Source organism: Paenibacillus sp. GCM10012306, assembly GCF_042649265.1.
In the GTDB taxonomy this organism is placed as follows: Bacteria; Bacillota; Bacilli; order Paenibacillales; family Paenibacillaceae; genus Paenibacillus_AQ.
The window spans coordinates 402,863-518,205 of the sequence record NZ_JBHRYW010000002.1; the positions used below are offsets into that span (position 1 = coordinate 402,863).

At 45.4% G+C, this 115,343-nt stretch carries 122 protein-coding genes, 1 tRNA gene and 1 riboswitch (2 of these 124 running past the window's edge); of the genes, 97 read left to right on the forward strand and 26 right to left on the reverse strand.

Annotated elements, in window-relative coordinates; translation table 11 throughout:
* From ACFORK_RS05500 to ACFORK_RS05520, 5 genes are all read left to right on the forward strand, one after another.
* A protein-coding gene (locus ACFORK_RS05500; protein ID WP_379196479.1) for a cytochrome c biogenesis CcdA family protein crosses the window boundary here: on the forward strand, positions 1-418 show its 3' portion. 305 nt of this gene lie to the left of the window's left edge; only the last 418 of its 723 coding nucleotides appear in the window; the start codon falls outside the window, past its left edge; it ends in the stop codon at positions 416-418.
* Positions 419-648: 230 nt separating this feature from the next.
* Positions 649-1,206 (forward strand): peroxiredoxin family protein, encoded by a 558-nt coding sequence (locus ACFORK_RS05505; RefSeq protein ID WP_379196481.1) that lies wholly within the window; start codon positions 649-651, stop codon positions 1,204-1,206.
* A gap of 135 nt (positions 1,207-1,341) precedes the next feature.
* Positions 1,342-1,827 (forward strand): DUF2199 domain-containing protein, encoded by a 486-nt coding sequence (locus tag ACFORK_RS05510; RefSeq protein ID WP_379196483.1) that lies wholly within the window; start codon positions 1,342-1,344, stop codon positions 1,825-1,827.
* A 288-nt stretch (positions 1,828-2,115) separates the two neighbouring features.
* Positions 2,116-3,393, forward strand: coding sequence for an SMI1/KNR4 family protein (locus tag ACFORK_RS05515; RefSeq protein WP_379196485.1), 1,278 nt, complete (start codon positions 2,116-2,118; stop codon positions 3,391-3,393).
* A 131-nt stretch (positions 3,394-3,524) separates the two neighbouring features.
* Positions 3,525-4,280, forward strand: a complete 756-nt coding sequence (locus ACFORK_RS05520; RefSeq protein WP_379196487.1) for a CAP domain-containing protein — start codon at positions 3,525-3,527, stop codon at positions 4,278-4,280.
* A 91-nt stretch (positions 4,281-4,371) separates the two neighbouring features.
* Here ACFORK_RS05520 and ACFORK_RS05525 read toward each other — a convergent pair whose 3' ends face one another.
* From ACFORK_RS05525 to ACFORK_RS05535, 3 genes are all read right to left on the reverse strand, one after another.
* Entirely contained in the window at positions 4,372-6,054 is a 1,683-nt protein-coding gene (locus tag ACFORK_RS05525; protein WP_379196489.1) for a type 2 periplasmic-binding domain-containing protein, read from the reverse strand.
* Positions 6,055-6,159: 105 nt separating this feature from the next.
* Complete coding sequence (locus ACFORK_RS05530) at positions 6,160-7,770, reverse strand: response regulator transcription factor (protein WP_379196491.1); 1,611 nt, start codon at positions 7,768-7,770, stop codon at positions 6,160-6,162.
* Between the two features lie 33 nt (positions 7,771-7,803).
* The gene (locus ACFORK_RS05535; protein ID WP_379196493.1) at positions 7,804-9,582 is read right to left on the reverse strand and encodes a sensor histidine kinase; all 1,779 of its coding nucleotides are present in this window, start codon (positions 9,580-9,582) and stop codon (positions 7,804-7,806) included.
* 247 nt (positions 9,583-9,829) lie between these two features.
* Between ACFORK_RS05535 and ACFORK_RS05540 the strand changes: the two genes are divergently transcribed.
* The 4 genes from ACFORK_RS05540 (at position 9,830) to ACFORK_RS05555 (ending at position 13,539) form a co-directional block, all read left to right on the forward strand.
* Entirely contained in the window at positions 9,830-10,687 is an 858-nt protein-coding gene (locus ACFORK_RS05540) for an ABC transporter permease (RefSeq protein WP_379197118.1), read from the forward strand.
* A 15-nt stretch (positions 10,688-10,702) separates the two neighbouring features.
* Complete coding sequence (locus tag ACFORK_RS05545) at positions 10,703-11,575, forward strand: carbohydrate ABC transporter permease (protein WP_066362436.1); 873 nt, start codon at positions 10,703-10,705, stop codon at positions 11,573-11,575.
* A 378-nt stretch (positions 11,576-11,953) separates the two neighbouring features.
* Positions 11,954-12,751 carry a class I SAM-dependent methyltransferase gene (locus ACFORK_RS05550; RefSeq protein WP_379196496.1) on the forward strand — a complete coding sequence of 266 codons (798 nt, stop codon included), beginning with the start codon at positions 11,954-11,956 and terminating at the stop codon, positions 12,749-12,751.
* 440 nt (positions 12,752-13,191) lie between these two features.
* The gene (locus ACFORK_RS05555) at positions 13,192-13,539 is read left to right on the forward strand and encodes an immunity protein TriTu family protein (RefSeq protein ID WP_379196498.1); all 348 of its coding nucleotides are present in this window, start codon (positions 13,192-13,194) and stop codon (positions 13,537-13,539) included.
* A gap of 244 nt (positions 13,540-13,783) precedes the next feature.
* On the opposite strand, the gene ACFORK_RS05560 is transcribed toward ACFORK_RS05555, so the two are convergent.
* Complete coding sequence (locus ACFORK_RS05560; RefSeq protein WP_379196500.1) at positions 13,784-14,335, reverse strand: TetR/AcrR family transcriptional regulator; 552 nt, start codon at positions 14,333-14,335, stop codon at positions 13,784-13,786.
* A 149-nt stretch (positions 14,336-14,484) separates the two neighbouring features.
* Here ACFORK_RS05560 and ACFORK_RS05565 point away from each other — a divergent pair, with 149 nt between their 5' ends.
* Positions 14,485-15,408 carry a ketopantoate reductase family protein gene (locus ACFORK_RS05565; RefSeq protein WP_379196502.1) on the forward strand — a complete coding sequence of 308 codons (924 nt, stop codon included), beginning with the start codon at positions 14,485-14,487 and terminating at the stop codon, positions 15,406-15,408.
* Positions 15,409-15,484: 76 nt separating this feature from the next.
* Here ACFORK_RS05565 and ACFORK_RS05570 read toward each other — a convergent pair whose 3' ends face one another.
* Positions 15,485-16,021 carry an NAD(P)H-dependent oxidoreductase gene (locus ACFORK_RS05570; protein WP_379196504.1) on the reverse strand — a complete coding sequence of 179 codons (537 nt, stop codon included), beginning with the start codon at positions 16,019-16,021 and terminating at the stop codon, positions 15,485-15,487.
* Positions 16,022-16,242: 221 nt separating this feature from the next.
* Between ACFORK_RS05570 and ACFORK_RS05575 the strand changes: the two genes are divergently transcribed.
* The 23 genes from ACFORK_RS05575 to ACFORK_RS05685 all read left to right on the forward strand — a co-directional run bounded on the left by ACFORK_RS05575 (position 16,243) and on the right by ACFORK_RS05685 (position 37,627).
* Entirely contained in the window at positions 16,243-16,608 is a 366-nt protein-coding gene (locus tag ACFORK_RS05575; RefSeq protein ID WP_379196506.1) for a winged helix-turn-helix transcriptional regulator, read from the forward strand.
* 206 nt (positions 16,609-16,814) lie between these two features.
* Positions 16,815-17,972 (forward strand): YhgE/Pip domain-containing protein, encoded by a 1,158-nt coding sequence (locus tag ACFORK_RS05580; RefSeq protein ID WP_379196508.1) that lies wholly within the window; start codon positions 16,815-16,817, stop codon positions 17,970-17,972.
* Between the two features lie 165 nt (positions 17,973-18,137).
* Positions 18,138-18,737: a TetR family transcriptional regulator gene (locus tag ACFORK_RS05585; protein WP_379196510.1), complete on the forward strand. Its 600-nt coding sequence runs from the start codon at positions 18,138-18,140 to the stop codon at positions 18,735-18,737.
* 344 nt (positions 18,738-19,081) lie between these two features.
* A complete protein-coding gene (locus ACFORK_RS05590; RefSeq protein WP_379196512.1) occupies positions 19,082-20,113 on the forward strand; it encodes an ATP-binding cassette domain-containing protein in 1,032 nt (343 codons plus the stop codon).
* Positions 20,110-20,922 (forward strand): ABC transporter permease, encoded by an 813-nt coding sequence (locus tag ACFORK_RS05595; RefSeq protein ID WP_379196514.1) that lies wholly within the window; start codon positions 20,110-20,112, stop codon positions 20,920-20,922. Before ACFORK_RS05590 ends, ACFORK_RS05595 begins: the two co-directional genes overlap by 4 nt.
* 208 nt (positions 20,923-21,130) lie before the next feature.
* A complete protein-coding gene (locus tag ACFORK_RS05600; protein WP_379196516.1) occupies positions 21,131-22,627 on the forward strand; it encodes a serine hydrolase domain-containing protein in 1,497 nt (498 codons plus the stop codon).
* Positions 22,628-23,064: 437 nt separating this feature from the next.
* A complete protein-coding gene (locus tag ACFORK_RS05605; protein WP_379196518.1) occupies positions 23,065-23,832 on the forward strand; it encodes an ABC transporter ATP-binding protein in 768 nt (255 codons plus the stop codon).
* Positions 23,832-26,315: an ABC transporter permease gene (locus ACFORK_RS05610; protein WP_379196520.1), complete on the forward strand. Its 2,484-nt coding sequence runs from the start codon at positions 23,832-23,834 to the stop codon at positions 26,313-26,315. Before ACFORK_RS05605 ends, ACFORK_RS05610 begins: the two co-directional genes overlap by 1 nt.
* 311 nt (positions 26,316-26,626) lie before the next feature.
* Positions 26,627-26,878: a DUF255 domain-containing protein gene (locus tag ACFORK_RS05615; RefSeq protein ID WP_379197120.1), complete on the forward strand. Its 252-nt coding sequence runs from the start codon at positions 26,627-26,629 to the stop codon at positions 26,876-26,878.
* Between the two features lie 122 nt (positions 26,879-27,000).
* Entirely contained in the window at positions 27,001-27,741 is a 741-nt protein-coding gene (locus ACFORK_RS05620; RefSeq protein WP_379196522.1) for a cyclase family protein, read from the forward strand.
* 244 nt (positions 27,742-27,985) lie between these two features.
* Positions 27,986-28,477: a hypothetical protein gene (locus ACFORK_RS05625; RefSeq protein ID WP_379196524.1), complete on the forward strand. Its 492-nt coding sequence runs from the start codon at positions 27,986-27,988 to the stop codon at positions 28,475-28,477.
* Between the two features lie 185 nt (positions 28,478-28,662).
* Complete coding sequence (locus ACFORK_RS05630; protein ID WP_175372575.1) at positions 28,663-28,908, forward strand: hypothetical protein; 246 nt, start codon at positions 28,663-28,665, stop codon at positions 28,906-28,908.
* Positions 28,909-28,949: 41 nt separating this feature from the next.
* Positions 28,950-29,471 carry a GNAT family N-acetyltransferase gene (locus tag ACFORK_RS05635; protein ID WP_379196526.1) on the forward strand — a complete coding sequence of 174 codons (522 nt, stop codon included), beginning with the start codon at positions 28,950-28,952 and terminating at the stop codon, positions 29,469-29,471.
* 194 nt (positions 29,472-29,665) lie between these two features.
* The gene (locus ACFORK_RS05640) at positions 29,666-30,148 is read left to right on the forward strand and encodes a DUF2975 domain-containing protein (protein ID WP_379196528.1); all 483 of its coding nucleotides are present in this window, start codon (positions 29,666-29,668) and stop codon (positions 30,146-30,148) included.
* 10 nt (positions 30,149-30,158) lie between these two features.
* The gene (locus tag ACFORK_RS05645; protein ID WP_379196530.1) at positions 30,159-30,386 is read left to right on the forward strand and encodes a helix-turn-helix domain-containing protein; all 228 of its coding nucleotides are present in this window, start codon (positions 30,159-30,161) and stop codon (positions 30,384-30,386) included.
* 169 nt (positions 30,387-30,555) lie between these two features.
* Positions 30,556-32,112: an ABC-F family ATP-binding cassette domain-containing protein gene (locus ACFORK_RS05650; RefSeq protein WP_379196532.1), complete on the forward strand. Its 1,557-nt coding sequence runs from the start codon at positions 30,556-30,558 to the stop codon at positions 32,110-32,112.
* A 276-nt stretch (positions 32,113-32,388) separates the two neighbouring features.
* Positions 32,389-32,817: an NUDIX hydrolase gene (locus tag ACFORK_RS05655; RefSeq protein WP_379196534.1), complete on the forward strand. Its 429-nt coding sequence runs from the start codon at positions 32,389-32,391 to the stop codon at positions 32,815-32,817.
* A 46-nt stretch (positions 32,818-32,863) separates the two neighbouring features.
* Positions 32,864-33,283 (forward strand): VOC family protein, encoded by a 420-nt coding sequence (locus ACFORK_RS05660; RefSeq protein ID WP_379196536.1) that lies wholly within the window; start codon positions 32,864-32,866, stop codon positions 33,281-33,283.
* Positions 33,284-33,511: 228 nt separating this feature from the next.
* Positions 33,512-33,976 (forward strand): OsmC family protein, encoded by a 465-nt coding sequence (locus ACFORK_RS05665; protein WP_379197122.1) that lies wholly within the window; start codon positions 33,512-33,514, stop codon positions 33,974-33,976.
* Positions 33,977-33,998: 22 nt separating this feature from the next.
* Positions 33,999-34,544 carry a GNAT family N-acetyltransferase gene (locus ACFORK_RS05670; RefSeq protein ID WP_379196538.1) on the forward strand — a complete coding sequence of 182 codons (546 nt, stop codon included), beginning with the start codon at positions 33,999-34,001 and terminating at the stop codon, positions 34,542-34,544.
* A gap of 251 nt (positions 34,545-34,795) precedes the next feature.
* Entirely contained in the window at positions 34,796-35,380 is a 585-nt protein-coding gene (locus tag ACFORK_RS05675) for a non-canonical purine NTP pyrophosphatase (protein ID WP_379196540.1), read from the forward strand.
* Between the two features lie 30 nt (positions 35,381-35,410).
* Positions 35,411-36,595: an MFS transporter gene (locus ACFORK_RS05680; protein ID WP_379196542.1), complete on the forward strand. Its 1,185-nt coding sequence runs from the start codon at positions 35,411-35,413 to the stop codon at positions 36,593-36,595.
* Between the two features lie 258 nt (positions 36,596-36,853).
* Positions 36,854-37,627, forward strand: coding sequence for an SPL family radical SAM protein (locus ACFORK_RS05685; protein ID WP_379196544.1), 774 nt, complete (start codon positions 36,854-36,856; stop codon positions 37,625-37,627).
* A gap of 100 nt (positions 37,628-37,727) precedes the next feature.
* Here the strand turns inward: ACFORK_RS05685 and ACFORK_RS05690 are convergent, their stop codons facing one another.
* The gene (locus ACFORK_RS05690; protein ID WP_379196546.1) at positions 37,728-38,135 is read right to left on the reverse strand and encodes a hypothetical protein; all 408 of its coding nucleotides are present in this window, start codon (positions 38,133-38,135) and stop codon (positions 37,728-37,730) included.
* Positions 38,136-38,160: 25 nt separating this feature from the next.
* A complete protein-coding gene (locus ACFORK_RS05695) occupies positions 38,161-38,790 on the reverse strand; it encodes a hypothetical protein (protein WP_379196548.1) in 630 nt (209 codons plus the stop codon).
* A 16-nt stretch (positions 38,791-38,806) separates the two neighbouring features.
* On the opposite strand from ACFORK_RS05695, the gene ACFORK_RS05700 reads away from it, so the two are divergent.
* From ACFORK_RS05700 to ACFORK_RS05715, 4 genes are all read left to right on the forward strand, one after another.
* A complete protein-coding gene (locus ACFORK_RS05700; protein WP_379196550.1) occupies positions 38,807-38,971 on the forward strand; it encodes a hypothetical protein in 165 nt (54 codons plus the stop codon).
* A 108-nt stretch (positions 38,972-39,079) separates the two neighbouring features.
* Positions 39,080-39,577 (forward strand): DinB family protein, encoded by a 498-nt coding sequence (locus tag ACFORK_RS05705; protein WP_175372586.1) that lies wholly within the window; start codon positions 39,080-39,082, stop codon positions 39,575-39,577.
* A gap of 77 nt (positions 39,578-39,654) precedes the next feature.
* Positions 39,655-40,641: a helix-turn-helix transcriptional regulator gene (locus tag ACFORK_RS05710; RefSeq protein WP_379196553.1), complete on the forward strand. Its 987-nt coding sequence runs from the start codon at positions 39,655-39,657 to the stop codon at positions 40,639-40,641.
* A 9-nt stretch (positions 40,642-40,650) separates the two neighbouring features.
* A complete protein-coding gene (locus ACFORK_RS05715; protein WP_175372588.1) occupies positions 40,651-40,959 on the forward strand; it encodes a putative quinol monooxygenase in 309 nt (102 codons plus the stop codon).
* Positions 40,960-41,135: 176 nt separating this feature from the next.
* Here ACFORK_RS05715 and ACFORK_RS05720 read toward each other — a convergent pair whose 3' ends face one another.
* The 4 genes from ACFORK_RS05720 to ACFORK_RS05735 form a co-directional block, all read right to left on the reverse strand.
* Complete coding sequence (locus tag ACFORK_RS05720; RefSeq protein WP_379196555.1) at positions 41,136-41,612, reverse strand: GNAT family N-acetyltransferase; 477 nt, start codon at positions 41,610-41,612, stop codon at positions 41,136-41,138.
* Positions 41,613-41,617: 5 nt separating this feature from the next.
* Positions 41,618-42,190 carry a DJ-1/PfpI family protein gene (locus ACFORK_RS05725; protein WP_379197124.1) on the reverse strand — a complete coding sequence of 191 codons (573 nt, stop codon included), beginning with the start codon at positions 42,188-42,190 and terminating at the stop codon, positions 41,618-41,620.
* Between the two features lie 58 nt (positions 42,191-42,248).
* Positions 42,249-42,328: riboswitch (ZMP/ZTP riboswitch) on the reverse strand.
* Between the two features lie 358 nt (positions 42,329-42,686).
* A complete protein-coding gene (locus ACFORK_RS05730) occupies positions 42,687-43,280 on the reverse strand; it encodes a chloramphenicol phosphotransferase CPT family protein (protein WP_379196557.1) in 594 nt (197 codons plus the stop codon).
* A 392-nt stretch (positions 43,281-43,672) separates the two neighbouring features.
* Positions 43,673-44,713 (reverse strand): cupin domain-containing protein, encoded by a 1,041-nt coding sequence (locus ACFORK_RS05735; RefSeq protein ID WP_379196559.1) that lies wholly within the window; start codon positions 44,711-44,713, stop codon positions 43,673-43,675.
* Between the two features lie 213 nt (positions 44,714-44,926).
* Here ACFORK_RS05735 and ACFORK_RS05740 point away from each other — a divergent pair, with 213 nt between their 5' ends.
* A complete protein-coding gene (locus ACFORK_RS05740; protein WP_379196561.1) occupies positions 44,927-45,271 on the forward strand; it encodes a hypothetical protein in 345 nt (114 codons plus the stop codon).
* Positions 45,272-45,366: 95 nt separating this feature from the next.
* On the forward strand, positions 45,367-45,702 hold the full coding sequence (locus ACFORK_RS05745) for a low molecular weight protein tyrosine phosphatase family protein (RefSeq protein WP_379197126.1): 336 nt from the start codon (positions 45,367-45,369) through the stop codon (positions 45,700-45,702).
* Between the two features lie 65 nt (positions 45,703-45,767).
* Here ACFORK_RS05745 and ACFORK_RS05750 read toward each other — a convergent pair whose 3' ends face one another.
* Positions 45,768-45,959: a hypothetical protein gene (locus ACFORK_RS05750; RefSeq protein ID WP_379196563.1), complete on the reverse strand. Its 192-nt coding sequence runs from the start codon at positions 45,957-45,959 to the stop codon at positions 45,768-45,770.
* Between the two features lie 272 nt (positions 45,960-46,231).
* On the opposite strand from ACFORK_RS05750, the gene ACFORK_RS05755 reads away from it, so the two are divergent.
* A complete protein-coding gene (locus ACFORK_RS05755) occupies positions 46,232-47,857 on the forward strand; it encodes an RNA polymerase sigma factor (RefSeq protein WP_379196564.1) in 1,626 nt (541 codons plus the stop codon).
* A gap of 1 nt (position 47,858) precedes the next feature.
* Here ACFORK_RS05755 and ACFORK_RS05760 read toward each other — a convergent pair whose 3' ends face one another.
* The gene (locus ACFORK_RS05760; protein ID WP_379196566.1) at positions 47,859-48,512 is read right to left on the reverse strand and encodes a cysteine hydrolase family protein; all 654 of its coding nucleotides are present in this window, start codon (positions 48,510-48,512) and stop codon (positions 47,859-47,861) included.
* Between the two features lie 209 nt (positions 48,513-48,721).
* The gene (locus ACFORK_RS05765; protein ID WP_379196568.1) at positions 48,722-49,321 is read right to left on the reverse strand and encodes a TetR/AcrR family transcriptional regulator; all 600 of its coding nucleotides are present in this window, start codon (positions 49,319-49,321) and stop codon (positions 48,722-48,724) included.
* Between the two features lie 300 nt (positions 49,322-49,621).
* Here ACFORK_RS05765 and ACFORK_RS05770 point away from each other — a divergent pair, with 300 nt between their 5' ends.
* Together ACFORK_RS05770 and ACFORK_RS05775 are read left to right on the forward strand one after the other, a co-directional pair.
* Positions 49,622-51,040 carry an MFS transporter gene (locus ACFORK_RS05770; protein WP_379196570.1) on the forward strand — a complete coding sequence of 473 codons (1,419 nt, stop codon included), beginning with the start codon at positions 49,622-49,624 and terminating at the stop codon, positions 51,038-51,040.
* 448 nt (positions 51,041-51,488) lie between these two features.
* A complete protein-coding gene (locus ACFORK_RS05775) occupies positions 51,489-53,228 on the forward strand; it encodes an ABC-F family ATP-binding cassette domain-containing protein (RefSeq protein WP_379196572.1) in 1,740 nt (579 codons plus the stop codon).
* Positions 53,229-53,360: 132 nt separating this feature from the next.
* On the opposite strand, the gene ACFORK_RS05780 is transcribed toward ACFORK_RS05775, so the two are convergent.
* Positions 53,361-54,065 carry a DUF6199 family natural product biosynthesis protein gene (locus ACFORK_RS05780; RefSeq protein WP_379196574.1) on the reverse strand — a complete coding sequence of 235 codons (705 nt, stop codon included), beginning with the start codon at positions 54,063-54,065 and terminating at the stop codon, positions 53,361-53,363.
* A 468-nt stretch (positions 54,066-54,533) separates the two neighbouring features.
* Positions 54,534-55,898 carry an amidase gene (locus ACFORK_RS05785; protein ID WP_379196576.1) on the reverse strand — a complete coding sequence of 455 codons (1,365 nt, stop codon included), beginning with the start codon at positions 55,896-55,898 and terminating at the stop codon, positions 54,534-54,536.
* 539 nt (positions 55,899-56,437) lie between these two features.
* Between ACFORK_RS05785 and ACFORK_RS05790 the strand changes: the two genes are divergently transcribed.
* The 9 genes from ACFORK_RS05790 to ACFORK_RS05830 all read left to right on the forward strand — a co-directional run bounded on the left by ACFORK_RS05790 (position 56,438) and on the right by ACFORK_RS05830 (position 66,514).
* The gene (locus tag ACFORK_RS05790) at positions 56,438-57,514 is read left to right on the forward strand and encodes a dienelactone hydrolase family protein (protein ID WP_379196578.1); all 1,077 of its coding nucleotides are present in this window, start codon (positions 56,438-56,440) and stop codon (positions 57,512-57,514) included.
* A complete protein-coding gene (locus tag ACFORK_RS05795) occupies positions 57,511-58,386 on the forward strand; it encodes an AraC family transcriptional regulator (RefSeq protein WP_379196580.1) in 876 nt (291 codons plus the stop codon). The genes ACFORK_RS05790 and ACFORK_RS05795 overlap by 4 nt, the downstream gene beginning before the upstream one ends.
* A 205-nt stretch (positions 58,387-58,591) precedes the next feature.
* Complete coding sequence (locus ACFORK_RS05800) at positions 58,592-59,425, forward strand: sugar phosphate isomerase/epimerase family protein (RefSeq protein WP_379196582.1); 834 nt, start codon at positions 58,592-58,594, stop codon at positions 59,423-59,425.
* Positions 59,415-60,452, forward strand: coding sequence for a Gfo/Idh/MocA family protein (locus tag ACFORK_RS05805; protein WP_379196584.1), 1,038 nt, complete (start codon positions 59,415-59,417; stop codon positions 60,450-60,452). The genes ACFORK_RS05800 and ACFORK_RS05805 overlap by 11 nt, the downstream gene beginning before the upstream one ends.
* Positions 60,449-62,722, forward strand: coding sequence for an FAD-dependent oxidoreductase (locus ACFORK_RS05810; RefSeq protein WP_379196586.1), 2,274 nt, complete (start codon positions 60,449-60,451; stop codon positions 62,720-62,722). Before ACFORK_RS05805 ends, ACFORK_RS05810 begins: the two co-directional genes overlap by 4 nt.
* Before the next feature lie 152 nt (positions 62,723-62,874).
* Positions 62,875-63,681, forward strand: coding sequence for a transporter substrate-binding domain-containing protein (locus ACFORK_RS05815; protein WP_379196588.1), 807 nt, complete (start codon positions 62,875-62,877; stop codon positions 63,679-63,681).
* Between the two features lie 18 nt (positions 63,682-63,699).
* Complete coding sequence (locus tag ACFORK_RS05820; RefSeq protein ID WP_066362325.1) at positions 63,700-64,377, forward strand: amino acid ABC transporter permease; 678 nt, start codon at positions 63,700-63,702, stop codon at positions 64,375-64,377.
* A 23-nt stretch (positions 64,378-64,400) separates the two neighbouring features.
* On the forward strand, positions 64,401-65,162 hold the full coding sequence (locus tag ACFORK_RS05825; RefSeq protein ID WP_379196591.1) for an amino acid ABC transporter ATP-binding protein: 762 nt from the start codon (positions 64,401-64,403) through the stop codon (positions 65,160-65,162).
* Positions 65,163-65,188: 26 nt separating this feature from the next.
* A complete protein-coding gene (locus ACFORK_RS05830; protein ID WP_379196593.1) occupies positions 65,189-66,514 on the forward strand; it encodes an LLM class flavin-dependent oxidoreductase in 1,326 nt (441 codons plus the stop codon).
* Positions 66,515-66,537: 23 nt separating this feature from the next.
* Here the strand turns inward: ACFORK_RS05830 and ACFORK_RS05835 are convergent, their stop codons facing one another.
* Positions 66,538-66,981: a copper amine oxidase N-terminal domain-containing protein gene (locus ACFORK_RS05835; protein WP_379196595.1), complete on the reverse strand. Its 444-nt coding sequence runs from the start codon at positions 66,979-66,981 to the stop codon at positions 66,538-66,540.
* Between the two features lie 376 nt (positions 66,982-67,357).
* Positions 67,358-68,023 (reverse strand): DUF1232 domain-containing protein, encoded by a 666-nt coding sequence (locus tag ACFORK_RS05840; RefSeq protein WP_379197128.1) that lies wholly within the window; start codon positions 68,021-68,023, stop codon positions 67,358-67,360.
* Between the two features lie 137 nt (positions 68,024-68,160).
* On the opposite strand from ACFORK_RS05840, the gene ytaF reads away from it, so the two are divergent.
* The 22 genes from ytaF to ACFORK_RS05950 all read left to right on the forward strand — a co-directional run bounded on the left by ytaF (position 68,161) and on the right by ACFORK_RS05950 (position 89,833).
* Positions 68,161-68,805, forward strand: a complete 645-nt coding sequence (ytaF, locus tag ACFORK_RS05845) for a sporulation membrane protein YtaF (protein WP_379196597.1) — start codon at positions 68,161-68,163, stop codon at positions 68,803-68,805.
* A gap of 201 nt (positions 68,806-69,006) precedes the next feature.
* Positions 69,007-70,014, forward strand: a complete 1,008-nt coding sequence (locus ACFORK_RS05850; RefSeq protein WP_379196599.1) for a zinc-dependent alcohol dehydrogenase — start codon at positions 69,007-69,009, stop codon at positions 70,012-70,014.
* Positions 70,015-70,027: 13 nt separating this feature from the next.
* On the forward strand, positions 70,028-70,861 hold the full coding sequence (locus tag ACFORK_RS05855; protein WP_379196601.1) for a sugar phosphate isomerase/epimerase family protein: 834 nt from the start codon (positions 70,028-70,030) through the stop codon (positions 70,859-70,861).
* Positions 70,862-70,938: 77 nt separating this feature from the next.
* On the forward strand, positions 70,939-71,775 hold the full coding sequence (locus ACFORK_RS05860; RefSeq protein WP_379196603.1) for a sugar phosphate isomerase/epimerase family protein: 837 nt from the start codon (positions 70,939-70,941) through the stop codon (positions 71,773-71,775).
* A gap of 46 nt (positions 71,776-71,821) precedes the next feature.
* Positions 71,822-72,709, forward strand: coding sequence for an AraC family transcriptional regulator (locus ACFORK_RS05865; RefSeq protein ID WP_379196605.1), 888 nt, complete (start codon positions 71,822-71,824; stop codon positions 72,707-72,709).
* A gap of 108 nt (positions 72,710-72,817) precedes the next feature.
* Positions 72,818-73,756, forward strand: coding sequence for an ABC transporter ATP-binding protein (locus ACFORK_RS05870; RefSeq protein ID WP_379196608.1), 939 nt, complete (start codon positions 72,818-72,820; stop codon positions 73,754-73,756).
* A 28-nt stretch (positions 73,757-73,784) separates the two neighbouring features.
* Positions 73,785-74,519: an ABC transporter permease gene (locus ACFORK_RS05875; protein WP_379197130.1), complete on the forward strand. Its 735-nt coding sequence runs from the start codon at positions 73,785-73,787 to the stop codon at positions 74,517-74,519.
* Positions 74,513-75,478, forward strand: coding sequence for an ABC transporter permease (locus ACFORK_RS05880; protein ID WP_379196610.1), 966 nt, complete (start codon positions 74,513-74,515; stop codon positions 75,476-75,478). Before ACFORK_RS05875 ends, ACFORK_RS05880 begins: the two co-directional genes overlap by 7 nt.
* Before the next feature lie 69 nt (positions 75,479-75,547).
* Positions 75,548-78,157, forward strand: coding sequence for a winged helix-turn-helix domain-containing protein (locus tag ACFORK_RS05885; protein ID WP_379196612.1), 2,610 nt, complete (start codon positions 75,548-75,550; stop codon positions 78,155-78,157).
* Between the two features lie 66 nt (positions 78,158-78,223).
* A complete protein-coding gene (locus tag ACFORK_RS05890; RefSeq protein WP_379196614.1) occupies positions 78,224-79,006 on the forward strand; it encodes an SDR family NAD(P)-dependent oxidoreductase in 783 nt (260 codons plus the stop codon).
* A gap of 193 nt (positions 79,007-79,199) precedes the next feature.
* The gene (locus tag ACFORK_RS05895) at positions 79,200-80,039 is read left to right on the forward strand and encodes a DegV family protein (protein ID WP_379196616.1); all 840 of its coding nucleotides are present in this window, start codon (positions 79,200-79,202) and stop codon (positions 80,037-80,039) included.
* Positions 80,040-80,268: 229 nt separating this feature from the next.
* Positions 80,269-80,976 carry a response regulator transcription factor gene (locus tag ACFORK_RS05900; RefSeq protein ID WP_379196618.1) on the forward strand — a complete coding sequence of 236 codons (708 nt, stop codon included), beginning with the start codon at positions 80,269-80,271 and terminating at the stop codon, positions 80,974-80,976.
* A gap of 55 nt (positions 80,977-81,031) precedes the next feature.
* Positions 81,032-82,375 (forward strand): sensor histidine kinase, encoded by a 1,344-nt coding sequence (locus tag ACFORK_RS05905; RefSeq protein WP_379196620.1) that lies wholly within the window; start codon positions 81,032-81,034, stop codon positions 82,373-82,375.
* Between the two features lie 26 nt (positions 82,376-82,401).
* Positions 82,402-83,511, forward strand: a complete 1,110-nt coding sequence (locus tag ACFORK_RS05910; RefSeq protein ID WP_379196622.1) for an AI-2E family transporter — start codon at positions 82,402-82,404, stop codon at positions 83,509-83,511.
* Between the two features lie 12 nt (positions 83,512-83,523).
* Positions 83,524-83,868 (forward strand): Asp23/Gls24 family envelope stress response protein, encoded by a 345-nt coding sequence (locus ACFORK_RS05915; RefSeq protein ID WP_379196624.1) that lies wholly within the window; start codon positions 83,524-83,526, stop codon positions 83,866-83,868.
* Between the two features lie 107 nt (positions 83,869-83,975).
* Positions 83,976-84,311 carry an acetyl-CoA acetyltransferase gene (locus tag ACFORK_RS05920; RefSeq protein WP_379196626.1) on the forward strand — a complete coding sequence of 112 codons (336 nt, stop codon included), beginning with the start codon at positions 83,976-83,978 and terminating at the stop codon, positions 84,309-84,311.
* Between the two features lie 1,023 nt (positions 84,312-85,334).
* Positions 85,335-85,469, forward strand: a complete 135-nt coding sequence (locus tag ACFORK_RS05925; protein WP_379196628.1) for a hypothetical protein — start codon at positions 85,335-85,337, stop codon at positions 85,467-85,469.
* 92 nt (positions 85,470-85,561) lie between these two features.
* A complete protein-coding gene (locus tag ACFORK_RS05930) occupies positions 85,562-86,269 on the forward strand; it encodes a lantibiotic protection ABC transporter ATP-binding protein (protein ID WP_379196630.1) in 708 nt (235 codons plus the stop codon).
* Position 86,270: 1 nt separating this feature from the next.
* Positions 86,271-86,999: a lantibiotic immunity ABC transporter MutE/EpiE family permease subunit gene (locus tag ACFORK_RS05935; protein WP_379197132.1), complete on the forward strand. Its 729-nt coding sequence runs from the start codon at positions 86,271-86,273 to the stop codon at positions 86,997-86,999.
* On the forward strand, positions 87,000-87,761 hold the full coding sequence (locus ACFORK_RS05940; RefSeq protein WP_379196632.1) for a lantibiotic immunity ABC transporter MutG family permease subunit: 762 nt from the start codon (positions 87,000-87,002) through the stop codon (positions 87,759-87,761). It abuts the gene before it with no gap.
* 27 nt (positions 87,762-87,788) lie between these two features.
* Entirely contained in the window at positions 87,789-88,451 is a 663-nt protein-coding gene (locus tag ACFORK_RS05945; RefSeq protein ID WP_379196634.1) for a response regulator transcription factor, read from the forward strand.
* Complete coding sequence (locus tag ACFORK_RS05950) at positions 88,439-89,833, forward strand: sensor histidine kinase (RefSeq protein ID WP_379196636.1); 1,395 nt, start codon at positions 88,439-88,441, stop codon at positions 89,831-89,833. Before ACFORK_RS05945 ends, ACFORK_RS05950 begins: the two co-directional genes overlap by 13 nt.
* Before the next feature lie 92 nt (positions 89,834-89,925).
* Here ACFORK_RS05950 and ACFORK_RS05955 read toward each other — a convergent pair whose 3' ends face one another.
* The 4 genes from ACFORK_RS05955 to ACFORK_RS05970 form a co-directional block, all read right to left on the reverse strand.
* Complete coding sequence (locus tag ACFORK_RS05955) at positions 89,926-90,207, reverse strand: YxcD family protein (RefSeq protein WP_379197134.1); 282 nt, start codon at positions 90,205-90,207, stop codon at positions 89,926-89,928.
* Between the two features lie 8 nt (positions 90,208-90,215).
* On the reverse strand, positions 90,216-90,650 hold the full coding sequence (locus ACFORK_RS05960) for a hypothetical protein (protein WP_379197136.1): 435 nt from the start codon (positions 90,648-90,650) through the stop codon (positions 90,216-90,218).
* 178 nt (positions 90,651-90,828) lie between these two features.
* Positions 90,829-91,389 (reverse strand): beta-class carbonic anhydrase, encoded by a 561-nt coding sequence (locus ACFORK_RS05965; RefSeq protein WP_379196638.1) that lies wholly within the window; start codon positions 91,387-91,389, stop codon positions 90,829-90,831.
* 21 nt (positions 91,390-91,410) lie between these two features.
* Positions 91,411-91,785 carry an iron-sulfur cluster biosynthesis family protein gene (locus tag ACFORK_RS05970; protein ID WP_379196640.1) on the reverse strand — a complete coding sequence of 125 codons (375 nt, stop codon included), beginning with the start codon at positions 91,783-91,785 and terminating at the stop codon, positions 91,411-91,413.
* Positions 91,786-92,309: 524 nt separating this feature from the next.
* On the opposite strand from ACFORK_RS05970, the gene ACFORK_RS05975 reads away from it, so the two are divergent.
* The 10 genes from ACFORK_RS05975 to ACFORK_RS06020 all read left to right on the forward strand — a co-directional run bounded on the left by ACFORK_RS05975 (position 92,310) and on the right by ACFORK_RS06020 (position 99,739).
* Entirely contained in the window at positions 92,310-93,827 is a 1,518-nt protein-coding gene (locus ACFORK_RS05975; RefSeq protein WP_379196642.1) for a carboxypeptidase M32, read from the forward strand.
* Between the two features lie 92 nt (positions 93,828-93,919).
* On the forward strand, positions 93,920-94,570 hold the full coding sequence (gene trhA, locus ACFORK_RS05980) for a PAQR family membrane homeostasis protein TrhA (RefSeq protein WP_379196644.1): 651 nt from the start codon (positions 93,920-93,922) through the stop codon (positions 94,568-94,570).
* Positions 94,571-94,727: 157 nt separating this feature from the next.
* Positions 94,728-95,084 (forward strand): putative DNA-binding protein, encoded by a 357-nt coding sequence (locus ACFORK_RS05985; protein WP_379196646.1) that lies wholly within the window; start codon positions 94,728-94,730, stop codon positions 95,082-95,084.
* 20 nt (positions 95,085-95,104) lie between these two features.
* A complete protein-coding gene (ffh, locus tag ACFORK_RS05990) occupies positions 95,105-96,490 on the forward strand; it encodes a signal recognition particle protein (protein WP_379196648.1) in 1,386 nt (461 codons plus the stop codon).
* Positions 96,491-96,752: 262 nt separating this feature from the next.
* Entirely contained in the window at positions 96,753-97,025 is a 273-nt protein-coding gene (gene rpsP / locus ACFORK_RS05995; protein WP_066362232.1) for a 30S ribosomal protein S16, read from the forward strand.
* Positions 97,026-97,047: 22 nt separating this feature from the next.
* A complete protein-coding gene (locus ACFORK_RS06000; RefSeq protein ID WP_379196651.1) occupies positions 97,048-97,278 on the forward strand; it encodes a KH domain-containing protein in 231 nt (76 codons plus the stop codon).
* Positions 97,279-97,378: 100 nt separating this feature from the next.
* Positions 97,379-97,903 carry a ribosome maturation factor RimM gene (gene rimM, locus ACFORK_RS06005; protein WP_379196653.1) on the forward strand — a complete coding sequence of 175 codons (525 nt, stop codon included), beginning with the start codon at positions 97,379-97,381 and terminating at the stop codon, positions 97,901-97,903.
* Positions 97,903-98,748, forward strand: a complete 846-nt coding sequence (gene trmD, locus ACFORK_RS06010; protein ID WP_379197138.1) for a tRNA (guanosine(37)-N1)-methyltransferase TrmD — start codon at positions 97,903-97,905, stop codon at positions 98,746-98,748. Before rimM ends, trmD begins: the two co-directional genes overlap by 1 nt.
* Before the next feature lie 461 nt (positions 98,749-99,209).
* On the forward strand, positions 99,210-99,341 hold the full coding sequence (locus tag ACFORK_RS06015) for a hypothetical protein (protein ID WP_379196655.1): 132 nt from the start codon (positions 99,210-99,212) through the stop codon (positions 99,339-99,341).
* A gap of 221 nt (positions 99,342-99,562) precedes the next feature.
* Positions 99,563-99,739: a hypothetical protein gene (locus ACFORK_RS06020; protein ID WP_379196657.1), complete on the forward strand. Its 177-nt coding sequence runs from the start codon at positions 99,563-99,565 to the stop codon at positions 99,737-99,739.
* 129 nt (positions 99,740-99,868) lie between these two features.
* On the opposite strand, the gene ACFORK_RS06025 is transcribed toward ACFORK_RS06020, so the two are convergent.
* A tRNA-Pro gene (locus tag ACFORK_RS06025) sits at positions 99,869-99,942 on the reverse strand.
* Positions 99,943-100,449: 507 nt separating this feature from the next.
* On the opposite strand from ACFORK_RS06025, the gene ACFORK_RS06030 reads away from it, so the two are divergent.
* The gene (locus tag ACFORK_RS06030; RefSeq protein WP_379196659.1) at positions 100,450-100,680 is read left to right on the forward strand and encodes a hypothetical protein; all 231 of its coding nucleotides are present in this window, start codon (positions 100,450-100,452) and stop codon (positions 100,678-100,680) included.
* 98 nt (positions 100,681-100,778) lie between these two features.
* Here ACFORK_RS06030 and ACFORK_RS06035 read toward each other — a convergent pair whose 3' ends face one another.
* Positions 100,779-101,729 carry a DUF4097 family beta strand repeat-containing protein gene (locus tag ACFORK_RS06035; RefSeq protein WP_379196661.1) on the reverse strand — a complete coding sequence of 317 codons (951 nt, stop codon included), beginning with the start codon at positions 101,727-101,729 and terminating at the stop codon, positions 100,779-100,781.
* A 239-nt stretch (positions 101,730-101,968) separates the two neighbouring features.
* Between ACFORK_RS06035 and ACFORK_RS06040 the strand changes: the two genes are divergently transcribed.
* From ACFORK_RS06040 to ACFORK_RS06090, 11 genes are all read left to right on the forward strand, one after another.
* Positions 101,969-102,256 (forward strand): hypothetical protein, encoded by a 288-nt coding sequence (locus ACFORK_RS06040; protein WP_379196663.1) that lies wholly within the window; start codon positions 101,969-101,971, stop codon positions 102,254-102,256.
* Positions 102,257-102,409: 153 nt separating this feature from the next.
* A complete protein-coding gene (gene rplS, locus ACFORK_RS06045; RefSeq protein WP_066362226.1) occupies positions 102,410-102,754 on the forward strand; it encodes a 50S ribosomal protein L19 in 345 nt (114 codons plus the stop codon).
* 315 nt (positions 102,755-103,069) lie between these two features.
* Positions 103,070-103,690 (forward strand): signal peptidase I, encoded by a 621-nt coding sequence (lepB, locus tag ACFORK_RS06050; protein ID WP_379196665.1) that lies wholly within the window; start codon positions 103,070-103,072, stop codon positions 103,688-103,690.
* Between the two features lie 40 nt (positions 103,691-103,730).
* Positions 103,731-104,615, forward strand: coding sequence for a ribosome biogenesis GTPase YlqF (gene ylqF / locus ACFORK_RS06055; protein ID WP_379196667.1), 885 nt, complete (start codon positions 103,731-103,733; stop codon positions 104,613-104,615).
* Between the two features lie 202 nt (positions 104,616-104,817).
* Entirely contained in the window at positions 104,818-105,429 is a 612-nt protein-coding gene (locus ACFORK_RS06060; protein ID WP_379197140.1) for a ribonuclease HII, read from the forward strand.
* Between the two features lie 86 nt (positions 105,430-105,515).
* On the forward strand, positions 105,516-107,735 hold the full coding sequence (locus tag ACFORK_RS06065; protein ID WP_379196669.1) for a DNA ligase: 2,220 nt from the start codon (positions 105,516-105,518) through the stop codon (positions 107,733-107,735).
* Positions 107,732-108,031: an EscU/YscU/HrcU family type III secretion system export apparatus switch protein gene (locus ACFORK_RS06070; RefSeq protein ID WP_379196671.1), complete on the forward strand. Its 300-nt coding sequence runs from the start codon at positions 107,732-107,734 to the stop codon at positions 108,029-108,031. Before ACFORK_RS06065 ends, ACFORK_RS06070 begins: the two co-directional genes overlap by 4 nt.
* On the forward strand, positions 108,031-108,417 hold the full coding sequence (locus ACFORK_RS06075; RefSeq protein ID WP_379196673.1) for a YraN family protein: 387 nt from the start codon (positions 108,031-108,033) through the stop codon (positions 108,415-108,417). The genes ACFORK_RS06070 and ACFORK_RS06075 overlap by 1 nt, the downstream gene beginning before the upstream one ends.
* Positions 108,418-108,541: 124 nt before the next feature.
* Positions 108,542-108,955 carry a hypothetical protein gene (locus ACFORK_RS06080; RefSeq protein WP_379196675.1) on the forward strand — a complete coding sequence of 138 codons (414 nt, stop codon included), beginning with the start codon at positions 108,542-108,544 and terminating at the stop codon, positions 108,953-108,955.
* Positions 108,956-108,994: 39 nt separating this feature from the next.
* The gene (locus ACFORK_RS06085; protein WP_379196677.1) at positions 108,995-109,504 is read left to right on the forward strand and encodes a phosphoesterase; all 510 of its coding nucleotides are present in this window, start codon (positions 108,995-108,997) and stop codon (positions 109,502-109,504) included.
* Positions 109,505-109,735: 231 nt separating this feature from the next.
* Positions 109,736-111,565 (forward strand): YifB family Mg chelatase-like AAA ATPase, encoded by a 1,830-nt coding sequence (locus tag ACFORK_RS06090; RefSeq protein WP_379196679.1) that lies wholly within the window; start codon positions 109,736-109,738, stop codon positions 111,563-111,565.
* Positions 111,566-112,814: 1,249 nt separating this feature from the next.
* Here the strand turns inward: ACFORK_RS06090 and ACFORK_RS06095 are convergent.
* Positions 112,815-113,720 (reverse strand): hypothetical protein, encoded by a 906-nt coding sequence (locus ACFORK_RS06095; protein ID WP_379196681.1) that lies wholly within the window; start codon positions 113,718-113,720, stop codon positions 112,815-112,817.
* A gap of 338 nt (positions 113,721-114,058) precedes the next feature.
* On the opposite strand from ACFORK_RS06095, the gene ACFORK_RS06100 reads away from it, so the two are divergent.
* Positions 114,059-114,475 (forward strand): HIT family protein, encoded by a 417-nt coding sequence (locus ACFORK_RS06100; protein ID WP_379196683.1) that lies wholly within the window; start codon positions 114,059-114,061, stop codon positions 114,473-114,475.
* 187 nt (positions 114,476-114,662) lie between these two features.
* On the opposite strand, the gene ACFORK_RS06105 is transcribed toward ACFORK_RS06100, so the two are convergent.
* On the reverse strand, positions 114,663-115,091 hold the full coding sequence (locus ACFORK_RS06105; RefSeq protein ID WP_066362203.1) for an organic hydroperoxide resistance protein: 429 nt from the start codon (positions 115,089-115,091) through the stop codon (positions 114,663-114,665).
* 145 nt (positions 115,092-115,236) lie between these two features.
* Between ACFORK_RS06105 and ACFORK_RS06110 the strand changes: the two genes are divergently transcribed.
* Positions 115,237-115,343: the start of a MarR family winged helix-turn-helix transcriptional regulator gene (locus ACFORK_RS06110; protein ID WP_379196686.1), read on the forward strand. Its footprint extends 361 nt past the window's final position; the window shows 107 of its 468 coding nt (coding positions 1-107); the start codon lies at positions 115,237-115,239; its stop codon lies off the right edge, out of view.

Sequence of the window (115,343 nt, forward strand, 5' to 3'; positions counted from 1 at the left end):
CGGATGGCTCAATCTGTCTTTTCTAATGTCAGGAAAAACCTGGGAGACCAAAGGGGAGCGTAGCCGTGGATCCATTCGTTCCTTGCTTACTGGATTTGCGTTCGGAGCAGGTTGGAGTCCATGTGTCGGACTGGCCTTATCTTCGATTCTACTTATGGCCGGCTCATCTGATACATTGTGGAGCGGTATAGGGATGTTGGCAGTGTATTCCCTTGGTCTCGGCATTCCGTTTCTGCTGATCTCCTGGATGCTAACGTACTCTATGAATGTGCTGAAAAAAATGAACAAATGGATCCCTCTGTTATCCAAGGTGAATGGAGTACTACTGATAGGAATGGGACTTCTCCTGTTCACAGGACAGCTGCAAAAACTGAGTGCTTGGCTGGCAAAATATACTTTGTGGGATATCACTTTTTGATATATAAGACGAACTTAAGATATGAAGTAAGCTCGTACGTCACTACGGCGAATGCTTGGACTTTCGGTCGCTGTTGTCGCCAGATTTCTTTGATTAAATCGATTCCAAAGGTTGAAATCTGTCGACAAAGGCGAACGCTCCGCTCCTACAGTTCCAACCTTTCCCCTTCGTTCCTTCTCGCTTTTTCTTATTTTCTTTTGTTCATCTTATATAGACTGGAGGCAGTTAAATTGAGAAAAAACGTTATTGCGATCATCTTTATTATTGGATTAGTTCTATATGGAGGGTATGAATACTATAGCAAGTCTTCGCAACAGCCTGTGCAAAGTGCAAGCTCGGAAGCGGAAAGTCGTGATGTGGGTATTGAGATAGGGCAAGTAGCTCCTGATTTCACACTGCAAGATTTGAGTGGAAATCCAGTGCAGTTGTCAGATTTTAGAGGGAAAAGAGTACTGCTCAACTTCTGGGCTACATGGTGCCCTCCCTGTCGGGTAGAGATGCCGCATATGCAGAGCATTTATGAGAATTATCAATCGGAAGATGTGGTAATCCTCGGAGTAAATATGACCTTAACGGAAAAAGCGCTTGGAGATGTCCAACCATTTGTTCAAGAGCAGAAGCTTACTTTCCCAATTGTTTTGGATGAGGAAGGGGAGCTTTTACAAACCTATCAGATCGTCGCCTACCCAACTACTTATGTACTGGATGCCGATGGCGTCGTGCGGGAGAAGGTACGGGGTGCTATGAATTATGAGATGATGTCAGAACTGCTCGCAGAAGTGAAATAAACATTGAAATATGGATTGAACAGAAAAAATAGTGGCAGTTAGGACTTTATTATCTTGTCCAAGACTGCCACTATTTTTTATAATCGAGGTCAGTCTAATACTTTAAATCGACAAGATCTAATAAGGAGCAAAACTATGAAATGTCCTCACTGTGACAGCGAATTAAGTGAACTGCCATTATGTTATGGAGCTGAAGCGCCACATTACTTTAATTTGGTGCCAGAAGAGCAAAGAACAGAACTAACTAGTGATTTTTGTGTCATTGATGAACAGCATTTCTTTATTAGAGGACATATTGAAATACCAATAGTGGATACTGATGAAAAGTTTATTTGGAGTGTGTGGGTGTCTCTTAGTGAAGAGAATTTTTTCAGATCGAATGAATTATTATTCGTAGAAGGCAGAGAAGATGAAGCACCTTATTTCGGTTGGTTATCGACTGAACTTTCAATATATCCAATATCGACATTGTCTTTAAAGACAATGGTACATACACAAGAAGTGGGTGCGGTTCCGCTAATCGAATTAGAACAAACAGACCATCCACTTGCGGTTGAACAAAGAGATGGAATTACGATGGAAAGAGTTAAGGAAATCGCCCATTTGGTGAACCATTTTTAGTTGTAAGCGGACGGACAGCTATATAGATTGAACTGGAAAATCAAAAAGGAGAAAGGATTGAAGGGAAAGTTTGGAACTGTAGGAGCGGTAGCGTCCGCCTTTGTCTCCGGATTTCAACCGCGAAGAGCGGTACAAATAAAAGAAATCTGGAGACAACAGCGGCCGAAAGTCCAAACATTTCCCGTAATGACGTTCTTGCTCCGTATAAGATCTTAGGTTTAATTTATATAGTTGATAAATGATACGTAGAATTTATGCAGGGAGGCTTCAGTTAGGATGGAACATAAAATGGACACATGGAAAAGGCAGTGGCAGTGGCTTGTTCAGGCCCTGGAGCAGAAGGGGGCAAGCACCTTTATTACCATTGATCATCCTGCAACGGAGTGGGAAATTGCTGAAGCTGAATCCCAGCTCAGAATCCAGTTGCCCGAGGAGTTCCGCTCACTGCTGAAGGATGGCTCCGGTAAAGTATTAGTATACTGGAGCTTGCCGTACGGGACGATTAAACCTTTTGATGTGAGTGGAGATATAGGCTGGAGTACAGATCAGCTTTGTTTCTCCGATTTTGCCGATGAGGAAATGGGGGAGCAACGGCAGTATCTTACCTTTCATGTGGCCGGAAACGGGGATGAATTACTGCTGGACTTGAGCAGTCCTTCCGGAACTTCTGTTGTGCATTGGGCACATGAGACGGGGGAATTCCGGCTCCTTGCGCCATCCATGACGACTTTTGTAGACCGGATAACAGAACTGGGTTGCGTCGGAGCGGAGGAATGGCAGTATCACTATTTTTGCGGGGAATTCGGCCTGGACCCGGAAAGCGGGAATAGCAAACGTTGGAAGGCGTGGCTGCATCAATATTTAACGCTCACACTGGAACAAGCCCAGAAGGAGCTTCCGCTGCTGATCACCTATACAGAGATGAACGGCTTGGATAAGGAGGCGGCAGCAGCCTTTGCTCGCTATGATGGGGAGGCCGTGCTACAAGCCTGGTTGGAGCGAGCCAGGGCAGAGCAAGATCTCAATCAAAGAGAGGCTTTAATGTGCTGTGCAGGTGATATTCTGAAGGAAAAAGCAGCTGATTTGGTGTCATCATTGTGGTCGGAAGCGCCAGCGGTCAACGTAAGTCCCTCTGTTCGTGCTTATCTTTCTGCACACTGTCTGCCGGAAGGTGAGGGACTTAAACGGGTCTTGGAATCGTTGGACGACACTGTGCAACAGAATAAGCTGAGTGGTTATGAAGCGAACGCGCTGCTTCAGCCTTTTGGTAACCGTAAGGTGCTGGAGTGGATGGAGGATAAGGTGTCTTTTCCTTATAGCGGTTGGGATATGTTGTATGCTCATTCTCAGCCTTCGGTATCCGACATCGTGCACTGGCTCAGTGCCAAGGATGTGCAGCGTCAGATTGTCATTTCGGCCTTATCCAGCCTGCCGGAGGACCACGTGCTATTCATTAATCATGTGGATGTACAGCAGGTCCGCAGCTTGCTCGAACAGGCATTGGACACAGCTGTGCTTAAAAAAGAAAAGCAAGTCATCCATAAGGCGATGGAACGGCTTGCTTAAAGCGACCACTGTTAATATGAGCTGATATCCTCGGAAATCCTTTGAGCATGAATAAATCAATGGAACTAAACAAAAACTTTACTGAATAACGTCACTACTTTGACAATTCAGGAGGGATTGTTATCAAACCGTTGATTGTAATTGCAGCACTAGTGCTCGTTACAGCTTGTTCGAGCAATCATTCGGCCAACAACCAAATGTCTGTTAAGCAGACGAAGGTTGAGACTCGTGCTCGTCATGGGGCTTCAGCTTCAACCTTAACTCAAGCTTCTTCCATTTCCACAGATGCTCCAAAGGATTCAATACTTAGAGCTAAACAAGCACAAGTACCTGGTGATGTTTCGGATTTGCTGGGAGGGCTCTTAGGCAACAACACACCCACAGAGAGAACACCTACGCAGACTGCTTATCCGCAATCAGCCACTAATCCGGAACCGTCTGCCAATGTACAGCATTCCTCTAGTCCGCAGCAGTCCCCTTATCCAGGGAATTCAGCTAATCCAGGGGTCTCCGGCGATTCATCGCAATTTGTGCAGCAAGTGTTGAATCTGGTGAATCAAGAACGAACGAAAGCAGGCTTGAAATCTCTTAGTTTGAATAATGCTCTCTCGAAAATGGCCCTAGCCAAGGCTCAGGATATGTACGACAACAATTATTTCGATCATCAATCTCCGACATATGGCTCCCCATTTGACATGATGAAGGCGTTTGGGATCACCTATAATTCAGCAGGGGAGAATATCGCCAACGGCCAGACAAGTCCGGAGGAAGTGATGAACCAATGGATGAACAGCCCTGGTCATCGCGCCAACATCCTGAATAGCAGCTTCACCGATATCGGAATTGGGTATTACAACAAAGAGTGGGTCCAAGAATTTACTGGTTAGTGCAAACCTTCACGGTTGTTAGATACGTGGGAGGCATGGAATCACATGAAAAATAAGCCGGAGCGAATCTAATTCGCCCCGGCTTTTCCTATTATTTACTCGATACGGACTTGAACCACTCGTTAACTTCTTTAGTGATTTGGTCACCGCCGTTAGCCTTCCAGTTGGTAACAAATTGGTCGAAGGCATCTACTGGCAGTTTACCGTAAATAATTTTGTTGAAGGTTTCCATTTCGGATTGACGCAACAGGTTCCATTTGGAGATCATTGTTGGAGTCGCAGCACCTGTGAAGTAGTTTTGCTTGCGAACGTCTAATTGCGACATAACGACTTTGGCAGCTGCCCAGTTTTCCGGTTTGCGGAACTCCGCCATTTGTTTTTCATAAGGAGTTTCTGGTGCCTGGCCGTCAGCAAGCTTTACTAGTGTCTTCATGTACAGATCAGGAATACGTGCAGGACCAGTCAAGAAAGGGAACTCATTGGAAAAGTCTTTGATTTTCTCTTTATCACTAGTCGGTTGTCCATCAATGATGTCCCAATCGTAACCCTTAGCAAAGCCGTATTCAAATTGACTGCCTGCTGCCGGGTTAGCTAAATTATCAAGCAAGTAGTTATAGTATAAGAAAATCGCTTCAGGATGCTTGGCATCCTTATTAATCATGATACTAGCATTTACGCCGGAGTTCTGCCACTTCGTGCCAATGAAGCCGTCTGGACCGGCTGGAACCGGATAAGCTTTAATCTTCGCTCCAGGTACATTTTTCAACAGATCGGGAGCAGGCCAGTCCGGCACCCAGTTCGCGCCTGGCAGAAATCCTGCTGCGCCTTTTGTCCAGCTCTCAGCAGATTTTCCTTCATCCCATAGTGCGGAGTCGGTATGAATATAGCCTTTATCCATCCATTCACTAAGCTTCGCTAGGGCCTGCTTGGCACCAGGATTAATGGAGCCGTATTCAAGATTGCCATCGGCATCTTTGTTCCATTGCTCTTGAATAGTACCGTAAGCTCCGAACAACCAATCAAGGGAGCCCATCCAGGTGTTCGTATTATTTTTCAAAGAAATAGCAAGTGGGAAAACATCTTTAGCTGCTAAGCCATCAGGGTTCTCGTTCTTGAATTTGTCCATGATATTCTCAAGGTCGGCGATGGTTTTCGGAGCTTCAAGATGCAGCTTCTCCATCCAATCTTCCCGCAGCCACAGCAGCGTGTCATCATTATCCGTGTACTCAAGGATCGGCATATTGTATTTCTTACCGTTCTTGGTGAACGGATACCACAGCTCCGGATGCGCTGCTGCATGGTCTTTCAGAATCTTATTGGCATACTTGTCAAACAGCTCATCGATGGCAACGAACTGACCGGAATCTATCAGCTGATTGGTCAATACCGCGTTGGTCGGTACGGCCACGAAATCAGGCAGCTTCTCACCAGAGGCAATGGCGAGCTGCAGCTTTTGTCTGTACTGATCGTCATTGGCAGGGTACCAGGTATCTTTGTGCTTCATGCCCAGCGTTTCCAGCATCCAGCGATCGTGAACGTTATTTTCTTTGGTATCTCCTTGCACATATTTCTTCGGCATCAATACCGAACTGAACTCGATAGGTGGATCATATTTACCTTTTTCAAAAGCCGCATCGGCTTCAGAACTGGTTTTAGTTGAAGTGGTATTGCCTGATTTAACGTTTTCATTCGAAGTTGCGCCACCGCCACAGGCTGTGAGTGTGAGAAGTGCGGTGACTGTGAGCATCGACCACATCTTGTTGAATTTGATCATTCTTCAATTCCCCCTACTGTGTATGATCTTTACAAGTGTAACTTTATCAAGTTGTCGGGGATGGCATCTATATGAGTTTTTTAGTTTTGATAGGACTCTATCATGCTATTTATTACTGTCTCTGTACTCCTGCGGCGTTACCCCAAACTGCCGTTTGAACACTTTGATAAAATAAGCAGGGTCCATATATCCAATCTCCATGCTGATTTCATATACTTTTTTGGTGGTGGTCTTCAGCTTGTGACAGGCACGATCCATGCGCAGGCGCGAGATATAATCGCTGATTCCTTCACCTGTCTCAATCTTATAAATCTTGGACAAATGGGTCGGGTGCAGATTGACATGGTCGGCCAGTACACGCAAGGAAACATCAAGATGGAGGTTTTTATCGGTAAAATCTTGAATTTTCTTCACATACTCTGAGCGTATGTCTTTGACATCGTTGGACGTGCTTTCTTTGAGTTTGCTAAGAACACTGAGCGACCATTTTCTAAGCTTACTGATCGTGGTAAAAGCTTCCCCGCTTTGTAGCCCTACAATGTCAGTCCCCATTAAGTTCGCCAAAGTAAGCCCATTGCGGTGAGCGAGATTCGTGAACGAAGCCGTAATCAAAAAGCCAGCCTCCATACAATGCTCCCAGGATTCAGACCATTTCTCATCCAGCTCTGCGCAGACAGCTAGTAACTTCTCTTCCGCCGCATTCCACTGCCCGCTTTCCAGTAGATGAATCAAAGAGGGCGGGGTATAAAGTGCGTCCAAAGGGCCTTGTGCAGCATGAGATTCCAAATCACTGACCCGCATCACGAATTCGCGTTCGTCTCCGACAATTTGCCGGAAATAACCTGTAGCCTGACGAAAACGTTTGGACAGCTGTTCAGGAAATGTGAACCACTCCGTGATTACAATGGAGAGTGAACCCTTCAGAAACTGCTTGACCTTATACTGAAGCTGCAAAGAAAGTTTCTCCAGAATCGTTTCTTTTCCAATGTCATTCCCTTTTTCTTTCAGCTGAAGCAGAAACACAAGATACCCATGCTCCTCTTTAACGCCCCAGACTTCCATAAATTCGCCCAGGATCTCTTCCGCCATATTGATGATCGCATATTCAATCAAGGTCTGGTCGTTGTTATTGTATTGTCCAAATTCTTCTTCCATCCGTACAAGCATTAATGCGCAGTCCCCGGCATGGAAGGGCAAGCCATAATTCACGAGCTTCCGTTCCCATTCGCCGTCTTGGAATCGATGTCCTTGCAAGGCATCCAAGAGCAGTCGACCCCGTAACAAGGGCAGATTCTCCCGAAGGGTAAACTGGGTTCGAGTAAGGGAGCTTACGAGCTCCCATTCGGTGTTCAATTGATCAATCGCAGTCTTCACTGCATTCATCAATTCATCATCCGTAGGTGGCTTCAGCAGGTAATCAACGGCCTCGTACTGGAGTGCTTTTTTGGCATAATCGAATTCGGAATGACCGGATAAAATAATACATTTTATCTTTTTATCGCGGACTCTGATCCGCTCGATCAGTTCAATTCCCGTCATCTCCGGCATTTGAATATCCGAGATTACGATATCAATGGGGTGGGTATCGATAATTTGCAGCGCTTCACGCGCTGAATAGGCTTTATGCACCTGTTCAATCCCTAATGTATGCCAAGGTTTTGTTGTGGAAAGATTATCTACCCAGTGGGCTTCGTCGTCTACGATGATCATTTGCATGTTGTTAGTCTCCTTGATATTTCGTGTATGATTTTATTCCTCAGATGGGATCTCCCAGATGATCTCTGTGCGGAATCCGCCGAGAGGGGAAGGCCCAAATATAAGACCGGAATGATTGCCGAACAGATGAATGATCCGCTGATTCGTATTCCAGAGACCGCAGCCCATCTCCTCTTGCAGTGGCTGCTGCATTTTACGATTCAAAGCTTCCAGCTGATCCGGGTTCAAGCCAGGTCCGTCGTCATCAATATAAATCTTGCAGAAGCCGTTCGAACGCTCACCGGTAATTGTGATCTCGCCCGATGAATACGACTTCGCAACGCCGTGAATGACTGAATTCTCCACAATCGGCTGCAGCATTAAACGTGGCACAGACTGGCTAAGCATAGGCTCAGGGATATCAATATGATATTCGATTCTACCATTGCGCAGCTTCTGGATATCCAAGTAGTTGACGAGCAGCTTGATTTCATCATTCAGCGAAGCGGTCTCCCGTTCCATTCGGGTGGTATAGCGATAGTAAGCACTTAAGTTATAAGCCATCGAGATGACGGCTTCTTGCTCTTTCATCTGGGCCATATTGATAATATAACCAAGGCAATTATAGAGAAAATGGGGATTGATCTGCGCTTGAAGCTGCTTAAGCGTAGCTTCTCTGGCCCTGATCTTTTCATTGAACACATTCTCTATCAGGTCTTGAATTTGGTGTGACATATCATTAAAGCGATGGAACAAGAACGAGAACTCGTTCTGACCATTGCTATGAAGGCGTACGGAATAGTCGCCTCGCTGTACGCGCCGCAAGCCTTGAATAAGCTTTTTGATAGGTGATTGCACGTTTCTGTATAGTAAAATCGAAGCCGAAATGCCCACAACAAACAGCAGAATCATCGAGATATAGAACAAGTCCCGGCTAAGCGAAATCGGCTTAAGAATTTGATAGAGTGGGACCACATCTACTAAATGCCAATCCAAGTAGGAGGACTTCACAATGCTGACCAGATAGTTCTTCCCATTCAGTGTCACTACATCCTGGGTCGTATTCTCAGGGGAGCGATTATCCAGATAACGAATGAGTTCTTCTGCTAGCTGCTTGTCTGCACTACGATTCAGAATGGGGGCATTGCCCTTATGATAAAAGAAGGGATCACCTTGTCCACCTTCCTTGTACTTATCCAGCATGTTCTGAATGTTCTCATAACTGAAGCTGGCTTCAATCACAAGATTGCTGCCCGTCAACATCCCCGGTTGAGCTAAGGAATCTGTGAAGAACCAGTAAAAGGATTGCAGCTGATCTTGAGATTCCGCTCTATGATCACCATAGGTCCATTTTCCACTCATATTTCTTTTTAAATAATCCTCATCATATCCTGCTGGCCGGTTGTAATTAGCGATGACATCTTTATTCTGCTGTGAATGTACAGCGTATCTGGTGGGCCAAATATCGGTTACCCCGGACTGCAGCACCATCTTTTCCTGAATGACATAGCGGGTCTGCATCTGATCATAACGATCATCCCAAATGTTCAAACCGTTGAATGCTCTGACATTGGGATCTCTTGAAAGAATAAGACTGAAATCCATCATCTGATTAATTCGGGAATCGATTTGACTCGATAGAAAAGTAAGCTGTTTGGTATTGGAGACCTGCAGCTCTTTGCTAACGACATCGTATGTGACATTGTTCGAATAGGTATACACGATAATAATCGGTATGAATAAGACAATGATCAGACAATTTATTTTGGCAAAGAGGCTAAACCGGGACCGTGCCTTATCTTTTAGTAGTGTAAAGCGCTTCCATAGATTCATGAATGTTCCCTCCAGATGATGCCCTAATAAAACCATATCAAGCCTAACAATGTTATATAGTCAGAGCTGAGAAAGGCCTGATACTATTTATAACAGAGATCCCCAGTACAAACAAAATATTTTTTGGGAACAGGAGCACGCTATGGAGGCTAATATGGAGGTTCACTCGATACCGCAGGCGACCACTCGGAGTAAGCCAAACAAAAAAAGAAAAAGAGGCTTTAATCAACCTTGGATTCTCCATTTGATGGTATTGCCGGCGGTCATTATGGTGTTTATTTTTTCTTACATTCCGATGTCTGGAATTCTTATGGCTTTTCAAGAGTATAAACCTGCGCTAGGTTTTTTTAATTCCGAGTGGGTCGGACTGAAGCATTTTAGATACATGTGGGAGAATGATTATTTCCTGCAAATTACGTGGAATACGCTGTTTTTTGCTTGCTCTAAAATTGTAATGAACCTGATTATTCCGTTTATATTCGCGTTATTGTTGAACGAGGTACGGAAGATGGCGCTTAAAAGAACCATCCAAACGCTCGTGTATCTTCCGCACTTTTTGTCTTGGGTTACACTGTCAGGCATTCTGATCGATATTCTGGCCCAGACGGGTCTGATCAATCAGTTCATATCATCCGTATTCGGTATCAAGCCGATTTTCTTTCTAGGGGATGGCAATTGGTTCCGGTTTACGATTATTGCAAGTGATGTCTGGAAGGAATTCGGGTTCAACACGATTATCTTCCTAGCGGCATTATCCGGTATTAGTCCGTCACTCTATGAAGCTGCTGAAGTGGATGGGGCGGGGCGCTGGAAGCAGACGATTTATATTACTATACCTGCGCTGATTCCAATTGCGATCGTGATCGCGACCTTGGCTCTGGGCAATGTGCTCAACGCTAACTTCGACCAGGTGTTTAACCTCTACAGTCCTTTGATCTATCAGCAAGGGGATATCATTGATACCTTTGTGTACAGAGAAGGTCTTCTTAGCGGGCAGTTCAGCTTCGCTACCGCAGTGAATCTATTCAAATCGGTGATCAGCCTGATTTTAATCGTGATTTCTTACCGACTGGCCTATAGATTTGCAGGGTACCGAATCTTCTAGAAAGGATGAGAACGAATGTATCATAAAACAATCCCATATCGTATATTCAGCATATTTAACAATGTGTTCTTGACGATCCTTGCTGTACTCTGCTTGCTGCCTTTGTATCACTTGCTCATGGTATCCCTTAGCGCATCTGCACCTGCTAATGCTGGATTGGTTACTTTCTGGCCGATAGGCTTCACGCTTGAAGCTTATGCCAAGACGTTCAATAACGCCAATTTCCTCTCCTCCTTGTGGGTGTCTGTGGAACGGACTGTACTTGGTACGGGACTTGCACTGGTGGTCAATACTATTGCAGCTTATGCGCTCTCCAAGGAGACACGGGTCTTCCGTGCGCGGAACATCTACCTTTGGTATTTTGTCGTGACCATGCTGTTCAGCGGTGGACTGATTCCAGGCTATATTCTTATTCTGAAGCTTGGGCTGATGAACTCCTTGCTGGCATTGATTCTGCCGGGATTAGTTGCGGTATTTAACATCATTCTACTGCTTAATTTCTTCCGGACCGTACCTAAGGAGCTTGAAGAAGCTGCGTTTATTGATGGGGCAGGGCACTTTACGACCTTTTTGAAAATATATTTGCCAGTTTCCTTACCTGTTCTTGCCACAGTGTCTCTGTTCCTCATGGTTGGGCATTGGAACTCCTATTTTGACGGTATCATCTACATTAGAGATTCAGACAAACTTCCACTGGCAACCTTTATGCAAACGATCATCGTTCAGGCAGACATGTCAAAGCTCGATCCGTCAGCCGTTGCCAATCTGTCACAACGTACCATTCGGGCATCGCAGATCTTTATCAGTGCGCTACCAATACTGCTGGTGTATCCTTTCCTGCAACGTTACTTTGTGACGGGGATTGTGGTTGGGGCTGTGAAGGAGTAGTCGCTGGAGAGAACCATCCTCCCGAATAGCCTCGAAGTGTAAATGATGCTTCATTAAGCTAACGGGTAGGAGGTTTAAGATCAATTTCGGTGAACCGTATCATAAGTAGGGGCAAGTTTTTTGGGGTGAAACGCCAGAAGCCTGTTAGAGCCTGTTGGGCGGGGAGGATAGTTATAAAGAATTTTTACATTGATAGTGAATTTTTTTTCAGTTATAGTCATGGAGAAACACAGGTTTTATTACTTTTTGTTGTTTTCCCGCTTACTATTAAATGTTGAAAGGATGATATCAGATGATTAATACAACAGAATTGTCCGCCCGCATAATTTCTTGGAGGGTGACTATACTTTAACCCTCCTTAAAATTGGAGGTAAATCTGTGAAAAGAGATTTTATCGCAAAACATTGGTATGCCAGTATGTATGAAAAGTTCGAAAACCAAACACATGACGTCGATTTTCTATTAAGAGTACTTACAGAGCAAACAGGCAACCAACCACAAAATATACTTGAAGTTGCCTGCGGCGGTGGTAGGATCTGTGTCCCTCTAGCAAAGGCGAATCATTTCGTTACAGGCTTTGATGTCGATGAACATATGCTCCTGAGCTGTTATCGCCGGATGTTGGGTTTAACAAATATACGCTGTTACCAAGCTGATGCAGCAATTTCCGTATGGGGCGTTGGTTTTGATCTTGTAGTCATGGCAGGTAATATCTTGATTAATATTGAAAGCGAGATTGATTACAAAGAGGCACAAAAGACCCTTATTAAAAATGCTGCTGCGGCGCTTCGCACGGGTGGACATCTTTATATGGATTTTAACCTGCATAATAATCCAACGGCCCGGTTCAATAGGTTGAAAGAGAGCAGCTATTTCAAAGGGACAGACGAATTGGGCACGACTGGTCGAACCGTTAGTTATGGGAGCGTGTATGACCCCATAACCCAAATTTGTACCGGAACTGGTCACTGGGAGCTCACCACAAATAGCGGTGAGCAAATCAATATACCCAAGTGTTGGTATAAGCACATTCCTACGCAAATGCAAGTTTACGATTGGCTATCAGATGCAGGGTTTACCATAGAGCGCACCTATCAAAATTATACGGCTGAACCGATTCCGGAGCCGATCGTTGAAGCTACAAATCGCGCTATTATATGGGCAAGAAAGTTATAATTTTACATGTAGGTATGAAGTAATAGTTGAATAAAGCAAGATACAAAGAATAGGCCATCCGATAGAGGATGGCCTTAAAACTTGCCGTTACAGACATCGCGGTGAACCGTATCATAAGTAAGCACAAACTCGTCGTTAATTGAAGCGTCAAAGAAGAATTCAATGTCCTTGGCGCTTCTCTCGTCGGGATTGTTTCCAATGTTTGCAGTGATTTTGTTTCAGATATGCCATAGCACTTCTACTAACCGACTAAGAGTAAAACATAAGCGATACGACAGCACATATACCAACATATGGTATAATTAATTGTGATCTTACGTTGAACAGGAGGACTAAATGTCATGAACATATATGAACGATACAATGCAGTTAATACAAAAGGTGACCTTGTGGATGAAGCATAATTCAATAGTAAGAATTTGGCGTAAAGGCGGTGAAGAATGATTAAGCAAAGATTTAAGGAGTGGATTGAGAGTAATATTGAAGCATTGCGAAATGAAGGTATAGCAACGGAATATGCAATGCCAAATGTAGAGGATATAGAAAGCATGGCAAAACCATTCATAAGAATAGTTCAAGAAACAAAATTGTGTCTAGGACAAGTCATAGTGTATAAATCTAGAGAGATGGAATTTGAAGTCATTCAAATTGAATCAGAGGAAATGTTGTTGTGGAAATACTTCGAAAACATTAACGATGATACTGATTTTGAAATAATATTGCATCCATACTTCCAAACGATAAAGAGTGGAATAAAACCTAAAAACGATCAAAATAAAGAGAAATAATGAAACCACTCCGTTGTTGGGAGTGGCTTTGTCTTTATATGTTGATGTATATTTTGTGGTCAAACCACACTTTGTGTTTAGATACATTATGGTGAACCGTATCACAAATAGAGGTAATTAGTCTGTATTTACAGAATGCGGCCCCTTAAGAGTAGGTCAGTCTTTATGGAGTATATTGTGCAAACAAGCTTATGCGCGCTTTTTTATCGTTATACAACATATGGATTTAGCTTGAATGACAGACTTATTCTTTAAAATAGGGCGTAATCCCTCTTGAATATAGGTTCTCCACTAGCTTGAAAAATTCTTCTGACGATAAATCCTGTTGACGCTGGAGCCAAAGACGAAATAAAGAAAGAGAAGTTGTCAGGTAAAACTCAACGAAGTATGGGGTTAAGGAATGGTTCTGCGGAACGTTTAATTCTAATTCATCCAAAGTGATTTCTTTTTTTAAGCGTTTTAAAAAACGGACACTTCCATAATCACCTAAAAGGGCATTAAGAACCAGGAGATGTTCTCTTTTATCCAGACAAAAGAGCGTATCTTGAACCGTATGCATCGATAGCTCTTTATTCGCCAATTCTTTTTTCATCTCATTCAATAAGTCGTTTTCAACAGCGTCTAACAATTCGTAAATGTCAGTAAAGTATTGATAAAAGGTGCTGCGGTTATATCCTGACTTATTCGCAATTTCCTGAACCGAAATTTTCTCAATCGGCTTTTGGCTATATAACTCACAAAAAACATCTACAAACTTCTGTCTTGTTTTCTCCGTGATTTGGGGTTGCTTGTTCATGTTTCCCTCCTACTAGCGAATAAGAATATCATCCGACAAATCATAAAAAACTGATGGTTGATCAAGGAATCATAAAAATTTATAATCACATCATACAACATGTTGTCGGATAATGAAAAAGAAAATGTTAATAAGTAGGGGTGGTTTTAATGTCAGCAAAACAAGATAGAATTTTAATTTTTGGTGCAGGTGTCATCGGGAGCATGTACGCAATGAAGCTTATTGAAGCAGGGTTTGACGTTAGCCTGTTTGCACATTCTAATAGATTTAAATTATTAAGAGAAAATGGCCTGCAATATATAGAAAAAGGTACAGTTAGATCGATACAAGTGAATGTCATTGATACGCTCGAAAATGACGATGTGTACGATTTTATTTTCGTTACCGTTCGTTATGACCGGTCTGAATCAGCGTTGTTAGCGCTAAAAGATAATCAAAGCAAAAATATAGTTACGATGACTAATAATTCAATTGGATTTTCTTCATGGCTGGATATCGTAGGGGATAGACTTTTACCAGCTTTTCCCGGATTCGGCGGACAGATTAAAGATGGAGTACTGCATGCTCGATTTCTGCCAAAGATTATAGCGGCAACTGCATTTGGAGAAATTAATGGTGTAGTGACTGAACGCATAGAAAAACTCGCAAACGTGTTTAAAGCAGCAAAGCTTCCCTACGTTATTAAAAAGGATATGCAAGCGTATCTAATCACACATTCCGTATCAGACATTGCCATGTTGAGCTTTTTGCATTCAGAGAATAAGATCATTGACAAAAAAACAGCCAGTACCAGAAAGACGGCACGCAAAATAACAGTCACTTTAAAAGCGTATCTAAGGGCAATACAAAAAGCCGGCGTTTCAATTGATCCACCAATGCTTAAAATGGTGCTCAAATTTCCAAACTTATTGTTGGATCTTTTCTTTATGACATGGCTACGAACTAAAATGGTTAGGGATATGATGTTGCCGGATTATGCGAATAGTGCTAACAATGAGATTGTGCAGCTGAGTAATGATTTAATGAAATTTTTAAGTCAAAATGATATCAAATCGGAAATACCTGTTCACTAACGGAAAACGATAATTGAACTACAACAGCGGCAGTCTAAGACTTTATTTATCAAGTCTTGTTCTGTCGCTGCTTTATTTATTGATTTTTATACTTTGTAATATAGTTGATATATTCTACCGCACTGTGATTGATCTCCTCATCGCTAGCTTGAAATGAAGCCCCGAAGACTGCAAAGTAGGGGAGTGCTACTGCGCCCACATGTTTTGTACTGGCTTTGAAAGGCGTAGTCACTTCATCCACGGTAAAAGAAACAGAGCCCTCTGGCACATAATTTTCTTTTTTATCGCCGATAGACATGGCAAGTCCCATCTTTTTTCCGTTAAGCTTGTCACCTTTTGAACCGTAAGCCCATCCATATGCAAACACATCATCAAACCACTTTTTCAATAGTGGCGGATAACTGTACCAATACAAGGGGAATTGTAAGATAACGTGGTTATGTGCTTCTAATAGTTCTTGTTCTCTAGGAACATCAATGTTCCAGTTGGGATATTCCATGTAAAGCTCATGAATGGTAATATCGTTTGGATATTGCAGCAGTTCTTCTTTCCATCTCTTGTTTACCCTTGAATTCTCAAGATTCGGGTGTGCTATAATCACTAGTGTTTTCATAATGAAAATTCCTTTCTCAGGCCCATATCAAAGAGTGTAGCCTCTGGTGCCTTGCCTCATTTTTCGAATATCATCATTATGTTGCAGGCTTTATAAAAAGAAAATACACACAATGAAGTAAGATGGTTACTTCAAAGTAAGTACTGGACTCGAAAAAAAATGTATGCAAAAATGAAATTTTAGACGACTGCATCAGTTAGCATGAATGAGGGGTTATTGATATGAAACAATACAATCTGGGTATAGAAGCCACACTTGAAATCATCGGTGGTAAGTGGAAAGCGTTGATCATCTGCTTGTTAATGTCTGGTGTGAAGCGAACAAGCGAATTACAGCGCAATATTCACGGCATTTCACAAAAGGTTCTGATCCAGCAGCTTCGTGAGCTTGAGAAGGATGGACTTGTAAGCCGACACGTATATCAGCAGATGCCGCCAAAAGTCGAATACAGCCTCACGGAATATGGTGTCACCGCCAATAAAATCGTTGAAGTTATGTGCTCTTGGGGTAAAGAAAATATTCAAATGAGGCAACAGCGAGGAGAAGATATTGTGTTGCTGGAAAAGATGTCACCGGAGAATTTTTGAAATTTGGGAAGATAGATAAGTTGAAATAACTTAAGTTTAGCGGCTAAAGGCACATCTACGGTTACTTGAATCTGAGTATCGCTGATGTGTTTTGTATTTATCATTAAATAGTTGACAGCGGGTAAAAGTCGGTCTAGAATAAAACAAACGTTTAATTTAAACGATCATTTAATTCGGATTAATTACAAAAAAAAGGAGAGATACTTATGCTTTATGCTTTAAAAGCTTACTTGAAGAAACCGGCGACCATCATCGGAATTGTGTTGCTACTGATGTTTCAAGTTATTTTTAGTATCATCTGGATGACAGGTTACAAAGGGATTAATGAGAATACGAGTAAGCTATCGATTGCAATAGTCAATGAAGACCAAGGGGCTGGTGCCCAGATCAGCGAACAGCTGGCATCGTCACTTCCGTTTCATATGGTAACAGGAATGAATTTGGAAGAGGCGAAAGGAAGTCTGGAACGGCGCGAGGTGCAGATGGTACTGCAGGTGCCTTCAGATTTCTCCAAACAGCTCCAAAGCCAGGGGCAACAAGCTGAGCTTCGTTACACGATCAACGAATCTAATCCAATGATGATTAAGAGTGTGATGCAGAGCGTAGCAGCTCAAATTACAGCAACCGTGGGCAAGCAAGTTACAATTCAAGGAACGGAAGCTGTGCTGAAGCAGGCAAATGTACCGGCAGCTCAAGCACAGGGTATCGCACAAGGCGTCGTAGATAAAATCAGTTCAAATATGGCATTTACCAACCCTGTTCAGGGCATGAACAATCAGATGGTGCCGATGATGATGGTACTCGCCTCGTTCGTAGGCGCCATGATCATGGGGATGAATTTTCAGCAGGCGACGGACATGATTGGTCCTGGTATCTCAAGATGGAGTAAGTTTGGTGCTCGGGTCGTCATTAACGTCAGTTCCGCAGTCGTCGTCTCTTTGATCGGATCATCACTGATCGCCGGACTGGGGGGCCAGCATGCAGGAGGCTTTGTCTCCGTTTGGTTGTTCCAAGCATTATTCCTTCTGACCTTTATGTTCTTCGCGCAAATGTTCTTGATCGTTTTCGGTATGGCTGGAATGTTGTTTAATATGACCTTATTGTCGTTGCAGCTGGTTTCCTCAGGGGCGATGGTTCCACGTGAACTACTGGGTGACTTCTATCAAGGGTTAAGTCATTACCTGCCAGCGACCTATGCGGTGGACGGATCGATGAATTTGTTATTCGGAGGTCCAAGTGTTGTCCCTGACGTTCTCTTACTGGTGGCGATCCTCGCAGTTTCGCTTCTCGTGAGTCTGGCTGCGACAGGACTTCGCAAACAAACTACGCGTGTGGCAGCGCCTGTTGTGGCTCCTGTTGAATAAAAGGTCTCTGTGAATTCGTTTCGCATATTGGGTTCAAAAGAGGATCGGCTTCACGCAGGAGACTTCTTATGTGTAGCCAGTCTTTACGCTACGGGAGACTTGCCTATCCGTGATAAAGCATCCATAATAGGTTCTATATGATCACGCGAGGAGATTGATTGAATCATGACTACAGCTGATCCCGACATGAAGCTGCGCATCCTGCTAGCGGCCAAGAAATTGTTTGCGCGACAAGGCTATGACGGTACCAGTGTAAGACAAATTTGTGAGGAAGCAGGAGCGAACGTGGCGCTCGTCTCTTACTATTTTGGCGGCAAGGAGAATTTGCTGCGCGCTATATTTGAACAGTTTTTTTCAGGGAATCGGATAAAGGATAGTGGTGACCTCTTGAGTCATCCTGTAGAGGGACTGACTTTGCTGATCCGGGAGATTATTTTCTTCGGGCTAGAGGACTCAGAACTGAGCAACATCATCAAGCAGGAGATTGAACTCACCTCTCCACGTGCTGATATCGTGCTTATCTATGTCCAACCGGTATGGGAGAAGGTGCGCGAACTGCTGGAACGGGGCCGTAACGAGGGCTTCTTCCACTTTGATTCACTGGATCATACGCTGATGTTTGTCATTGGCGCCGCTCTTTCATTTAAGATTCATACTGCACAAAAAAGCCTGTTAGAGAACACAAACTATGACTCTGCAGTGACCGCAGACCATATCGTTAAGCTCGTATTGGCTTCCTTACGTACAACTGACATAACCTCCTAGGCTTTGATGAACTGGATATTTTTATTTCAATCTTGAAAGGTGAAGGCGTTAACGGATGTAATATATCTGGTTAACGTCTTTTTCTTTTTCAAAAGTAAATCAAGGGAAAAGCATCTGCAACGAAACATATTACAGCGAAAAGGCTTGAGCAGATCTCAAGAATGATTAAAGGATACATCTCCAGTCCGATCCACAAGGATCGGTTTTTTGTTTTAATAAATCATGAAAAAACGCTACTGACGTCGTGTGATGCTTATTTTGAATCGTTACGTTACGAGTTTAAATTCAGTTTATAAATACCGGTTACGATCGTTATACATTCAATTGCTTAGGGGGAGTAGAACGTGAATTCATTTCAAAAAGCGAACACAGCGCGGGACAAAAGTGGCTGGGCGATCGAAGCGCAAGGACTCGTCAAAACGTATGGAAGCAACCGTGCCGTTGATGGTGTAAATCTCAGTGTAGGCACGGGGATGATCTATGGGGTGTTAGGTCCTAATGGAGCAGGGAAGACAACCGTAATTCGCATGCTGGCAACTTTATTGCGGCCAGATGGAGGTTCCGCGCGTGTCTTCGGACATGACGTGGTTAAAGAGCCTCAGATTGTGCGTCAACTAATCGGTGTAACTGGCCAATATGCATCTGTCGATGAGTCACTTAGTGCGATCGAGAATCTGCTTATTTTCTCAAGACTGCTTGGACTGGGGCGCGCCGAGGCACGAAGAAAATCCGCAGAACTACTTGAGGAGTTCGGACTTAGTGAAGCCGCGAAACGTCCGCTGAAAAATTTCTCTGGTGGTATGCGCCGCCGGCTGGATCTAGCCGCAAGTCTCATTGCTCAGCCGCCGCTCATTTTCCTGGATGAACCAACTACCGGACTTGATCCGCGGACGCGTAATCAGATGTGGGATACCATCCAGCGGCTCGTAAGTACTGGATCAACGGTATTGTTAACAACGCAATATTTGGAGGAGGCGGATCAGCTTGCCGACCGGATTGCGGTTATTGACAAAGGCCGAGTCGTCGCGGAAGGTACTGTAAATGAGCTGAAATCATCTGTCGGTACCTCATCGCTGCATTTGAAGGTTCAGAACCCGCAGGATATGAGCAATGCCAGTCAGACTGTTGAGAAGGTGCTTAACGTCCGGTCTAATTTATCGGCGGAGGCAGGGGTGATCACTGCACCGATGGGGAATGTCGATGTGGTTACCGATCTGTTGATCGCGCTTCGCGAGGCGGGGATTCCATTGTCAGAGATGAGTGTACAGAAACCAACACTTGACGAAGTTTTTCTAACGCTTACAGGCGATGGTGTGAAGGAGAACGCGCAGCTTGCGTCAGAATTATCGAAGAGTACTAAGGAGGTAACAGCGTGAGTACTTTAATAAAACCAGGTGCAGAGCGCCAATTGAAAAATCATACCAGCTTACGTCAGTCGGTACGCAACTCATTGACCATGGCCTACAGAGGTCTGCTCAAAATCCGGCGCACTCCTGAACAACTGTTTGATGTTACGCTTCAACCGATCATTTTCACCCTGATGTTCACTTATATCTTTGGCGGGGCTATTTCAGGGGATGTAGTGAGTTATTTGCCCGTTATCATCCCCGGCATCCTTGTTCAGACCGTGATAACAACCTCTATCGTCACTGGTGTACAGTTGCGTGAGGATATGGAAAAAGGCGTGTTTGACCGCTTCAAATCACTTCCGATCTCTCGAATAGCTCCGCTCGCCGGTGCCCTGCTCGCGGATACGGTTCGATATACCATAGCTACTGTACTTACCTTCGCCATGGGCTATATCATGGGCTTCCGGCCAGAGGGTGGCCTTGGATATGTTGCGCTGGCTGGACTGCTTGTCATTGCTTGTTCGTGGGCCATTAGCTGGATCTTTGCTTTCTTCGGCGTTATTGCGCGCACAGCTTCCAGCGTACAAGGGATCTCGATGATCGTCCTATTCCCGCTCACTTTTCTCTCGAATGCCTTCGTACCGGTCGATACCATGCCGAATTGGCTCCAATGGTTTGTTAAGGTCAATCCGATTTCGCATCTTGTCACCGCCGTCCGCAATCTGGTCAACCAGGGAACCGTGGGTAGCGATCTTGTCTATTCGCTAGTTGGTGCCGCAGTAATTGTGGCCATCTTCGTGCCAATTACCGTCCGCGCTTATATGCGCCGCACATAATTTAATAGGTTTTCCTGAAGACTATCGTTTGAGATGTTTATGTGAATCAATTGTTCAAAGAAGCTTCTGCCAGTGTTATTGGCGGGAGCTTTTTTTGCAAATAGCTATATTGCCGCAGTGAAGTGAACAGATAGAACGTCAAATAGATGAAGAAAATTCTGGAATATACGAAGTATGCAATGAGTATGATCCGAAGGAAGGAGAAGCAATGGGTAATTTTTTTAAGATAAAAATGGTAGTTTCAGCAAGTATAGTCCTATTAATCGCGATTATTATTGCTGGTTGGTGGCAGCAGCTTGGGACTCTGTTCACAGTGGGGAAATATGGGGATGTCGATGACATGGTAGAGACCATAATGGCCAAAACAGCAACTCCTGGAGTTGCAATGGTTTCATCCAAGCAGGGCAGGACAGAATTTAAAGTATACGGGTTCGCGGATGTCGATCAACAAAAGGAAGTGAATGAAGAATCACTGTTTGAATTAGGATCGACTACCAAGGCATTTACGGCGCTGGCAATAATTTTATTGAAGGAAGAGGGATATTTAGCGTATTCGGATAATGTCTCAGATTATCTTTCCACGTTCGCCCCAACCTTTAAAGGAGAGAAGGCCAATATTACAATTAACCAGCTGTTGGCTCATACAAGCGGGATTCCATCATGGAGTATTCAATTGATTCCTGAAGGAACGACTTCAGAAACGCTTGGAAACACTATACATAAAATTTCGGACATTGCACTAGATACATATCCGGGTACAGAATATCAGTATGCAACCGTTAATTATGATATTTTGGCGATGATTATTGAGAAGGTTACAGGTATAAGCTATCAGGATTATGTAACTCAGAATGTTCTACTTCCGCTGGGCATGACAGACAGCTACTTTTCTACAGGTCAGGAAAAGAAACCGGATCAGCTTAGCAGAGGATACCGCGTATTTTTTGGCAAAAGCTTAGAGTATGATGCTCCCAGATATTATGGGAACATTGCTGCAGGGTATCTAGTGTCAAACATAAAGGATTTGGCGCGCTGGACCAATGCCCAGATGGGAATAGGGGATATACCAGATAATTTAAGAAAGGCTATACTGCAATCTCATGAAGCCGACCTCCAGAGTGCGGGATATGAAGCTGAGGGTCAGTACTATTCATACGGATGGAGCAATGATCTGGAAAAGCGGATGATTAGCCATACTGGAAGCAATCCTAATTATTCCTCACACGTCATTATTGATTTAGAACGGCAAGAGGGTATATTTGTACTGTCTAATTTGAATTCGACTGCTTCGTCACTGATTGCGCAAAATATTTATGAGAATATGAACGGGAAGCCTATGACTCCCTTTAAATATGATGATAGCTATATTTTAATTGATTGGGTATTCTCATTCTTGGTCCTGCTAGCAGTCATTAGCATAAGTGTTAAGGCGATTAAACTGGCCGGAGCAGACATACAAACCATGCATACTAAACGGTCAAGACGCAGGAAAAGAATTGGAGCGGGTATCTATCTGATCTCAAAAGTGCTGTTACTGATATTAATTCTGATCTGGCCTTATTTGATCAACTACAGTTACTATATGATCAGCGTATGGATGTCGTATTCAGTATTATTGTGGATGGGGCTTGCTGCGATCAGTTGCGTATTATCAATTATATTGAAAGGGAAAAGAATAGCAGCACTTGTGCGCATAATAGATTGATGAGAGTAACTCATAGAGAAGTGTCTTTTGAAGTCGCCAAGCATGAGCACAAGCCCATCTTCCTCTCCATCGGTTATAGCACTTGTCACTGATGGGATGTTCGCGTGAATCAATTGTTCGAAGCTACTGCCAGTGTTATTGGCGGGAGCTTTTTTGATTAAAATTAAAAAAATTATTTTAGTTATATTTTTCCAATTTATTGTATAATAAGGGCACAGTCTATATGTACAATTTGAGTCTAGGTTCTCATCGTTTGGATCCAGTTAGATTTGCAGACGTCATATTAGTCATGGATCGTGGACAAATCATAGAAAAAGGGTCACACGATCAATTCTTTGAAAAGAAGGGTGCTTACTACAGTATGTATATTAAACAGATGAATATGTACAAAGACTCACCGGATAAACATCAACGGGTATAAGGGGGGAGAATAAAACATGGATAGCTCATATATTATGCAGGTTGAAGACTTAGTCAAGACCCACAGCACTTCGAGCGTTACAGTTAATGCTTTGCAGAAGCTGACAATGAGTGTGAAGAAAGGCGAATTTATAGTGATAATGGGTACCAGTGGTTCCGGAAAAAGTACTTTACTGAATATTATCGGTGGATTAGATTCGCCCACATCGGGTCGTATATTTATTGGAGGCATGGAAATAAGCAAGCCACAGCAGGAATCATTTTTCACCAAATATCGACGCTCTTCTGTCGGTATTGTGTTTCAATCATACAACTTAATTGCGTCCTTAACCGTTGAGGAGAACGTCGCACTGCCACTAGTTTTAGATGGACAGGCTCCATCGCAAATCAAGAATCGGGTCGAATCAATCCTTGAACTGGTCGGACTGAGCGAAAGAGGGAATCATCGTCCATTCGAGCTATCTGGCGGACAGCAGCAGCGGGTGGCACTTGCTAGAGCAGTCGTTAAAAATCCTGAAATTTTACTTGCCGATGAACCGACAGGCAACTTGGATCATCATACCACTACTGAGGTGATGGAACTTCTGCTTAAACTCAAACGGAATTTAAATCAGACTATTCTTCTCGTGACTCATGATCCGTTGGTTGCTAGTTATGGAGATCGAATCCTTTTTATGAGTGACGGACAAATTAAGAATGAACTTATTGTTAAGGATGTCGCGGAGAGTGAACGTAACCGCATGATTATCCAGCAACTCTATCAAACGGATAGGATTGTTTTATAATGATCTATCGTTTGATCGGTATTGCCATCCGATTGGCATCATCAGCTAAAAGTAAGCTTTTTTTCTCCATAATAAGTGTATCGCTAGCGGTTGGAGTAATGTGTAGTACTCAGATCATTATTCAAAGTATGAATCACTCTTTTGATAGAGAAATTAAAAAGCTCTATGGTGAAATGGATGTTATGGTCGGTCTGCAGTCAGGTAAAGTGCTTGAGAACGGGCAACTTGAAAAGATGGTGGAGCAGAGAGGAATTTTAGACTACTCAAAGGTCTTGGTTAATCCTGTCCTAGGTGAGTCATATTACTACGTTGGAGTGGACAATACAAAACTAAGTAAAGAACTTTATAAATTCACAGTCCCTCTAGATGACAATCAAATCGTCTTAACACAGGGATTTGCAGATAAATTATCTGCATCTGTTGGAAAGTGGGTTACTCTACCCACACACAACCTTTCTCAAAAGAAATGGAAAGTCGCTGAGATTATACCGGATATTCGTGGGATTTCCGCTCCTGATGTGGTCATTTTTCCAATGCGCTCTTTGCAAGCTTCTTTAGGCGTGGACGGAGCTAATTTGGTGTTGTTGAACTTAGAGGACGGTGTAGATACAAATGAAGTGTTGTCAAGTATTGAGGCAAAGCTTCAGTTACCGTTAAAATCAGAAATCGTATCACAAACAGAATTTGTTCAAAAGAATGCAGCTAACTTACAATGGACAGGTGGTATTTTAAGTTTTTTATCGTTGAGTATGGCTATAGCTTTCATATTTAGTAATTTTCGGCTGATGATGTTGGATTATCTTAGACAGCTAGTTATTCTTCAAGCTAATGGAGCCAATAAACGTCAGTTATTAACGATTATTTTGACTCAACTCATACTGGTAGTGATGATGGGGAGTCTACTTGGAATGATTCTGTCCATCGGTCTGGTAAAAGGGTTCGGTGATCTGATTGCCAAAGCATTGAGTATAACCACAGACAGTATTACTATAAATATATTTTCCGTGGTAGGTCAAGCTACATTAGCAGTCTGCCTCTTTATTCTGCTCTTGATGATTCCAATCCGTCGAGCCTTTTATCGGTTGCCATTAGTTCACATTGGCGAGGCAAGTCAAGCTGAATATATTAAAACCCCTAAACTTAAAAAAATATGGATTATACTTGGGTTAGTAGGACTATTACTTCAAATCTATGGCTTAATTGCCTCTTCTGGTTCAATACCCAAGATTGTAAGTGGTGGACTTCTTGTTTTTATTTCCTTTCTTGCAATAGTTCCAGTGTTATTTCAAAAAATGCTTGCGAGCCTAACGCGATTACTTGAGCGCCAGCGTGCACGTGAGTTAGTTCTATCTACAGCTTATTTACGTACTTATGCTAATCAAAATCGTTTAATTCTGTATTTGATTTCTCTATCTATCGCAGTTCCACTCTTAGGATTATCTATATATGGAACAATTAAAGCTAATACGGTTGAGAGAGTGGAGAAGGAATACGTTAGTGATATCGTGCTGATGAATCATAAAAGGGGAATGTCTACTTTGCCATTATCCCTGGCGAATGATATCCAAAATATAGAAGGTGTTAAGGGATTTATTACAATAACTACAGAGAATTCTGTTAATATTGCAGATCCATTGGGCATGTCAGGAGACCCAGTTCAATCCTTTACTTATATGAGGGCTCCACTTGCCGAACTTCAAAAAAGAGGTCTTTTACCACCTTTAGGTGAAGTGAATGATGCTGTCGTACTTACGAAAAAGTATGTAGATAAGCTTAACCTTGCCAAAGGAGATTTTATTCAGCTTGTAGATCCAGAAGGAGTAATTACCGCCAAAACATTAAAAGTTACTGCAGTAGTAAAGGAAGATCTACCAGGTTCATGGGGTTTCTTATACGGTGCTTATGTAGATACAAACAATTCAATGCTGCCTACAGAGCAAGATTATCTACTGACAGGGTTGATATTCGTAAAGCCTGGAACTAAAGACGATGTCTTAGTAAAATTACAACAATTTAAGAATCAGTATCCATTACTAGAAGCTTCGGAAAAGGATTCGGCATTAGCACTTGAGGAAAATCAAATTAACCAACGTTACTATCTTATACTAGCTATTGCAGTGGTATCTGGTGTAATTGGGCTTATGGCGCTATATAATACGTTGGCGGCGTTCTACCGATCACGACAAAGGGAGCTAGCCATTCTGGTAAGTTTAGGAATGTCCCGCGTGCAGACTACTCGGGTGCTACTATTGCAGACGGGATTATTCAGTTTGATGGCTGCTATTATAGGTGTGATCACGGGTGTATATCTATCTCTAACTGTTCTAACAGTTCTTGGCGGGATAGGTGAAACCATTATAATCTCTTGGGTAGGAATAGCTTTGGGGATCGTTTTCCTTCTAGCTTACAGCTTTTTGATTTCTTGGTTGATTGCCCGGCATATGAACTCCAAAATATTAATTGAACGTTTACGTGTGGAGTGAGGTTTAGCCATAGATTGAGAGGAACTGGATCAGGTGAATAATCCTTTGCTCGTTGAATTAGCACAGTATTTTTACCTTAAAGCCTACCTTTGAAGCTCCGAGACTCGATGTACTCCATGTTAGAACTGTGTGATTATTCCTTTGAGGATGTTAAGGAACGGATAGTGAATATGGAGTAACATGAAATTAACAGCTTCATTGCAATATCAGACTGCCTGATGATAATCAACCGCTTAAGCTTAAACTTAATGATTTACGATTTTAAGAAGCCATCAATCACCGTGTTTGATGATGATTGGTGGCTTTTTTATATGCGGTGTTGCAATCGGGTGAAAATTTCAGTAACACTAGTTCCATGCAATTCAAAAATTACTCAAAAAATTAGCCCCCCAAAGTCGTCTTACTTGCTGCAAAACGCTCATAATCCGGTGAACTGGTTCCCTTGGTCAGAAGAAGCTTTTGAAATCGCCAAGCGCGATAACAAGACCGTCTTCTTATATATCGGTTATAGCTATTTATTGACCCACACATACCTGTCATTGAAGAGATGCTTATGTGATTAAACTATGTAGGAACTTCTGCTTTGAGCAGGAGTTTTTTGTTTGTAATTATAGTTATAGACGTAATAGTATTCCATTTAATAGTATGATAGAAATAACATTTAACCAGACTTGGAGGTAGTTTTTTGAAATCGACTGATATTATACATAACTTTATGAATTATTTTAATCAACTTAAAGCCTATGATATTTCACCGACATTCGAAACTAATATGCCTGGATTTCATAATCATCCCTCACTCGGCATTGTGGAGAATCATCGCAATTTTTGCCACCATGGTTATTATGCACAAACCTTAATTATTTCAGAGCACACGGGTTCTCATGTTGATGCCCCTGTCCATTGTCATGGAGAACAAGCAACGATTGATCAATTGCCCGTCGATTGTTTAATTGGTCCTTATAAGAAATACGATCTTGCGTCCTTTGCTCCTGAGGCAGGTAAACCAGTTGAATTAGAAATCATTAAAGAAATAGAAGAGCGTGATAAATTCTCCCTTCAGGCAGGAGATATTGTTCTTATTGATTTTGGTTGGGACAAATATTACACGCCAGACAGTAGTGGTAATGAAAGAGAATGGTGGGGTAAAAATGAACCTGGTCTAACCAACGCAGTATGCAAATATTTTAGTGAGGCAGGAATTAAAGCAATTGGGGCAGATACCCCGGGTGTAGATATTTGCATGTTAGATGGGAAAATTCTAAGTGCTCCTGGTCATGTGGAATATTTTTTGCCGAACAATATTTTAATTATGGAGGGATTCAGTAGAATGAGCCAAGCTCCTGCAATTGGGGTTTTTATGGCACTTCCATTGAAGATCAAAAATGGTTCAGGATCTCCTATTCGTCCTATGTTGTTGGCCTAGATCTAACAGAGCACTCCAACTGTGTCGCTGAAGCTAACGAAATACAATGAAAACCTATGATAACAAGCTACAGACAATATAGATTCTGTCAGAGGGATGGAGATACAAAATGATAATAGCTGAGGGTGTGGCAATAATTCCGTTGAAAATTGCTATCATGAACTCTTTTAATAATACGCTAGTTATAATATCCAAAAGAATTATGGGGTGAAATATGAAGTTTTTTTCAAAGAAGGATAATGAAATGAAACAAGATATATTATCCTTTGATATGGAAGTAGACATAAGAAAAGTATATAAAAATATAACGAAACACAAAGGAAGAATGGTTCCTATTGTAGATTGGAGGATTGCATTATATATAAATGGAGAAAAATTGGATCAAGATGAAGTGTTTGTTGAAAACGAATTTTTCGAATCATTACTTTGTCCGGGAAAGTATCCTATGTTCACATGTACTTGCGGCATATTTGGTTGTGGAGGGTACTATGTTGAAGTCATCCATGAGGTTGAAAACGTGTTTTGGTTAACTGAACATTCACCTTTTATGGATCGATCCATAAAGACTATTAATAAATTTTCTTTTTCATGGGGAGAACTAATTAATTTTTCAGAAGAGTTAATACAAAAATTAGAGGAACTCAAAAAAATAATGGCTATAAATGGCTTGGAATTTCAATCTGATATAGAACGATACAGGGGAATAATTGAAGAGATAAATTGGCGAACTAAATGAATAAGTATTTTACTCGGGTTATCATTCCTTTGTTGTCTTACAATTTGGTGATATGAAGTTATCGATTATAATAATCATAAGGGATTTGAAATATGGGTAACCGAATATCCATTTTAGCAGAAACCAATCGAGATATAGAAATTTTGAGCAGTAGGTCATAGGAAATTAACCCCAGGAGGAACAGGATGTCAAAAGAATATTCGCGCATGTATATTGAAAGTGTAAAGCTTGAGTTGTTAAACAGGCTCGGATTGAAGCAGGTTTATTTTAAAGGACAAAACGGTGATGATCTGCTGTATGAGGCAACGGGTTTTGACAGAGGAACTGAGCATAAATTTTGCGTCAGAACGAAGAAGGGAACCATCGATGAGCTGGTTGGGGGCAAATGGATGAAAGTCCGTAGCTTCACGATTAAAAGTAAAGAACAATAACAAAATATGATTGCTTACTTTGAAAAATGGAGAACGTTGAAATGATTATAAAAATGACCTACTCCAATATAGATGATTATAACAACTCAAACGAGAGTTTCATCGTTTCTGGTCGAGTGATCCCTAAGTATGAAGATGGAAAATGGTCTTATACGAAAGAGATATTTTCTCAAACATACTTAAAGCAATATGAGAATGAAGATATCGATACATCTTATATTGAAGATCCAAGAAAAGCTATTTTTTTATATTACGATGGTGATATCTGCGTTGGACGGATTAGACTTCGTTCTAATTGGAATGGGTATGCTTTCGTTGATGACATTGGGGTATCCAAGGAGTGGCGACAGCAAGGGATTGGAACGAAGTTATTAGAAAAATCTATAGCGTGGGCAAAGCAAAATAACCTGATTGGGCTTATGCTTGAAACACAAGATGTGAATGTGTCTGCTTGTGATTTTTATGCAAAAAACAATTTTGTAATCGGTGGGGTTGATAGTATGCTTTATTCAAATTTCCCAACAGCTAATGAAAAGGCGATTTTTTGGTACTATAAGTTTTAGTTATTACTGTTGAAGAATATAGAAGTGCATAATGAAAGTTCAACTCATGCATATTTCTTAAGGTAACCGTACACGGTTGCCTTTTTTATTCTTTATAGCAATAAAAATATATTTATTTTCGAAAATTATTTATTGTAAAACGATAAATACCGTGTTAAAGTCTAAATAAATTCAATGATAAGTGAGGGACTTTTATGAAACTTGGAACAACACTTTTTTTAAAGGCAGCGGTGTTTATAATTGCACTTCCAGTTCTTGCTATATGCATCTTTTTGGTGCCCGAGATCGTGAAGTTTGTAGCAGAGTTGTATCCAGATATGTCTTATATCAAATATCTTGCCTTTATCGTTTTTTATGGATCAGCAATTCCTTTTTACTTTGCGCTGTATCAAGCGTTGAAGCTTTTGGGCTATATTGACAAGAATGAAGCGTTCTCTGAACTATCCGTCAGCGTGCTGAACAAAATAAAATACTGTGCAATCACAATCAGCGGTTTGTATATGCTTGGCTTGCCCTTGTTCTATCTTATCGCGCAGAAAGTGGATCCCCCGGGGGTGCCAGCGATTGGAGTAATCATAATTTTTGCCTCGATGGTGATTGCTGTGTTTGCTGCTGTTCTCCAAAGGCTTTTACAAGAGGCAATTGCTATAAAATCTGAAAACGATTTGACAGTCTGAGGTGAAAATAATGGCCATTATAATCAATGTTGATGTGATGTTGGCGAAGAGAAAAATGAGCGTAACAGAACTTTCCGAGAGGGTAGGAATCACGATGGCTAACCTCTCCATATTGAAGAACGGAAAGGCAAAAGCGATTCGATTATCCACGTTAGAAGCGATCTGTAAGGCTTTAGATTGTCAGCCAGGAGATATTTTAGAGTACAAAAGTGACGAAAACTCCACCACTATAGATTAAAGGGTTGTACATATTTGTAGGATCAACCGCAAACAAATGCCAATATCTATGGACTTGTACGAGATAATGTACAGGTTCTTTGTTTATTTTTAATATCTGTATGGAGTTGAGCGGCGAGAACCTTTATAATATGACGAGGATACTTTATACAAGGAACAGGAGTTAATTCATGAGTATATTAAATGTAGAGAAACTAAGTCACGGGTTTGGAGATCGTGCAATTTTCACGGATGTATCCTTTCGACTGCTGAAGGGCGAGCATATTGGTCTGATCGGTGCCAATGGTGAAGGTAAATCCACCTTCATGAACATCATCACCGGCAAACTTCAGCCGGATGAAGGTAAAGTTGAATGGGCCAGACGCATGCGGTCGGGCTATCTGGATCAGCACGCTGTGCTTACAAAAGGACAAACCATGCGCGATGTTCTGCGCGGGGCGTTCCAGTATCTGTTCGATATGGAGCAAGAGATGAACGATATGTACGGCAGAATGGGCGACGTGTCCCCGGAGGAACTGGAGCAGCTGCTGGAGGATGTCGGAACGATTCAGGATACACTGACGAACCAAGATTTCTATATGATCGACGCCAAAATCGATGAAACGGCTCGCGGGCTGGGTCTTACAGACATCGGTCTTGACAAAGACGTCCATGATCTCAGTGGCGGTCAGCGGACTAAAGTATTGTTGGCCAAGCTGTTGCTTGAGAAACCAGACATTTTGCTCCTTGACGAGCCTACGAACTATCTGGATGAGCAGCATATCGTATGGCTTAAGCGGTATTTGCAGGAGTACGAGAATGCCTTCATCCTGATCTCACATGACATTCCGTTCTTGAACAGCGTCATCAACTTGATTTATCATATGGAAAATCAGACGTTGTCGCGTTATGTGGGCGATTACGATTACTTCCAGCAAGTATATGAAGCGAAAAAGCAACAGCTTGAATCCGCCTTTAAACGCCAGCAGCAGGAAATTGCGGACCTCAAGGACTTCGTTGCCCGGAACAAGGCCAGCGTAGCTACCCGGAATATGGCGATGTCCCGGCAGAAGAAGCTGGATAAGATGGATGTTATCGAAATTGCTAAGGAAAAGCCGAAGCCGCAATTCAATTTCAAGTCCGGGCGTACTTCAGGCAAGGTAATTTTTGAAACAAAGGATCTCGTAATTGGCTACGACTCACCGCTGTCCAGACCTTTGAACCTGAGCATGGAGCGTGGACAAAAAATAGCGCTTGTCGGCTCGAACGGAATCGGTAAAACTACACTGCTGCGAAGCATTCTCGGCCAAATTCCAGCGATTTCTGGTTCCGCCAAACTTGGTGACCTGCTAGACATTGGTTATTTCGAACAGGAAATAAAGGAAGCGAACTACAACACCTGTATCGAAGAAATTTGGAACGAGTTCCCGTCCTTCACACAGTTTGAAATTCGGGCGGCTTTGGCCAAATGTGGTCTGACGACTAATCATATTGAGAGCAAGATAGCGGTCCTGAGCGGCGGAGAGAAAGCTAAAGTCCGCTTGTGTAAGCTGATTAACCGCGAGTCGAACCTGCTCGTATTTGACGAGCCTACCAACCACTTGGACGTGGATGCGAAAGACGAGCTGAAGCGTGCTCTTCAGGCGTATAAGGGCAGCATTTTGCTGATCTCCCACGAACCTGAATTTTACCAAGATATCGTGACAGAAACATGGAACTGCGAATCGTGGACGACAAAAGTATTTTAAAGTGCAACAAAGAGGCTGCCTCATAGAGGTAGCCTTTTTTATTTGGACTAGCGAGAACGCTTCATAACTTTTCCAACTTAGTAGTGGTTGCTATCGTTAAAATTGGGTGGGAACTTGCAAGTAGGAGCGGCAAAATTTAGTGGAGTTATACTTTTCCAGTACATGGTATAATAAGACAAAAATTCGTGGGGCATTCCAACAGGAGGGGGTACATAGCAATACGCCAAAATAGTTAGAACGATGTTGAAAAATCAATAACAGAAAGGATGTTAATCATTGAAAAGAATCGATGTCACTTATGTACTTATAACTGATCTTTCTAAATCTAAAGTTCTTATGGTACACAATATAGATCGAGATAGTGATAGTTGGTCTCTTCCAGGAGGTACTGTAGAGCACAATGAAACTTTAGAGCAAGCAGCAATTAGAGAAGCGAAAGAAGAAACGGGTTTAGATATTGAAGTATTTGGATTAGTAGCCTTAAATGAATGCAAGTTTGAAAAGCAAAATGAACATGCCCTATTTTTCACATTCAGAGCTGCAGTGATAGGTGGAAACGAAGAAATTGTAAGACCTGAAGAAATCTCAACCATTGCCTGGATCGATATTGAAAAGGCTGAAGAATTAATGCCTTATTACCAAGAAGGCCTTAGGAAATTAATTGAAGGCAATGAAGTTACATATCTAAATCAGGGTAGCGAGTAATATGGCATCTGAATAGAAAGCGATGATTAGGGGGGCTCTTTAAACGATGTCAAAGCTAATGCGAGTAGGCACGATTTATTTACCTGTAACGAACCCTGGATTATCTGCAAAATGGTTTTGTGAGAAACTACATGCTGAACTAAGTTATATAGATGAAGGAAATAATCATGCCATTCTTAATTTAGCTCACCAAAGCTTTATCTTAATTCAAAGTGCGCAGGGCACTCTCGCTAACTTTCAGACTATTAATGACGGTCTAATGTTTCCATTATCATTTGAAGTAAACGGGATAGAAGCGTTAATTGAGCTGCACAAGGAATTATCGGATAACGGTGTATCCGTTGGAGACATTGAAGATAGAGGGCATTCGGGAAGGAATTTTATTATTACGGATCCTGACGGGAATAAGTACGACGTCTGGAGTGAGTTGTCCATCGAATTTAAGGAGAAGTACAACATCATTTGAGCTTGAAAAGTGATTTTCACATTTAAAATAGCTCTTTCAAGCGTGAAACTTACGTCTAGATGGATTTGAAGCTGGTGGCATATACACACAAATTTGTGTTTTTTCTAAATGGTACAATTCCGTTGGGAGAGTCTAAGCTCTCTCTTTTTGAGCTGACTAGAAATTCTCCTTCCTGGAGCGCTATGGTATGATGGAATGAATCGGAGATTATCGAAAGGAATGAGTGAGTTGAAACATCCTTTTCATCTAAAAGCAGTATGGAATGGTGGACGTAATAGTGAAGGACATATCGATGCAGGCGGATTAAAAACAATCATTTCGATTCCGAAGGAGATGGGTGGCCCGGGAACGGGTACTAATCCTGACGAAATGCTGCTGGGAGCAGCGTCAACCTGTTATCTAATTACGCTGGCAGCGATGCTTGAGCGTGCGAATATTACACCACAGGATCTGACACTGGAGTCTGAAGCGACTGTAGATGTAACGAATAACATATTTACGTACGAACGGATCGTACACAAACCACGAATTGTGCTGAAGAGCGATGCAACAGAGGCTGAATTGAGCAAGGCAGAGCAACTGGCACATAACGCAGAAGCATCCTGCATGATCTCCAGAGCCGTAGCGGGTAATGTCTCCATCGAGACACAGCCGGTTATTGAAATAGCAGAGGGCGTTCCATATTCAGAGTAAATGAGAAAGTGAGAGTAGATAAATGACGACCAATGGAGTAGAGATTAGAGAGGCCATATCTGAGGATTTGGAGCAAATAGAAAAGATATTGTCTGCGTGTAAACGTGATCTGGAACAGAAGGGCATTTATCAGTGGAATGATCAGTACCCTAATACAGCCTACTTTTTGGAGAAACTAGAACATAGAGAACTGTATGTAATTGAACATGAGGACGAAATTGCAGGATCATTTGTACTGGATGAACATGCGATGCCCGAGTGGGAAGAAGTGAAGTGGCGGTTTAAGCAGGGGAGATATCTCCTCTTGCATGCTTTGTTCATTAATCCGCTGATTCAAGGAAAAGGGTTAGGGAATAGAGTACTGGACTTTTTTGAGGAGACGGCTGTGAAAGGACAATATGACGGGATTCGGCTTGATGTATTTTCCAAAAACGAGGCTGCCTTAAAGTTCTATACGAAAAGGGGATTTGAGCATCGAGGAGATGTCATTTTGCCCTTTAAACCGGTGGATAATCAAATATACGCATGTTATGAAAAAATACTGCGGACAAGCCCGCTGTCATCTTAAAGCTTCTTTTTTAAGCAAGCTATTGCAATAAGAATAACCCAAACCGTTCCAATTCCTACGAATTGAAGCCGTTTGGGTTATTTCTTTTTCTGGCCGGACTTTATTCAAAAACACATAGAAAGTGAGTTAAATTAACACTCAGATTATATAAATGATTTAATGTTTTAATGAACCATTATATTACATATTAAACCATAATAAGTTATATAAAAATTTTATTCATAAATTTCAGAATCAAAAAGGAGCGTAACATGAGGATACTGCTAGCAACATGGAACAATTCTAAGAAACAATGGTTAACGGAGGGTCTTGCTTCTCTGAATCTTCCAATTCTAACATTAGAAGAGTATGAGCACGGGGATATTGATGATGTCGAGGAGACTGGAGATACCTGTGAGGCTAATGCTTTACTAAAGGTGCGAGCAGTACCCGGCGATGATAATTTAATCATTATTGCAGAAGATTCAGGCCTATTTATTGAGGTGCTAGACGGTTTTCCAGGTGTGAAAACTGCAAGATGGATGGAAGGTAGTGATGATGATCGGGCGGCACAAATTTTAATCAAAATGAAAAATTGTATGGACCGTAAAGCTTATTTTCAAAGTGCGCTTGCGGTTATATTTCCTAATGGAGAACAGAAAGTCGTGGAAGCTAAACTGCACGGAGAGATCGCTTTTGAAGCAAGGGGAAGCTGGAAATCAGGCTATTCACGAATTTTTGAAATATCCCCAGGGAAGACGGCTGCTGAAGTAGAGACTAATGAGGATGAACAGCATGACCACAGAAGATCCGCGATCCAAAAGTTGAAACAGGTTATTCAGGCCTATAAAGGTTAATTTGGAAGGGAGAAGGTATGGAGAGTAAGGATGAATACTAAAAATAGGGTTATTGGAATCGCTCTATTAACTGGGGTAGCTGTCTTAGGAGATGCAATGTTATTTGTCGTTCTCCCTATTTACTGGAGAGAATTTGGCTTAAGTGCAGTGTGGCAGATTGGAGTGTTACTCTCCATAAATCGCTTTATCCGCCTCCCGGTTAACCCATTGGTGGGGATATTTTACAAGCATTTTCAATTGCGAACAGGCGTATTATTGGCACTCGGGCTTGCTTTAATCACGACAATATCTTACGGGTTATTGCATCATTTCTGGTACTTACTCATTATGCGTGCATGCTGGGGAGTGGGGTGGTCTCTTCTTCGTCTAGGCGGCTTTCTAACCTTGGTGAATATTACGAACGAAACCAATAGAGGGAGATACACCGGTCTCTATAACGGGATATGGGGACTTGGATCATTAGTCGGCATGCTATGTGGAGGGTTTCTGGTAGACCAAACCTCAATTTTATTTGTGACCCTTCTATTTTCACTAATAGGCTTGCTATTTGTCCCGCTGGTATGGATGATGATCCCTTTGCAAGCTGAACATCAGGACGAGGAACGAGCTCAATTGTCTGGAACGCGTATCGGCTCTCCTTATTTACACATGTTATTCATAACTGGAGGAAGTATCGGTTTAGTTATTTTCGGATTGTTCTCTTCTACATTAAGTCCTTTGATCGGGCGTGTGTATACTAGTGAATGGGATGCTTTCGGCTTCATGATTGGAGCAGCAACCCTTGCAGGAGCTATTCAAGCTATACGCTGGGGCTGGGAACCTTTTTTGGCTCCTTTTTTCGGAAAAATCATTGATTCCAGTTCATCAAAATACCGTTTGCTGCTGCTTCCTTTATTCCTGGCTGGATGTTTATTTATCCTGTTAGGGAACCTGCAATCGATTGGACTGCTGCTTATCTGTTTGCTGATCTTCCAGATCAGTTCTACCTTACTAGTTACAGCTACCGATACGTTTGCCGCTAATGCTGCAGCACGTACTGACCGAGTGAAAGCTATGACCATATATACCATCTTCGTTGATGTAGGGGCGGCTTTAGGACCGTTGCTTTCATACTTCATTATGAGTGTCTATAATGTCTCTGTTGTTTATTTGTTTGCTGGAAGCTTCTTGCTGCTCCTTTTTATGGCTTGGATAATATTTGCTAATAATGATTAAATTTCCAACCGAGAGCGTTTGGGTACTTTCTTTTTCTTGCGGATTTGACGGTCTGAGCTCCATTGCACGAATCTTCGATGACCAAACAATATTAGTAGAGAAAATCCCTGGATCACAATGATCCAGGGATGTGTAATTTGTATAGGTATTTTTTTCAAGACCTTATTCAACATCATAACAAATTGGCGAATATAAGTCTATATTTTTTTCGGGAATAGATGTACTATCTTCCTATAAATGGATTGAGGAGGATGGGAAATGCTTAAAGAGATTCTAGTTAGCAAGGCAATGACATATGAATATCCGCCAGACGGAGGAACGGTACCCATTATTGATCCCTATGATGGATGTACGGTGGGTTGTCCATATTGTTTCCAGTTAGAAGATGAAGAGTGGAACATTGACTTAAAGGTTAAGCTTAATATCGCGGATATTCTCCAAGATGAATTGATGAACTGGAATAAAGAAGATACTGTGTATCTAGGAAGCAAGTGTGATCCCTATATGGAGATTGACCGGAAATATCAATTAACTAGGAAATGTCTGATTGAACTAAGCAAGTTGAACCTAAAGTGCATGGTAACTACGAAAGCAGGATCAAAGCTGATTTATAGAGACCTTGATGTAATAAAAGCGATGGGTAACAAGTTCACTCTGCTCTTAGGACTATCTAATCTACAACAATTGAAGCAGGTGGATGACTATACACTAATAAGTAATATACAGACAGCCAATGAGTTACATAGAATGGGAATTCGTGTTTGGGCATTTATTACGCCGATTTTGCCTGGAATCACTAATGTAGAGTTAATGATGAATGCTCTTGATAAGGATATACCGGTGTTCCTGGATAAGGTTAGATTAAATAGAGAAACCAAACCTGCACTAACCTTGGAACGCTTCATTAATAAACACTATCCGGAGCTGGCTAATCAATATCAAGACATCATCTATAATGATGTTGATATTTACTATGATCAGGTAAGAGCGATGTGGGACGGGGATCAGCGAGTAAAGTTTGTTTTTGAGTAAACAAGCCTCTAGAACAAGTTATGCATCATATGGGTTTGATATTAAAAGAACGAACTGGATTGTCAGTTCGTTCAATTCATGCTCTGCCAAAGCTGAGTTATTAACTATCCTTTTTTTTAATAATTACTTCGTTTTCTTCAATTTTCACTTGATACTCAACAACTTTGTCTTTTTCAAATTCTTCGCGAAATTCTTTACTTACTGAGTAATTTTTTTTTGGATTAAGTGTAATCTTAAACGCATGTTTTCCATTATTAATACTGAACTTCGCGGCCTCTCCAAGGTTGATATTACTATCAATTAAAGAATTAATCTGATTGTTATTTTTTTCTTCAACAGTTACAACTACACTTTTCAAAAATAATGGACTGTTATTAGTAATCATCAAATTATACTCTTTATCATTTGGTACTGCTGTATCACTTGAAACATCGGAGCTAGTTCCTTTACAACCTGTTAATAAGACTAAAAACATTAAGAATATAGTTAACCGTTTTTTTACAGTCATTAGCTTGTCCCTCCAATCTTATATTCTATTGTGCATCGACAAAATTGAAAAAACTGATTGGTTCTAAGGGTGCTAAACTGTGTGCGTATTTATCAAAAAAGAGTTTTATTTCCGGTTGAAAAATTATACTCCCTTGTTTCTTTATGATATATGTACTTTGGATTTCATAAATCTTTAGTCCGTTTAATTTTTCTTCATCCACTTTACCTCTATACTCTTCCTTTATTTGCTCTTCTGTATATATGTCAGGATTAACTTTCACATTCACTATTTCTATAAAGTTCCTTATTTCATCAGGGTAAATCAATTCTGCTCGGATATCATTAGTAATAATATGATTTAAATCTAAAATTTTATAAGAGTAAGAATACTCCTTTCCTAATATCACTTTATTCTTGGGAGCTATCGGTGATTCCATTATGGAAATCCCATTTTGCTCTCCAGAATAAAATTGTAAGTATAATGGATTTATGTTTCTTTTTATTATTCTCTTATCTATATCAATTATGATTTTATCAAAAACTTCTTCATTCATTTTCAATATATTATCAGAAGTTAACCTTAAAGAAAATCCACCCTTAAGTAAAATAGGATCAGATAATTTCCATTTTATATCTTCTGCACTAAATGCACTACCTGGATATGCTATACCCAACGGAATCCCAGCCCAAATGGTCGTCGTAAAGGAGTTTGATGGTTGTAGGATTTACCTGAGAAATGGGGATTGGAAAATAGTCATTCAAGGAAGCGCTAACGGTGCGGGTGGCGGTGAGGCCACGGTAATTCCGTTTACAGAAGACGAAGCGATGAGCATTGCTAGGTCCATTAAATGGTAGATCGAAAATTATTTTTCCAGACCAACGAACAATCACTGACCGTAACTGTCAGTGATTTTTTTGTATGCTTGTAAAGCCTAAAGCCAATGATGAAATGGAGGAATAAATATGTTTACTAGAATTGAAGATTTTGTGGTGGAATGGACAAGGGAAGCGGAAATAACCGCCAATGTACTAGATGCACTTACTGAAGATTCTCTTGGTCAGGAGGTTATCGAAGGCAGACGAACTCTTGGACAAATCGCCTGGCATCTGGTTCACTCACTGCATTTCATGACATCATTGGGTCTCGTATTCGATGCTCCTTCCGGAGGCGAAGTGGCTCCAGCTTCTGCAGCGTTTATAGCCTCGGAGTATCGGAGGATTAGCGGGGAACTTGTGAATGCCGTTCGAACACAGTGGAATGACGCTACGTTGCACGAATCGGTTATCATTCACCAGGAAGCTTGGTTGAACGGAGGTTCCCTTCGATTCACGATGATGCACCAAGCGCACCATCGCGGACAGATGACGGTTCTCATGCGCCAAGCTGGCCTTCAATTGCCTGATGTCTACGGTCCGACTTACGACCATTGGATCGAGAAAGGGATAGCTCCCTTAGTCTAAATTCCTTTACAATGGAACTATTAGAAAGGGCAGACGATATGCTCTTTCAAGAAAAGCTTTAGGGAGTGAATAACGGCATGTCCAAAGCGGATAATATGCTATCCATTCTGTGGCTCCTTCGTTCAGGGAAGCGGGTGACGGCGCAGCAGCTTGCGGACGAATTGGAGATTCATGTTCGCACAGTATACCGATGTATTGATTCATTGTGTGCCAGCGGAGCCCCGATTATTGCCGATTCCGGTCCAAACGGCGGTTATCGACTTCTCGGAGAGTTCATAGATTCCCCGCTGCTCTTCGATTCCGAAGAGCAAATTGCGCTCGTACATGCATCCGTCTTTGCCCAGGAAGCGGGCTATCCGTTCACGGAAGCGTTAGTACGTGCGGTCGATAAACTGAAGCTGTACACCAATGAAGAGCAGCTCGAATGGATAAACAGACATAGCAAGGGGCTTGCAGTGATCCAGACACCCGCGCAAGGTAGAGAGCTTGAGTTCCTCCAACACTTGGAGGAGGCAGCAGCCCATGGAGAGTCGTTGAAGTTGGACTACGCCAAAGGAGCAGATCTGGCTTCCAGCCATCGGGTCCTAGATCCTTACGGTATTGTGCATTGGAAAGGAAATTGGTACGTTGTCGGATTTTGTCATTTGAGACAAGAGATTCGCAGCTTCCGCGTGGATCGTATAGTTCATTTGGAAGCAGCAAATACCCGTTTCGAGCGTCCAGCAGCTTTTTCCCCGCGAGATTTCCTCTTGCACTCTTTACTACCAAATCCACTGGAAACTGAGACGCAAGTCATCGTAAGAATCCAGGGACACGAACGCGCACTAAACGAAATATGCAAGCACTGGTTATTCGGACATTCAATACTCGAACGCAAGCCGCCCGGTGAAGTTCTCTTTCAGTTAGAGGAGCAGTCGCTAAGATACGTGCCGTACTTTCTTCTACCGTTCGGGAGGTCACTTAAGATCCTTGAGCCGCCAATGCTGATCGATCGAATGATGGAGGTCAGTCTGGAAATGTTTCAGCACTATGAAGGGATGCAAAAAGATAAAGAGAAAGGATGAAGAAATAAAATGAACAAGTTTACGATGTTTGGTAAAATGACGGCCCACCCTGGAAAGCGGGAGGAACTCACCTCATTATTGCTGGAGGCTTCCCGGAGTCTCAATAATATGGAGAGCTGCGAGCTCTATATTATCAATGAATCCGTAGATGATCCTGATGTGATCTGGGTGACCGAACTGTGGCGTGATGCTGAGGCTCATGCTGATTCTCTCAAGAACGAAGAAGTACTTGCCGTCATACAGCGCGCGAAGCCTCTAATCGCAGCAGTCGAGCCGGTTCGACTTCGTCCTGTGGGTGGTAAGGGATTGGGCGTGTAATGCAGGGCTGAATATAGTACAAGTTTTTGCTTGATTGTTTGATTAACAAGAGAAAGAGAAGTGGGGCTGTCGCTATTACTGTCCCCACTTTTTAAGTATTCTTTTTTTGTCACCGTTGTTAACGTTCATTAGAGGACATCTCCATTTTGCCAGCCCACTCTGTACTGATTACTCCTTCATAAAAATGTTCTAGCAAAAGTGACCCTATCGTAATCGGATTCAAAAAAATCTTTCTCGTAATTAACCATTTCAAAGCCAATATTTCTATAGAACATCAATGTGGCTTCATTTCCAACATGACCCAATGTATAAAGGATAACTTGCTTATTGCCCAGCTCACTTATTTTGCCGCAAATATGATTAATTAAGGCGTTCCCAATCCCTTGGCGCTGAAAATTTTTTGATACAGCAACACCAACTATTTCGTATAAGCCAAGTTCATCATTGAGTATATATCCTGCATGACCGATTACTTCACCAGTATTTGCTAAACTAACATAGTACCCACAGAGTTCATAATCCTGTACTATCAAAAATGTATGCCAGCGTGGGGGATATTTGTCTATGATAAACTTGGGGAACTGAAGAGGGTGCTCGGTCATGATTTTTTCAACATGAACTTGGTCGTTTTTCACCAATGATCTAATACTCAATATAGTTACCTCCTTGCAGGATAATATGGATAATCCATCTTTTCTTGAACTTGTCGAACCACGTTGTCGTTGGTAAGCGTTTCTATTAAATATAGCCCCAAATCAATTGAAGCGGACACTCCTCCCCCTGTAAAAACATTTCCATCCCTTACGAAACGCTCTTTAACAACCTCGGAGCAATAAGGTGCTAAAAGTTCATATGCGGATGTATTTGTCGTCGCTTTTTTCCCGTTTAAAAAACCAGCTGCACCCAAAATCAATGCCCCTGTGCATACGGACACCTTGTATTCAACATCTCGTGCAGTCTCAATCCATGAAATAAAATTAGTGTCGTATCTAAGTTGTCTTGTTGATAATCCTCCAGGAATAAATATCAAATCATAGATTGATAAATCAGGTAAGACATGATCAATTTTTAAAGTCAAACCCCGATCGTCTGTGATCTGTTCTTTATTCGAACAAAAATCCCATGATACATTTTCTTTTGCCTTTAAAATTCCCATCCATGTCACAGCTTCATAAAAACCTACAAAATCCAACGTAGTCATCTTGTCGAAAAGAATGTAAGCCATTTTCATCACTAGCACCTGACCTCTCCCAATGAAAAATAAAAAAAGTATTTGATCGAAAGATCAAATACTTTGCCCAGGCGTACGGCGTTATGAATATGTGCTCCCTCGTGGTTCTCCACGTTTACGCCAGTTGCACACACCAAATATTTACTTTATTGTATTTGAGGAATCCAAATAAAACAAGAAATAAAATAATCTAATCTATTCATTGTACCAATGAAAATTATCTGTACTGAGTTGTATACATATAAGGTTCACGAACAAAATGAAAAGCAAGGACTGGACCGACCACGTTTCCCGGGAGTATCTGTTTAGACGCAATTTGATTCAATAGTCCGTCGATAAGGGGATCCCAGCGATTACTTTCGACCTCTTTATGCCGGAATTTGGGTTGATATACGGTTATGACGATGAGAAGCAAATATTTCCGAAATCTTGTGGGCAGACCGAGGGGGCAATAGCCCCAATGCTTGATTATGTTGTTATCTGATGCATTTGCCTACTATGAAACACTAATCTCTCTTTTACTTAATTTCTTAAATGCTGAGTAACCCTGATCGGACTTAATAAAACTTAATATTTTATCGGCACATTCGATTGGACTCAACTTTTCCGTATTTACTTCAAGATCATATTCATTATAGGAATATACTCTGTCGAACTGGGAATGTGCTAGTCCAATTAATCGATCTCCCCTACTTTGCTCTCTTCTTGTGAGTTCTTCTTTCGAGCATCGTACGCCTACAAACAATATAGGATAATCAACAAGTAAATCATAAAAATCATTAAAATACTTGTCGTTTGCGATTATGGTATCTACTATTACATTAAAACCTAGTTCTGATAACAATTTAATTGTGGAATGGTACACTGATAATATGGAATCATCAACTATTTGTGAGACAACTTGATGATCTATTCCTCTTGGAGGTTCATCTGGAAATTTATTATTAACAAAATCATTGTAATTATTAAAAATATCATCAATTGATAAATGATAAAAAGGAATCTCTTTCTGATTTATCAGTTCAGTCGATATGGAGGTCTTTCCAGAACTTGACGTTCCGTTCAAAAACACAATGAGTCCTTGATTCACATGAATCACCCTTATCTATAAGATTTTCGTTTCATTCAGACAACCTTAATTCAACAAATTTCATTAGATTATCCAACTGGTAAAATATTCGAGGAACGTTTAAACTATCCTGCCAGATAGCTTAATGAATTTTGGGAGGAGTGCCCTCACATGGTATTTTTAGAAAAAAATTGTGCGGAGCGAAGGAGGGTAAACTCTGCCGTAACATCAGAAACCAATTCATTCGGCAATGGGTATAGCTAATTAAAAGCCTTACAAGCCCCGTAGAGCATAATAAAAGAGCCGCCCTTTATCGGTGGCTCTGCTTATTTCAGTCCTTATACAACCCCTCAATGGCTCTTAGCCTGTCTTCCTCTGTGGGCTTGAAGTAACGCAATATCATGTCAGCTGAACTATGACCGCTTCTTACCTTGATCCGGAGCAATGAAAAGGGTGTCGTTCGGCAGTTTTGCTGCTTCTTCCCTGGACATTTCAAGATTTGTAGACAGCACGTCAATGGGGTTGCCCGCAAGCCATTCGCTCAGATCAATTGCTTCGTAGTGGGCATTGTTGAATCCAATTAATACGCGGCAGACTTCCTCGCCTGTATTTTTGATATAGTGACCCGCACCCATCGGGGCATAACCAACGTCCCCTGCCTCAAACTGCTCTGTAACCGAATTGCCTTCTGCCAGAAATACAGTCATTTCAGCTTGTCCGCTGATATAATATTGCCATTCATCCGCATTAGGATGCCAATGCATCTCTCGTAGTGCACCCGGCTGAAGTTCGATCAGTGACCCCGACATCGTGGATGAGATGGGAAAGTCTTCGACCGTCACAGTACGCTGGGTTCCACCTCCGGGAGCACGCCGAGGCTGCTTGGCACTCAGGGGATAACGGTGTGTTGATGTTAGCTCTGAATTGCGGCGATATGTTCCGTTCGAGGAGCTGTCATTCGGTACAGGTCCTTTGACAAAATACGATTCTCCTTGAGGGAGCTGCGCTGCCCGTTCTTCGGTAATACCGAGATTTTGGGCGACAATGTTGTCAGGTGTTTGGGTTAAGAAATCCGTGATACTAAAGGTATGTTCCTCCGAGAAATCCCCATTATCAAAAATCAGAATAAAGTGACATTCTTCTGGACCCAGTCCCTGAATGGAATGGCCATAACCACGCGGGAAATACCAAACATCTCCTGGCTCAAACGTATCGGTATACGTGTGTCCGTCAGGATGAATGACTGTCGTACGACAGGAGCCACTGATGACATAAACCCATTCTGCTGCATTAGCATGCCAATGCAGTTCACGCATACCTCCCGATTCTAATCGCATGGATACACCAGCAAGGCCCACGGAAGCGGGGAAATCCCGAACTGAAGCTCCGCGTGAAACCCCGCCCGTGCCAGTGTGAGGTTTTTTTTGTTCAAGTCGGTATTTGTAAGAGGTCATGGTAGGCGCTCCTTATTTCGAATTTGCGTATACATGTAAATAGATTGATATAGCGTTATTATTACCCACATCTTATGGAAACGATTCAGAGCAGGGAGATTGTAAGTTGGAAGTGGTGTGATATGATGGAAATGAATTGAAATTAGCAAATGTAGCTGGGTCTGAGTCGGAGATTATCTAAAGGAAGGGAGATGGGGAATTTTGAGCCTAACAATGAAGGGGTTTGTAGTAATTATCATTAGCTTGATTGGTTCAATAATTTTACCTGTACTCATTATTCTATTATTTCATGTAATTTTTCCTGACTTTTATACCAAAGGATTTTTAACTGGAATTGGCCATGTAATAATTGGCGGTATAATGATGGTTCTCAATGTAATAATCGGACCGAATCTCATCGTACTTTACTACGAAGATATGATGAAATCTAAAGAGTCTACAGTATCTTTTTATAGGGCGATCCTAATTTTTATTCTTGTCAGTGTGGTTGTTCAAATCACATTAAGTATTCTAATAGAAAATCCTTTCACAGAGCCGACGTCAGGCATGTTTTTGTAAGAATATCTTACAAAACATATCGCGAAATCGAGGGAACAAGAAAATGCCAGATGGATTGTAGTTGTCAGTAAATCACAAAAGGATAGGTGAAAGGTATTAAATTACTCTTTATTTGCAGCCGTAATAAGTGGCGCAGCTTAACAGCTGAGAAGATTTTCGAGGCTATGAACGGTTATGAGGTTCGATCTGCTGGAACAGAAGAAGGTGCACGAGTTAAGGTTACGGAAGGTCACATTGGGTGGTCTGATATAATCTTTGTGATGGAAAAGAAGCATAAGAGAAGGCTTCAGGAGAAATTTTCAGACAAATTGAAAAGTAAACAATTAATCTGTCTTGATATACCAGATGAATATCGATTCATGGATGAGGAATTGATAGAGATTTTGAAATCGAGAGTATATGAATACATAGAAGAACCTGACGAGGAGTAGATTTGATTATTTTCCATATGCGAAAAATGAAACTGAGCCCTCACAAATAAGGACTCAGGTCAATTCTAATATCTAATTGTATCCATGATCCATAAAAATAAAAACAACACGCCGACCACTAAAATTGCTGCTAATAATGTATTAGTCAGTTGTCGAAGAACACCTTTCTTAGGTTTTTTTAGTAGTTCTATTTGCGTTTCATCCATTCGTTTCTTTGAATGATCTTCCTCGACAGAATTTAGATTTTTGGGGAACACAACTAAGCACCTCCCAGTTTGAATCACTTTCCATTATTTTTAACATTATTATTATAAGTGTGGGATATTTTATGATTTTTCAAAACATTTTCGATACTATAATTATAGTTAAAGATGAATTTAGTTCACTTCAGTTTGTTATTCCAAACTCATGTTCAAAAGATGTGGGTTTTTCTTTATGTTGTTGGAGTGAAAATAAAATCAAAACTTTCCCAACAAAATCAATTTTGACGGTACTTATATAATGAGTACTCAGAAAGGCAGGTGAGAGGGTGGATTTTACTGAAGCGCTCATTCAAGAATATGCGAAGAGGATACTTGGCTTTGCATATTTAAAAACAAATGATTATCACAACGCCGAAGATTTATCGCAGGATATTATTATCGCGCTCTGTGACAGGACAATTGTAGATAAAGGTATTGAAAACATGGACGCCTACATTTATCGCATTTGTTGTTATTCATGGTCCAAATATTTACGTAAGTCTAAGCCAGTGTGGGATGCATTAAACAACCCAAGTGCTTTTGATTACATGGAGGATGGCGGAAGTATTGAGGAAAGTCTCATACAACAAGAGTTGTCCGAAAAGTTACGGCAGGAGATCATGTATCTCAGCAAAACGAAAAGAGACATTACGATAATGTTTTATTATGAGGACAAAAGCGGTGACGAAATCGCAAGAACTCTCGGTATTTCTGCTTCGACCGTCAGGTGGCATTTAAGCCAAGTCAAAATGGATTTGAAGGAGAGAGTTGAAATGACAGAACAGATTGGGATTTATAACCCTATACGACTGAGTACGGGGCGGAATGGCTGGGGACAACATTATGATCCATGTGGATTGCATACAGATGTGCTTTTGCAAAATATTTGTTGGATTTGCCACGGTAAGGCGCTAACTATGGAAGAAATCGCAAGAACTCTCGGCGTGGCGGCAGTGTATCTTGAAGATAAAATTGATAAGCTGCTCTATATGGATTATTTGAGAGTGGTCGGCAAAAGCAAATATCAGACCAACTTTTTTATAGCTGATGCCAAATATCTACTCTCCGATCGAAGATTTCACCTCGAACATACACTACCCATGGCACAACAGTTTGATCTGGTTATCAAGGAGGCGTTACCAAGAATCAAAGAAATTGATGATTCCTTAGCTGATTTCGATGATGCTTATTTGGTATGGCAGCTCATTCCCATCGTAATATTTCAAACTATTCAGAAAATAGACGTTGATATTATACAGAGTAAGGGTCTTCAACATGCTTCTCCGCGGCGCAAAGACGGAAGCAAGCACTGGGCATGTGCGAGTATTCGTATGAGTGATATTCTTGAAACTACTTCCGATATTTCGGACGAACTTCGTGAATTTTGTATACAAGGAGGGGGGAACGGAGTAAAACTGCCGGTTACAGATTCCATGCACGCTTTGCAGTTTGATTTGGGATTTATGGGAGGACATCGCAATTTTGGCCCAACCGAAATGTCACAATTAAAACGAGTTCATGAGATTATCGTTAATATGGAAGTCCCGAATAACTATGACAAAGAAATTATATCCAGCCTCATTAGTAAAAGCTATGTCTCTAATGCAGACGGACATCTCAAAATTTTAATCCCGTATTTCACCGCAACACAGATGCAAGCCGTTAATGACATATTGCAGCAATGTTCAGATGAAATTTTAAATAAAAAAGAAATTGAAAAGACTTTCAATGATTACATTAGTACAATGGCTAAAGAAATACCTCCATTTGTGAATGATAACGAACGCAATCATCTGCTAACAGGATATAGTCCATTCATATCGGTTTTATGGATTTTATATAAAAATGGATATTTAAGGGAACTTGCTGCGGATGAAAAAGAACGTATCTGTACTGTGGTTTGGGAGAGTTAATTTAACCCATCATGGATGGGGAATTCGGTACTAGTATATTAGGTTGCCCGAATTGTATCCAATCTCCTTTAGTTAAAACGGCCTGGTTCCGGGTTCCCGGACTATTCAACATATGCCAAGATGTATACTGTTCGGCATACGGATTCAACGCTGAAATTCCGTCAACAGGAACAATGACATGATATCCCCGAAAAGCAGCGCTTGTCGCTGTATGAAGGACTGCACCATTAGCGGCATACCCGGTAACAATCACGGTTTTTATGCCGTGCTCTTTTAAGATTTGATCGAGATCGGTTTCATAAAATTTATCAACGTTTGATTTCACAACGGGTTCATTAGGCAAGGGAGATAGCTGAGGAACAATATCAGAGACATTTCCATTATGTGTGAGGCTATAGATAACTAACATGCCGTGTTCACGGCTTTTCGTCAGTAGCGGTTTGATAGTTGAGATGGATGCAATACAGCGGGGATTATTGCATATCGTCGCTTCCATATCTAAAACGAGCAATGCACTTGTTTTTGGGTCGACTGTAACGAATTGCAGCTTAGGCGGAGGCGGAGCAACGACATAATTCCATTCATCAATGATCGTTGGGTTATTTCTTGTTGCATAGTCCATCAAACGAACACAGTAAGGACAATAATAAATCATCTACATCCACCTCTAGGCATTTTAGATGTTACCTAATTTATGCTGTCGAATTGAAAAGGTGAGAATTCTTTTGACACATGTCCAAATGGACATAATAAAGCTTTAAAGCATATATTTCGCTGATAAAATCCTTAAAAAAAGTTGACCTCGCCATCTGCGAAGTCAACTTTTTCTTTTTGCAAACTCTCTGCTCATCCTCACAGCCTCTATCAAGACAACGACCGATTAAACTTATACACGAAGTGCTGAATGACCGGTTCAATCAACGAATCATCCACGATATCGAGCTTCTCTGCTTTGAATAGCTGTATTTTTTTGAGGTTGTAGTAATCGTACAGCACCTGTTCGATGGAGATTTGGTTTTGCAGCAGATATTTCATATTGATGATTTCCCGCAGCAGCAGATCATCCTGAAGCAGGATCAGACGCTCGTTGATGGGATTGAAGATACCTTTTTCTTTTCCTTCGCGATAGAAGATGAGGGCTTGTTGTTCCCGTCTGCTCAGAACCGCTCTCAATTGATCGTATAGCTCCGGGTAGATCGTCTGAAGCTCCTTGAGGAAGATGTCGGTGACTTTACCGACGAGTGATACGGTCTGGTCGAACAGCTTTTGGAACCAGATCCCAAACGAACGCTCATCATCCTCGGGGTTGCGATCTGCGAGTCTTTCGATATAATCGACAAAAACTTGCACGACACCCGCTATAACTTCCTCTTTGGATGAAAAATATTTGTACATAGTCGCTCGGCTTACATCCATATGCTTGGCGATGTCATCCATCCGCAAATGCTGGAATCCATCCTTCATCCCGGAATGTATTAGTTTTTTGAGTAGTTTTTCTCTCGGTTCCACTTGTGTACTCATTGTGTTGATGTCAACTCCAATCTCTCAAACCGTGTCACTTTATTATACAGCATTGAATACGAGAAATACACGAAATACATAATAGACAAAATAAATGTTTTTTGTTTACTTTGATTAAAATGCATGTTATTCTAATTCAGCACATCGGTCAATACTTTTGGCCAGCAGCCAACAATTAACCATACTGAACTTATTTATTCAGATGGTTGTCAAAATCAGCTTCAGTTCATTCATCAAGAAAGGATGGTTGTTATCCGACAGTCAAATAATAGACTCATTCTAGCTATCATCATCACTTGTCAGCTTATGGTTGTTCTCGATGCATCCATTATGATCACGGCACTTCCTGAGATTGGCCGCGGACTGCACCTTGCGACAACGAGCTTGACCTGGGTGCAAAATGCTTATGTTCTGGCATTCGGGGGCTTTTTGCTACTCGGAGCGAGAGCGGGGGATCTCGTTGGTCGAAGACGGGTTTTTATAATCGGGACAGCGATTTTTACGGTTGCATCGTTATTTGCCGGGTTAGCTCAATCCGCTGAAATGCTCTTCATCACCCGTGCTCTGCAAGGGATCGGGGCCGCATTGGCCACGCCTTCAGCGCTGGCACTCTTATCTGTCAGTTTTGTGGAGACTAAGGAACGGGTTAAAGCCATTGCCATGTACAGTGCGGTCAACGGAGCTGGCGGAAGCATTGGTTTAGTTGTAGGCGGCATGTTAACGGACTGGGTATCCTGGCGTGTAGGTATGTTCATTAATGTACCGATCGGCATTGTACTGCTTGTGCTGGCACCGAAATTTTTGCCAGAGACGAATAAAAGCACCGGTCGTTTTGATATCATGGGGGCGATTACTTCTGTAGTAGGTCTGACCGCTCTCGTATATGGCTTTGTCCGCGCGGCAGACGACGGATGGGGGAATTCTATAACCATAACTTCATTGCTCATAGGAATTATTTTGCTGGCAGCCTTTGTTTTCATCGAGTCACGGGTCGAACAGCCGATTACACCGCTTCGTCTATTCGCAAGTCGTGAACGGTCTGGCGCATATTTGGGTAGACTATTGTTTGTAGGCGGCAATTTCTCGATGTTTTTTTTCATGTCACAATTCTTGCAGCATGTGCTTGGCTTTACGGCACTCGAGACTGGACTTGCCTTTCTACCTATGACTATGGTTCAGTTCGGAATGATGTATGCCATGCCATGGCTTGTGTCTCGCTACGGAAATGCGAAAGTGCTTATTAGTGGTATTTTTATAGTCATCATTGCGATGATCTTCTTGAGTCAGATTTCAACGGACTTGAAGTTCTTCCCAGGGCTTATGATCCCGATGGTCGTATTGGGGATAGGTGCAGGTATTGTGTTTATTCCATTTACCACCTTTGGACTGTCTGATGTTGATCCGCGTGATGCGGGGGCGGCATCAGGGCTGGTCAATGTGGCACACCAAACGGGTGGATCGCTTGGATTGGCTGTCCTTACGGCGGTTTTTGGATCGTTCGTTCGAACTGGAACGCCAACTGACGCGGAATTTACAGCAGGTGTCTCTACAGCGATTATTGGTTCGATTGTATTTATTTCGGCATCATTTATCGTTGTGCTTCTACTGTTGCGTCCGGGTAGCAAGAAAGCTACTAAACAGCAAGCCCAGGATGCGGCGTAATCGTGTAAAATTGTTCGTTATTCCTACGGTTGAAAATTGAATAAGGATGTTTTGTCTAGAGTATTTGATCACATTTGGTAGGGTTGGGTTCGCATACGTACTCTAATACGTCACCTCAGCTTGGAAAAACAATAAAAAAGGCTGTCACTTGAGCAGAAGTTTCTGCAAAGAGGACAGCCTTTTTTGCCGAGTATAATCAATCTGCGAAGCGTCGATTATTAACGATAATGAGAGGTGTCACCAACCACTCTTGCAATTAATTCACTATAGCGCTCCCCCTGACCAGTGGATTCATATAGTAGTATTTTTCGCTTTTACGAACAACTTTACTTTGAAATGATTGAAGTTGGCTATAATCAGTGTTACTCTTACAACGGTAAACTCAACATTATGTTTTGCAATACATCTAATAATACTCACTATTTTAGTTAGAAAGAAAGGTAATACCATGATAAAAGTAGATAACTTATCCTTCTCATTTCCACAAAAAGAACTATACAAAAACATTTCATTCACGTTAGAAGAAGCACAACATTGCGCTTTTATTGGAACAAGTGGCAGTGGGAAGAGCACACTGATCGATATACTGATGGATCCAGAAAGATATTTGTTCGAGGGCAAGTTAGAAATAGACCCGACTTGTAAAATTGGGTTTGTAAGTCAGTTCTCTGAGCTAGACAGATCGAAAGAAACAACTGTTTTTGAATATATCGGAGAAGAATTTATTAAGAAACAAAATGAAATAGAAACCATTTGTACTGAAATGGAAACTTCATCGGATATTGAAGTGCTGTTAGAAAAGTATCAATTAGCTTTAGACGCATTTGAAGCAATAGGTGGGAACGATTTTGAAAGCAACATTAATAAGAAGCTAAATCTTGCAAACCTCATGAACCTAAAAGATGCTAGGGTATCTGACCTGAGTGGTGGAGAATTCAAGCTTATTCAAGTAATGAAGGAAATGCTTAATAGTCCAGACTTAATGATTATGGATGAACCGGATGTATTTTTAGATTTTGAAAACCTAAATGCGCTTAAAAATCTTATTAATGCACACAAAGGCATACTGTTAGTTGTTACGCACAACCGATATCTATTGAATCATTGCTTCAACAAAATTATCCACCTTGAAAACACGGAGATTCAAGAGTTTGATGGGCGATATATTGAGTATAACTTCTCGTTACTTCAGACAAAAATAGAGTTGCAAGAAATCGCAGTCGCTGAAGCTGAAGAAATTGAGAGATATGATAGTATAATCGATAATCTTAGAGCTATCGCAACCTATAATTCAGAAGCATCTAGAGGGAGAGCCTTAAAAGCTAGAGTTAAGTTTCAAGAGAGATTGGAAGCACGTAGAATTAAAGCGCCTTTTGTTGATATTAAGCAACCGAAAATCAGTTTTGGTATTGAAAATGAAATTGAAGACACCATTGTTGTAAATGTCAATAATTATGGTGTTACCTTTGATGAGTTGCTTTTGGAAAATGTTAACTTTGAGATCAAATCTACAGATAAAGTAGCTATTATCGGGGCAAACGGTACTGGGAAAACGACTTTACTTCGAGAAATTTTTAAGAATAATCACGATTCAATTGTAATAAATGCTGATGCTAAAGTGGCTTATTTATCTCAGCTACAAGGCGAAGTGCTAAATGATTCTAATACAATTCTTGAAGAATTTATCGATGCTGGAATTAGTACCTATGACGAGGTTAGATCGTATCTTTCAAATTATGGATTTGAAGGAGAAAGCGTTAATCAGAAGATAGAATCATTATCTGGTGGAGAAAAAAATATACTTCAATTGGCTAAAGTTTCTGCCAGTAAAGCAAACGTATTGCTTCTTGATGAACCGACAAGCCATTTAGACACCTATACACAAATAGCACTGGAGAAGGCCATCGAAGACTATAAAGGTGCGATTCTCATGATTTCTCATGATTTCTATTCTGTTGTAAATGGTATGGATTATGTATTAATCATTGACGATAAGACGATTAGAAAAATGAAAATGAAAAAATTCAAACAGATGATTTATGCTAGTCATTTTGATAAAGACTATTTAGAAACTGAACAAAAGAAAAAATCAGTTGAAATGCAAATAGAATTGGCCTTGAAAGATACTAATTTTGAACATGCAAAAGTATTGGTTGATGAGCTAGAAGAGCTGATTAAGTTGCTTTAAACTACGACTCTGAGTTCAACGATGAAATATGATGTTGGTGGAAAAGTATCAACCAGAAAGACACTGATGAATAAAATCTCAGTGTCTTTTTGCTGCATTGATTTCTTGATGGCTTTTGCCGTGGGCAGTGGTTCAGAAGGCTTGAACGGCGATCCAGAGAGCGCCTATCATGGCGATAATACCGCTAGCTTTGGTCATGAAGTAATAAAAGTCGCTAGGTTCAGGGTCGTTTACCCATATCCAACGAAGCGAGAGTAAGAAAAGGATGTCTTGAAATTTTCGATAGCGAAAGCTGCTCCATCCGTAAATCAACACGGCTAATGCGAGATACAGAAGCGCTGGAGCACCTTGAGTGTCATGATATTCGGGGTACGCTGCTGTTACCAGGGTAGAGGGTGAATATTGCTCTTCGCCGTCCTGAGGTATTCTTTGATTGTTAACGAAAATAGAGACTTCGGAGACGTAATTTCCATGTCCATCGGAGGTCAATAATATTCCGGAAGCATCATGGACTTCGTATTTGTGGCCGTTAGGATATATCACTTTGTAATTCGGACTGGGTGAAGAATCGATTTTCGTAATAAAATACTCCTGATGTTGGATGGTTACCGTACGCTTACCATGATCAAGATTTACTTGTATAGGATCGTTTGTTTTGCTTCGATAGGTGACAACATTATCTTGTTCGCTGTAGAAAGAGTATTTGTAGTTCTCTACATAGAAAATACGCTCTGTAAAGTAAGGTTTGGACAGAATCACTACCATTACGGACAGGGCCAGAACACACGAAAAGAAAATAAAGGTAGGTGTCCGGATTTTTTTGAGCAGCGCTGACATCTGAACGTCATCCTTTCCAGTTTTTCTTTAATACGCCAATTAAGGGGGATGGTTGCGGCACTAGTTGCTACGTGAATACTTGCAGGCTACTTTTCTACTTGAACAGATTGGTAATTCTGATGGACGGAACAAAAATATATATCATGTATATAAGCTGAACTTAAGAATTAGGCAAGCTGACTGGAGGATCACCTGTAAAAATAAGGATATAATCAATCAGCAAGGTGCTATTCTTAAGTTCACTTTATGTAGCAACGAAAAAAGGCTGTCCTCTTTGCAGAAACTTCTGCTCAAGGAACAGCCTATTCTTATTTGTTTGGAAAAAGCTCTATACAGCTGCTGCTACATCCGCCCATTTTGCTACCGTGAATCAATTGTTGCTGTAATCCCGAATAGTAAGTCCCAACCTATTGTTCACCACGTCCCTATCAATCATGCTCAGTATATTTAATACAAATGCTTGTATGTCTATGGCAGCTGCCACAGCTTGGCCGCATCGAGGAGTTGTTCGATATATACACCAGCTGCCAGTACGCTGCGGTCATCACCCTGTCTCCCTGTTAGCTGTAAGCCGATGGGCATACCCTCCTGTGACAAACCGATGGGCAGTGTGAGCGCGGGTAGTCCCCATAAATTGGCTAGCGGCGTGAATTCGCCATTGGCAGGTCTGTTGGCAGTCGTGCTATGAACGGGTCCAGCTGTGACGGGACAGGTAGGTGTAAGGATGACGTCGATGCCCGTAAACAGTTGGTCAATTAAGTGGAATGAGGAATCACGCCAGGATAGACAGTCCTTATACTCTGCCTCTGTGATGGCTTGTCCCACACGCAAGTTGCTTTGCAGCGGCTCGCTATAGCCTTCAGCCCAATCGGACAAATGATTGCTGTGCGTAGAGTAAGCTTCATAATGAAGAATACTCCAAGTCTTTTCTTTGATTTCTAGAATGGGCAAATCGTTAAGAAGCCACTCTACGGTTGCACCCTGACCCTCAAGTGTACGAACGACTTCCAGTACTGCGGCACGGACTTCCGGATCGGTCGTCGATTGCAGATAGGAGAGGGGCACACCGAACCTTGATGGAGCGGTTACAGGCTGCCGCCGTATTCTGTTGTCAGTCTCTTTAGGCGTTATGTTAGGGTTAAGAACCAATTCGTCAAAAAGCAACGAAGCATCTTCACAGGTGCGGGTGATAATGCCGGCATGATCCAGCGAAGGAGCGAGCGGTGTAATCCCTGACAGGCTGAGGCGGTTGGTGGTAGGTTTAAACCCTACGACTCCGCAAAAGCTGGCCGGCACCCGGATCGACCCTGCAGAATCGGTCCCTATAGAGCCGAGCGCGAACCCGGCAGCAACGCCTGCGGCAGAGCCGGAGCTGGATCCGCCAGGCAAGCGGCCAGAATGATAGGGATTAGTGGTTGCTCCATATGCCGGGTGATGCTTGCCATACGCAAATTCATGCAGATGAGATTTGCCAATGATCACGGCGCCAGCCTCAAGGAGTTGCTCTACGATGTGAGCGTGTATGCTTGGCTTGAACGGGGGCGTACGTCCTGAGCCGTTCGTCATCGGGATACCCGCGTACGCAATCATATCTTTGACCGATATAGGGATGCCGTGCAGCGGACCGCGGTCTAATCCGTTCCTCAGCTCCTGCTCGGCCTGCCTAGCTTGAGCACGTGCTTCTTCCTCCATGAGCAGAATAAACGTATGATAGCGCGGCTCATTATTAGCAATACGCTGCAGATGCAAATCTAGCAGGGATAAAGGGGATAGTCGACCGTCCCGCAACGCTTGCCCTGCAGCAGCAATGGTCCATGAAGTATTATCTTTCATTCGGAATCTTCTCCCTCCTGCATTCAAGCATAATGTATTAAAGAGATAAGATGTTGAGCAAAAATTGAATTATATTGCGATCATTGTCGTACGTTGTGTATAGATATAACTATATTGCTACGTTTTAATATCCAACTTTACATCTGGGAGTACCCATACTATGATAGCAGAAAAGTAATGCTAACCCTTGCTGTTACGCACTTTTCATTCTAACTTGTGTGTTGGAATAATGATTCTGAATGCTGTTCAGCGGCTCAACTTTGAGCACAATTAAGTACAATCATTACACAAAAATTATCAATCTATATAAGATGAATATAAGAAAGTAACAAAGAGCGAGAAGGAACGGAGGGGAAGGTTTGGAACTGTAGGAGCGTGAGCGATCGCCTTTGTATCCAGATTTCAACCGCTAAAAGCGGCTTAAAAAGAAGGAATCTGGATACAACAGCGACCGTAAGTCCAAACATTCACCGTAGTGACGAACGAGCCCTTAAGTGAGAATCTTAAGTTTGTCTTATAGATTAGAAAGAGGCGATAGGATGAGAAGCGGCTCCCCAAATGCTTTTATCGATACATTGTATAAAAATAAACTAGAAGAAGCATCCAAATTACCGGATGTTCTCGATGATGCTGAAAGACAACGACGCAGAGAACGACTGGCACAAATTCTTCGTATTCCACCTGCGCGCATTGCTCAGCTAGGCAGCGGAGAGGCTGTGTATGAAGTACCTGAGTCTTTCCACAAGGAGTCGATAGATTGCGGAGACTATGTGCGGGAACGCGTTGAGATTGAAACGAGAGACGGATTGCTAATGCCTGCTTATGTTCTGCTTCCTAAAACCGCAACAGCGGATAATCCTGTACCGGCGGTACTAGCCCTGCACGGACACGGTTATGGCAGCCGCGAGCTGGTCGGCCTCTCGCCGGATGGGCAGGATGAACCGGAAGGTACAGGTATCCACAAGCATTTCGCTCTGTCATTGGTTAAGCGCGGCTTGGCTGTCATCGTGCCCGAATTGCTCGGTTTCGGAGAGAGACGCCTAATTGCGGACAGTCATTTGGACCCCAGGGCTATAGGTAATTCTTCTTGCTATAAGCTGTCTTCTTATTTAATTCATCTGGGAGAAACGCTTGCAGGTGTTCGTACTTTGGAAACGCTAATAGCGGCAGATTATGCGCTGGCCAGACCGGAAATACAAGGAGATAGCATTGGCGTGATGGGGTTATCTGGGGGAGCTTTTGTGGGCTACTTGGCAGGAGCGTTGGATGTAAGGCTCACAGCACTCGTACTAAGCGGGTATCCAAACACCTATGAAGACAGCTCCTTCTTTGTCGGACAAAATTGCTTATGCGATTACATTCCCGGCATCGTCGAGTTGGGGGATATGCCGGACCTGATCGGGCTGATCGCTCCTCGCTCGTTATACCTGGAAGTCGGGAGAAGAGATCATATATTCCCAGTTCAAGGAGCGATTAAAGCGGCAGATATATTGAAACAACAGTATGAAAAGCTGGGGGCGGCGAGCCGCTTCCAGGTGGAGGTCTTTGAAGGCGGGCATGAAATTGGCGGTGCCCATTCCTTTGATTGGCTGCAGCAGGAGATGACCGGCAGATGAGTCGGCTGATTAATCCGGTACCGCAGCTTGTCGAGCAGAACTTCCTTTTCTTTCACCGCCTTGCAACTCGCAAAGGCCATTTGGAAATCGTAAACGCACATCAAGGTCTTGAGATTGTACTTGTGCTGGAAGGGCAGGGCCAGCTTATTCTGGAACAAAAGGTACATTCCGTTGGTCCCGGAACGCTTGTTATCATTCAGCCCTACCAGCTGCACCACTTTAAAATGGAGCCGCCCTATGTGCGTACACCAATTGTATTCGATCCTTATTTGTTCGACCGCTATGCTGCGTTGTTCCCGAGCTTACATGCTTTTTTTCAACGAATATGGAAAGGCAAGCTGGAACGCCAGTTGTTCTCGTTAACGGAGGAGGAGGTTACTGGCTTCGACGTCCTGTCCGGGCAATTCAAGCAGCGGTTAGCGGAAGTGCCGAATTATGAACGTCAAGAGGAACTGCTCCTGTTCCTGATAGATTTCATGCGAACACTGCGCAAAATGTACGAAAGAGCCTCTGAGCACGAGCAGGCCCAGGTCATAGATAAACGTGAGGGCCGTCATATTGAACATATGATGAACTGGATTGAGGAGCATTATCATGAGGAATTTTCATTGGAAAAGCTGGCCGAAAGCCTGCATGTCTCTCCTTTTTATGCATCACATTTGTTCAGCGAGGAAACCGGTTGTACGCTCAGCCAATATATTATTGCCCGCAGGCTTCGTGAGTCCTGCTTGCTGCTGTCAGTGACAGACCGTCCGGTGGTGCAGATCGGGAAGCAGACAGGATTCAATAGCAGTGCGTATTTTTGCAAAACATTCAAGAAAAAGATGGGGTTATCCCCGCAAGCTTTTCGCAAGCGTTCCCGCCAAGTTTAAAGGGAGGCGTGCTGTTAGATTGCCTGGGAAATAGACACCGGCGGCCGCCTGAGGCCATACTGCTCAGCGCCGGTGATTTTGCTGTGCGCAAAATTAGGAGTAACGTGCATTTTCTCAAGAAACGAGTGGTAGATGATCGGGCAGGTGGCTTCTGCATTAATTAGGTTACAGTCATTTTATAAAAGTACACACAAGGGGGACTGGCATGAAATACGCATTTAACACGGCATCCGCCCCACAGCTTTCGTTGACGGAGCTGTTAGAGGTGGCGCGTAACTTCGGGTATCACGGCTTGGAAATTCGCAGTGGCGTTGGTCATGCTCATGGCATTGAGGTGACGGCTAGCAGAGAGACGCGCTTAGCACTCCGTCAAGAAGCAGCTAGAAGTGGCATCGCACTGACAGCTCTAGGCATTTCCTCCCGATTTACAACGGCTACGGATGCTGAGAAGCAAATAGCAGCTGCATCAGAGGCTATTACGCTGGCAAAGGATGTGGGCATTCCGTTTGTCCGGTTGTTTTGCGGCCGACTCGCTGCAGAAGATTCTAGAGAGGTCGCCACGAATAGAGTGATTGCGGCTCTTGGCCAGCTTGCGCCGATTGCACAAAGAGAAGGGATCACGCTGTTGTTAGAAACACATGATGATTGGTCGGCCCCGCATACACTCGCAGAACTGCTGGGAAGAGTGAATCTTCCGGCCTTAGGCGTATTGTGGGATGTGCTGCATACGCAGCATGAAGGTAATGCTTCTCCGGCAGAAGTAGCTCAGATACTTGGCCCCCATATTAAGCATGTGCATGTGCACGATGGTGCTGCTGGTCCGAAACGGGAGAACGGGCATCCGCAGTACCTGGCCATCGGCAGCGGGGACATTGATCACGCGGAGGTCATTCATGCTCTGCAAGCAATCGGCTATACCGATTATTTAAGCGGGGAATGGTTCCAATGGGAGCCGTATGACATCCATTTGCCGCGGGAGATCAAAGCCTTGAAGCGTGCAGAGCAATTAGCGAAGGAGTGGACAGGTAGTGACGTTTAAAATTTGTGTTGTCGGATGCGGCAGCATTGCCTGGCGAGGACATGGACCAGCCTACCGGCGTTATGTGGCGGAGCATCCGGATACGGAGCTTGTCGCCTGTGTAGATGCTGACCCAGTAAAGGCTGCCGCGTTCGCTGCAGAATTCGGCTTTACCCGGACGTATACCCAAGTGGAAGAAGCGCTGGAGAAAGAGCGTCCTGACGTGGTTTGTCTGCTGGTGCCGGCGCCGCACATTGCAGGTCTGGCGGTTTCGATCTTGGAGCGAGGATATCCACTGCTGCTGGAGAAGCCTCCGGGCGTGTCAAAGGAGGAAGCGTTGCAAATTGCTGCAGCGGCGCAGCGGCCTGACGGGTCTGAGATTCCGAATCGGGTAGCTTTTAACAGACGGTATATGCCGCTTGTCATTCAAGCTCGCAGTCAATTGGAGGAATGGAGTGCTGCTGGTCGTCTTCATCATATTGCATACGATATCAGCAGAGTTGGGCGGACGGACGATGAGGATGCGTCAGTTACGGTTATTCATGGTATAGATGCACTGCGCGAGTTGGTTGGCTCTGACTATAGCAATATTCGTCTGCGGTACAGGAAGCTTCCGCATCTGGGGGCGGGTGTAACTAATGTTGCGCTTGAAGGGGAGTTTTTGTCCGGAATCACATTCAATCTAAACTATTATCCCGTTGCGGGAGCAGTGTATGAGCGTGTGGAGGTTTCAGGTGAGGGAGTCTCTCTCCGGCTAAAGCTTCCTTTTTGGACATCACATGATTCGCCTGGCAGTGCCGAGCTTTGGTCTAGTAATCATCGAACAGCCAGTTGGGCTGGTGCTGCGACAGCGGGAAGCGAAGAGCCTTATGTGGTTAACGGATTTTATGAGGAAAATGCTGGATTCTTTAATGAACTTCGTGCCGGTCTTCAGACCACCGGCGGAATTACAACAGCCATTCAATCCGTGGAAGTGGCAGAGGCGGTTTCTAGAAGGGCAACCCTTTATGGGAGTACATCGGAAGAAGGGAGTGAAGGGGAAAGATGAGCAGCAAATCAGCATCATACGACGTAGTCGTTATTGGCGGTGGCTTGGCTGGCCTTAGTGCAGCAATAGCTGCGGCACGCGAGGGAGCCGTAACTGCACTGCTGCAGGACCGTCCTGTCCTCGGTGGCAACAGCTCGTCGGAGATTCGCGTGACTCCACACGGTGCCGGACGATTCCATGCTTACGCGCGCGAAACAGGCATTCTTACGGAGCTTGCGGGAGCGGATCGGGCGAATAATCATGAGCAATTCCACAATAATGGTTGGACGAACAGCGTATGGGATATGACGCTGTATGATTTGGCGGTAAGGACAGATAATCTGACTGTTTATTTGAACACCACGGTGCAGCAAGTGCACAGACATGGAGAGCGGCAGATTACCGCTGTAACCGGTCATATTCTTGGCGCTGAGACAGACCTGCGAATTGAAGGGAAGGTCTTTATCGATTGTACCGGGGATGGCACAATTGCAGCACTGGCAGGCAACGAATGGCGGATGGGCTCAGAGAGTCGAGACGAATACGGAGAGCTGCATGCACCGGAGATGGCAAGCAGTGATACGATGGGCAGCTCCATTCATTTTCGCGCTCGTGATACGGGCCGGCCAGCACCGTTTCACGCGCCTTCATGGGCGGCTTCCTATGACGACCCGGCCTTCTTCTATGGGCATAACCGTAAGCCTTATGACATTCGGGCCGGCTACTGGTGGTTCGAGCTCGGTACGCCTTGGGATACGATCCATGATGCGGAGACCATTCGCCATGAGCTTACGCGCCACGTTCTCGGGGTGTGGGATTGGATTAAAAATAAGGACCCTCTGACACGAGACAAAGCGGCGAATTATGCGCTGGATTGGATCGGTCAAGTGCCGGGGAAGCGGGAAAGCCGCCGTATTATTGGACGTTATCTAATGACCGAGCACGATGTGCAGCAGGAAGTAGCCTTTCCCGATGAGGTCGCTTTCGGGGGCTGGTATCTGGATTTACATATCCCGGGAGGACTGCTTGCGCCGACAAGCGAGCTGCCGGGGGCGGGAGAAATTATCAGTCCTTATGGTATCCCGCTGCGTATTCTGATTGCGAAGGACATCGACAATCTGATGATGGCAGGGCGGAATGTAAGTGTAACGCATGCTGCTCTTGGGACGGTTCGCGTGATGTCGACGACGGCGATTATGGGGCAAGCCGCTGGAACGACAGCCGCCATCGCACTGCAGCAAGGCATTGCTATTCCGGATATACCGACTACGGCCATTGCCAAGGTACAGCAAACGTTGCTGCGTAGAGGCTGCTTCCTGCCGAATGTAACGAACGCTGATCCGCTTGATCTCGCTCGCAGTGCAGAAGTCACTGCCAGTAGTGAAGATTTTTTGACGACGGTTGAGCCAGGTCCTGATGCCGATTCGCTCGACATTCGCCGCAGCCAATGGGTACCCGTGTGCGGTCTGCTAGAGCAAGTCGATATGTGGATTGCTAATTCTACGGATCAGCCGCAAACGTTCTCGGTAGAACTGCATCGTACCGAGCACATCTGGGATTACAGCGTGAACGGCAGTCATAATGGAGCCACGGATAAGAGGGATACCGTTTCAGCAACGAGTGTTCTGGCCTTCGCTCAATTGACAGTTCCCGCTGCGTATACCGGCTGGGTGCAGTGGCAGGTACAGCTGGATAAAAGAGCTGAAGAAGCCTTTCCGCAGGACGGTTATATGCGTCTTGATGCTTTTGGAGCGAAGGAATTGTCCTGGCATCGCGCAGCAAGTGTGCATCAAGGGCTGCCTTCAGCAAGCGAATTGGAATCTGGCCGTCTGCGGAGTCATGAGGATGGGCGAACGATGAGCTTGCGAGTAACTCCGCCACAGGCAGTGTTTGGCCCAGAAAGAACGACTAGTGGAACGTCTAGGCCGCATCGAACGACCAATTTGTGGCGCTCAGCGCCAGGGCAGTGTCTCCCGCAGTCACTTGAACTGCGTTGGAGCAAACCTCAACAGATCGGAACGGTGGAGCTAACTTTCCCTGGCCATCTGCTGCAGGACCTTAATCGATACCCTGCCTTTTTCCGCGAACCGAACTGTCCACGGGATTATAGCATCGAAGCGTGGGATGGCGAAGGGTGGCGGATAGCCATGGAAATAACCGATAATTACCAACGGCATGTTTCGCATTGCTTGTCTGAACCATTGTTAGCCGAGCGAATTCGAGTGGTTGTACATGCCACGAATGGGAGTACGGAAGCTTCGATTTACGAGATTCGTTGCTACGAAATATAACTGTATTGTGATCTAATGCAAGTAGATTGGCATCCTTTTAAAACCAACTATACAGATTGTATAACTGTGTAATATGATGTGTGCATGCGAGAGGCCGCGCACAACTAAATAGCCAAGGGGCGAGTGAAATGTTCAAAATAAAAAGCTTATCTATGATTACAGTATTAACTCTGACGTTAATCGCGTCAGGATGCTCAAACAATAAAGGCAATGAATCTGCTGCAGCTCCTTCTACTAACCCACCGGCTGCCAAGCAGACTTCGCTGGACAAGCTGAAGGAGAAAGGCGAGTTTGTTATCGCTACTACGGGTACTTATCCACCCTATGCTTTCCACGAGGAGGGCAATGATCGTCCGTTAACCGGCTTTGATATCGAACTGCTTACGGAGGTTTGGAATCGTGTCGAAGGTGTGAAGCCGGTGTTCAAGGAAGCGGAGTGGGACGGAATGCTGGCTGGTCTGGACGCAGGACGCTTCGATTCCATTCATCAAATCGGAGTAACCGACGAACGCAAGGAGAAGTACGATTTTACCGACCCATATCTGATCTCGTATCCGACGCTTATTGTGCTGGATGAGACGAAAGACATCAATAGTTTCGAGGATCTGAAGGGTAAAAAGGTTTACGGCTCTAATACGAGCATTTACGGTAAACTGGCCGAATCCTATGGGGCTCAGCTTGTGCCGGAAGGCGAAAGTCTTGAGCTGCTGAAGAATAAGCGGGTTGACGCTATTATCTTCAACAATTTGTATTTCATTGAACTTAAGAAAAGCCGTCCGGATCTGAAGCTGCGAGCCGCAGCTGAGGCAGATACTCAAGAAATTGTTGCACTGCCACTGGTTAAGGGCGGGGACGGAACTGTCACTGCGGCATTTAACGAGGCGTTGAAGAGCGTGAAGGAGGATGGCACTTACGAGAAGCTGTCCGTCAAATGGTTCGGAGAAAATGTACTGAAATAGGATGGAGGGAGAAACGACATGAGTCAGGAGCGCGCGGAAAGATTGTGGGATGTTTTTCTCCACTCGTTGTGGCCGCTGCTGCAGGGGATGCTTAAATATACGATACCGTTGTCCATCCTTTCGTTCGGGCTTTCGCTGATTTTTGCACTGCTGATCGCTTTGGCAGGGTTGTCACATAAACCCTATTTGCGGATGCCATCACGGTTCTATGTGTGGATTATCCGGGGCACACCAATCCTTGTCCAATTGTTCATTATCTTTTATGGGCTACCGAGTTTTGGCATCATTCTACCTGCATTTCCCACGGTTGTCATCGCTCTTACGGTGTCGGAAGCAGCTTATTGCTCTGAAATTATGCGTTCGACGATCAAATCACTGCCCCAGGGGCAATGGAGAGCAGGGTATTCTCTTGGGATGACGCCCTTCCAGGTGTTAAGGCGTGTAATCTTGCCGCAAGCGGCGCGGATCAGCATCCCGCCGCTCGGCAGTCAGTTCATCAGCTTGTTTAAAACCTCCTCACTGGCTGCACTCGTCACCTTACCCGATTTGTTTGGCGTAGCTAAGCAAATTGCTGCGTCCACGTTTGAACCGATGCTGCTCTACATTGTGGCCGCCGGATATTATTTGGCGATTTGCTCTGTACTCACGATTTTTCAACATCGGCTGGAGAACAAATTCGGAAAGTATTCGCTTTAAATGAGGAGAAGGAGGCGGCGAACATGTTAACGATCTCGCAATTGCGTAAAAGCTTCGGTCCGACAGAAGTTCTTCGGGGGATCGACTTGCATATCGCAAAAGGACAGACAACCATTGTCATCGGTCCTTCCGGATCAGGGAAATCGACTTTGCTCAACTGCGTGAATTTGCTGGAAATACCTGATGCCGGCATGATCGAACTGGATGGATTGTCAATGTCCTTTGGAGATGGAGGCAAGAAGAAAATACGCGAGTTGACCAGTTATCGGCAAAAGACCGGCATGGTGTTCCAAAGCCATCAATTGTTTCCACACCGCACAGCATTGGAGAATGTCATTGAGGGGCTAATCGTAGTCAAACGATGGAACTCTGTTGATGCTATACGGCGTGGGAAATTATTGCTGAACAAGGTCGGCCTTGGCGAGTTCGCGGACCGTTTTCCAGCGCAGCTATCAGGCGGCCAGCAGCAACGGGTCGGTATTGCGCGAGCGTTAGCGATGGAGCCGGCCATCCTGCTGTTCGATGAGCCAACGTCTGCGCTCGATCCTGAACTGGTAGGTGAAGTGCTGCTCGTCATGAAGGAACTGACCCAGGAAGGGATGACGCTTGTCGTCGCGACACATGAGATGAATTTTGCCAGAGAGGTCGGGGACCGTGTTATTTTTATGGAGAAGGGCATTATTTCTGACGATGGGACACCGAAGCATATTTTCGAAGACAGCCGTAATGAGCGGGTAAGGCAGTTCTTAAGTCGCTTCGATACAGGCAGTATGAGTACCAGATAGAAGTAACTGAAAGGGTGATGGTCGACATGACGACAAACCGCAGACAAATTAAACTAGGTGCGATGATCCATGGTGTTGGATCAAGTGTAAGCGCATGGCGGCATCCCGAGGTCAGGTCGGACGCGAGCATTGCCTTCGACTTCTACCGTGAACAGGCGCTGATTGCGGAGGCTGGCAAGCTGGATCTTGTTTTTATCGCGGATGTCCTACATATAAACGAGAAATCGACTCCGCACTATGCCAATCACTTGGAGCCTTTGACGCTGTTGTCTGCGCTGGGACACGCCACCTCGCGTATTGGTCTGGTCGGCACATTATCCACGACATACAGCGATCCCTATACAAGTGCACGACAGCTTGCTTCTATCGACCATATTAGCGGCGGACGAGCGGGCTGGAATGTAGTGACGACGGGTATGAGTGCGGCAGCGCTTAATTTCAGCAAATCAGAGGAAGATCATCCTGAGCATGACACGCGTTATCGTATAGCCAGTGAGTATTTGTCTGTTGCTCGCGGCTTATGGGATTCATGGGAAGATGACGCCTTTGTGAGGGACAAAGATAGCGGAGTCTTTTTTGATCCAAATAAGCTACACAGTCTAGATCACCGGGGCGAATTTTTCTCTGTGAAGGGACCGCTGAATATTGCCCGATCACGCCAGGGTCATCCGGTTATTTTTCAAGCGGGCTCTTCTGCGGATGGGCAGGATTTCTCCGCCGTTCACTCTGATGCGGTCATGACCGGTATTAGCAATTTGGAGGAAGCAAGGAAGTATTATAAGGATCTGAAGCGAAAAGTTGGTGAAGCCGGACGTGATCCGTCTGAATTGATCATTATGCCGAGCGCCAATATTGTTATAGGTCGAACAAGGGAAGAGGCTGAGGAGAAGTATGCCAAGACCGCTTCAATAAAATCATTTGACCAGTCGCTGCGATATTTCGCACAGTTTTTCGATTTCCACGATTTCACGCAGTATCCGCTAGATGAACCGTTCCCTGATGTAGGTACACTTGGCAGCAAAAGCTTTCAAAGCTTTACCGATCGCATCAAGCGAAAAGCACGCGAGCGTGGTTTGACTCTACGCCAGACTGTGCTGGCATTTGCCGAGCCAAAGTCGACTTTCTTCGGATCACCGCTAGAAGTAGCAGATCGGATGCAGGAATGGTTCGAAACAGGAGCGGCGGATGGGTTTATTCTGCACAGTGAAGTACCAGGCACATTGGCTGATGTCACGGAGCTGCTTGTGCCGGAGCTGCAGAAGCGCGGATTGTTTCGGTTAGATTATGAGAGCGATACACTGAGGGGCCATCTTGGTCTGCAGATCCCGAAAAACCGGTATGCGCAGGATTGATGGTGTGAAGCAGGTAAAGGGATTCACTCGGGAAAATTGATGTAGACGGAGGCATCATTATCTGTTTTTGACCATGAGACCGTTGCTCCCAATGCCTCGGATATAAATCTTAAGTTTACGTAAAATATATTACTACTTGGTTCAAGTGACGGTGCTTGGTTTAAGGGTACTATTTTGCCATTAAAATATGCTTCATATGAATTATGTGTCAATTTAATTGTGTTTTCGCCCTTCTGTGCAGTTACAGTTTTGGTTAAATTGTCCCATTCAACCGTCATTCCATACTTTTCAAAGATTGGGCGCATAGGAACAAGCGTAGTACCAAGCCAAGTTATATTAGCATAGATATCCATTTTTTCATTGTTGATATAAATATTAGGATGTTCCCGAGATGCAAAAGCACTATTTACTCCAACTGCCATTGAAATAATTGCCGCACACAAAAATATCTTCAGTATTCTTTTCATAATTTCCTCCTCAAAATAATAGACAATGGATACTGAAAACTTCCATTGTCTATTATTTTATTTGTGATTGTCGCTATTTACAATAATTGCAACAGAAGTGTTGATATTAAAAGTTACATTAGAGTGAACATTTTGAGGAGATGATAACGCACCGCTACTAAGTGGCGTTCCATTAACCTGTACGTTCGCAAAAGTGGTTTGATTTTTGCCTGTATTATCACTACTAACAACTGTAGATAACAGTTTCCATCTGCTAATTGAAGAAACTCAAACTGCAAAAGCAGACGAAAAACCAAAAGGCCGTCACCCCAGCAGAGACGCTGCACAGGGGGACGGCTTTTTTACAGATAACACTGGCATAAGTATCGCATTCCCCCTATATCCCCGACCGACTCCGTAACGCCAGCAGTCGCTCCATCACAATCTGCACAGCGATAGCATCGTCCAGGTAGCCCAGCGGGAATACATAGTCCGGAATGATGTCAGTCGCCGAAACAAAATAAAACAATCCGCTTCCCAGAATAGCGCGTTCCTCTGAGGGGAGGTCGGTGCTGCTGTAGAGCTCATACATGCGGTGCAGTTCTTCAATGAACGGTCCAGCACCGTTGACGCTTTTTACTTTGTCCGGGAAGTCGCTATGAATCTTTCGCGCACCTTCTTCGGTGAGGACATAAGGTTCGTATTTACTGAGTTCTCGCTGAACCAGCTCTGCAGTAAAATGATGATCGATCAGGTTGAAGGCCTGCAGGGTTTCCTTGATGCTGGTGATAGAGGAATGAATGTCGGAGGTCGGAACAGCGGGAGTGGGCACAGCAGCGCCATAGCCGGCGGCATGAAATAGGTGGGCGAGGGGAACGTCCAGATGCAGAGCGAACGCTTGCAGATGCTCAGGTTTGGGGCGCTGTTTGCCATTCACGATGCGGGAGATCGTGGCGGTATCCATGCCGGTCAAGGTGCTCAGTTTGCGCATGGAGAGCCTGCGCTCTTTGAGTACAGTTGTCAGTATCTCCCCAAGATCAGGGCTTCTCTTCTCATCAGACATGTGCATTTCACCTCCTATTCATTGTGGTGTTAAAATCAAATGTTGAGGAATTCTCAACAATTTAATTTGGGACGCGCACCATTTTGACAGTACCTCAATAGTATGACTGTAAACAGAAACAAGGAGTGAACAAAACCATGGTCGCGTGGCTTCTTATTGCCGGCTTTGCCCTCTCATCCAGTCTGGATAATTTAGGTGTTGGAATATCTTATGGGATTCGTGGCATCCGTATTAACCCTTTCTCAAATTTAATCATTGCGGTGATCTGCTTCATCCTCAGTATGGTCGGCATTCTCTCCGGCCAATGGATGGCGAAGGTGTTGCCTGGTGTAATGCCCGTTGTGATCGGCGCCCTGCTGCTGATTATCATCGGGGTGCGGATCATTCTGCTGGCGGCGCCGCGTAAGAAGCGTGAAGGTATTCAGGAGAGTGAAGGAGCTCGCGAGGAAGGGGGTGGATCGCTGACCGGGATTCTACAAAATCCAGAACTGGTCGATAAAGATAACTCCGGCTCAATCGGCATTCTGGAAGCGATGGTACTGGGGGTGGCCTTGGCGGCAAATGCAGTCACGAACGGCGTAGGCGCAGGGTTGATCGGACTGTCTCCGCTGGCGATTTCTTTAACGGCGGCCATCGGGAGTTATGTGACGGTATGGCTCGGTGTAGTGCTCGGGCGAAAGCTGTCTGGCGTGCGGATCGGTTCATTTACCTTAGGGCAGTTCAGTACCGTATTAAGTGGGATTATCATTATTTTGATTGCATGTAATTCATTTTTTGATTAAACGGCGCATCGCTCAGAACGAAGCCGTCTCGCCACTGTAAGCAGTGGAGGGACGGCTTTTTGGCTGGGGATTGCAGGGACGGAGAGCGGGTTTGTCGCCATCGTAGTTTTAGACAAAAAATCATGCCTTCAGGTAAAGACAATTTACTCAAAAAACCATACATTTAAAGGGATCAATGATCCTGAAGGAGTGACTACACAAATGAGAAATAGGAAAATTATGTTCGTTAGCCCAAATCAAGTAGAAACGGTGGAAGAGGAGTTTACAGCTCCAAGTCTTGGGGAAAATGAAGTTCTGGTTCAATTAATATATTCTTTGATTAGCCCAGGAACGGAGCTGGCAATGCTGGCAGGCACAGAGTGGTGGGCCCAGCTCCCGCTTAACCCAGGTTATGCCAGTGTTAGCCGAATCGTTGAAGCCGGTGCAGGCGTTAAGGATTTGAAAGTTGGAGATGCTGTTTTCCACTATGGCAGTCATAGCGAATACCAGGTGCTGGAGGTTAAAGAGGTTGTACTGAAGGTACCGGATGGACTGGATCTCAGATGGGTTCCTTTCACTCGGATGGCTACTGTGGCCTTCACTTCGGTTCGCGTGTCGAACATTGAGCTTGGCGACAAGGTAAGTGTATCTGGTCTTGGATTGGTCGGCAATCTGGCCGCTCAATTGGCCCGCCTGCAGGGTGCAACAGTGATCGGGGTGGATCTGTCCCAAGAACGACTCAAGACAGCAAGTGTGTGTGGTGTAGATCACGCGCTGGATGGTAGCAGCGGTAAAGTAAAAGAAGAATTGATGGAGCTTACGGGCGGTCAGGGTGTATCCACTCATATCGAAGCCACCGGGATCTCCAAGGTTGCAGTGGATAGTCTGGAGTATATCAGCAGCCAGGGAGAGATCATTCTGCTGGGTAGTCCGCGTGGAGAGTACAACACAGATCTTACGGATGTACTCAACTACTGCCATCTGTATAACCGTGGCTGCATTACGTTCAAAGGTGCGCATGAGTGGCGTTACCCTACAGAACCAAATCAGTTCTTGAAGCACTCGCTGGTGCGCAATTCGAAGATTGTCTTCGAACTGATGCTGCAAAACCGTCTGCAAATCGAGCCGCTGATCAGCCATGTGATCAAGCCAGAGCAAGCTAGTGAAGCTTATGCAGGACTAAGAAACAATAAAGACCAATACAACGGCGTACTGTTCGACTGGGCCTAAGGAGGACAAAGACATGTTAAGAGGACTAACTACGGCGGGTCTCGGCTCGTTTGCGTCGATTGAAGAGTATATCAGAGGGGCGGCTGAGTTTGGCTTTCAGGCAGTGGATCTTAATCCGCTAGAGCTGATTCAGGAGCTTGGACAAGATAAAGCATTAGAACTGCTGGAAAGCACCGGGGTTACGATCGGTTCCTTCAGCCTGGATGTGGATTGGCGGAGCACGGAAGAGAACTTCCGGGCAGGATTGGAACAGCTTGTGCGGGTGGCAGAAGCTGCGGCTGCTCTGAATTGTAAAGCGTGTTGTACGTACATTCTACCTTCTACCGACCTGCCAGCGGCTCCGTTCATGATTGCTGCTACGCGTCGTTTGAGATTGTGCGCGGACATTTTGGGGGCGTATGGTATCTCGCTGGGTCTGGAGTTTGTCGGCAGTCAACATCTGCGTACACAGTGGGCTAATCCGTTCATCTGGACGATGGATGATACCCTCGAGTGGATGGAGGCCATCAATTCCCGTAATGTCGGACTGCTGCTCGATTCCTATCACTGGTATACGAACGAGCTGGCATTGGACGACCTACTGAAGCTCAAACCAGAGCAAATTACACATGTTCATATCAATGATGCCAAGGAACTTCCAATCCCTGAACTTCAAGATGGTGACCGTCTGTATCCTGGAGAAGGTGTGATCGATCTTGCTGGTTTCTTGGGAACGCTAGCAAAAATCGGCTATCACGGTGTTGTGGCTCAGGAAGTGCTGGCCCCAGGTAGCGGACAGACTTCGCAAGAATTGCTGGCTCGCTCCAAAGCAGGATTTGATAAAGTGTTCGCCCCACTAGGGCTATAAGCTTACAGTTAATTGCAGAGTAACAGGCGGGGTTAGCGTACGGGTACGTGAAGCCCTGCCAATAAGGAGACCTATTCATGACTGAATTCAGAGGAAAAATCGCTGCCCATGCCATCACTTGGGGCCAGAATCATCTTGAGGCCTTAACAGAGATTGGTCAGCTTGGTTTTCGCGGGATTGAACCGTGGGCGTCCTTTGCGCTCCAGTACGAAGACAACCCAGAACAGTTCAAGGAACTGCTGGCTGGACATGGAGTAGAGATCACGGGATTGTACGGCGGGATGCCGGACGGGCAGCATCGGCGTTTTGGTAACTTGGAGGACCGAGAGGACATCATTGCTCATAATGTGCGGTTGGCTCAGCTTCTCGCAAAATTAGGTGCTGAGATTCTCGTGCTGGGTCCCGGCGGAACAAGAGAGCAGCCGAGTACGCTCGAAGAACTCAAAATCGCAGCGGGAACAATCAATGAACTGGCTAAGCAGACGAAAGCGCTGGGAGTAAAGTCTTGTCTGCATCCTCACCTCTGGACGGAAGTTCAGGATCAGCATGAACTGGTGACGTTGATGGATCTGACCGATCCGGAATTCGTCTATCTGGCGCCGGATTCTGCTCATCTGCAGGGAGCGGGTATGGACCCGGCAGCGATCATCAGAACCTACCGTGACAGAGTGGCCTACGTCCACCTCAAAGACCTGACGAAGAAGTCGGAAGGCATCAATGAGAACGAACCGTTCTTTTGCGAGCTGGGCAGAGGGGCAGTCAACTTGCGTGAGGTCTTCGCGGCACTGGAAGAGATTGGGTACACTGGTTGGGTAACGCTTGAAGTGGACGAAACGACGAATACCCCGTATGATAGCATGAAGACCTGCCGTGACTATGTTGAGAAGGAATTACAGATTCCGATCAGAGCCTAAATTCGTTGCAGGATAGAGACATCGTAGAGAGAAGGGGGCTGCAGCCGTGGATCAATCTTGGATGAATACGATTTCCCCATATGTCAGAGCCGCAAGAATTCAGAATTCCTCTTCACTGGCCGGAGAGTGGATGGACCCGGACCATGTGTACACTTATATTGATCAGGGTGAGGCTGAGTTCTTTCTGAATGGTGTGAAATATTTGGTTAAGGAAGGGGATGTGCTGCTGATGCATCCCTTCATGCCTCATATCATCAGGTCATCCTCGGCGCTTCCGCTGGTGCAGTACATTCTTCACTTTGATCTCTATTATGACGAGCATAGAAGTGCGGGCCATCCTGAAGCGATGAAGCCAAGAGAGAAGGAGATGGAGCTGGCTTCTATCGCACCGGTATCCCGTTTACCTCTGGCCGACCGGATGGATATGAAGAAGAAATTCCTCATGCTGCAAAAAGAACTGAGCGATCCGTCACCGGCCAGTCCGTTGCTGCTTAAATCCATCTGTCTGGAGCTGCTCTACACGTTTATGAAGAGCCACTCGCTTCCCGGTGAGACGGAGGGCAAGTTAACCAAAGGCTGGCCGCTGCTGGAAGAGGCTATTCATTATATTCATGAGCATTATCATGACCCTCAGCTTAGTAATGAAAGCATAGGCAAGCATGCGGGAGTAACCGCGAATCATCTGTCCTATTTGTTCAAAAGCCAGCTTGGCATCACGATTCATAACTATCTGAAGCATGTCCGTATTGAACAGGCGAAGCTGCGAATTCTGCGAGGACGGCAGAATTTGACCGAGATCGCGGAGGAGACCGGGTTCTCCAGCATTCATCTGTTCAGCCGTATCTTCAAGAATTCGGTAGGCGTCATGCCCAGTAAATATGCAGCTGCACAGTCGGCGCTGAACAAGCAAGATCTCCTCAGCCGCCCGATGTAGCGGTCCCTCATCCTCATGAAGGATGAAAAATCAACCTTTCACTCAACCGGAAGGTTGATTTTTTTATGCCTGCTTTAAGCTAGGATAGGGTTCAGGAGATGATAAAAAATGGAAAATTTACTGAGTGTAAAACACCTAAAAAAAAGCTTCAAAGACCACGAAGTCTTGAAAGGCATCAGCTTCGAGGTGGTACGCGGAGAAATCCTGTGTTTCCTGGGACCCAACGGGGCGGGAAAGAGCACAACGATCAACATCCTGACAGCTGCACTGTCGAGCGATAGCGGAGAACTCTTTTATAAAGGGCATGCCCTTAGCAAGGTGTTGCGTGGATACAAAAAGAAGCTCGGCGTGGTTCCTCAGGACATCGCATTGTATGAAGAGCTATCAGCTGAGCGCAACATCCGTTTTTTCGCCGGCTTGTACGGTCTTCGTGGTCAAGAGCTAAATCGGGCTACAGATGAGGCGCTGGCTTTAGCTGGACTTGCCGACCGCCGTCATGACAAGGTGAAGACGTTCTCGGGTGGCATGAAGCGCAGACTTAATATTGCGTGTGCCATCGCCCACAACCCAGAGCTGGTAATCATGGATGAGCCTACGGTCGGAATCGATCCCCAGTCGCGCAATCACATTCTGAACAACATTCAGCAGCTGCGCGATAGCGGGATGACCGTTCTATATACGACTCATTATATGGAGGAGGTCGAGGCGATTTCATCGCGGATTATCATCATGGATCATGGTGCGATTATCGCCGAGGGTACGAAAGAGGCGCTCAAGGCAGAAATTCAGGAAGAGAAGCGCTATATCATTGAGATAGAAACGGATAAGCCAATCGAGGAGACGGCTTTCTACAGCATCACTGGTGTGAAGTCAGTCCAGATCAACGGCGCGCAGCTTGAAGTGACCTGTCTCAAAGATATAGAGAACCTGGACCGGATTATTGCGCTTCTCACGGACAGTGGGATTAGAATCCGTAATGTGGCCAGCGAGACGGCCAGCCTTGAGACAGTATTTCTCAAACTGACCGGCCGCAAGCTGCGCGATTAAGGGAGGGAGAGCATTTATGAGCGGGTTTATGCATATTTGCCGAATGGACTTCAAGAATATGATCAAGAGTCCGGTGCTGATCGGCTTTAACACCCTTTTTTTCATACTAATCGTTCTGATTATGGGCTTTCTGAATAGCGGCGCGTACCAGCACGCTTCCGATGCCTACCTTTACTACACGATCACCATTCTGGGGTACGGGATCCTGAACGGGGCAATGACGGCAACCAACATTTTTATGGAACGGGATATCAAAAAAGCGAATCTGCGCATCATTCATTCCCCGGTAGGCAGCTTTCCGATCTATTTTTCCAAAATCGTCACGTCGTGGATCTTCAATTATCTCTGTCATCTGTCGGTACTGGTTCTGCTTGTGCTCTTGCTCCATTTGGATTTTGGCGGTACACATGCGGGCTACCTGCTTCTGCTGATGGTGCCGATTGAATTCGCCGCATGCGCACTGGGCGTACTGTTCTGCTGTGTGTTCAAGGCGGAAGAAGGTGCCAGTACGCTGCTCAGCAACGTGGTTGCGATTTTCGCTTTTCTGGGCGGTACATTCTTCTCTTGGGATGGGATGGGCGGAACGATGGCACTGATCTCCAGGCTCTCTCCTATAAAATGGTTGAACGATACGTTCTTCTCCATCATTGTTGACGGGAATCTAACCTCCTTCTTACCAGTGCTGGGCGTCAGTATACTGATTTCTGTGCTACTGGTCTGGGGCTGTGTGAAGCTGTTCCGAACGGAGGATTATGTATGCTGACCATTCTAAAAAATAACTATTCCCGGATGCTCGCCCGTCTGCCACTGGTAGTGATTATGACGGTGTTGATGCTGGGCATGATTTCGCTCGCCGTGTATTTCACGGGTCTTCAGCAGGTCAGAGGCCATATTGTTCTGATTAGTGGTGCTGATACGGTACCGATTCATTCAGAACTGCTTAACATCGATATTTTGTCTAAAGAACCGCCGCGCTCCACACTTGTCAAACACCGGTATGATGCCATTGTCAAGGAGAATGGAAACGGGCAGTACGATATTACTACGCTTAAAAATGATGAATACCAAGCCATGTTGACGAACCTGCTCCAGCATCCCGAGGGTCCTGCACCAGTGCTAAAAGGGGATCGGGGAGTGGGGAGCAATATCATCGGTTTTCTAATGCTATTTTTGCTGATGAGCACGTTTATGAATCTGTTTACTTTTTCAGAGGATCGGGAGAAGGGGGAGCTTAAACGCGTTATCCTGTCACCAGTCTCCTTGATCGGCTATCTGGCTGCGCACATTCTTTACTGCATGTCCATGTTTCTACCTTTATTTTTGGCACTTGTTGTTATGAAGCTGTCGGGGCTCGCCATTGGCTTCACACTTGTGCAGTATGCTTTGCTGCTACTCGTTATTAGCGCCTTGGGCGTCTCTATCGCCTTGCTACTGTATACTCTCTTTGACAAACCGGATAATGCCTCGATGCTGGGCAACAGTGTACTGGCACTATCAACGATTCTGTCGGGAAGCTTCTATTCTTTTAGTCAAAATAACCCTGTTCTGGACACCATCGTGTCCGTTCTACCGCAAAAGCAAATCCTTAACGCAGCCGTGAATTTGGAACAACCGACCGCCGGGTTCCAGCTCTGGCCCTGGTTGTATCCGATCCTGTTGATTGGCTTGCTTCTGAGCTTCACGATCTTCAAGCTGAATAGACAATATGTTCAAAAAAGCTGATCCAGTATTGCCAAAATTACCCTCATCCACCTACAATCAGACTACATCACTAACGTTCGGGAGGATGAGATGAAACAGATAAAGGTTCAAGATTCCCTACTGCTGTCAACCAAGCTCAAACGGCCGAATCCGCGCAAAAATTATATTCCCAGACATGACTTGTTCGCCCGGCTGGAGCGTTCCGCCGAAGCGGGTGTTGTTTACGTGATGGGCGGGGCAGGCATGGGGAAAACGACGCTAGTTTCTTCTTTTCTCCAGGAGAGCGGATACTCACATACGGCCTGGCTTTCCCTTGATGAAGCCAATGATCATATCGTCTCGTTCTGGCATTATTTTATTGCTGCTGTAGGTCCGTTTTTGGGAGAGGCAAGGGAAGATATTCTGGCGCTCTTGCAGACAAGTGCCGATACAGCCCGTATGGAGCTGCTGCTTACGCATGTCATTAATGTGCTGTGCAGTGAGCAGGACTATTATGTCGTCATTGACGATATTCACTGTATAAGCAATCCGCAGCTGATAGATAGCATCGATTATTTTTTGAAGGCGATGCCGGACAATCTGCATCTCTTCCTGCTTTCCCGTGAGCACCCTAGGTTCTATCTTGGCGAGCAGGCGGTGTCGGGACAACTGCTGTTTATTGACGGGGATCAGCTTCGTTTCACGGAGGCAGAGGGGCTGCAATTTCTTAAAGAGACGCTACGGCTTGACGCGAGCGATGAAACGCTGGCGCAGATGAATACGTTCGCGGAGGGCTGGATTGGCGGGCTGCAGCTTGTCGCCGCAGCGGGGGGGAGTTATCGGGAAGGGCTGCGGGCAGTAGGGGGCGGCATTACCGCGGATTACCTGACTCGGGAAATTTTCAATCAACGAAGTGAGACAGAACGCCGATTTTTGACTCTGACTGGCATTTTATCGTATGTAGATGAAGAACTGAGCACAGCGCTTATGCCGGAGGCAGATTTTCAGACCATGATAAATACGCTGATGGGCCGGAATTTGTTCATAGTCTGCGTTGATGAAGAGCGGGGCATCTATCGTTACCACAATATCCTCGGGGAATATCTGCTGCAGCAGTTCAGAACGATTCCGCCACCCGAACAGAGGGTCTATTGGCAGTGTGCTGCACGTGTCTTGGCAGAGCGGGGCGAGGAGGAAGAGGGACTTCGTCATTTGTTTGCTGCCCACGATTATGCAGGGATAAGGGCACTGCTGCGGAAGATGAAGGAAAGTGTGGAGACGTGGATCTATATCGACAAGCTTCCTTTACCTGAACTAATGCCGGATATTAACCTCGCCATGCAATGCCTGGTGTATAATATCGGCAGCCTTCAGTTTGCACGCGCTCATGAGATTGGAAGGGCACTGGAAACTTACTATAAGGACAATGAGGTGCTGCAAGGAGTATATAATTTATACCCCTACATTAACGATACAGGGGCAGCTATGGAACTCCCCGCGCCACTCAGCCTGGAACAGGTTGAAGGGCTTGGCCTAAGTCCGGTCACAGAGTCACTGCTCTTAATCGAGAGCGCGAATATCAGCCTGAGTCAAAAACGTTATCAAGAGTGCGACCTGTTTGCCCAGCGAGCACTGAACAAGATACGGGGCGCCAATATCTGCATGGACTACTTGGGCTTGTCGTCCCGGGCGCAGCTGATGGAGGAGACGGGCAGGCTGAATGAAAGTCTGGCAACATATGAACAAATGGAGACCCTGCTGAAATCTTCTACGATAATGGATATCCTGGGCTACAATTATTATGTCAGCAGTCTCGGCGTATATCACAAGCGGATGGATCAGGAGCGTGCGCTTCAGGCACTTGAGACGATCGAGCAAATGCTGAACAACGGGTCTGTACCACCCTTTATGGTATCGATGGGATACGAATACCATGTGGCAGAGTATGCACTGTTGTTCGGGAATGTTGGTGAAGGTGTAGACACGGTCTATCGTATGGCTAAAGGCTTCTTTGCAGATAATCACCTGGGGCTTGATCGTCTGTTGTACAGTGTTCATTTAATACAGACACTCTCTCCGTCAGTAGCCGAACAGTTCATGCAGGAATTCAGACAGCAGGCAGAAGATCAGAATACGTTAGTCTCGCAGCTGTTGTATGCCAGCCTATTGGGTGCTCAGGAGCAGTTCGAACCCGCGCTGGGATTAACGGAACGGGTATTGGCTTTCTCGCGGAGCCATCAGAACCGGCTGCGCCTTGTGGAAGCCAACCTTCTGAAGATCCGCCTGCTGATTACCAAAGGCACTGTGCGGGATAAAGAGATTAACGACAGCTTACGCGAGGCGCTGCATTACGGGTATGAGAATGCCATCCTGCAGCCGTTCTATCTGGAACGTTCGGTAATCACACCGCTGCTTGAAACCTATTTCGCTGCTGCTGCAGATCAGCTCAGTGATGGTGAGCGTGAATATCTGCAGGCTGCGCTGAGTTTTACCGCGCGTCAGCCTCTACGAGCGAAGAAGGAGAAAGGACTGCTTAGTGATAGAGAGCATGAGGTGCTGTTCGAACTGGCGCAAGGCTATACCAACCCGGAAATTGCGGAGCGTTTGAGTATCTCTCTGGCCACGGTTAAGACGCATATCATTAATATTTATGGCAAGCTTGCCGTCTCTTCCCGCGTTGCAGCTGTGGAAGCGGCCCGTACGAGGGGGCTGCTTCTATAATTCTCCATCAATATGGTAAACTGTTCTTATTCAAGACACTAACTATAGGTGAGGAGGCAGCTTAAGATGGACTTGGGATTGAAGGATAAGATTGCGCTAATTACGGGTGGAAGCAAGGGGATTGGACTAGAGACGGCGATTACGCTAGCGGCGGAAGGGGCCAAGGTAGCGATTGTGGCCCGGAATTTGGAGTCGCTTCAGGCGGCAGCGGAGCGGATCAAGGAAGTGACCGGGGCAGAGGCGTTGATCCTCTCCGCCGATGTCGCGGTGGAGGCAGAGGCGCGCGGCGCAGTGGAACAAGCAGCGCGGCATTTCGGCGGACTCGACATTCTGATCAACAATGCCGGGACGTCGGCGGCGAAGCCGTTCGAAGAGGTCACAAGCGAGAGCTGGCATAGTGACCTCGATCTGAAGCTGCTGGGGTCGGTGAATACCGCCAAGGCAGCGGTACCGCATCTGCGCCAGCGCGGAGGCGGCGCGATCCTGAATGTGACGGCGATCAAGGGCAAGACGCCGTCCGCTTCGTCTCTGCCGACCTCGGTTAGCCGGGCGGCAGGCCTTGCGCTCACGAAGGCGATGAGCAAGGATCTGGCCGGGGACAATATCCGCGTCAACGCGGTGTGCATCGGCCTGATCCGCAGCGACCAGATCGAGCGTAAGTGGAAGTCTGTCGCTCCTGAGCAGAGCTGGGAGGAATTTGCTTCGAGTCCGAGCCATGGCATTCCGCTGGGACGGATTGGCCAGACGGAAGAGGCCGCAAAGGTTATAGCTTTCTTGGTCTCCGGTGCAGCTTCTTATGTAACAGGAACCGCCGTGAATATTGACGGTGGCTCATCGGCAGTGTTGTAGAGAAACGGACGTAATGGGTGGATTCGACACCATATGATTATGAAAAGAGCAATTTTTCAGGCCGCTTGGCCTAGAAATTGCTCTTTTTTGCGTATAAGCACAAAAAAATACGTTTGACAAGTGATAAACTGAACTATTTTACCTGGTAAGTGTCACTTATAATAAACACGATAATGAAAGGAGAGTACCCTTTATGCCCATCAAGATTATCACTGACAGCGGTTCCGATCTGCCTCTTGATTACATTGACAAGTACGATATTTCCGTGATCCAACTGCCGGTTCACTTCGGACATGAAGCCATGCCGGAAGGAGCAGAAGTAGCGGAATTCTACGAGAGAATGCGCAATTCCAAGGAACTGCCAACGACAGCTAGTCCGAGTCCGATGGATTTTCTGGAAGCGTTTAAGAAAGTGGAGGAAGGCACCGATATCATGGTCATCTGCATGTCCTCTAATATCAGCAGCACGTATCAGACTGCCGTAATTGCCAAGGAGATGTATGAGGATGAAGGGTATCCGAATGCTATTGAAGTTATAGATTCGAAGAGCTTCTCCGGGGGACTCAACGTCGTTCTGGCCCAAGCGGGGAAATGGTCACAATCTTATACCACCTTACAGGATCTGAAGGAAAAGGTTGTTCAGCAGAGCGAAGAAGTTAACGCCCTGTTCACACTGGACACGCTCGAGAATGTAATTAAGGGTGGACGGCTCAATCGACTGTCCGGCGCAGTAGCGTCTGTGCTGAACATCAAGCTCTTGCTCAAGATCGGGGATGACGGCACGGTAGAGGTGGTCGAGAAGACGCGCGGTCTTCCGAAAGCGCTAAACCAGCTGCTGGCCCGGCTTGAAGAGAAGCAGCATGATTACGAGAAGGGAGTCCTTGCGATTGTTCACAGTAATTGTGAGAAGCTGGCTCTTGAGATCAAGGAACGAATTCTGGAGCGCCACCCCTTCAAGGAGGTTGTATTCTCTTGTATGGGACCTGTGATGGGGACCTATGCCGGTGAAGGCGGAATCGGGGTTGCTTTTTAAATAAAAGAACAATATGAACAATCGTACATGGGGATAATATCCTGTGTACGATTTTTTGCTACAATCGTGGAATGTTAATAATTTAGCTAATCTTTAGATTCCGTTTAGATGAGATTTAGAATGGCAGGATATAGTTAAGGTGCCAGGGTCCTGCATTTTAGAGATATACCCAAGAGACCGATCTGGCCGGGATTACTATACAGATATAGATACATAAAGGGGGATCAACGTGTATACCATTCTGATTGCCGACGACGAGACAGAGATCGTGGAATTACTGCAGCTCTATTTGGAGAAGGAGTACAATATTCTGGAGGCACACAGCGGCACACAGGCACTACAGCTGATGCAGTCGAATCACATCGATCTGGCAATACTCGATATTATGATGCCAGGTATGGACGGGTTGCAATTGTTGAAAAGAATTCGTGAAACGCATTTCTTCCCGGTTCTGTTCCTGTCCGCCAAGAGCCAATACCATGACAAGATTCTCGGCCTTGAACTGGGCGCCGATGATTATATTGCCAAGCCCTTCAATCCTCTGGAAATTGTCGCCCGGGTGGGTGCGCTGCTGCGCCGGGTGAATCATTTTGACGCCCCACCCGCAGAGGAGAAGAAACCGAACGAACGGATTGAGCTCGGTAGTCTTGTACTGGATCGCAGCGAATGCGTGCTTTACCGCTCTGGGGAGAAGGTCGCCTTGACCTCGACCGAATATAAGATCCTTGAGCTGCTGATGGAACAACCAGGACGCGTATTTACCCGCAAAAAGATATATGAGGCCGTATGGGAAGATTTCTATGTGTATGAGGATAACAGCATCATGGTGCATATCAGTAACATTCGTGACAAAATCGAACGCGATTCCAAAAAACCGGAGTATTTGAAGACGATTCGCGGATTGGGGTACAAATTTGAAGCGCCCGTGGAAAACTAGAGATCAGAGACCGCTGCACATTTCCCTTACACTAGACTTCTTGCTATTCAACTGTATGTTGCTGATGCTCGTGCTGGGCGTCTATATTTTCATCAATATTGATGTCACTATTAATTCCGGTAAAAATGTCATCGCCGACGCCAACCTGAAGATAGAAGCCCGTGAATATCGGGGGCAGCCGGCAAACGGGATTGAAAATCGGCGTCTGCTGGAAAGTGGCGGATGGCTGGAGGTCCTTGATAATGATAGGAACGTTGTGAGCACCATTGGTGAGAAAAGAGACGAAGTAACTCAGTATACCGAGGACGGTATTTACGAAGCGCTGGAAAATAGGAAAGATCAGGCCTACTACTACTCCATGGCTCGTATGGATGAGGCGCATCATGAAGCTGGATGGCTGCTGCTCAAAATTCCGCGTGAGCGGGTGAAGATATCCATCAATAGTGATCCGTTGGAGCTTTACCTGAATCAATCGATATCTTTCTATGTCTTTGTCGGTACCGGACTGATCATTCTGCTGACAGTAATCTACAGTTATTGGGTGGCCCGTCGGATCAAGAAGCCGCTGCGTATCATTACCTTGGGACTTAACCAGATGACCGAGGGGAATTACAGCATGCGGATCAAGTTATATGCCGAGAAAGAATTTGCCCGTATCGGTGACACTTTCAACTATATGGCGGGTATGATCGAGAGAACCACACGTGAAAAGGCTCAAGCTGAGGAGAGTAAGCAGCAGCTGATGGTGGACCTGTCCCATGACTTGAAGACACCGATAACGAGCATCCAGGGCTATGCCCAGGCGCTTGTGGAGGGTCGCGGGGAGGACAAGGAGCGGCAGACACGTTATTTGACCTACATTTATAACAAATCGTCACAGGTCACCAAGTTAATCCAGAATACTCTGGAACTGCTGAAGATTGATTCACCGGACTTCCTGCTGCGGGTGGAGCGCCAGGAGCTGGGAGATTTTCTGCGGGAGATTGTAGCGGAGACCTACGGGGAGATTGAGCAAAAGAACTTCGATCTGAAGCTGAATGTTCCTGATCATGAAGTTATGGCCAGTTTTGATGCCGAGCTGCTGTCCCGGGTAATTCATAATCTTATCGCCAACGCTTTGGCTTATAACCCTCCGGGAACAAGGCTGCGTGTTGAGCTGATGCCCTCAGAAGATAAGGTAGCGATTGAGATTGCCGACAACGGTATTGGTATTCCGCAGGAACTGTGGCCGACCATCTTCGATCCGTTTGTCCGTGGGGATGAGGCTCGCACAGCCAGCGGGGGGACTGGACTTGGGCTGTCCATCGCTAAGCGCAATACAGAGAAAATGGGTGGCACACTTCATCTGAGCCGCAAGGGCAAGGATGCGACGATTTTTACAATTGAGATACCTAAATAGAGAATTTAGAGGATTGGAGGGGTATAGTGGCGAAATTGAACGTGTTCATTCGTGTTTGTATTGCTATTCTGCTGGTGCTGGGCATTGTGTATGTCAGCACCTTGGTGGATTTTATTTTCAAACCGGTGCTATCCTTGTTTAGTGTAATTATCATTCCATTGATGCTGGCGGGATTCTTCTATTATCTGCTGCGTCCGCTGATCAATGCCATGGAGAGGCGCAGGATCAATCGATCTATCTCCATACTGATTGTCTATGTAGTGATAGCGCTGCTGCTACTGGTGTTTAGCATTGGTGTATTCCCATCCCTGCGCACACAGCTGGTGAACCTGGTGAATAACGCACCAAGTCTCTTCGCCAACATGAACGAGGAGATTCGCAAGTTAGGGGAGATCAAATGGCTCTCGTCCCTGCTACCGGGAGATTTTAGCCCTCTGACCCAGGTGACAGATTATCTGAACAAAGGCTTCAACTTGTTGACCAACTATGTTTCCGGCCTGTTCTCTTTCGTGTCTAATTTTGCCGTTATTCTATTTACCTTCCCGATCATTCTGTTCTATATGCTCAAGGAAGGTGGCAAGTTCGGACGGAGGATCGTAGGCTTCATGCCGCAGCGTTACAAGGATGTAGGCACAACGATGATGAGTGAGATCGACAGTGCGCTTAGCAACTTTATCGTAGGCAGAGTGCTGGTGAATCTGGCGCTGGGTGTACTTATGTACATCGGTTTTCTGATTATTGGCTTGCCGTATGCGCTGCTGCTTACCCTTATCGCGGTTGTCATGAACTTCGTGCCGTTTATCGGGGCGATCCTGTCGAGTGTGCCGATCTTTATCGTAGGTCTGATTCAGTCGCCGTCAACAGCGATTTGGTCGATTGTGATCATTCTGATTGCTCAGCAGATCCAGGATAACCTGGTTGCGCCGTATATTTTCGGCAAAAAGCTGGATATACACCCGCTTACCACGATTATTCTTGTGCTGGTAGGTGGCGATTTGGGCGGGATACTTGCGATCATTTTAATTATTCCGGTATATCTGATACTTAAGATCATTGCAGTGAAGCTGTACGAAATATTTGTCTTACAACGGAAGACAGTCGTTCCAGATGGGGGACTTTCCGAACCTGCAGAATAGGAGTGATGTACTATGTTAAAAGAATTCAAAGAAGGTTTTGTGCATATTTCTGATACGGTGGTAACCAAAATTGTGGGGCTCGCGACAATAGAGACGCCCGGTATTGCTTCCATGTCCAAGACGATTTCAGAGGGACTGACCAAACGGCTGAGCGGTAAGGGTGGTCAGGAAGGCATCACTATTGAAGTAAAGGAGCGGGAGGTGGAGGTGGACCTGCGGATCGTGGTCAGCTATGGCTACAAAATTCATGAGGTTTGCCAAACCGTGCAGCAAAATGTGCGCGATGCTGTTGAGACGATGATGGGGTTATCGCTCGTGTCGGTTAATGTTAGAGTTGAAGGGATTGCGATCAGTTAGGAAGGCTGCACGGGATGAATCTTTGATTGGCCGATGATGGGCATAGGCACCAATGGATGGGCTACTGCATAGGATGGAGCAAATTCATCTGTGGAGGTCATTAACCTATGTCGATATATAATACTGGCCAACAGCCAGGCGTGATTTATCAGGCCGATCCGGCTGTGATTCGGCAGCTGCAAGGGGTCCGCGATTCGCTGCACCAATCAACCAAGCCACATATCAATCGCCAGGTGAGAGTACAAACAGCAGACGGGCTGGTTCATGAGGGTACCATTGCTGGCGTGGACAGCAAGCATCTGTATCTCAATGTGGCGGTGAATGCAGATGCATCCCGCGGATTCTTCAGTCCTTATGCTACTCCTTATCCTTATCCGGGTTATTCCAGCAGCGCGATCTTGCCGCTGGTGCTGTATGAGCTGCTGGTTATCTCATTGCTGTAAAGTTATAGGGAGTTAAATGAGGTAACTGCTTGTTTCTTCGCTATCTGAAGGTGACCGCTGGCGCTGTATGAGTTGCTCGGTCACCAAGCTGTAAAGCGATAGTTTGTGAGATAAAGAAACCGTGTGTTTGTTGATTGCTGCTTAAAGGGTGCTGCCAGTGGGCAGCATCCTTTTTTGTCTGTATTTTTCCGGCATGCTATCAAACGTAGTAAATGAAACTCACCATCGCATGCGAATGTGAATGTGAAAGTGAATGCGGCCCGAACTATCGAGTAACATCTGTTCATCTCGTAAGTGGGGGTGTGACCCATCACAACTTGAGATTTGTGAGGGATTTCAACTAAAATTTTAGGCTGTGATTTAACAGGAAAATATCAGACTGCCCAGAAACATCATTCTCTACGATTGTTGATGCGAAATAGCCTTATAAATCAGGCTCAGCTTCATCATCAATCCTTGTCAAAACCACTACTTCAGAAGGTTGGAGACGTATGCATGGGGGCTAACGGACCCCAGCGTCGTTATTTACACATCAACCAGCTTCTGGAACATGTAACGGACTCAAGTGCCGCTATTTCCTCCCAAACCGTGGATTTTACACCCGATTTATGCTCATAGCGTCTCTGGAGTCCGTTATTTTCTGGAACGGTCGGTGGTTAGGAAATAACGTATCTGAGGTCCGTTACCAGATGGATCAAGAAGCAAGTCCTGATTTCGAGATCGGTTCATTCATCAAGGGTTTAATTATCGATTTTCTCAAAACATCTACTTTCTCAACAGTCTGAGTTTTTCCAGTTATTCATTCGCTACAATTATTTTCATCGGCATTGGCTCCAGCATTGACAGAAGTATCACATCAGCATTTGCGACAATGTAGATATCTGCATCAGCATCGGCGTCGCCCTAAGCATCAACGTAGGTATCTGAAGTAGCTTTGGCGTCAGCCCCAACATCAACTTAGGTGTCTGTATCAACATGAGTATCGGTGTCAGCCCCAACATCAACTTAGGTGTCTGTATCAACATGAGTATCGGCGTCGACCCCAGCATCAACTTAGATATCTGTATCAACATCAGTATCGGCGTCGGCCCCAGCATTAACGTAGGTAATCTACATCAGCATCTGACCCGAAGCATTCTCACTGCACAGGTGTTTTAAAAGTTAACTTTAGGATTGAGCCCTTTTTCCGCATCCTTATAAAATCCTGAAAATTATCCTTTACGCTGAGAACACAGAAAGGATGATGAAGGATGAAGGATTGGATACTGGAAACACAGAACTTAGGTAAGAGCTTCGGCAAGCAGCAGGCGGTGCAAAATATCAGCTTATCTGTACAGCGAAATAGTGTGTATGGCTTGCTTGGACCCAATGGTGCAGGAAAATCGACTATTTTGAAAATGTTAACTGGCCTCCTTAGACCGACCTCGGGCAAGATCATATTCAACGGTCACGACTGGAGCCGCCGCGACCTGGGGAGCATCGGGGCGCTGATTGAGAGTCCGCCCTTGTATGAGAATTTGACGGCAAAGGAGAATCTGCGTGTGCGGACGACGCTCCTGGGTCTGCCGGAGAAGCGCATTGACGAAGTACTGCATACGGTTGATTTGATCGGAACGGGCTCTAAGCGGGCAGGGAATTTTTCGATGGGGATGAAGCAGCGTCTGGGGATTGCGATCGCCCTGCTGAACCATCCGCGCCTGCTGATTCTGGATGAGCCGACGAACGGACTTGACCCTATCGGCATTCAGGAACTGAGAGGGTTGATCCGGGAGCTACCAGCGCAAGGCATCACGGTTATTTTATCCAGCCATATTCTCTCTGAGGTCGAGCAGGTTGTGGATGAGATCGGAATTATTGCCGGAGGTGTGCTTGGCTATCAGGGACCCGCTGTTGCCGAGCACAATCTGGAAGCTTTATTCATGCAGGTGGCCGCGGCTCACAGAAGGACAGGTGAGTAGAATGTTAAGTTACTTAGCTGCTGAACGAATCAAGCTCAAGCGTACTTTTGCACGAAAGACCGTGTGGATCATGCCGTTACTTACCCTGTTGATCGCCTTCGGGTTAATGGGCGGCCCATTGTATCAAGCAGGGGTATATAACTGGTGGTACGTAATTATGCTGCCTGGAGCGCTAACGCTATTCTGTTCGCTGGTGATCCAACGAGACGCACGAATGAGGTTCCGCGGAGTCTTGGTTCTGCCGGTGAATGCACGCCGAATCTGGCTGGGTAAAGCGCTGGTGTCCATGCTGTGGTTACTAGTGGTTAATCTCGTTCTTTTTGTCGGAGCGTTCTTAGGTGGAGAACTTCTAGGTCAGACCGTTGCTCCGGGTCAAGGATTTTTTGGTTTAATGGCACTGGGCGTTATGTTGGCATGGCAGATTCCGCTATGTATGTTCCTGGTGTTGAAGTGCGGCCTGTTTGTGACGATTTTGATCAACCTTGCGGGAAATCTTCTGTTAGGTATTATGTTTGCCACGCGTGACACGTGGTGGGCGGTTCCGTATGCGATTCCAATCCGGGTTATGACCCCTATCTTAAGGATTCAACCTAATGGAGTTCCGGCTCAGGCAGACAATCCGCTGCTGAATCCAGCCGTCATTGTTCCAGGAATTCTGATTTCGCTGGCCCTGTGTGGATTGCTGCTCTGGCTGACTGCGCTGTGGTTTTGTAAGCGGGAGGTTAGATAAATGATGCGGTTTGATCGTATACTGCTTGCGGATCTGCTCAAAATCAGGCGCACACCGCTGCTGTGGATTCATCTTTTCCTGCCACTGCTGGCTGCCGGGGGGCTAGTTGGCTACGCCGCGATCTCGTCGCTAGACACACTGAGCATCACTGTTGCTTTTATGGAGCTGCTTGGGGTGGCTCTCCCGCTCGTAATTGGCGTGCTGACGGCTATGCTGGCTGAGCAGGAAGCAACTGCGGGTGGATTCCAGAACTTACTGACTACTTCCACACCGAAGCTGCTGGCTTTTCTCAGCAAGCTATGTCTGCTGCTTCTAATGGGTTTTGTCTCAATAATGCTGGCAGTAGGCGGGTTCGGCACGGGTCTAAAGGTTCTACTGCATCGAGAGGGGCCTACCTGGGATTTCTATGTGATTTCCGCTTGTGTGCTTGCGGGGAGCTGCATCATCCTGTATATTGTTCACTTGATGATAAGTCTGTGCTTTGGGCAAGGGGCTTCCATTGGGCTTGGGATCACAGGAAGTCTATTGACTGCATTGCTTCTAACAGGGCTTGGGGATGGTATTTGGCCTCTAATGCCGCACAGCTGGCCGATTCGCTTACCTATCATATGGGTACTGTACTCAGGGAACCAGCCCATGAGTGACTTTCTATTCACCCAGCTGCGCAGCGTGATCTGGATTGGCACTGTGGCGACTGCAGGTCTGCTGCTGTTGTCCTGTGTATGGTTTACGCGCTGGGAAGGTCGTAAGTCAGAAGCTTAGAAACGAAGGGTGAAAAGGGGGAGGGGAATGGCGCGAATATTGGCTGTAGATGATGAACCGGGCATTCTGATGCTCATCCGAAATATTTTGATCAAGGATGGACATCACGTGACTGCAATTTCCCGGCCCGAAGAGGTCTCTGCAATGGACCTTGGGAATTTTGATCTCATCCTGCTCGATATTATGATGCCGGGCATGGATGGTTTTATACTCTGTGAGAGCATCCGGGGCCGTGTTGATTGCCCCATCCTCTTTCTGACCGCGAAGACGCTGGAAGAGGATATTATGTATGGGTTGGGGCAAGGAGCGGACGATTACCTACTGAAGCCCTTCGGAACTGGTGAACTACGAGCAAGAGTGAATGCCCATTTGCGGAGAGAACGGCGCGAGCGACGCAGTATGCTGAGTATCGGTGAGATGCAGTTTAACCTGTCAGGTAAAGAATTACTGATTCGGGAGGAGAAAGTACCGCTTACCAAGAGCGAATATCAAATCTGTGAGTTTCTTGCCCGCCACCGCGGGCAGGTTTTTTCTAAGGATTCAATCTATGAAGCGGTGTTCGGCTATGATGGGGAGAGCGATAGCTCTGCCGTAGCAGAGCATGTCAAAAATATCCGGGCCAAGCTGTTAAAGTATGTACAGGCTCCGATTGAGACGGTCTGGGGGATCGGATACAAATGGAGAGCGTAAACCACAAGGTGCGTAAGTCGTTGTCGCTGCGAACTATTTTTTTAAGATACCTAGTATTATTGTGTGGCGGAATGCTGCTCTGGCTCGGTATCCTGGCAGTTGTTTATATGGCAGCTGTCGCTACAGGCGGCATTCTGCCTGCCAATTACGTGGAGCAGCAGATTACTGCAGCCAAGGAAGAGATGATCGCAACTCCCCATATTACCAGAGAGCAGATTCCTTCACTGGCTGAATACGCGCTTTTTACTCGTGATGGAAAGTACATTAACGGAAGTCTGAATGCCGGACAGGCACGAGATGCCTGGAATTCACTCATTTCCGGTAGTCGGGGAGGGTTAGGCGGCTATTATAACCTGATTCCACGGGAAAAGTATGGGGAGACGCTGCTGCTCAAATACACCATCGTTATGCAGTTCAACTCACCCTGGCTAAGAGCCTATCTGCCCAATCCTGAATTGTTGGGTATTGTTCTGCTTGTGGGCGGCTTTTTGCTGCAAATTGTCCTATATTCCTATTTGTCAGGTCGGAAGCTGGCGAGGAAAATGCAAGGGTTGGAGACTGTCATCGGCAAGATACAGAACCAGAACCTTGAGTTTACAGTGGAATCCAGCGGTGTGAAGGAGATCGATGCGGTTCTCGGCTCTCTCAATAAAATGAAGAATGAACTGAAGACATCCTTGCAGCAGCAGTGGGAGGAGCAGCAGTCCAGACGAGAGCAAATCTCCGCCTTGGCTCATGATATCAAAACCCCGCTCACCATTATTCGCGGCAATGCCGAGCTGCTGAGCGAGACGGCCCAAGATGAGACGCAGCAGGAGTATAACCGTTATATCCTGAACAGTACAGCACAGCTTGAACGGTATGCCAAGGTATTGCTAGACATCACGGCAACAGATCAAGGGCTTAAGCTGCAGAAGATACAGATCGAGACGCAAAGCTTTCTCGCTGAGATAAAGGAGCAATTGAAGGCGGCGACTGTGGCAAAGCGCATTGAAGTTGAGGTTGCCCTGCGTGTGAGCCAACTGCCCAAAAGTTTGAGACTAGACAAAGAACTGTTTCAGCGTGCGCTGCTTAATGTGCTGATGAATGCCATTGAGTACACGCCAGAGCAAGGAAGGATTAAATTGACGGTGAAAGAGAGTGCGGCTGCTGTTCGTTTTATAGTAAGTGATAGCGGTCCGGGGTTAGCGTCTGCCGATCTGCGAGAGGCCACCAAGCAGTTCTATATGGGAGACCGAAGCCGAAGTGCCGGTGAGCATTACGGGATGGGGCTCTATATCACGGAGAGCATTATGACAAAGCATGGCGGACGGCTGCTTCTGGAGAATGACGAGGATCTGAGTGGAGCGAAAGTGACGCTGGAATTGCCCTTGTCTTCCTGATGAATTAAGGCTAAGAGGTATTTTCACCTTTACAAAAATAAAAGACGATACCGCTCTTAAGCGATATCGTCTTTTTGCTGTGTTCTTTTACTTTACTCGGTATGAATAGTTGCCGTAATCTCTTCGTCCAGCTCCAGCTGCACATCCTCGCGGTAAGCGCGGACGTCGTACTCGTTGTGAACATAACGCAAAATGGCTTCGATCATGTTGGACTCCACCAGGAATTGGCTTCGATCCTGCACCCATACCTCTGCAGAAAACCCGGTGTCCTCATCCCAACTCAGTTCTACCTGCACATCGGTTGGCTGTACCGCCTTTCGTTCAGCCATATGCAGGCAGATCGCGTTGATGATCTCATCCATAGTCAAATTCAGTGTACTCATTAGGCGCGGTCATCCCGTTCTTGGAATTTGCGTCGTTCCTGTCTGCGGCGGAAGAAGGAAAGAACCAGAACAACTACCAGATAAATCGCGAGCATATTGATTGCAAATCCGAGAATATCGCCCATAAAGCCCATGCCGCCGAACAAGCCGCCAAACAGCATACCGGCAAGACCACCGATCATGAGGCCTTTCATCAGGCCACCGCCGCTGAAGAAGCCGCGTTTTGTATTTGCAGTGCTTCCGGCGGTAGAACTTTTTGTGCTATCGCTTTTCTTCACATTATTAGTGGTGGTAGATTTCTTCGGGGTGGTGGTGAAGCTACGCGTTCCGGATTTGAATCCGCCACCGCCGCCGCGTTTTGCGTCCACGAAATTCGGAGTCGCTACAGCAAAGAACAGAGTGAAGGCCATAACAATCATCATTACACGTTTCATTGGTTTCATTGACTAGGTGAACCCTCCTGTAAGTAATATATTTTTGTGCTTTCCGGTAATACGGCTGACTTTGGCAATGGTTTCATTTTTAATGATCATTTTTCAAAATATTTTTTAAAAATAAAAAAGCGCGGATATAGTATCCGCGCGTACACACACTTATGAGTGTGATTTCATCTTATTCATAACCGTTCGAGAGCAGCTCAAGCGCACCGGTATTCGGATCGATAATCATGCCGTGTACAGGGACATTTGGCGGTAACAGCGGGTGACGCTTGATTAGCTCAACCGTCTGGATTACGCCTTCCTTCTCATTGTCGAACCCTTTCAGCCACTTGTTCAGCTTGATTCCGGAATTCTCCAGTGTGGACAATACTTCTTCTGATACACCGCGCTCCTTGATATGGCCGATCATTGTTTCAGGATTCAGAGATGCCATGCCGCACTCATAGTGTCCAACTACAACAACTTCATCTGCGTTCAGTTCATACAAAGCAACCATTACACTGCGCATAACGCTGCCGAAAGGCTGGGAGATGATGGCACCGGCATTTTTAATGACCTTGACATCACCGTTTTTGAAGTTCATGGCTTTTGGTAGCAGCTCAACAAGACGCGTATCCATACAAGTAATCACCAGCATTTTTTTGGCAGGGTATCGACCGGTCTGATAGGCTTCGTATTCTTTGTTTTCAACGAATTTCTGATTGTGCTCTAGAATGTTGGATATTTGGCTCATGTTCTTTGTTTCCTCCCCGGTTTATCGTGTGGTCGTGACTTCGCAGGCCGCTCCTTCGAATGGAAGTGGAGCTTCCTGGCCGCGCAGATCGCGCACGAGTATATTTTTGCTGTACAACTGTGAGTCACTGGACAACTTAAATGATGAGAAATGCTCTTCTCCATCCAGCCGCATCTTGTCCTCATAAAAAATGGCCTGCTGACCGCTTATGATAAAAGGCAGGGCGCCCGCATCAACCTGCTGATCTCCCGGCTCCGCATGATCTACGATCAAGATCACATTGATTCCGTCACAGCCGCAGCCTACCGTATCATAAAAGAGCTTGAATACACCCGGCTGATCTCCAAGCCTTTCTTTCAGTTTCCTCTCCGCTAAGGATGTAACTTGAATGATCAATGCCTTTCACGCTCCTTTAGCATAATCTGAAGCCCGGTTGGCTTCGGGTAGTGTAATCAAAGTACTTCAAATTAGAGGGATCATGCTCTGAAATTGATTATACGTATTAAAATTAACAGGCGTCAATATTCTGGAGTTTTATTAGGTTTTTCGAATGATTCCCCACTTGTTACCCGAAGTTGCTTAGCGTCATTCATACAGGGTATTTACTCGCTGAGCAGTTCTATTTGTTTTTACGTTTTTTAAGGAGAACGGCCCAACAGCAAATAGCTCCGGCGAAGGCGACGATGATTGGGACCAGTTGATTATTAGTCAAGTTTTCACCTCCTATAATTGGAATATTACAGAAAAATAATAGAGGTTACAATAATTTGATTGGAATTGAAACCAAGGTTGCAAACACACATATTCTATGTGACTTCAACATCATTCAGCCATACTCTTACAGGCGAAGTTGCTTATCAGTATTTAAAAAAGTATCATCAAGAAGAGTAGAAAAAATAGAGAAAGCAGGTGTTACATATATGGAACAGCATGTACAACAAGAATGGGAGAAGTTTAGCGGATTATTGGCTAAAATGAGTAGCTACCGCGAGGCTATCGGCCTGCTGCATTGGGACCTGCGGACTGGCGCGCCGCGCAAGGGAGCGGAGGTTCGTTCCAAGACGATCGGTACGCTTAGTGGAGAGTATTTCAAACTGGAAATTTCACCGGAGATGGGACAGTTTACTGAATTTTTCAGCCGTACGGAGATCCAGGAGCAATTGAATGACATTCAGAAGAAGATTGTTAGCGATTCCCGTAAGGAGTACGAGCGCTCCCAGAGCATTCCGCCGGAAAAATACGAAGAATACGCCGTGCTCGCTGCCCATTCAGAGACAAAGTGGGAAGACGCTAAGGAGAACAGTGATTTCGCTTCGTTCGAGCCTTTCTTAAGCAAAATCGTAGCCTTCAAGCAGGAATTCATAGATTATTGGGGAGTAAAAGGCACTCGCTACGACACCCTGCTCGATATGTATGAGCCGGATTTGACGGTTGAGAAGGTTGACGAAGTGTTCGGCCGTCTGCGCAGCCGTCTCGTTCCGCTGGTGGAGAAAATCGCTGCTTCGCCGAACAAGCCGGACACGAGCTTTTTGCAGCAAATCTTCGAACAAGAGGGGCAAGAGCAATTTGGACTCTTTATTCTGAAACAGATGGGCTACGACTTCGATGCTGGCCGTCTCGATGAAAGTGTGCATCCTTTTGCCACGGGCCTGAATCCGGGAGACGTTCGTATCACTACCAACTATATTCTGGATAACGTCACAAGCGCTGTGTTCAGCTCGTTGCATGAAGGCGGACACGCCCTATATGAGCAAAATATTAATCCTGAGCTAGTAGGCACACCACTCGCACAAGGTGCATCTATGGGGATTCACGAATCCCAGTCGAGATTGTGGGAGAACATGATCGGCCGCAGCTTGCCGTTCTGGGAGCGGTACTACAAGGATCTGCAGCAATACTTCCCGGAACAGCTTGCCGGTGTTGGCGTCAAGGACTTCTACCGGGCCATTAACAGTGTAGACAATACGTTCATTCGAATTGAAGCAGACGAGTTGACCTACAATCTCCATATTATTGTTCGCTATGAAATTGAGAAGCTGATCTTCAATGAAGGACTTGCCGTCAAGGATCTGCCACAGGTATGGAACGCCAAGTATCAGGAATACCTGGGAATCACACCTCCAACCGATGCGCTGGGTGTATTGCAGGATGTGCATTGGTCGGGCGGAGACTTCGGTTATTTTGCCTCCTATTCACTAGGAAATATGTATGCGGCTCAGATTCTGAACACGCTCCGCAAAGAGCTGCCGGAGTTTGATGAGCTGGTTGCTTCCGGTAATCTGCTTCCAATCAAGGAATGGCTGACCGACAAGATCTACCGGTATGGTCAGTCTCTGACGCCGTCGCAGATTATCGAACGGGTTACAGGCGAGCCGTTGAACCCGGATTATCTCGCAGATTACCTGGAAGCCAAGTACACAGCGCTCTACCAGTTGTAATACAGTTAGCCAGCACATTACGTTTGTCACGTAGAACTGGACTGGAAAGAAGAATATAATAGAAGAAAACAATTAACGGAAGGAATTGGAGTATGGCTAATACGTATACTTACAGCCGCCGGGAAGAGATGGCCAATGCGATTACACATGGGATCGGTACGGTCCTCAGTGTCGCCGCGCTGGTACTGCTTGTTGTTTTCGCCAGTCTGAAAGGAACCGCTTGGCATGTCGTCAGCTTCTCTATTTATGGAACGACGATGCTGCTGCTCTATCTCAACTCAACCCTGGTGCACAGCTTCAAAGATGGCAAGGTGAAGGATCTGTTCGAATTTTTCGATCATTCTTCTATCTATTTGTTTATTGCCGGAACATACACTCCGTTTTTGCTGGTGGCCATCCGGGGAACGCTGGGCTGGACGTTGTTCGGGATCATTTGGGGTATTGCAGCGTTCGGGGTGTTCTTTAAGGCTTTCTTCGTCAAAAGATTTCTGTTCATGTCTACCATCTTCTACATCGCGATGGGCTGGCTGATTGTCATTGCCTGGAGTCCACTGGCCGCGGTAGTGGCAAGTGGCGGGCTGACGCTGCTGGTAGCGGGCGGTATTCTGTACACGCTGGGAACGGTATTTTATGTTTGGCGAGGGTTTCCGTATCACCATGCGGTGTGGCATGTGTTCGTACTGGCAGGAAGCGTTACGCATTTCTTCGCTGTACTGATTTACCTGCTGCCGATTCGCTTGTAAAGGTGGATTTGGGCCGGCCAACAGCAGCATTTGCAGTAAATTTGTTTTTTTAGAAAGATGACAAGCAAAAAAGCTTGACATCTTTCTTTCTTTTGGGTAATATAAGGGACGTTGTGAAGCTGTAAAGTGTTTTTCCTTGACGAAGGGAGTGCCCTTAATGAGTCAGGAGAATAGACTCGAGAAAACAAATCGAATCAACTTGCTTTTCGCTTTCTACGAACGGTTGCTTACTGATAAGCAGCAGACGTTCCTTAAATATTATTTTCACGACGATTTCTCCCTGGGTGAAATCGCCGCCGAGTTTGATATCAGCCGCCAGGCGGTGTACGAGCATATCAAACGGGCGGAACAAGTTCTGGAGAATTATGAAGAGAAGCTCGGTTTGCTGGTAAAGCATGAGACCCGTAGCCGATATTTGGAAGAATTGCGCAGACTGCCGGATGATGGGATGCTGCCTGAGCAATATAAAGTGCGGTTCACGGACCTTGTGGATCGTTTGCAGAGGTTAGAATAGCATGAAGGGAGGAACTGCATATGGCGTTTGAAGGTTTGACCGGAAGATTACAGAATGTATTCAGCAAGCTTCGCGGCAAGGGTAAAGTATCCGAGGATGATGTCAACGAAGCCATGCGCGAAGTGCGGCTGGCCCTGCTGGAAGCGGACGTTAACTTCAAGGTCGTTAAGGACTTTGTGGCCAAGGTGAAAGAGAAGTCCGTTGGCAAGGAAGTAATGGATAGCTTTACGCCCGGCATGGTCATTATCGACATCGTTAACAAAGAGCTGACTGAGCTGATGGGCGGAAGTCAGGCGAAGTTGGCTAAGTCGAACAAGCCGCCGACCGTTATTATGATGGCGGGTTTGCAAGGGGCAGGTAAGACGACCACTTCAGGCAAGCTGGCGAAATTGCTCCAAAAGGGCAATCACCGTCCGCTCTTGGTAGCGTGTGATATTTATCGTCCAGCTGCGATCAAGCAGCTGGAGATTCTCGGTGAGCAGATCAAGGTTCCAGTGTTCTCACTGGGAGACAAGGTCAGCCCGGTGGAAATCGCCAAACAAGGTCTTCAGCATGCGAAGGACAACAACTTGGATTATGTCATCATCGATACTGCAGGCCGCCTGCATATTGATGAAGCGTTGATGGAAGAGCTCAAGCAGATTCACACGGCTTTGAGCCCTGATGAAGTGCTGCTCGTTGTTGACGCCATGACAGGTCAGGACGCTGTTAACGTCGCAGACAGCTTCAACAAACAGCTTGAATTGACAGGCGTTGTGTTGACGAAGCTGGATGGCGACACCCGTGGTGGTGCGGCATTGTCCGTTAAAGCTGTTACTGGCTGCCCGATCAAGTTCGCCGCACTAGGCGAGAAGATCGACGCGCTGGAGCCGTTCCATCCGGAGCGGATGGCCTCTCGTATCCTGGGTATGGGCGACATGCTGTCGCTGATTGAGAAAGCTCAAGCGAACATTGATACAGAGAAAGCCAAGGAAATGGAACGTAAGATGCGTAATGCAGAATTTACGTTCGATGACTTCCTTGAACAAATGGATCAGGTCAAGAAGCTTGGACCGATCGACCAAATTCTTGGTATGCTGCCTGGGATGAACCAGGCCAAGGGCATCAAGGATCTTAAAGTCGATGACAGACAGATGGGCCGTGTCGAAGCCATTGTTCATTCTATGACCAAGGCTGAGAAACAACAGCCTGAGATCATCAATCATAACCGTCGCAAACGGATTGCAGCCGGAAGCGGCACCTCGGTCGCCGAGGTTAACCGTCTCATCAAGCAGTTCGACGAGATGCGTAAGATGATGAAGCAGTTCTCGGGTATGATGGGTGGCGGAGGCAAGTCCTCCAAGAAGAACGCCATGAAGCAGCTCAAAGCACTTGGCGGCAAAGGCATGAAATTCCCTTTCCGTTAAGCTAATCTTTAATCTTTTGAACTTGTTGATTATCCACAGTATAACGTAGGATAATCCCTAGTCTTTCTAGATACAGCAACAGTCAAGCGTGTCCCGTAAGGGACGATAAGCGCTCCATGCATCCCTCGTCCCAAGGTACCGCCAGTCTGAACGCCCACGCTAGTTGCACTTAGCAGGTGTCCAGAGGGTGCAACCCTTTGGGGCCCTCCCTTGGAAGGGAGGGTTTGGGAGGGATCGATACTTTTATAAGGAGGTGAATTTCGTGGCAGTACGTATTCGTCTGAAAAGAATGGGTGCACATAAAGCGCCTTTCTATCGTGTAGTGGTTTCCGATTCCCGGTCCCCTCGTGATGGTCGTTTCATCGAGGAAATCGGTTACTATAACCCGGTTGAACAACCGGCAGTAGTGAAGATCGATGAGGAAAAAGCTCTTAAATGGCTTCAAACAGGTGCGCAAGCATCCGACACCGTTCGCAACTTGCTTTCCAAAGCTGGTGTGTTGAAGAAGTTCCATGAGCTGAAGAATCAGAAATAATGACTGATTGCGAGGGTCATCTATGGAAGAATTAGTTGGAGTAATTGCTAAGGCTTTAGTGGATCATCCAGAGGATGTGGTCGTACGTATCGTGGAGAAGGATCACCTGATTGTCTATGAGCTTTCCGTTCATCCTGATGATGTCGGCAAGGTCATCGGCAAGCAGGGGCGGATCGCCAAAGCGCTTCGTACCGTAGTCACATCTGCAGCAGTCAAGAGCGATAAACGCGTAACCGTAGATATTTTATCTTAACAGATACGCACAAAGAGGGGCTAGGGATTGTATATCCCGGCTCCTTTTTGTTCAATTATATAAGAACGGATAAGACTCAAAGAGTAAAGGAGAGGAATGTATGACGGAAGAATTAACCGTAGGCAGACTGGTTAATACACACGGTATTCGTGGGGAGATCAAGATTTTGTCCCATACGGATTTCCCGGATGTGCGGTTTGCTCCTGGCAAGAAGCTAATTGTGATTCCTGCAGATGGTAGCCCCAAATTTGATGTGATTGTAGATGCTGCTCGGGAACACAAGGGTATGTATATTGTCAGACTGAAAGGCTATACCAACATCAACCAGATCGAGAAGTACAAGGGAAGCTTGCTTAAAGTGCCAAGCGATGATTTGGTGGAGCTGCCGGAGAACGAGTACTATTTTCACCAGATTGTAGGCTGTGACGTGTATACCGAAGACAACGACAGTCAGCCACTTGGGACAATCACTGAAATTCTTCAGCCTGGAGCTAATGATGTATGGGTGGTTAAGCCGCCGAAGGGGCAGGAGATTCTGATTCCAGTCATTAATGATGTGGTAGTGGATGTAGACATCCAGGCTAAGCGCATCAAGATCCGTCTGATGGAAGGGCTGCTTCCATGATTAGAATCGATGTGCTGACGCTCTTTCCCGAGATGTGCGAAGGCGTATTTGGCACAAGCATTCTGGGGAAGGCTCGTGAGAAAGGGATTGTGTCGCTGAATGCGGTGAACTTCCGTGATTTTTCCGGCAATAAGCACAATACCGTGGACGATACGCCGTACGGCGGAGGTGGAGGGATGGTACTCAAGCCTGATCCAATCTTCGCAGCGGTGGAACATGTACTGGCTGAGGCTGCAGGGTCTACAGCAAGACCGCTTGGGCATGAGAATACAGTAGAGAATTCTGCTGAGGTACAACCGGGCCAGGAAGGCATAGCTTCAGATGCTGAGACTGCTCCAGTTAAAAAACCACGTATTATTCTTATGTGCCCGCAAGGTAAAACCTATACTCAGCAAATCGCTGAAGAATTGGCGCAGGAAGAGCATCTGATCTTTATCTGTGGCCATTATGAGGGCTACGACGAGCGAATTCGGGAGCATCTGGTAACAGACGAGCTGTCCATTGGAGATTACGTACTGACTGGGGGAGAATTACCGGCAATGACCGTCATTGATTCGGTAGTCCGTCTACAGCCGGGAGCGCTTGGCAATGAGACATCTGCGGTGACGGATTCGTTCAGCACGGGCCTTCTGGAGTATCCGCATTATACGCGTCCTGCAGAGTTTCGTGGTTGGAAGGTGCCGGATATTCTGCTCAGCGGACATCATGCCAACATTGACACTTGGCGGCGGGAGCAGGCCCTGCAGCGTACACTGGAGCGCCGTCCGGACCTCTTGGAGACCGCGGAGCTTACAGCCAAGGATCGGAAGACCCTGGAGCGGTTGAAGAACCATGGTCAAGCCTGATTTGGAGAAAAGTTGTTCATATTTGTCATATTTAACGCCTCTTTAACGTATATATAACGTTGAGGAGGCGTTTTTTGTGATGTTCATTTCTGAAAGCATCCCAATCATATTTTTCTGAAAAAAGATATATATAAGATGAACAAAAGAAAGTAACAGTAAGCGAGAAGGAACGAAGGGGGAAGTTTGGAACTGTAGGAGCGAAGCGCTCGCCTTTGCCGCCAGATTTCAACCGTTAGAGGCGGTTGAAAAGAAGAAATCTGGCGACAACAGCGACCGGAAGTCCAAACATTCCACCGTAGTGACGATCGAGTTTTACGTGAGACTCTTAAGTTCATATTATATAAAAAAATCACATCAAAAGGGCTATTGTGCGTTGCAAGCTTATATTTGGGGTAATAAAGAGAGGTGCAGAAATCATCTATCCCGCTGAAGACGCAGCTAATTTAAGATAAGTGAAAGGAATGACCAAAGTGACTACGACTACGAATACGCAGAAAGAATTCAAGCAGAACGTGGACGATGTCCAGCAGCAAGTGGAGCCGCTCCGCACCGTGAACGATATTATCGATTTCTATACAAATCGTAAATCCTGAAGAAATCAACTCTTGACCGCATAATCAAATTTCCTTCGCCATAGTAAAACAATAAAACCATTAAGGTCAGTGGATGACAATCGCTGCTTTAATGGTTTTATTTATATATTGATATTTTTCTATGCAGAATGTCATAACGTTTAAGTTATCTCTTGTTATTCGTTGACAGAAACAGTAATATTATTATACCTATGCAACACCAAACCAAGGAGGGTGATTGTATGACTAAAAAAAGCAGCCTGTTTATCAACGAAGGTGTACTGCGCATCGCCATATTCATTATTTTGTCATCGTTTACGTATACCGTCCGCAACTATCCATGGGCGGTTACATTCCTTGTGCTTCTGGGCATTTACTCGCTTGTAACAGGTGTGTTCCAGCTTTATAAGAAGTCTTGAATAGGCTTACAAGGTCGCCGGGTAACTCTTTATGGGTGGGGCTTTCATCCTGAGGTGCGCTTTAAAACTAAAAGTAGCACCAACCAGGTTACAAAACCTGATTGGTGCTACTTTGTTCTTCTTCTGAAATCGGAGTAACAGGATTTGAACCTGCGACCTCGCCCACCCCAAGGGCGTGCGCTACCAGGCTGCGCTATACCCCGACAAATGAAGCTTGCTTGAAAATAGGGAAGTATAAAAAATGTCCATTGATATATCCAAAATTTTCAATCTATAGTCTATATATAACTCAAAATTGTTGATCGTTCAAGTGAAAAATGAAATTTTTAGCAGATGTTCTTTATTGATTTGTAAACGCTAACACTACAGGTCTGGTATTGATCATTTGTTAATAAATTGTAATGGATATTTTACAAAGGCTGTGCTATACTCTTGCCACAAGGAAAGGAGGTGCGTTCACATCAAGCATGACATGTTGAGCGTATCCCTTACCCGGACCAATGGCTAATAATGTTAGTTTTGGTGGCGCGGGATACGGATCAAGGTTTTAAACTAGCGCCTCGGGTAGAAAGACCGTCTACGGACGGTCTTTTTTATATTTTCTACCTACATTTGATGTTCTTCTGTTTGCAGATACCTGGCACTTCGCCGTTACCGGCTGATTACGACCTTCATAAAATACACTACTACGAATGAGGAGGAGTTATTTAGTGGAGGCCTATCATAACTGTTTGCGTTGCATGAATAGACGTGTGCGAATTTTGACTGTAGATGGACAGCGACATGAGGGAGTTATCGTGAATGTGGACAGAAATAATGTTTATTTAAAAAGAGACGGGGCTGACAGGGTTCAAACATCGGCATTTTTCGGAAATCCTTTTGCTGCCAATGATATTTTGGTCCTGAGCTTGTTTACGCTGCTCGCTATCGCGTTGGTATAGGAACTAGGTTGCAAAAGACCGCTTCTCGTAGTGAGAGGCGGTCTTTTGAGCTTTTTTGTAGTATAAGGTCAAATACCCGCTCAGACCCAAAGAACAGGTTATTGGTGAACGGTAATTGCGCCAATCTCGGAGCTTAGGGAGACCAGTGGTCCGCCATTACCTACCGTGCTTTTTCCTTTGGTAGCTCCATTGATTTGTCCGATCTCGCTGCTTGTCTCCAGGTTGTAGTTCAAACCGGCGGCCAGGGTAGCTGTGATGGCTCCGACATCCGTTTTAGCTTTCAGACTACTGCCTTCTTTGAGATCGGCTATGTTCAGAGTAATGCCCCCCGTATCTGACTCAATAGTGGACTTGCCAGCAATGGTAGCATCGCTAATGTGGATGGCTCCCACATTGGTGCTTACCCGGTAAGTTCCTTCCAGGCCGCTCAGCTGGATTTCACCAACATCGTTGGATACCTGATACATATCTACGCTCTTTGGAACCTCAATGACATAATCGATGCTAAAGTCAGAAGAGCCATACTTGCGCTGGGCCCAGCTCCAAAGGTCTTTCTTAGGAGCGTCTTTGGCATGGGTGGAGATGATCAGCTTATCTCCGCTAGTTAAGACAGAAACCTCGGCGTTGTCGAGAATTTCTTGGCGTTCTTGCTCACTGTTGAAGTTTTTGTAGGACTGAATCGTGGCTCTTACATTAATTTGATCACCACCAACGCTCCTTACCTCTATCACACCTACAGAATTCTCGATATTTAGCACGGACGCAGATCCGATGGTCTGAGATACCTGTAGTTCCTTGCTTATGCTTCCTTCCTTGAAGCCAGCTACGACTTTATCTGCTGTGTTCTGTGCGGCTTGAGTAACAGCTGCTGCGGCTTGGCCCAGTCCTTGCTTCACAGCTTCACCCAGGTTTTGTTCCACGCCTTCCGGCTGGGATTGTTCCGATTCCTGATTTACTTTGGCTTTGCCAGGCAACTCCGTGCATCCTGCCAGCAATGTTAAGGATACGACGGCGAGCGCTGCCAGCATCTTTGGATTGTTCTTTTTCATTTGTATGGCTCCCCCTTGAAATTGTAAAGTGTCTGCACTGCTAATTCGCTCATTGGTTACGTATTATAATTAGTATAACTGTTATGGGAAATTATTGAAAACAGGCTGCGGGCGGGTTGTCATCCTAGACCTAAGACCAGGTCGGGTAAGCCTATCTGTAATTGAACCATTAAATGTGATAAAATTAGTTCATATGAAGCTTAGCTGCGGATAGACAACAATTCAGGGAGGAATAGCGAATGGCTTATATTGTTGGCCTTATTGTTTTGCTGGTGTTGACCGGGATGTATGTTATATTCCTGAAGCGAACTGCCAAACGCCAGAATGGGCGCAGTGGAGTGAACAGCAAGGTCATCTCTATGGAGAGCCACCGCAGAGCGAAGCAGACCTCCGGTGAACAGTTATGCTCTTCCTGCAAAAAGAAAAACGGTAAGCTGATCTTTTATGCCCAAGATAATGGAACTGTGGTCGGTTTGTGCAAGGATTGCAAAGTCCAGGCCAAGAAACGTGATATGCTCCCGCTTTAAAAATAAATATAATATTATTGTTGAAATAGCCCGGTTTTTATGGTAATATAATTTTTGTTGTGTGGAATACGGTGGTCCGCTGTCGATAATGAGGGAGAGTCAAGAACTCTCCGGAAGAGGCATGAACGCCTGTACGGAAGGAGGAAGTCCTTAATGAGTATCCTACAAGAAATTACCCAAGAGCAACTTCGCAAAGATATCCCGAGTTTTCGCCCGGGTGACACTTTGAAAGTGCACGTAAAAGTTATCGAGGGAACTCGTGAGCGTATCCAGTTGTTCGAAGGCGTTGTAATCAAACGTCGCGGCGGTGGAATCAGTGAGACTTTTACGGTTCGTAAAATTTCTTACGGTGTTGGTGTGGAAAGAACATTCCCTATCAACTCGCCTAAACTCGAGAAAATCGAAGTGGCTCGTCGCGGTAAAGTTCGTCGTGCGAAGCTGTACTATCTTCGTGAACTGCGCGGTAAAGCTGCGAGAATTAAAGAAATCCGTCGCTAGAATTAGTGACAAAGGGGAGGGGCTTGAGTTCAAGCCCCTTTCGTTTTATCATTAGAGCATTAAGCGTATGGATTTACAGGCCGTATCCTGAGATTACTGGGAGAGCAATCATTTAGGATGGATTCGGTGGCATTTTAAAGAGAGGCTCTGACTGGAGTTATCTCGTTCAATTTGTATACAATGCATCAGAGATATAGAGCGCTGGGGATCGGCTTCTCCGAAAAGGCCTCCTGAAGGAGTAACTATGGAGGGGTTTTTGGCAGGAGTTTTTTTGTGTTGTATAGTTAGTGTAGCATAAAGAGAGGATGGTGAACTATGCAGCAGGATTTGCAGCAGGGTCAAGGGGAGTCTGAAGAGTCCACTCGGCAGAACCCGCCCAAGCAGAAAAATGAGGTATTGGAATGGATTAAGGCAATAGCGATTGCATTAGTTCTGGTTATTCTGATCCGCTGGCTTTTGTTCAAGCCGTTTATTGTAGACGGACCTTCCATGCAGCCTAATTTTCACACCGGTGAGCGGGTAATCGTCAATGAGATACTGTACGACATTCGTTCTCCGCAGCGGGGAGAAGTAATTGTATTCCATGTCCCATCCGAAGGTCGCGACTTTATTAAGCGTGTAATCGGGGTGGCCGGCGATACGGTGAAGGTTGAAGGGGATGTCGTTACCGTTAACGGCAAACCTGTGAATGAGACCTACATTCAGGGTGCTATTGACGCCGCACATAAAAATAATGCGCTGTACAATAATAAGAACTTCCCTAATGAAGATTTTACCGACGGTACGGTACCTGAGGGTCATATCTTCGTAATGGGAGATAACCGTTCAGATAGTACGGATAGCCGAATGATTGGTTATGTGCCGCTGGGTGATATTGTAGGCCGTGCCGATCTGATCTTCTGGCCGGTGAAGGATATTACCTGGATTAATCATTAAAGAGAGATTACACAGAGATGAATCAAAGGAGGTGACGGCAATGGCCATTCAATGGTTTCCTGGTCATATGACGAAGGCTAGACGACAAATCGAAGATAAGCTGAAGCTGATTGATGTGGCGATAGAGCTGCTCGATTCCCGTCTGCCGCTTTCCAGCCGCAATCCGATGATTGACGATATTTTGCGGGATAAGCCTAGATTAATTATTTTGAACAAAGCAGATTTGGCGGACCCTGAGGCAACACGCAAATGGCTGGAGTACTTCAAGGCAGAGGGTCATGTGGCCCATCCTGTGGATGCTTCTACCGGAACGGGTGTCAAGGATATCCCAGAGCAAGTCAAGCTGCTGCTGAAGGAAAAGATTGACCGTCAAATTGCCAAAGGGATGAACCCTCGCCCGATGCGCGCGCTGATTGTTGGTATTCCCAATGTGGGTAAGTCTACCCTGATAAACCGGATGGCAGGACGCAATATTGCTGCTACTGGGGATCGTCCTGGTGTGACTAAAGGACAGCAGTGGATCAAAACGGGCGGAAATCTGGAACTGCTGGATACGCCGGGTATTCTGTGGCCTAAATTCGAGGACCAGAATGTCGGCTATCGTCTTGCCGTTACAGGGGCAATTAAAGAAGAAATTCTGAATGTCGAAGACATTGCTTTTTATGCGGTGAAGTATCTGGTGAAGGATTATGGTTCCAGATTCCAGGAGAGGTTCGGTGTAACCAAGCTTCCGCAGGATCTGGAGAATCCAGATGAGATAGTAGCTGTAATGGAAGCTGTCGGACGTAAGCGCGGTTGTCTGATTAGCGGCGGTAGGGTAGATCTGGAGAAGGCTTCCCGTACGCTGCTGCACGAACTTCGTGCCGGCAAGCTCGGAAGATTCACATTGGAATTGCCGGAAGACCAAGGCAGCTTGCAAATATAGCAGACCGGGTATGGACGAGCCATCCGCTTAGCGGGTGGCTTTTTTTGATCCAATCGATCAGGGATGCTCAACATTAAAGGTTGAATTTTTACCAGGTTTCCAATGAGATATTGTATTATTTTATAGGTTTTCGCAGGGTTAATCCTGTGTTAAGCTGGCTTAAAAGAAGATGACTGGCAGGTGTAGAAGATTGAGTATTGATATGTTGTTGTATGAAAAGGAAGGCTGGGAGCAGTCTTATCGGCGGATCGCCGGTGTAGATGAGGTGGGAAGGGGCTGTCTGTTCGGGGACGTCGTCGCCGCGGCGGTGATCCTGCCGGAAGGGCTGATCATTGACGGCGTGGATGATTCCAAGAAGCTGTCTGCCAAGAAGAGAGATGCTTTGTTTGAGCTAATTATGGAGCAGGCGCTGGCAGTTAGTGTAGGCCATGTGGACGCTGCGGTTATAGATGAGATTAACATTAAACAGGCGTCCAGGCTGGCCATGAAAAAAGCGGTGGAAGGTCTGAACCACTCCCCTGATTATATGCTGGTCGACGCGGAGAAAGTGGATCTGCCGCTGCCACAACGGGCAATAATCAAAGGGGATGCTAACAGTCAATCCATTGCCGCGGCTTCCATCGTAGCTAAAGTAACGCGTGATAGGCTGTGTGAAGGTTTGTGGGAGGAATTATACCCGGACTATGGCATCGCCATACATAAAGGTTATGCGACCAAGCTGCACCGTGAACAGATTACAGCACTGGGACCAACCCCAATGCACCGGCGCAGCTTTATCGGTAGAATTCTGGCAGAGCAGCAGACATTATTCTAGTTGTTGATGAACTCGGTAGTTTGTTCTTATAAAAGAATGATTTTTTCCGATATATATGTAAAAGAACAACTGGAGGAGGGCAAAAGATGAATATCGGTTCATTGATCCGTGGGCTGCTTGGTGACAGCAAGCCGGGTGAGCCCAAGTCTGTGGAATTAAAGGAAGGACAAGTTGTTCGCGGTGTGGTTCTAAGTGTATCTGATTCGGGAAAAGAGGCCGTGGTGCAAATTCAGGGCGCCCCTGTACGGGCAGAGCTGGAGACGCCGCTACAGCCAGGGCAGACGTTGAATCTGCAAGTGGCCCCGCCTGGAGAAAACGGACTCCCGGTCCTAAAGCCAGTCTCCCCTGGGCAAACAGCTATCCCGCAGAGTATGGGTGAAGCATTGGAATCGCTGGGATTGACGGATGCCAAAGCTGGACGGGAGATTGTGCTGGCGATGCAGTCCGGCGGTCTGGCATTGACGAAGGAAACGGCAGCAAAGCTGAATATGATTATGAATGCCAAGCCACCTGGTGTTCCTGCGGAGCAGTGGTTGGAAGCGGCTGTGATTTCTGTGAAAAGAGGGTTGCCAGTTACGGCCGAAAGTGTAAGAGGGCTGCAGCAGGCCGTGTTTGGTCCTCCGTTACATCAATTGTTGTCTTCGCTGGAGGAACAATTGAACCTTTGGGCAGAACAAGGGGCTGGCAAAGCAGGAGCGGATGGTAAGGGACCAACGCCTTCCCCAAACTCAGGGACTGCGAATGGTATGAATGCTGTTTCGGGGTCTGTTAGCAATCCTCAGCTGGAGGGGGGATTATCACAGGGGAGAACCGTAGGTACAGCCGCTATGCCCGTTGCGGACAATGGAGCTGGCAAAGGAAATGGACTACTCGGAACGATTGGTATTTCCGCTGACGCTGAAAGTGGCAGTAATCCAGGTACTTCGGGAACGACTGGAACTGGAGTGAATTCAGCGGGCACAAGTAACGTCGGAGTTTCCACTGGTAGTTCTGTGGCGGTGAACGGGAGCATTACCCCTAGTGGAAGCGGAGGAGTAGTGCCGGTAGATGTGGATCAAGCGTCTGCACTAACGGGTGCTGCCTCTGTGGATGGTCAAGAAGAGAGCCAAGGGGCCAATGTTGCTAGAGGTAATGAAGCGCCAGCGGCAAAAGCTCCGGCACCCGCGCCTTCTGCCGGGGCTGCGCTTGTGGGAGCTGGTGCCGCCGAAGAAGAGGCGGCACCGAATAGCGCCGCGAAGATCGGCGGCGCAAACGGTGGGCCTGCTGAGTCTGCAGCAGGCAAGCTGACGGCCGGACCGGCAGAGCCGTCCGGCACTGCCCTGCTCGCGAAGCTGCAGGGCGTACTCTCCGAGCTGCGCAGCACGCTGCCGCAGCTCACGGCTGCCCCGCCCGCTGGCGCGGCGGGCGGACCCGGGGCCCCTGCGGCTGATGCGCCGCTGGGGCAGACAGCCCCGCCTTCAGCTGCGGCGGGGCAGGAGCCCGCGCAGGCAGCGCCGCGCGGGGAACGGCAGGCAGCGCCGCGCGGGGAACGGCAGGCTGCGGCAATGACGCCGCAGCAGGGCACCGCCCTGGCCCACGACAGTGAGTCGTGGGTGGGGCGGGTGCTGAAGCTGCTCGGTGCGGAGCACGAGCAGCAGGCCGTCCGCGGCAGCGGCGCAGCCGCCGCGGAGGTGCGCCCCGCGGCCGTGCCTCTGGCCACGGGCGGGCGTGAAGCCCAGCTGCCGCAGGCACTGGGCGGGGCGTCCGGCGCCGGGCATGACGGCGCCGAGACGCTCAAGGGCGTGCTGCTGCAGGTAATGGGCAGCAGCGAGGTGCCGCCCGCGGTCAAGGAAGCCGCGGGCCAGTTGGTTCAGCAGCTGACCGGACAACAGCTGCTGCTGAATACAGACCGCACGGCACCTTTTGCCCAGGTGACTCTGTTTCTGCCGCTGCATGGGGAGAATGGCCAGGAGACGGCTTCTGTCCATATTCAATCCCGGCGAGGACGCAAGGGGGAACTGGACGCGGCAAATTGCCGGCTCTGGTTCGATCTGGATATGAAGCAGCTAGGGCAGACCCTGGTGGACGTGCAGGTGGTGAATCGTATTGTCAGTCTGAAGATGCACAACAACCATCCGGTGGTGCTGGAATTGTTGGAGCAGCGGCGTGATGACATCGGGGCCGCTGTGGAGTCGATAGGCTATCAATTATTGTCTTTAAAAACAGAGCCATTACCCGAGAAGAGCTTGACTGACAATTCAGACAGTCACAGCAAGCTGGCTGACTATGTTCCGGATTCGTACAAAGGAGTAGATTACCGTATATGAATGAGCCCGAGAATGAAATCCGGCATAATTTTAAGAAGGCCGTTGCGCTGAAATATTCCCCTGATCAGGCCGAGGCTCCAGTCGTGGTCGCCAAGGGACAGGGCGTCGTTGCGGATATCATTCTTCAGAAGGCCAAGGAGAGCGGTGTAGTTATTCAGGAGGATGCGGCGCTGGTTGAGGTGCTCTCTAAGCTGGATCTGGATCAGCAGATTCCGCCCGAGCTGTACCAACTGGTGGCGGAGATATTAAGCTTTGTATACCAGAGTGACCGAGCTGCATCGGAGCTGGATCTGTAATGGGGAGCGGTGCTTCAGGAGTACCTTATAACCGCAAACAGAAGGGTGCCGCTGCCGAGGAGGCAGCGGTATATTACTTGACCTCCCAGGGATACGTCATTTTGGAGCGCAATTGGCGCTGCAGAAGCGGTGAAATTGACATCATAGCAGAGCACGAGGGGAGCTTGGTCTTTGTAGAGGTCAGAAGCCGAAGCGGAACGCTGCGGCAGGGCACGCCAGAAGAATCGGTTAATGGCCGCAAGATTCAACAGGTACGCAATATGGCACTAATTTATCTGCATATGACAGGCCAGGAGGAACGCCGGATCTTGTTTGACGTGATTGCGGTCTGGTTGCAGGAAGATCTGAGCGTAGCTTCCATGACCCATATCCGTGGGGCCTTTTAACAAGGCTTGTATCCTGGTTCGATCAAGAAGCCTTTCCAGAGCCTCTGCACAGGTGGGTCATTTCTGAAAAGAAATGGGTAAACATTAGTGTAACTTTTCATTAGCAGCACGAGGAGGGCTTCCATTGAAGAACCAGCCACTAGAGATACAGGTGAATTTTACATGCCAGCATTGCGGACAGAAGATCGAAGTCAGATTAGGTGCAGAACCAATGTCAATGGTCTGTTGCAGCCAGTGCTACAAGACGTTTACCGTCATGCGGCCAGCCATATCTGAAGAGATACTGATAGATTGGGAGAACGAGGCCCAGTTTCAGAAAATACGTGCCGAGAAGACCGAGAGCAGTAATAATAGTCTGTTGGCGCTTATTATAAGAGTTATAGAATTGCTGACCTGGCGAGACAAGGGGAATGGACAGGTAGAAGCCATTAAGGAAATGCGTGGCTGGCTGATCGAGAATGAAAGTGTATCTCCCATGGAAGAATTATTTCAGGTGGAGGGGCGAAAGCGGATGAACTGGCGGAACTTCAGGAAATAACCGGAAGAACTTATATTTATACAGGAAAGAGGATGGATGATGTCAAAAGTATTCTTTACCTCCGATCACCATTTTGGGCATAAGCTGATTATTGACTTTGAATCCCGGCCGTTTACTGATGTCGTTCAAATGAATGAGAGCATGATCGCAAGCTGGAATTCTGTCGTCGCTCCGGAGGACAAGGTGTTTCATCTGGGAGACTTTTCTTTTCTAAACAAAGAAGACACCAGCAGCATTGTTGCCCGGCTGAACGGTTACAAAACCCTTATTCTAGGTAATCATGACCGTGGACGAAGCCGTCAGTGGTGGCTGGAGACGGGTTTCCATGAAGTTAGCGAATATCCGATCATCTACAAGGATTTCTTTTTTCTCTCGCATGAACCGATGTACATGAACAAGCATATGCCTTACGTAAATGTGCACGGTCATATTCATGGGCAGAAGTATGAAGGGAAAAATCATTTCAACATTTGTGTAGAACACTGGGATTATCTCCCGCTTTCCTTTGAACAGATTAGGGATTCTGTTGTAGTTAGCGAAGAAGGATAATGGCGAAGTGTGTTGCATAATTATGCAAATATGAGTCTTTTGGCAGAGGGATGAACGATATTGGATATAGAAACTGTTTGGACGAATATTGCTTAAGGGTAGCTATTGAATTTATAATGGAACTTAACTATGGTAAAAAATAAGATTCAGCGGAAAATTAGGAAGCACCTATTTTCTTGAAACGATAGTGCCTGTTTAGGGCATATTTCAAGAGAAGAGGTGTTTTTTGTTATGTACGGAAAGATGTACAGTGCCTGTTTATATGGAATCGAAGGCATCATGATCGGCGTTGAGATTGATATTGCGGACGGTTTGCCCCAAACGACCATCATCGGGTTGCCCGATTCAGCAATTCGTGAAGCGGTAGAACGAGTCCGTGCTGCCGTCAAAAACTGCGGGTACCGCTATCCGCAGCAGCGGATCACGATTAATCTGGCTCCCGCGGATCTGCGTAAGGAAGGTTCAGCCTTTGATCTGGCAATCGCCGTCGGCACTCTGACGACCAGCGGTCAGCTTGTGATGCCTGCAGCTTCAGAAATGCTGCTACTCGGCGAACTTGCGCTCGATGGTAGCATAAGACCAGTGAATGGCGTGTTGCCTATGGTTGAAGCGGCGCGTGATGCCGGTTTCCGGTCCGTACTTCTGCCTCGGGCCAACGCTGCAGAAGCTGCACTAATTAGTGGAATGACTATCTACGCTGCTGACCATCTGCGAGAAATCCCTGAACCGGATACAGGAGAGAGTGTCCAACTTAAGAGTAGTACGCAGATCAAGCAGGCCCGTTCAGTCGTAGACAAGCAATATACTGATTTGATGGTCACCGGGCAATGCGATAATCGTTATGACACAGACACAGACACAGACACAGACACAGACACAGACACAGACACAGACACAGACACAGACACAGACAATATGGTTTATTCCAGAGGGAGGGCTCCCCAAGCAGAGCTTCCTTTTCCCGTAACCGTAGTTAATGGTCCTGCTGGAAGAGAACGCCCGCCAACAAAGGCGCTTTCTCTCGAGCATCTTAAATATATTCCCCGCAACCTCTCTCCCTGCAACTCTGGAATAACAGAGAATGAAATGACTGAGGATTACAGCGATGTGCTGGGACAACAGCATGTCAAACGGGCGTTAATCATCGCAGCCGCTGGGATGCACAACATTATGCTCATGGGCCCTCCTGGAACGGGAAAAACGATGCTAATCAAGCGATTGCCGGGTATTCTACCAGCTTTGAATGAAAGAGAAGCGCTGGAGGTAACCAAAATTTTCAGTGCTGCTGGGAAGCTGAAGGATCCTGGCAACGGGCTGATGCGAACTCGCTCGTTCCGCTCACCACATCATACTATTTCAGCGGCTGGCCTGATCGGCGGCGGGGGCACGCCAAAGCCTGGTGAAGTAAGCCTTGCTCACCGCGGAATCTTGTTTCTAGACGAACTTCCCGAGTTCTCACGAAATGTGCTTGAAGTGCTGCGACAGCCGCTAGAAGATGGAGTGGTTACAATAAGCCGGGCACGGGCGGCGTTTACTTTTCCTGCCCGTGTGATGCTGGCCGCTTCTATGAATCCGTGCAGCTGCGGCTTTCTTGGTAGCGGGAACCCGCAGCAAGTATGCACATGCAGCCCGGCCAAGATTGCAGCTTACCGGGCCAAGATTTCGGGGCCGCTGCTAGATCGTATTGATCTGCAGGTGGAGGTGCCGCGTCCGCGAGAATGGGAACGGCAGGGGCATGTGCAGTCCTCGGCCGAAATGCGCGCCGAAGTGGCCGCAGCCCAAGCTATTCAGGCAGAGCGTTACAAGCGACTACCTATCTCTTGGAACAGTGAATTATCCGGCGCTGCCTTGCGCCGTTATGCCAAGCTTGGACCGACAAGTTCACGGATGTTATATGACATACTAGAGAGTCTCGGACTCAGCATGCGGGCACATGATCGGATCATCAAACTATCCCGCACGATTGCCGATCTTGCCGGAGCGCCGGATATTACCACCGATCACCTGGCAGAGGCGGTTCAGTATCGGAATCTGGACCGGCAGGTGACGGCCTTGGAATGACAATGTAAAGGGAGATTACCCGATCATACGTATTAACTTGAAAACATAAAGGAGAATTTTCCAATCGTAAGTTGCTGACTTGAAAACATAAAGGGGAATTTTCCGATCGTAAGTTGCTGACTTGAAAACATAAAGGAAGATTTACCAATCATAAGGTACTGACTTGACTATATTAAGCGAAGTTAAGATTCAAACAGAAGATCAGACGTTATTCTAAGGTACTGTTAATTATTCCGGTTGCCATGCATAAGCTGGTGAAGTAAGGGCTTTGGCACAAACCTCTCCTCCCCTTTAAGCAGTCGCCTTAACAGTGAAAAATGTCTTGCATCCTAAATTAAGCGCAATTTTGCACTTTATTTTTCTTTAATATAGGTAAAAATATAAAATAAGGGCATTTTTGTATCCTAATTTTCGAAAAAATACAATTAAAGGGGTATTCTGGAATATTTAAGGTGCAATATTGCACTTAATTCCCGCTAAGCGGCAGCTTCAGAGAATTTAAGGTACAAAAATGCCGTTAATTACAATCTAGGAATAACTTCTAGGCTTTTTTTGTTATTTTAATAAGTTCTATATAGATCGCGACCGGAAGTCCAAACATTCCACTGAAGTATTGACCGAGCTTTACGTTCGGATCTTTTGTTCGCCTTATAAAGCAAAAAAAAAGGACTGAACAACATCATCATTTCTTGCCAAAGGAACCGGATCAAACCATCTTCATAATCGATTATCCTGTCCGTAGGGTGGAGCTATTTATGAGAGCGAACGGACCGTATAGCCGCTATTATTCACATGATGTTGTCCTGAAAGAATAGCGGACTCAGATGACGTTAATTCCTACTTGGCAGCGAAAGTTGAACAGGATTTCTGCCCATAGCGTCTCTGGAGTCCGTTATCTTTCTAAATGGCTGGATGTATAAGCAATAAGGCCTCTGAGGTCCGCTAATTGACCAACAAGCAATGATTTTGTAGTCGTGCCGAAAAAAAGCACCCCTTAAAATAATCACTGGATATATCAATCAAACGTGTAAGTCCAGTATATTTTAAGAAGCGCACTTTATTAGCCGCGGCCACTGAAAAACTACTTGTTTTATCGAATTCCAACAATTTCAGGGGGTCAAATATGATTCCCGAAACGCAAAACGAGCCGTAGAAGCGATTCTAGAGGCTCGTTTTTTCTCGTGGATTTATTATGAATACTTTCTCAGTGACCTCTATTTTTCCTAGAGGGTCTTTTGTTATTTATACCTTACTTAAGGTCAGAAACATCTTTTTCGAATGCCTGCATGTATTGTTTGAGCTTGCCGTTATCCAGTTTATTGCTAGAATCGTTGGCTTTTGGAGGATTAGATTGTAAATGCTTATACAAGAGATCCACTTCAGCAGATAATTTTCCCCAAGTGTTTTTAACCGAGCTGTATTCATCGGAAAGAGACTCTATGTATTTGTCGTACTCCGATTTTTTGTCGATGGCTTTCCCTAATTGCTCCATTGTAAAATCAATATCCAGGCTTTCACCTGTACTGCTTGTTCCGTCGGCGATGTACCAGCTTATATCAACAAATCCGGTATTCCAAATGTCCGAAACGATATAATTTTGAATTTCTTGAAGCATAGCTTTAGGATCGGGAACGGAATTTTCTACAGAAGAGTTCTCTGGAACCGGGTGTTTAAATTCTTTTCTTACTACATCGAATGTTTGCTTGTCCGTAGCACTTGTAACCCAAACTATTTTTTCGTCTACGAACAGGACGATTATTTCACTGTGAGGAAGGGATGATTTTGTTCCTTCTATTAGGACGATCTTGTTTTTCTTGCCTTCCTTGTCTTTATAATCTTGCGATTCAAGGACTTTTGGATCTTGCAGCTTTGAAGATTCGGGGACCTCTTTAGCTGCAAGTAATTGGAATATCGGCTGGGCTTCTGTATGGATATTGTCAGTTATGAATGCTTTCTTGGCTTCAGGATCAGATCCGTTCATAAAGACATTAACATATTCAAGAGCCGTCTTTTCATATGCATTTAGTTTCTTCTCTTTTTTTGAATCTGCAGCAACGGTGTTTTTATTTGTGTTAGAATCTGTATTTACTTTAGAATTTGTGTTTGTGTTTGTATTCGATGCTTTACCGTCAGAAGAGCTACAGCCGGATAACAAAGTTGCTGTAATAATAATGCCTAGAGCCAGTTGTTTTTTAGAAATCTTAATTACCCCCTAAAAATATTAATTATAAAAAGTATAATTATAGCAGCGTGAGTTAATATTTCCTTACTGCCGTTAATATCCAATTTATACGAGGGGTAATGTATAAAGGTTTCGTAAACTTTTGCAGAAGGTAGTGAATAGCATGGTTTTGATTTTTAGATAGCAAGGAATCTGAAAATACTAAATCGAATAAGAAAGATATGCTCATAGATGATGTTTTTAAGACAAATCAAACTTTCGATGCACTGTGAACTGTGAAAATTACCGCTTAGGATGGAGTGATGCTGTACATGGAATGCTTAGGATGTAGGATCGCTAACGGTATTGAACCCAACTTGAATATTGTTTATGAAAATGAACTTATTACTTGTGTGCTTGATATTGCTCCATTTAATGAAGGACATACTCTAATCCTCCCCAAAAAGCATTATAGAGATGTCGAAGAAATGGAGTCAGAGACTGCTTATGCTATCATGGATGCTTCGAAAAAACTTTCAATTGCCTTGAAAAGTTTGTTTAAACCTGACGGTATAAGAATCTGTCAAGATGGAGGACAATTTAACGACCTTACCCATTACCATATGCATCTTATTCCAAGGTACGAAGGCGATGGATTCACCTGGGGCGAACCATTACACCCACATGGTGCTGAGAAACGTTTAAGCCAAACCAAAGAAAAGATTCTCAAGGAATTAAGTGAGCAATAAATCAACATTGTAGTTAAATGTAGCTAAAAATAAAGTCTAGAGACAGAACTTTGAAACGCAAAACAGCCACCCGGTCTTCCGGGTGGCTGTTTTGTATCGCACTCGTTCCAAGTGCATGGAGCATACTGCATAACAGAGGGCAAAGATTATATTTTTTGAAGAGGTGGGATAGAAAAGTTCAAGTGGGTTACAGTACGTTCAGTTCCACCGCGATATTGCCACGGGTAGCGCGGGAGTAAGGACAGGCACCATGTGCTGCTTCTACGAGCGAAACTGCGGTGTCATGGTCTACGCCTTTTACAAGGACATCCAGCTTGACTGCGATGCCGAAGCCGCCATCTTCTACTTTACCCAAGCTCACGGTTGCAGTGACTTCGCTGCCCTCGATTTTCACTTTACCCAGGCGTGCTACCATGTTCAGCGCACTGTCGAAGCAAGCTGAATATCCAGCTGCGAACAGCTGCTCAGGATTTGTTCCTTCACCGCCAGCACCGCCCAATTCACGTGGTGTGCTGATATTCAAGTTAAGCTTTGGAGTTTCAGATTCGATGTAGCCGTTTCTTCCGCCCACCGCTTTTACTGTTGTTTCATACATTTTTTGTTGGATAGTCATCATTATAAATCTCTCCCGTTCCGTTATTTATATATTGTACACAATTTAATTTAACACAAATAAAATAATAGTCAAACTATTTTTTGCAATAATTATGATATAGAGAGTGAATTATGATAAAATAGTTCTATAAGGTGGGTGAAGAGATATGCAAGAAAAGTCAACAAACACCGAGCTTTTGCTCGAAAATCATCTATGTTTTACCATCTATGCTTGCTCACGTGAGATAACGAAGCTGTATCAGCCTTATCTCGA

Bases quoted from the DNA above. Each gene is read 5' to 3' on its own strand.
- ACFORK_RS05725 (WP_379197124.1), bottom strand. From the start codon at position 42,190: ATGAAAATGGCTTACATTCTTTTCGACAAGATGACTACGTTGGATTTT.
- ACFORK_RS05870 (WP_379196608.1), top strand. From the start codon at position 72,818: ATGGAAAATTTACTGAGTGTAAAACACCTAAAAAAAAGCTTCAAAGAC.
- ACFORK_RS05645 (WP_379196530.1), top strand. From the start codon at position 30,159: ATGGCCATTATAATCAATGTTGATGTGATGTTGGCGAAGAGAAAAATG.
- ACFORK_RS05895 (WP_379196616.1), top strand. From the start codon at position 79,200: ATGCCCATCAAGATTATCACTGACAGCGGTTCCGATCTGCCTCTTGAT.
- ACFORK_RS05540 (WP_379197118.1), top strand. From the start codon at position 9,830: ATGGTATTGCCGGCGGTCATTATGGTGTTTATTTTTTCTTACATTCCG.
- ACFORK_RS05930 (WP_379196630.1), top strand. From the start codon at position 85,562: ATGAAGGATTGGATACTGGAAACACAGAACTTAGGTAAGAGCTTCGGC.
- trhA (WP_379196644.1), top strand. From the start codon at position 93,920: ATGGCTAATACGTATACTTACAGCCGCCGGGAAGAGATGGCCAATGCG.
- ACFORK_RS05975 (WP_379196642.1), top strand. From the start codon at position 92,310: ATGGAACAGCATGTACAACAAGAATGGGAGAAGTTTAGCGGATTATTG.
- ACFORK_RS05885 (WP_379196612.1), top strand. From the start codon at position 75,548: ATGAAACAGATAAAGGTTCAAGATTCCCTACTGCTGTCAACCAAGCTC.
- ACFORK_RS05855 (WP_379196601.1), top strand. From the start codon at position 70,028: ATGTTAAGAGGACTAACTACGGCGGGTCTCGGCTCGTTTGCGTCGATT.
- ACFORK_RS06065 (WP_379196669.1), top strand. From the start codon at position 105,516: ATGAATATCGGTTCATTGATCCGTGGGCTGCTTGGTGACAGCAAGCCG.
- ACFORK_RS05790 (WP_379196578.1), top strand. From the start codon at position 56,438: ATGAGAAGCGGCTCCCCAAATGCTTTTATCGATACATTGTATAAAAAT.
- ACFORK_RS05660 (WP_379196536.1), top strand. From the start codon at position 32,864: ATGTCAAAGCTAATGCGAGTAGGCACGATTTATTTACCTGTAACGAAC.
- ffh (WP_379196648.1), top strand. From the start codon at position 95,105: ATGGCGTTTGAAGGTTTGACCGGAAGATTACAGAATGTATTCAGCAAG.
- ACFORK_RS05890 (WP_379196614.1), top strand. From the start codon at position 78,224: ATGGACTTGGGATTGAAGGATAAGATTGCGCTAATTACGGGTGGAAGC.
- ytaF (WP_379196597.1), top strand. From the start codon at position 68,161: ATGGTCGCGTGGCTTCTTATTGCCGGCTTTGCCCTCTCATCCAGTCTG.
- ACFORK_RS05850 (WP_379196599.1), top strand. From the start codon at position 69,007: ATGAGAAATAGGAAAATTATGTTCGTTAGCCCAAATCAAGTAGAAACG.
- ACFORK_RS05560 (WP_379196500.1), bottom strand. From the start codon at position 14,335: ATGAACAAGCAACCCCAAATCACGGAGAAAACAAGACAGAAGTTTGTA.
- ACFORK_RS05740 (WP_379196561.1), top strand. From the start codon at position 44,927: ATGAAGGGGTTTGTAGTAATTATCATTAGCTTGATTGGTTCAATAATT.
- ACFORK_RS05680 (WP_379196542.1), top strand. From the start codon at position 35,411: ATGAATACTAAAAATAGGGTTATTGGAATCGCTCTATTAACTGGGGTA.
- ACFORK_RS05960 (WP_379197136.1), bottom strand. From the start codon at position 90,650: ATGAAACGTGTAATGATGATTGTTATGGCCTTCACTCTGTTCTTTGCT.
- ACFORK_RS05950 (WP_379196636.1), top strand. From the start codon at position 88,439: ATGGAGAGCGTAAACCACAAGGTGCGTAAGTCGTTGTCGCTGCGAACT.
- ACFORK_RS05785 (WP_379196576.1), bottom strand. From the start codon at position 55,898: ATGAAAGATAATACTTCATGGACCATTGCTGCTGCAGGGCAAGCGTTG.
- ACFORK_RS05920 (WP_379196626.1), top strand. From the start codon at position 83,976: ATGTCGATATATAATACTGGCCAACAGCCAGGCGTGATTTATCAGGCC.
- ACFORK_RS06000 (WP_379196651.1), top strand. From the start codon at position 97,048: ATGGAAGAATTAGTTGGAGTAATTGCTAAGGCTTTAGTGGATCATCCA.
- ACFORK_RS05915 (WP_379196624.1), top strand. From the start codon at position 83,524: ATGTTAAAAGAATTCAAAGAAGGTTTTGTGCATATTTCTGATACGGTG.
- ACFORK_RS06085 (WP_379196677.1), top strand. From the start codon at position 108,995: ATGTCAAAAGTATTCTTTACCTCCGATCACCATTTTGGGCATAAGCTG.
- ACFORK_RS05820 (WP_066362325.1), top strand. From the start codon at position 63,700: ATGAGTCAGGAGCGCGCGGAAAGATTGTGGGATGTTTTTCTCCACTCG.
- lepB (WP_379196665.1), top strand. From the start codon at position 103,070: ATGCAGCAGGATTTGCAGCAGGGTCAAGGGGAGTCTGAAGAGTCCACT.
- ylqF (WP_379196667.1), top strand. From the start codon at position 103,731: ATGGCCATTCAATGGTTTCCTGGTCATATGACGAAGGCTAGACGACAA.
- ACFORK_RS05510 (WP_379196483.1), top strand. From the start codon at position 1,342: ATGAAATGTCCTCACTGTGACAGCGAATTAAGTGAACTGCCATTATGT.
- ACFORK_RS05625 (WP_379196524.1), top strand. From the start codon at position 27,986: ATGAAACAAGATATATTATCCTTTGATATGGAAGTAGACATAAGAAAA.
- ACFORK_RS05530 (WP_379196491.1), bottom strand. From the start codon at position 7,770: ATGCAAATGATCATCGTAGACGACGAAGCCCACTGGGTAGATAATCTT.
- ACFORK_RS05795 (WP_379196580.1), top strand. From the start codon at position 57,511: ATGAGTCGGCTGATTAATCCGGTACCGCAGCTTGTCGAGCAGAACTTC.
- ACFORK_RS05545 (WP_066362436.1), top strand. From the start codon at position 10,703: ATGTATCATAAAACAATCCCATATCGTATATTCAGCATATTTAACAAT.
- ACFORK_RS06015 (WP_379196655.1), top strand. From the start codon at position 99,210: ATGACCAAAGTGACTACGACTACGAATACGCAGAAAGAATTCAAGCAG.
- ACFORK_RS05710 (WP_379196553.1), top strand. From the start codon at position 39,655: ATGTCCAAAGCGGATAATATGCTATCCATTCTGTGGCTCCTTCGTTCA.
- ACFORK_RS05670 (WP_379196538.1), top strand. From the start codon at position 33,999: ATGACGACCAATGGAGTAGAGATTAGAGAGGCCATATCTGAGGATTTG.
- rplS (WP_066362226.1), top strand. From the start codon at position 102,410: ATGAGTATCCTACAAGAAATTACCCAAGAGCAACTTCGCAAAGATATC.
- ACFORK_RS05640 (WP_379196528.1), top strand. From the start codon at position 29,666: ATGAAACTTGGAACAACACTTTTTTTAAAGGCAGCGGTGTTTATAATT.
- ACFORK_RS05515 (WP_379196485.1), top strand. From the start codon at position 2,116: ATGGACACATGGAAAAGGCAGTGGCAGTGGCTTGTTCAGGCCCTGGAG.
- ACFORK_RS05985 (WP_379196646.1), top strand. From the start codon at position 94,728: ATGAGTCAGGAGAATAGACTCGAGAAAACAAATCGAATCAACTTGCTT.
- ACFORK_RS05945 (WP_379196634.1), top strand. From the start codon at position 87,789: ATGGCGCGAATATTGGCTGTAGATGATGAACCGGGCATTCTGATGCTC.
- rimM (WP_379196653.1), top strand. From the start codon at position 97,379: ATGACGGAAGAATTAACCGTAGGCAGACTGGTTAATACACACGGTATT.
- ACFORK_RS05780 (WP_379196574.1), bottom strand. From the start codon at position 54,065: ATGTCAGCGCTGCTCAAAAAAATCCGGACACCTACCTTTATTTTCTTT.
- ACFORK_RS05570 (WP_379196504.1), bottom strand. From the start codon at position 16,021: ATGAAAACACTAGTGATTATAGCACACCCGAATCTTGAGAATTCAAGG.
- ACFORK_RS05685 (WP_379196544.1), top strand. From the start codon at position 36,854: ATGCTTAAAGAGATTCTAGTTAGCAAGGCAATGACATATGAATATCCG.
- ACFORK_RS06105 (WP_066362203.1), bottom strand. From the start codon at position 115,091: ATGATGACTATCCAACAAAAAATGTATGAAACAACAGTAAAAGCGGTG.
- ACFORK_RS05675 (WP_379196540.1), top strand. From the start codon at position 34,796: ATGAGGATACTGCTAGCAACATGGAACAATTCTAAGAAACAATGGTTA.
- ACFORK_RS05760 (WP_379196566.1), bottom strand. From the start codon at position 48,512: ATGATTTATTATTGTCCTTACTGTGTTCGTTTGATGGACTATGCAACA.
- ACFORK_RS05860 (WP_379196603.1), top strand. From the start codon at position 70,939: ATGACTGAATTCAGAGGAAAAATCGCTGCCCATGCCATCACTTGGGGC.
- ACFORK_RS05635 (WP_379196526.1), top strand. From the start codon at position 28,950: ATGATTATAAAAATGACCTACTCCAATATAGATGATTATAACAACTCA.
- ACFORK_RS05715 (WP_175372588.1), top strand. From the start codon at position 40,651: ATGAACAAGTTTACGATGTTTGGTAAAATGACGGCCCACCCTGGAAAG.
- ACFORK_RS05830 (WP_379196593.1), top strand. From the start codon at position 65,189: ATGACGACAAACCGCAGACAAATTAAACTAGGTGCGATGATCCATGGT.
- ACFORK_RS05925 (WP_379196628.1), top strand. From the start codon at position 85,335: ATGAGTATCGGCGTCGACCCCAGCATCAACTTAGATATCTGTATCAAC.
- ACFORK_RS05650 (WP_379196532.1), top strand. From the start codon at position 30,556: ATGAGTATATTAAATGTAGAGAAACTAAGTCACGGGTTTGGAGATCGT.
- ACFORK_RS05905 (WP_379196620.1), top strand. From the start codon at position 81,032: ATGTTGCTGATGCTCGTGCTGGGCGTCTATATTTTCATCAATATTGAT.
- ACFORK_RS05965 (WP_379196638.1), bottom strand. From the start codon at position 91,389: ATGAGCCAAATATCCAACATTCTAGAGCACAATCAGAAATTCGTTGAA.
- ACFORK_RS05575 (WP_379196506.1), top strand. From the start codon at position 16,243: ATGAAACAATACAATCTGGGTATAGAAGCCACACTTGAAATCATCGGT.
- ACFORK_RS05735 (WP_379196559.1), bottom strand. From the start codon at position 44,713: ATGACCTCTTACAAATACCGACTTGAACAAAAAAAACCTCACACTGGC.
- ACFORK_RS05565 (WP_379196502.1), top strand. From the start codon at position 14,485: ATGTCAGCAAAACAAGATAGAATTTTAATTTTTGGTGCAGGTGTCATC.
- ACFORK_RS05835 (WP_379196595.1), bottom strand. From the start codon at position 66,981: ATGAAAAGAATACTGAAGATATTTTTGTGTGCGGCAATTATTTCAATG.
- ACFORK_RS05585 (WP_379196510.1), top strand. From the start codon at position 18,138: ATGACTACAGCTGATCCCGACATGAAGCTGCGCATCCTGCTAGCGGCC.
- ACFORK_RS05700 (WP_379196550.1), top strand. From the start codon at position 38,807: ATGGTCGTCGTAAAGGAGTTTGATGGTTGTAGGATTTACCTGAGAAAT.
- ACFORK_RS05875 (WP_379197130.1), top strand. From the start codon at position 73,785: ATGCATATTTGCCGAATGGACTTCAAGAATATGATCAAGAGTCCGGTG.
- ACFORK_RS06060 (WP_379197140.1), top strand. From the start codon at position 104,818: ATGTTGTTGTATGAAAAGGAAGGCTGGGAGCAGTCTTATCGGCGGATC.
- ACFORK_RS06100 (WP_379196683.1), top strand. From the start codon at position 114,059: ATGGAATGCTTAGGATGTAGGATCGCTAACGGTATTGAACCCAACTTG.
- ACFORK_RS06035 (WP_379196661.1), bottom strand. From the start codon at position 101,729: ATGAAAAAGAACAATCCAAAGATGCTGGCAGCGCTCGCCGTCGTATCC.
- ACFORK_RS05525 (WP_379196489.1), bottom strand. From the start codon at position 6,054: ATGATCAAATTCAACAAGATGTGGTCGATGCTCACAGTCACCGCACTT.
- ACFORK_RS05810 (WP_379196586.1), top strand. From the start codon at position 60,449: ATGAGCAGCAAATCAGCATCATACGACGTAGTCGTTATTGGCGGTGGC.
- ACFORK_RS06020 (WP_379196657.1), top strand. From the start codon at position 99,563: ATGACTAAAAAAAGCAGCCTGTTTATCAACGAAGGTGTACTGCGCATC.
- ACFORK_RS05825 (WP_379196591.1), top strand. From the start codon at position 64,401: ATGTTAACGATCTCGCAATTGCGTAAAAGCTTCGGTCCGACAGAAGTT.
- ACFORK_RS06090 (WP_379196679.1), top strand. From the start codon at position 109,736: ATGTACGGAAAGATGTACAGTGCCTGTTTATATGGAATCGAAGGCATC.
- ACFORK_RS06075 (WP_379196673.1), top strand. From the start codon at position 108,031: ATGGGGAGCGGTGCTTCAGGAGTACCTTATAACCGCAAACAGAAGGGT.
- ACFORK_RS05615 (WP_379197120.1), top strand. From the start codon at position 26,627: ATGCGGTGTTGCAATCGGGTGAAAATTTCAGTAACACTAGTTCCATGC.
- ACFORK_RS05580 (WP_379196508.1), top strand. From the start codon at position 16,815: ATGCTTTATGCTTTAAAAGCTTACTTGAAGAAACCGGCGACCATCATC.
- ACFORK_RS05630 (WP_175372575.1), top strand. From the start codon at position 28,663: ATGTCAAAAGAATATTCGCGCATGTATATTGAAAGTGTAAAGCTTGAG.
- ACFORK_RS05765 (WP_379196568.1), bottom strand. From the start codon at position 49,321: ATGAAGGATGGATTCCAGCATTTGCGGATGGATGACATCGCCAAGCAT.
- ACFORK_RS05815 (WP_379196588.1), top strand. From the start codon at position 62,875: ATGATTACAGTATTAACTCTGACGTTAATCGCGTCAGGATGCTCAAAC.
- ACFORK_RS06070 (WP_379196671.1), top strand. From the start codon at position 107,732: ATGAATGAGCCCGAGAATGAAATCCGGCATAATTTTAAGAAGGCCGTT.
- ACFORK_RS05705 (WP_175372586.1), top strand. From the start codon at position 39,080: ATGTTTACTAGAATTGAAGATTTTGTGGTGGAATGGACAAGGGAAGCG.
- ACFORK_RS05770 (WP_379196570.1), top strand. From the start codon at position 49,622: ATGGTTGTTATCCGACAGTCAAATAATAGACTCATTCTAGCTATCATC.
- ACFORK_RS05605 (WP_379196518.1), top strand. From the start codon at position 23,065: ATGGATAGCTCATATATTATGCAGGTTGAAGACTTAGTCAAGACCCAC.
- ACFORK_RS05940 (WP_379196632.1), top strand. From the start codon at position 87,000: ATGATGCGGTTTGATCGTATACTGCTTGCGGATCTGCTCAAAATCAGG.
- ACFORK_RS05600 (WP_379196516.1), top strand. From the start codon at position 21,131: ATGGGTAATTTTTTTAAGATAAAAATGGTAGTTTCAGCAAGTATAGTC.
- ACFORK_RS05690 (WP_379196546.1), bottom strand. From the start codon at position 38,135: ATGACTGTAAAAAAACGGTTAACTATATTCTTAATGTTTTTAGTCTTA.
- ACFORK_RS05880 (WP_379196610.1), top strand. From the start codon at position 74,513: ATGCTGACCATTCTAAAAAATAACTATTCCCGGATGCTCGCCCGTCTG.
- ACFORK_RS05535 (WP_379196493.1), bottom strand. From the start codon at position 9,582: ATGAATCTATGGAAGCGCTTTACACTACTAAAAGATAAGGCACGGTCC.
- ACFORK_RS05935 (WP_379197132.1), top strand. From the start codon at position 86,271: ATGTTAAGTTACTTAGCTGCTGAACGAATCAAGCTCAAGCGTACTTTT.
- ACFORK_RS05610 (WP_379196520.1), top strand. From the start codon at position 23,832: ATGATCTATCGTTTGATCGGTATTGCCATCCGATTGGCATCATCAGCT.
- ACFORK_RS05840 (WP_379197128.1), bottom strand. From the start codon at position 68,023: ATGTCTGATGAGAAGAGAAGCCCTGATCTTGGGGAGATACTGACAACT.
- ACFORK_RS05555 (WP_379196498.1), top strand. From the start codon at position 13,192: ATGATTAAGCAAAGATTTAAGGAGTGGATTGAGAGTAATATTGAAGCA.
- ACFORK_RS05775 (WP_379196572.1), top strand. From the start codon at position 51,489: ATGATAAAAGTAGATAACTTATCCTTCTCATTTCCACAAAAAGAACTA.
- ACFORK_RS06040 (WP_379196663.1), top strand. From the start codon at position 101,969: ATGGCTTATATTGTTGGCCTTATTGTTTTGCTGGTGTTGACCGGGATG.
- ACFORK_RS05800 (WP_379196582.1), top strand. From the start codon at position 58,592: ATGAAATACGCATTTAACACGGCATCCGCCCCACAGCTTTCGTTGACG.